At 64.5% G+C, this 111,423-nt stretch carries 108 protein-coding genes and 3 pseudogenes (2 of these 111 cut by a window edge); 60 read left to right on the top strand and 51 right to left on the bottom strand.

Annotated elements, in window-relative coordinates; genetic code table 11:
* The 11 genes from VGR99_RS25500 to VGR99_RS25450 all read right to left on the bottom strand — a co-directional run.
* A protein-coding gene (locus VGR99_RS25500; RefSeq protein ID WP_326902345.1) for a GntR family transcriptional regulator crosses the window boundary here: on the bottom strand, positions 1–151 show its 5' portion. Its footprint begins 566 nt before the window's first position; 151 of the gene's 717 nt are visible here — the first part of the coding sequence; its start codon is at positions 149–151; its stop codon lies off the left edge, out of view.
* Positions 152–174: 23 nt separating this feature from the next.
* Entirely contained in the window at positions 175–888 is a 714-nt protein-coding gene (locus VGR99_RS25495) for an SDR family oxidoreductase (RefSeq protein ID WP_326902343.1), read from the bottom strand.
* 51 nt (positions 889–939) lie between these two features.
* The gene (locus tag VGR99_RS25490; RefSeq protein ID WP_326902342.1) at positions 940–1,710 is read right to left on the bottom strand and encodes an SDR family oxidoreductase; all 771 of its coding nucleotides are present in this window, start codon (positions 1,708–1,710) and stop codon (positions 940–942) included.
* A 15-nt stretch (positions 1,711–1,725) separates the two neighbouring features.
* Positions 1,726–2,106 (bottom strand): carboxymuconolactone decarboxylase family protein, encoded by a 381-nt coding sequence (locus VGR99_RS25485; RefSeq protein ID WP_080139730.1) that lies wholly within the window; start codon positions 2,104–2,106, stop codon positions 1,726–1,728.
* Between the two features lie 29 nt (positions 2,107–2,135).
* The gene (locus VGR99_RS25480) at positions 2,136–3,374 is read right to left on the bottom strand and encodes an ABC transporter substrate-binding protein (protein ID WP_326902340.1); all 1,239 of its coding nucleotides are present in this window, start codon (positions 3,372–3,374) and stop codon (positions 2,136–2,138) included.
* Between the two features lie 33 nt (positions 3,375–3,407).
* The gene (locus VGR99_RS25475) at positions 3,408–4,637 is read right to left on the bottom strand and encodes an ABC transporter substrate-binding protein (protein ID WP_326902454.1); all 1,230 of its coding nucleotides are present in this window, start codon (positions 4,635–4,637) and stop codon (positions 3,408–3,410) included.
* A gap of 40 nt (positions 4,638–4,677) precedes the next feature.
* Positions 4,678–5,385: an ABC transporter ATP-binding protein gene (locus VGR99_RS25470; RefSeq protein WP_326902339.1), complete on the bottom strand. Its 708-nt coding sequence runs from the start codon at positions 5,383–5,385 to the stop codon at positions 4,678–4,680.
* Positions 5,372–7,147, bottom strand: coding sequence for a branched-chain amino acid ABC transporter ATP-binding protein/permease (locus VGR99_RS25465; protein WP_326902337.1), 1,776 nt, complete (start codon positions 7,145–7,147; stop codon positions 5,372–5,374). Before VGR99_RS25465 ends, VGR99_RS25470 begins: the two co-directional genes overlap by 14 nt.
* Before the next feature lie 2 nt (positions 7,148–7,149).
* On the bottom strand, positions 7,150–8,085 hold the full coding sequence (locus tag VGR99_RS25460; RefSeq protein ID WP_326902336.1) for a branched-chain amino acid ABC transporter permease: 936 nt from the start codon (positions 8,083–8,085) through the stop codon (positions 7,150–7,152).
* A 79-nt stretch (positions 8,086–8,164) separates the two neighbouring features.
* Positions 8,165–9,556, bottom strand: coding sequence for an MmgE/PrpD family protein (locus VGR99_RS25455; protein ID WP_326902334.1), 1,392 nt, complete (start codon positions 9,554–9,556; stop codon positions 8,165–8,167).
* Between the two features lie 30 nt (positions 9,557–9,586).
* On the bottom strand, positions 9,587–10,645 hold the full coding sequence (locus tag VGR99_RS25450) for an NAD(P)-dependent oxidoreductase (RefSeq protein WP_326902333.1): 1,059 nt from the start codon (positions 10,643–10,645) through the stop codon (positions 9,587–9,589).
* Positions 10,646–10,740: 95 nt separating this feature from the next.
* On the opposite strand from VGR99_RS25450, the gene VGR99_RS25445 reads away from it, so the two are divergent.
* The 11 genes and pseudogenes from VGR99_RS25445 to VGR99_RS25395 all read left to right on the top strand — a co-directional run bounded on the left by VGR99_RS25445 (position 10,741) and on the right by VGR99_RS25395 (position 20,113).
* Positions 10,741–12,084, top strand: coding sequence for an MmgE/PrpD family protein (locus VGR99_RS25445; protein ID WP_326902452.1), 1,344 nt, complete (start codon positions 10,741–10,743; stop codon positions 12,082–12,084).
* Between the two features lie 27 nt (positions 12,085–12,111).
* Positions 12,112–12,501, top strand: a complete 390-nt coding sequence (locus VGR99_RS25440; protein ID WP_130371561.1) for a carboxymuconolactone decarboxylase family protein — start codon at positions 12,112–12,114, stop codon at positions 12,499–12,501.
* A gap of 12 nt (positions 12,502–12,513) precedes the next feature.
* Positions 12,514–13,323 (top strand): N-acyl homoserine lactonase family protein, encoded by an 810-nt coding sequence (locus VGR99_RS25435; RefSeq protein WP_326902331.1) that lies wholly within the window; start codon positions 12,514–12,516, stop codon positions 13,321–13,323.
* 92 nt (positions 13,324–13,415) lie between these two features.
* The gene (locus VGR99_RS25430; protein ID WP_326902330.1) at positions 13,416–14,144 is read left to right on the top strand and encodes a GntR family transcriptional regulator; all 729 of its coding nucleotides are present in this window, start codon (positions 13,416–13,418) and stop codon (positions 14,142–14,144) included.
* Between the two features lie 48 nt (positions 14,145–14,192).
* Positions 14,193–15,158, top strand: a complete 966-nt coding sequence (locus VGR99_RS25425; RefSeq protein ID WP_326902329.1) for an ABC transporter substrate-binding protein — start codon at positions 14,193–14,195, stop codon at positions 15,156–15,158.
* A 2-nt stretch (positions 15,159–15,160) separates the two neighbouring features.
* A complete protein-coding gene (locus tag VGR99_RS25420) occupies positions 15,161–15,916 on the top strand; it encodes an ABC transporter permease (RefSeq protein WP_326902328.1) in 756 nt (251 codons plus the stop codon).
* A complete protein-coding gene (locus VGR99_RS25415) occupies positions 15,895–16,701 on the top strand; it encodes an ABC transporter ATP-binding protein (protein WP_051378397.1) in 807 nt (268 codons plus the stop codon). The genes VGR99_RS25420 and VGR99_RS25415 overlap by 22 nt, the downstream gene beginning before the upstream one ends.
* Positions 16,702–16,708: 7 nt before the next feature.
* Complete coding sequence (locus VGR99_RS25410) at positions 16,709–17,506, top strand: ABC transporter permease (RefSeq protein WP_326902324.1); 798 nt, start codon at positions 16,709–16,711, stop codon at positions 17,504–17,506.
* 9 nt (positions 17,507–17,515) lie between these two features.
* Entirely contained in the window at positions 17,516–18,175 is a 660-nt protein-coding gene (locus tag VGR99_RS25405) for a polysaccharide deacetylase family protein (protein WP_326902322.1), read from the top strand.
* Positions 18,176–18,178: 3 nt separating this feature from the next.
* Positions 18,179–19,033, top strand: a pseudogene (locus tag VGR99_RS25400) (fumarylacetoacetate hydrolase family protein).
* A gap of 36 nt (positions 19,034–19,069) precedes the next feature.
* The gene (locus tag VGR99_RS25395; protein WP_326902320.1) at positions 19,070–20,113 is read left to right on the top strand and encodes a uroporphyrinogen decarboxylase family protein; all 1,044 of its coding nucleotides are present in this window, start codon (positions 19,070–19,072) and stop codon (positions 20,111–20,113) included.
* 70 nt (positions 20,114–20,183) lie between these two features.
* On the opposite strand, the gene VGR99_RS25390 is transcribed toward VGR99_RS25395, so the two are convergent.
* Together VGR99_RS25390 and VGR99_RS25385 are read right to left on the bottom strand one after the other, a co-directional pair.
* Positions 20,184–20,306: a hypothetical protein gene (locus tag VGR99_RS25390; RefSeq protein ID WP_326902318.1), complete on the bottom strand. Its 123-nt coding sequence runs from the start codon at positions 20,304–20,306 to the stop codon at positions 20,184–20,186.
* A gap of 99 nt (positions 20,307–20,405) precedes the next feature.
* Complete coding sequence (locus VGR99_RS25385) at positions 20,406–20,642, bottom strand: hypothetical protein (protein ID WP_326902316.1); 237 nt, start codon at positions 20,640–20,642, stop codon at positions 20,406–20,408.
* A 167-nt stretch (positions 20,643–20,809) separates the two neighbouring features.
* Between VGR99_RS25385 and VGR99_RS25380 the strand changes: the two genes are divergently transcribed.
* The gene (locus VGR99_RS25380; protein ID WP_414645172.1) at positions 20,810–22,126 is read left to right on the top strand and encodes a c-type cytochrome; all 1,317 of its coding nucleotides are present in this window, start codon (positions 20,810–20,812) and stop codon (positions 22,124–22,126) included.
* A gap of 33 nt (positions 22,127–22,159) precedes the next feature.
* On the opposite strand, the gene VGR99_RS25375 is transcribed toward VGR99_RS25380, so the two are convergent.
* Positions 22,160–24,130 carry a 4Fe-4S binding protein gene (locus VGR99_RS25375; RefSeq protein WP_326902313.1) on the bottom strand — a complete coding sequence of 657 codons (1,971 nt, stop codon included), beginning with the start codon at positions 24,128–24,130 and terminating at the stop codon, positions 22,160–22,162.
* Between the two features lie 135 nt (positions 24,131–24,265).
* Here VGR99_RS25375 and VGR99_RS25370 point away from each other — a divergent pair, with 135 nt between their 5' ends.
* The 10 genes from VGR99_RS25370 (at position 24,266) to VGR99_RS25325 (ending at position 33,459) form a co-directional block, all read left to right on the top strand.
* Positions 24,266–25,033: a biotin/lipoate--protein ligase family protein gene (locus VGR99_RS25370; protein ID WP_414645168.1), complete on the top strand. Its 768-nt coding sequence runs from the start codon at positions 24,266–24,268 to the stop codon at positions 25,031–25,033.
* The gene (locus VGR99_RS25365; RefSeq protein ID WP_326902312.1) at positions 25,030–25,569 is read left to right on the top strand and encodes a DUF6505 family protein; all 540 of its coding nucleotides are present in this window, start codon (positions 25,030–25,032) and stop codon (positions 25,567–25,569) included. Before VGR99_RS25370 ends, VGR99_RS25365 begins: the two co-directional genes overlap by 4 nt.
* Positions 25,566–26,573, top strand: coding sequence for a DUF6352 family protein (locus VGR99_RS25360; RefSeq protein WP_326902311.1), 1,008 nt, complete (start codon positions 25,566–25,568; stop codon positions 26,571–26,573). The genes VGR99_RS25365 and VGR99_RS25360 overlap by 4 nt, the downstream gene beginning before the upstream one ends.
* Positions 26,570–27,085, top strand: a complete 516-nt coding sequence (locus tag VGR99_RS25355) for a DUF3305 domain-containing protein (RefSeq protein WP_326902310.1) — start codon at positions 26,570–26,572, stop codon at positions 27,083–27,085. The genes VGR99_RS25360 and VGR99_RS25355 overlap by 4 nt, the downstream gene beginning before the upstream one ends.
* The gene (locus tag VGR99_RS25350; protein WP_326902308.1) at positions 27,082–27,726 is read left to right on the top strand and encodes a DUF3306 domain-containing protein; all 645 of its coding nucleotides are present in this window, start codon (positions 27,082–27,084) and stop codon (positions 27,724–27,726) included. Before VGR99_RS25355 ends, VGR99_RS25350 begins: the two co-directional genes overlap by 4 nt.
* A gap of 109 nt (positions 27,727–27,835) precedes the next feature.
* Positions 27,836–28,615: a Cro/CI family transcriptional regulator gene (locus VGR99_RS25345; RefSeq protein ID WP_326902307.1), complete on the top strand. Its 780-nt coding sequence runs from the start codon at positions 27,836–27,838 to the stop codon at positions 28,613–28,615.
* A gap of 29 nt (positions 28,616–28,644) precedes the next feature.
* A complete protein-coding gene (locus VGR99_RS25340) occupies positions 28,645–28,863 on the top strand; it encodes a twin-arginine translocation signal domain-containing protein (protein WP_326902306.1) in 219 nt (72 codons plus the stop codon).
* A complete protein-coding gene (locus VGR99_RS25335) occupies positions 28,860–31,808 on the top strand; it encodes a formate dehydrogenase subunit alpha (protein ID WP_414645171.1) in 2,949 nt (982 codons plus the stop codon). The genes VGR99_RS25340 and VGR99_RS25335 overlap by 4 nt, the downstream gene beginning before the upstream one ends.
* 11 nt (positions 31,809–31,819) lie before the next feature.
* On the top strand, positions 31,820–32,416 hold the full coding sequence (fdh3B, locus tag VGR99_RS25330) for a formate dehydrogenase FDH3 subunit beta (RefSeq protein ID WP_063688766.1): 597 nt from the start codon (positions 31,820–31,822) through the stop codon (positions 32,414–32,416).
* A gap of 35 nt (positions 32,417–32,451) precedes the next feature.
* Complete coding sequence (locus tag VGR99_RS25325; protein ID WP_326902450.1) at positions 32,452–33,459, top strand: formate dehydrogenase subunit gamma; 1,008 nt, start codon at positions 32,452–32,454, stop codon at positions 33,457–33,459.
* Between the two features lie 22 nt (positions 33,460–33,481).
* Here VGR99_RS25325 and VGR99_RS25320 read toward each other — a convergent pair whose 3' ends face one another.
* The 6 genes from VGR99_RS25320 to VGR99_RS25295 form a co-directional block, all read right to left on the bottom strand.
* Complete coding sequence (locus VGR99_RS25320) at positions 33,482–33,685, bottom strand: hypothetical protein (protein ID WP_326902303.1); 204 nt, start codon at positions 33,683–33,685, stop codon at positions 33,482–33,484.
* A 248-nt stretch (positions 33,686–33,933) separates the two neighbouring features.
* Entirely contained in the window at positions 33,934–35,337 is a 1,404-nt protein-coding gene (locus VGR99_RS25315) for a four-carbon acid sugar kinase family protein (RefSeq protein WP_326902302.1), read from the bottom strand.
* Positions 35,334–36,539, bottom strand: a complete 1,206-nt coding sequence (locus VGR99_RS25310) for a ribulose-bisphosphate carboxylase large subunit family protein (RefSeq protein WP_326902301.1) — start codon at positions 36,537–36,539, stop codon at positions 35,334–35,336. Before VGR99_RS25310 ends, VGR99_RS25315 begins: the two co-directional genes overlap by 4 nt.
* Before the next feature lie 15 nt (positions 36,540–36,554).
* On the bottom strand, positions 36,555–37,094 hold the full coding sequence (locus tag VGR99_RS25305; protein ID WP_326902300.1) for a VOC family protein: 540 nt from the start codon (positions 37,092–37,094) through the stop codon (positions 36,555–36,557).
* 17 nt (positions 37,095–37,111) lie between these two features.
* Positions 37,112–39,022, bottom strand: a complete 1,911-nt coding sequence (locus VGR99_RS25300) for a TRAP transporter large permease subunit (protein ID WP_326902299.1) — start codon at positions 39,020–39,022, stop codon at positions 37,112–37,114.
* 5 nt (positions 39,023–39,027) lie between these two features.
* A complete protein-coding gene (locus tag VGR99_RS25295; protein WP_326902298.1) occupies positions 39,028–40,044 on the bottom strand; it encodes a TRAP transporter substrate-binding protein in 1,017 nt (338 codons plus the stop codon).
* A gap of 136 nt (positions 40,045–40,180) precedes the next feature.
* Here VGR99_RS25295 and VGR99_RS25290 point away from each other — a divergent pair, with 136 nt between their 5' ends.
* From VGR99_RS25290 to VGR99_RS25260, 7 genes are all read left to right on the top strand, one after another.
* The gene (locus VGR99_RS25290; RefSeq protein ID WP_326902296.1) at positions 40,181–41,236 is read left to right on the top strand and encodes a LacI family DNA-binding transcriptional regulator; all 1,056 of its coding nucleotides are present in this window, start codon (positions 40,181–40,183) and stop codon (positions 41,234–41,236) included.
* Between the two features lie 387 nt (positions 41,237–41,623).
* The gene (locus VGR99_RS25285) at positions 41,624–42,550 is read left to right on the top strand and encodes a LysR substrate-binding domain-containing protein (protein WP_326902294.1); all 927 of its coding nucleotides are present in this window, start codon (positions 41,624–41,626) and stop codon (positions 42,548–42,550) included.
* Positions 42,551–42,832: 282 nt separating this feature from the next.
* Positions 42,833–43,705, top strand: coding sequence for a tripartite tricarboxylate transporter substrate binding protein (locus VGR99_RS25280; protein WP_326902293.1), 873 nt, complete (start codon positions 42,833–42,835; stop codon positions 43,703–43,705).
* A 29-nt stretch (positions 43,706–43,734) separates the two neighbouring features.
* Positions 43,735–44,904: a CaiB/BaiF CoA-transferase family protein gene (locus VGR99_RS25275; RefSeq protein ID WP_326902449.1), complete on the top strand. Its 1,170-nt coding sequence runs from the start codon at positions 43,735–43,737 to the stop codon at positions 44,902–44,904.
* An 18-nt stretch (positions 44,905–44,922) separates the two neighbouring features.
* Positions 44,923–45,714, top strand: coding sequence for an enoyl-CoA hydratase (locus VGR99_RS25270; protein WP_326902292.1), 792 nt, complete (start codon positions 44,923–44,925; stop codon positions 45,712–45,714).
* A 49-nt stretch (positions 45,715–45,763) separates the two neighbouring features.
* Positions 45,764–47,863, top strand: coding sequence for a hydantoinase/oxoprolinase family protein (locus VGR99_RS25265; RefSeq protein ID WP_326902290.1), 2,100 nt, complete (start codon positions 45,764–45,766; stop codon positions 47,861–47,863).
* On the top strand, positions 47,860–49,395 hold the full coding sequence (locus VGR99_RS25260) for a hydantoinase B/oxoprolinase family protein (protein WP_326902289.1): 1,536 nt from the start codon (positions 47,860–47,862) through the stop codon (positions 49,393–49,395). Before VGR99_RS25265 ends, VGR99_RS25260 begins: the two co-directional genes overlap by 4 nt.
* A gap of 108 nt (positions 49,396–49,503) precedes the next feature.
* Here VGR99_RS25260 and VGR99_RS25255 read toward each other — a convergent pair whose 3' ends face one another.
* Complete coding sequence (locus VGR99_RS25255; RefSeq protein ID WP_326902288.1) at positions 49,504–50,256, bottom strand: IclR family transcriptional regulator; 753 nt, start codon at positions 50,254–50,256, stop codon at positions 49,504–49,506.
* A gap of 210 nt (positions 50,257–50,466) precedes the next feature.
* On the opposite strand from VGR99_RS25255, the gene VGR99_RS25250 reads away from it, so the two are divergent.
* The 6 genes from VGR99_RS25250 to VGR99_RS25225 all read left to right on the top strand — a co-directional run bounded on the left by VGR99_RS25250 (position 50,467) and on the right by VGR99_RS25225 (position 56,444).
* Entirely contained in the window at positions 50,467–51,294 is an 828-nt protein-coding gene (locus VGR99_RS25250) for a transporter substrate-binding domain-containing protein (protein WP_326902287.1), read from the top strand.
* Positions 51,295–51,307: 13 nt separating this feature from the next.
* A complete protein-coding gene (locus VGR99_RS25245; RefSeq protein ID WP_326902286.1) occupies positions 51,308–52,024 on the top strand; it encodes an amino acid ABC transporter permease in 717 nt (238 codons plus the stop codon).
* A 2-nt stretch (positions 52,025–52,026) separates the two neighbouring features.
* Entirely contained in the window at positions 52,027–52,839 is an 813-nt protein-coding gene (locus tag VGR99_RS25240; protein WP_326902285.1) for an amino acid ABC transporter permease, read from the top strand.
* Positions 52,836–53,582 carry an amino acid ABC transporter ATP-binding protein gene (locus VGR99_RS25235; RefSeq protein WP_326902283.1) on the top strand — a complete coding sequence of 249 codons (747 nt, stop codon included), beginning with the start codon at positions 52,836–52,838 and terminating at the stop codon, positions 53,580–53,582. Before VGR99_RS25240 ends, VGR99_RS25235 begins: the two co-directional genes overlap by 4 nt.
* A gap of 126 nt (positions 53,583–53,708) precedes the next feature.
* Complete coding sequence (locus VGR99_RS25230) at positions 53,709–55,025, top strand: FAD-binding oxidoreductase (RefSeq protein WP_326902282.1); 1,317 nt, start codon at positions 53,709–53,711, stop codon at positions 55,023–55,025.
* 102 nt (positions 55,026–55,127) lie between these two features.
* Positions 55,128–56,444, top strand: coding sequence for an FAD-binding oxidoreductase (locus VGR99_RS25225; protein ID WP_326902281.1), 1,317 nt, complete (start codon positions 55,128–55,130; stop codon positions 56,442–56,444).
* Between the two features lie 286 nt (positions 56,445–56,730).
* Here the strand turns inward: VGR99_RS25225 and lpdA are convergent, their stop codons facing one another.
* The 5 genes from lpdA to VGR99_RS25200 are packed head-to-tail and all read right to left on the bottom strand — an operon-like array spanning position 56,731 to position 61,985.
* Entirely contained in the window at positions 56,731–58,128 is a 1,398-nt protein-coding gene (lpdA, locus tag VGR99_RS25220) for a dihydrolipoyl dehydrogenase (protein ID WP_326902280.1), read from the bottom strand.
* Positions 58,129–58,141: 13 nt separating this feature from the next.
* Complete coding sequence (locus VGR99_RS25215; protein ID WP_326902278.1) at positions 58,142–59,422, bottom strand: dihydrolipoamide acetyltransferase family protein; 1,281 nt, start codon at positions 59,420–59,422, stop codon at positions 58,142–58,144.
* A complete protein-coding gene (locus tag VGR99_RS25210; RefSeq protein WP_326902276.1) occupies positions 59,422–60,438 on the bottom strand; it encodes an alpha-ketoacid dehydrogenase subunit beta in 1,017 nt (338 codons plus the stop codon). The genes VGR99_RS25215 and VGR99_RS25210 overlap by 1 nt, the downstream gene beginning before the upstream one ends.
* A gap of 3 nt (positions 60,439–60,441) precedes the next feature.
* Positions 60,442–61,668: a 3-methyl-2-oxobutanoate dehydrogenase (2-methylpropanoyl-transferring) subunit alpha gene (locus VGR99_RS25205; protein ID WP_326902274.1), complete on the bottom strand. Its 1,227-nt coding sequence runs from the start codon at positions 61,666–61,668 to the stop codon at positions 60,442–60,444.
* Positions 61,665–61,985 carry a hypothetical protein gene (locus VGR99_RS25200; protein WP_326902273.1) on the bottom strand — a complete coding sequence of 107 codons (321 nt, stop codon included), beginning with the start codon at positions 61,983–61,985 and terminating at the stop codon, positions 61,665–61,667. The genes VGR99_RS25205 and VGR99_RS25200 overlap by 4 nt, the downstream gene beginning before the upstream one ends.
* Positions 61,986–62,110: 125 nt before the next feature.
* Between VGR99_RS25200 and VGR99_RS25195 the strand changes: the two genes are divergently transcribed.
* From VGR99_RS25195 to dusA, 5 genes are all read left to right on the top strand, one after another.
* The gene (locus tag VGR99_RS25195) at positions 62,111–62,611 is read left to right on the top strand and encodes an Lrp/AsnC family transcriptional regulator (RefSeq protein ID WP_326902272.1); all 501 of its coding nucleotides are present in this window, start codon (positions 62,111–62,113) and stop codon (positions 62,609–62,611) included.
* 60 nt (positions 62,612–62,671) lie between these two features.
* On the top strand, positions 62,672–63,052 hold the full coding sequence (locus VGR99_RS25190) for an NAD-binding protein (protein ID WP_326902271.1): 381 nt from the start codon (positions 62,672–62,674) through the stop codon (positions 63,050–63,052).
* Between the two features lie 94 nt (positions 63,053–63,146).
* Entirely contained in the window at positions 63,147–64,628 is a 1,482-nt protein-coding gene (locus VGR99_RS25185) for an aldehyde dehydrogenase family protein (RefSeq protein ID WP_326902448.1), read from the top strand.
* Between the two features lie 154 nt (positions 64,629–64,782).
* Entirely contained in the window at positions 64,783–65,253 is a 471-nt protein-coding gene (locus tag VGR99_RS25180; RefSeq protein WP_414645167.1) for an isocitrate/isopropylmalate family dehydrogenase, read from the top strand.
* A gap of 281 nt (positions 65,254–65,534) precedes the next feature.
* Positions 65,535–66,521: a tRNA dihydrouridine(20/20a) synthase DusA gene (gene dusA, locus VGR99_RS25170; protein ID WP_414645170.1), complete on the top strand. Its 987-nt coding sequence runs from the start codon at positions 65,535–65,537 to the stop codon at positions 66,519–66,521.
* A gap of 53 nt (positions 66,522–66,574) precedes the next feature.
* Here dusA and VGR99_RS25165 read toward each other — a convergent pair whose 3' ends face one another.
* The 6 genes and pseudogenes from VGR99_RS25165 to VGR99_RS25140 all read right to left on the bottom strand — a co-directional run.
* The gene (locus VGR99_RS25165; RefSeq protein WP_326902268.1) at positions 66,575–67,255 is read right to left on the bottom strand and encodes an outer membrane protein; all 681 of its coding nucleotides are present in this window, start codon (positions 67,253–67,255) and stop codon (positions 66,575–66,577) included.
* Between the two features lie 188 nt (positions 67,256–67,443).
* Positions 67,444–67,998: a TIGR02281 family clan AA aspartic protease gene (locus VGR99_RS25160; RefSeq protein WP_326902267.1), complete on the bottom strand. Its 555-nt coding sequence runs from the start codon at positions 67,996–67,998 to the stop codon at positions 67,444–67,446.
* Positions 67,999–68,026: 28 nt separating this feature from the next.
* Positions 68,027–68,230, bottom strand: a complete 204-nt coding sequence (locus VGR99_RS25155; protein WP_326902265.1) for a DUF1289 domain-containing protein — start codon at positions 68,228–68,230, stop codon at positions 68,027–68,029.
* A gap of 44 nt (positions 68,231–68,274) precedes the next feature.
* Positions 68,275–69,870, bottom strand: coding sequence for a HAMP domain-containing sensor histidine kinase (locus tag VGR99_RS25150; protein WP_326902264.1), 1,596 nt, complete (start codon positions 69,868–69,870; stop codon positions 68,275–68,277).
* Positions 69,871–70,007: 137 nt separating this feature from the next.
* Complete coding sequence (nhaD, locus tag VGR99_RS25145; RefSeq protein ID WP_326902262.1) at positions 70,008–71,285, bottom strand: sodium:proton antiporter NhaD; 1,278 nt, start codon at positions 71,283–71,285, stop codon at positions 70,008–70,010.
* 18 nt (positions 71,286–71,303) lie between these two features.
* Positions 71,304–72,200, bottom strand: a pseudogene (locus tag VGR99_RS25140) (NAD(P)-dependent oxidoreductase); the annotation flags it as partial.
* Positions 72,201–72,365: 165 nt separating this feature from the next.
* Between VGR99_RS25140 and VGR99_RS25135 the strand changes: the two are divergent.
* From VGR99_RS25135 to VGR99_RS25120, 4 genes are all read left to right on the top strand, one after another.
* Entirely contained in the window at positions 72,366–72,803 is a 438-nt protein-coding gene (locus tag VGR99_RS25135; RefSeq protein WP_326902261.1) for a VOC family protein, read from the top strand.
* Between the two features lie 54 nt (positions 72,804–72,857).
* Positions 72,858–74,000 (top strand): Mrp/NBP35 family ATP-binding protein, encoded by a 1,143-nt coding sequence (locus tag VGR99_RS25130; protein WP_326902260.1) that lies wholly within the window; start codon positions 72,858–72,860, stop codon positions 73,998–74,000.
* Between the two features lie 203 nt (positions 74,001–74,203).
* Positions 74,204–75,295, top strand: coding sequence for a TRAP transporter substrate-binding protein (locus VGR99_RS25125; RefSeq protein WP_326902259.1), 1,092 nt, complete (start codon positions 74,204–74,206; stop codon positions 75,293–75,295).
* A 520-nt stretch (positions 75,296–75,815) separates the two neighbouring features.
* Positions 75,816–76,175 carry a YunG family protein gene (locus VGR99_RS25120; protein ID WP_326902257.1) on the top strand — a complete coding sequence of 120 codons (360 nt, stop codon included), beginning with the start codon at positions 75,816–75,818 and terminating at the stop codon, positions 76,173–76,175.
* 114 nt (positions 76,176–76,289) lie between these two features.
* Here VGR99_RS25120 and VGR99_RS25115 read toward each other — a convergent pair whose 3' ends face one another.
* Positions 76,290–77,450: an acyl-CoA dehydrogenase family protein gene (locus tag VGR99_RS25115; protein ID WP_326902255.1), complete on the bottom strand. Its 1,161-nt coding sequence runs from the start codon at positions 77,448–77,450 to the stop codon at positions 76,290–76,292.
* Positions 77,451–77,769: 319 nt separating this feature from the next.
* Between VGR99_RS25115 and VGR99_RS25110 the strand changes: the two genes are divergently transcribed.
* Positions 77,770–78,687, top strand: coding sequence for an NADP-dependent oxidoreductase (locus VGR99_RS25110; RefSeq protein ID WP_326902253.1), 918 nt, complete (start codon positions 77,770–77,772; stop codon positions 78,685–78,687).
* A 51-nt stretch (positions 78,688–78,738) separates the two neighbouring features.
* Here VGR99_RS25110 and plsY read toward each other — a convergent pair whose 3' ends face one another.
* Positions 78,739–79,425 carry a glycerol-3-phosphate 1-O-acyltransferase PlsY gene (plsY, locus tag VGR99_RS25105; protein WP_326902445.1) on the bottom strand — a complete coding sequence of 229 codons (687 nt, stop codon included), beginning with the start codon at positions 79,423–79,425 and terminating at the stop codon, positions 78,739–78,741.
* 293 nt (positions 79,426–79,718) lie between these two features.
* Between plsY and VGR99_RS25100 the strand changes: the two genes are divergently transcribed.
* A complete protein-coding gene (locus VGR99_RS25100) occupies positions 79,719–79,865 on the top strand; it encodes a hypothetical protein (protein ID WP_326902252.1) in 147 nt (48 codons plus the stop codon).
* Positions 79,866–80,479: 614 nt separating this feature from the next.
* Positions 80,480–81,238 carry a sulfite exporter TauE/SafE family protein gene (locus tag VGR99_RS25095; protein ID WP_326902251.1) on the top strand — a complete coding sequence of 253 codons (759 nt, stop codon included), beginning with the start codon at positions 80,480–80,482 and terminating at the stop codon, positions 81,236–81,238.
* A gap of 35 nt (positions 81,239–81,273) precedes the next feature.
* Here VGR99_RS25095 and VGR99_RS25090 read toward each other — a convergent pair whose 3' ends face one another.
* Positions 81,274–82,647 carry an epoxide hydrolase gene (locus tag VGR99_RS25090; RefSeq protein WP_326902249.1) on the bottom strand — a complete coding sequence of 458 codons (1,374 nt, stop codon included), beginning with the start codon at positions 82,645–82,647 and terminating at the stop codon, positions 81,274–81,276.
* A gap of 352 nt (positions 82,648–82,999) precedes the next feature.
* On the opposite strand from VGR99_RS25090, the gene VGR99_RS25085 reads away from it, so the two are divergent.
* Together VGR99_RS25085 and VGR99_RS25080 are read left to right on the top strand one after the other, a co-directional pair.
* Entirely contained in the window at positions 83,000–83,674 is a 675-nt protein-coding gene (locus tag VGR99_RS25085; protein WP_326902444.1) for a response regulator transcription factor, read from the top strand.
* 1 nt (position 83,675) lies between these two features.
* Positions 83,676–85,061 carry an ATP-binding protein gene (locus VGR99_RS25080; protein ID WP_414645165.1) on the top strand — a complete coding sequence of 462 codons (1,386 nt, stop codon included), beginning with the start codon at positions 83,676–83,678 and terminating at the stop codon, positions 85,059–85,061.
* Positions 85,062–85,064: 3 nt separating this feature from the next.
* On the opposite strand, the gene VGR99_RS25075 is transcribed toward VGR99_RS25080, so the two are convergent.
* The 5 genes from VGR99_RS25075 to VGR99_RS25055 all read right to left on the bottom strand — a co-directional run bounded on the left by VGR99_RS25075 (position 85,065) and on the right by VGR99_RS25055 (position 89,850).
* Entirely contained in the window at positions 85,065–85,310 is a 246-nt protein-coding gene (locus VGR99_RS25075; protein WP_326902247.1) for a hypothetical protein, read from the bottom strand.
* An 80-nt stretch (positions 85,311–85,390) separates the two neighbouring features.
* Complete coding sequence (locus VGR99_RS25070; protein WP_326902246.1) at positions 85,391–86,152, bottom strand: hypothetical protein; 762 nt, start codon at positions 86,150–86,152, stop codon at positions 85,391–85,393.
* A gap of 345 nt (positions 86,153–86,497) precedes the next feature.
* Positions 86,498–88,099: a TRAP transporter large permease gene (locus VGR99_RS25065; protein WP_326902244.1), complete on the bottom strand. Its 1,602-nt coding sequence runs from the start codon at positions 88,097–88,099 to the stop codon at positions 86,498–86,500.
* Positions 88,096–88,635 carry a TRAP transporter small permease subunit gene (locus VGR99_RS25060; protein WP_326902243.1) on the bottom strand — a complete coding sequence of 180 codons (540 nt, stop codon included), beginning with the start codon at positions 88,633–88,635 and terminating at the stop codon, positions 88,096–88,098. Before VGR99_RS25060 ends, VGR99_RS25065 begins: the two co-directional genes overlap by 4 nt.
* Positions 88,636–88,905: 270 nt before the next feature.
* Positions 88,906–89,850: a LysR family transcriptional regulator gene (locus VGR99_RS25055; protein WP_326902242.1), complete on the bottom strand. Its 945-nt coding sequence runs from the start codon at positions 89,848–89,850 to the stop codon at positions 88,906–88,908.
* A 53-nt stretch (positions 89,851–89,903) separates the two neighbouring features.
* On the opposite strand from VGR99_RS25055, the pseudogene VGR99_RS25050 reads away from it, so the two are divergent.
* The 3 genes and pseudogenes from VGR99_RS25050 to VGR99_RS25040 all read left to right on the top strand — a co-directional run.
* Positions 89,904–90,830: pseudogene (locus VGR99_RS25050) on the top strand (NAD(P)-dependent oxidoreductase); the annotation flags it as partial.
* 8 nt (positions 90,831–90,838) lie between these two features.
* Positions 90,839–92,368 (top strand): aldehyde dehydrogenase family protein, encoded by a 1,530-nt coding sequence (locus VGR99_RS25045; RefSeq protein ID WP_326902241.1) that lies wholly within the window; start codon positions 90,839–90,841, stop codon positions 92,366–92,368.
* Between the two features lie 298 nt (positions 92,369–92,666).
* Positions 92,667–93,953, top strand: a complete 1,287-nt coding sequence (locus VGR99_RS25040) for a hypothetical protein (protein ID WP_326902240.1) — start codon at positions 92,667–92,669, stop codon at positions 93,951–93,953.
* A 153-nt stretch (positions 93,954–94,106) separates the two neighbouring features.
* Here the strand turns inward: VGR99_RS25040 and moaA are convergent, their stop codons facing one another.
* From moaA to VGR99_RS25025, 3 genes are all read right to left on the bottom strand, one after another.
* On the bottom strand, positions 94,107–95,141 hold the full coding sequence (moaA, locus tag VGR99_RS25035; protein WP_326902239.1) for a GTP 3',8-cyclase MoaA: 1,035 nt from the start codon (positions 95,139–95,141) through the stop codon (positions 94,107–94,109).
* Between the two features lie 130 nt (positions 95,142–95,271).
* A complete protein-coding gene (locus VGR99_RS25030; protein WP_326902237.1) occupies positions 95,272–95,772 on the bottom strand; it encodes a hypothetical protein in 501 nt (166 codons plus the stop codon).
* Between the two features lie 153 nt (positions 95,773–95,925).
* Complete coding sequence (locus tag VGR99_RS25025) at positions 95,926–96,600, bottom strand: HAD-IA family hydrolase (protein WP_326902235.1); 675 nt, start codon at positions 96,598–96,600, stop codon at positions 95,926–95,928.
* Between the two features lie 150 nt (positions 96,601–96,750).
* Between VGR99_RS25025 and rpiA the strand changes: the two genes are divergently transcribed.
* From rpiA to gor, 3 genes are all read left to right on the top strand, one after another.
* Entirely contained in the window at positions 96,751–97,476 is a 726-nt protein-coding gene (rpiA, locus tag VGR99_RS25020) for a ribose-5-phosphate isomerase RpiA (RefSeq protein WP_326902234.1), read from the top strand.
* A gap of 2 nt (positions 97,477–97,478) precedes the next feature.
* Positions 97,479–98,027 (top strand): DUF2059 domain-containing protein, encoded by a 549-nt coding sequence (locus tag VGR99_RS25015; protein WP_326902233.1) that lies wholly within the window; start codon positions 97,479–97,481, stop codon positions 98,025–98,027.
* Between the two features lie 83 nt (positions 98,028–98,110).
* Positions 98,111–99,499, top strand: coding sequence for a glutathione-disulfide reductase (gene gor, locus VGR99_RS25010; protein WP_326902232.1), 1,389 nt, complete (start codon positions 98,111–98,113; stop codon positions 99,497–99,499).
* 8 nt (positions 99,500–99,507) lie between these two features.
* Here the strand turns inward: gor and VGR99_RS25005 are convergent, their stop codons facing one another.
* Complete coding sequence (locus VGR99_RS25005) at positions 99,508–100,647, bottom strand: hypothetical protein (protein WP_326902230.1); 1,140 nt, start codon at positions 100,645–100,647, stop codon at positions 99,508–99,510.
* 189 nt (positions 100,648–100,836) lie between these two features.
* Here VGR99_RS25005 and VGR99_RS25000 point away from each other — a divergent pair, with 189 nt between their 5' ends.
* The gene (locus VGR99_RS25000; protein WP_326902229.1) at positions 100,837–101,241 is read left to right on the top strand and encodes a hypothetical protein; all 405 of its coding nucleotides are present in this window, start codon (positions 100,837–100,839) and stop codon (positions 101,239–101,241) included.
* On the opposite strand, the gene VGR99_RS24995 is transcribed toward VGR99_RS25000, so the two are convergent.
* From VGR99_RS24995 to VGR99_RS24985, 3 genes are all read right to left on the bottom strand, one after another.
* Entirely contained in the window at positions 101,226–101,411 is a 186-nt protein-coding gene (locus VGR99_RS24995; RefSeq protein ID WP_326902228.1) for a hypothetical protein, read from the bottom strand. The genes VGR99_RS25000 and VGR99_RS24995 overlap by 16 nt on opposite strands.
* 62 nt (positions 101,412–101,473) lie before the next feature.
* Positions 101,474–102,703 (bottom strand): carboxylate-amine ligase, encoded by a 1,230-nt coding sequence (locus tag VGR99_RS24990; RefSeq protein ID WP_326902227.1) that lies wholly within the window; start codon positions 102,701–102,703, stop codon positions 101,474–101,476.
* 20 nt (positions 102,704–102,723) lie between these two features.
* Entirely contained in the window at positions 102,724–103,551 is an 828-nt protein-coding gene (locus VGR99_RS24985; protein WP_326902225.1) for a class II glutamine amidotransferase, read from the bottom strand.
* A gap of 197 nt (positions 103,552–103,748) precedes the next feature.
* On the opposite strand from VGR99_RS24985, the gene nhaA reads away from it, so the two are divergent.
* A complete protein-coding gene (gene nhaA / locus VGR99_RS24980) occupies positions 103,749–104,984 on the top strand; it encodes a Na+/H+ antiporter NhaA (protein ID WP_326902224.1) in 1,236 nt (411 codons plus the stop codon).
* Between the two features lie 31 nt (positions 104,985–105,015).
* Here the strand turns inward: nhaA and VGR99_RS24975 are convergent, their stop codons facing one another.
* From VGR99_RS24975 to VGR99_RS24960, 4 genes are all read right to left on the bottom strand, one after another.
* Entirely contained in the window at positions 105,016–105,645 is a 630-nt protein-coding gene (locus tag VGR99_RS24975) for an FMN-binding negative transcriptional regulator (RefSeq protein ID WP_326902223.1), read from the bottom strand.
* 75 nt (positions 105,646–105,720) lie between these two features.
* Positions 105,721–107,175 (bottom strand): PLP-dependent aminotransferase family protein, encoded by a 1,455-nt coding sequence (locus VGR99_RS24970; protein WP_414645164.1) that lies wholly within the window; start codon positions 107,173–107,175, stop codon positions 105,721–105,723.
* 50 nt (positions 107,176–107,225) lie between these two features.
* Entirely contained in the window at positions 107,226–107,822 is a 597-nt protein-coding gene (locus tag VGR99_RS24965; RefSeq protein ID WP_326902220.1) for a redoxin domain-containing protein, read from the bottom strand.
* Between the two features lie 35 nt (positions 107,823–107,857).
* A complete protein-coding gene (locus VGR99_RS24960; protein ID WP_326902219.1) occupies positions 107,858–109,612 on the bottom strand; it encodes an MOSC and FAD-binding oxidoreductase domain-containing protein in 1,755 nt (584 codons plus the stop codon).
* 185 nt (positions 109,613–109,797) lie between these two features.
* Between VGR99_RS24960 and VGR99_RS24955 the strand changes: the two genes are divergently transcribed.
* The 3 genes from VGR99_RS24955 to VGR99_RS24945 all read left to right on the top strand — a co-directional run.
* The gene (locus VGR99_RS24955) at positions 109,798–110,178 is read left to right on the top strand and encodes a nuclear transport factor 2 family protein (RefSeq protein ID WP_326902218.1); all 381 of its coding nucleotides are present in this window, start codon (positions 109,798–109,800) and stop codon (positions 110,176–110,178) included.
* A gap of 506 nt (positions 110,179–110,684) precedes the next feature.
* Positions 110,685–111,146: a TerB family tellurite resistance protein gene (locus tag VGR99_RS24950; RefSeq protein WP_326902216.1), complete on the top strand. Its 462-nt coding sequence runs from the start codon at positions 110,685–110,687 to the stop codon at positions 111,144–111,146.
* 2 nt (positions 111,147–111,148) lie between these two features.
* Positions 111,149–111,423, top strand: partial view of a hypothetical protein gene (locus VGR99_RS24945; RefSeq protein ID WP_326902214.1) — the 5' portion only. It continues 88 nt past the right edge of the window; only the first 275 of its 363 coding nucleotides appear in the window; it begins with the start codon at positions 111,149–111,151; its stop codon lies off the right edge, out of view.

The following is a 111,423-nucleotide window of genomic DNA, read 5'->3' as shown; positions in this document are numbered from 1 at the left end:
TCATTTCGCAGAGCTCGCGTTCGACCAGGCGTTGGCCCGGTTTCAGCGTTCCCGACATGATCGCCTCGCGCAGCTTTTGCGCGACCATCGCCCGGACGGTCGGGACGTCCTCGATGCGGAGTGTCGACTGCAATTCGCTACGTCTTTCCATGTCCGGGTCCTGGTTGGGAAAAGTCAGTACCGGTTTACAGGCAGAATCATCATTTCGGCAATTTGAACATGCGGCGGCTGGTCAAGGGCAAAGACGATTGAGCGGGCGATATCGGCCGGATCGAGTGCCATACTGAACTGGTCGAAATAGTCCTTTTCCTTCTGCTGATCGCCGCGATAGCGGGTCAGGATGATATTGGTCCGGGTCAGGCCGGGCTGGAGCTCGGTAACCCGAATTGCGGTTTCCGCCAGCTCGCCGCGGAGGGTCTCGGTGAACATGTGCACCCCCGCCTTGCTGGTGCTGTAGGCGGCCATGTCAGGCACGATCCGGACCGCGTTGATGGAGCTGATGTTGACGATATGGCCGGTATTGCGCTGGACCATGTCAGGGAGGATCGCCCGGGTGACGCGCATCAGGCCGATCAGGTTGGTCTGGATGATGTTGGACCAGTCGTCCGCCGAGCCGATATCGAAGCGGGTCCGCCCGCCGATGTCGTGGCCAGCATTGTTGATGAGAACGTCGACCGGCTTGAAATGACTGGGAATGGCGTCCGGGAGGCCATCCACCGCCTTTGCGTCGCTGATGTCGAGCTGGATCGGAAACACGGCGTCCCCGCCCGTCGCTGCCAGCTCCTGAAGTGCCTTGGCGTCGCGATCGACCAGCACGACACGGCGGCCGCTCTCCAGCAGCGCCTTGGTGATGGCACGTCCCATGCCGCCGGCGGCGCCCGTCAGCACGACGGTCTGGCCTGATTGTTCAAACATCGCAGCGCTCCCATTCCAATGACTTCATGCGACGGACCAACCGCCATCGATCGGCAGGCTGGCTCCGGTGATGTCGTTTGCGGCCGGACCGCAGAGAAAGACGACCATAGCGGCGACGGCATCCATTTCGACGAAACGCTGCGTCGGCTGGCGCTCGCCGAGATACTCATGTGTGACGTCGTCGATCGGACGGCTGCTGTTCGACGCGATCGTCGCGATCTTGTTGAGGATGGCGGGTGTCGGCAGCGTGCCCGGGCAAAGCGTGTTGCAGGTGATGCCGCTACGGGCCGTCTCGATGGCGACGGCGCGGGTGATACCCAAAATTGCCGTTTTGGTGGTGACGTAGTCAATGCGGTCCTCGACCGCGCGGTTCGAATAGATCGAGCCCATGTTGATGATCCGGCCCCAGCCCCGCTGCTTCATGGCCGGCAATGCCAGGCGGATCAGATGGAACGGGGCCGAAAGATTGACGGCCAGCGCCTGTTCCCATTTTTCGGGCGGAAACTGCTCGACAGCGGAGAAATGCCGGACCACGGCGTTGTTGACCAGGATGTCCACGGCGCCGCAGCGGTCGAGCAGATCGGCCATCATGGCCTCGATCGGCTCGCGCTGGGCGAGGTCGACGCCGGCCGCGATGACCTCCACGCCGAAGCGGGCGCGCAGATCATCCGCGGCCTGCCTCGGCGCCACGAGATCGTGAAGGACGATGTTGGCGCCTGCGCCCGCAAGGCCTGTCGCGATGGCGTGGCCCAGGCCCGCCGTCGCGCCGGTCACGAGTGCCCATTTGCCCTTCATCGCAGCCGCGCTCCGTTACTTCTTGTCGAGCTCGGCGAAGACTTCCTTGGCGTTCCGGAATGCGTCGACGCCGGCCGGCACGCCGCAATAGATTGCGACCTGCATGAAGACTTCGCGGATCTCCTCGCGCGTTGCGCCATTGGCGAGGGCGCCGCGGACGTGGGTTTTCAGTTCGTGCGGACGGTTGAGCGCGCAGAGCATTGCGAGGTTGAGGAAGCTGCGGGTCTTGCGCGTGAGGCCCTCGCGGCCCCAGACGTAACCCCAGCAATACTCCGTGGTGAGATCCTGCATCGGGCGATTGAACTCGTCGGCGGACGCGATTGCCTTGTCGACGAACTCGTTGCCGAGCACGCTCTTGCGGATTTCGAGACCGCGGTCGTAAGTTGCCTTGTCCATGATGTTCTCCGTTTCTTGTTGTGGCGGTGTCAGGTCTTCGGCCAGAACGGTTTTGCCAGCGCGAGCTCTGGCGGAAACACCGTCACCGGCACGCCGGCCTGCCACTGCACGATGGTCATCCCCGCGCCGACGCGGCGGCCCTTCTCGTCGAACTTGATCTCGCCCAGCGGGTAATATTTCGACGGGCCGGCATCCATGGTCCGCAGCGCCTCGCCGACGGCCACGCGATCGACCTTGCCGGCCTTCTCCAGCGCGTCCTTGATCACCCACATGTCGCCATAGGTGGAGATCGCGTTCTGCGTCATCCACGGCTCGTTGTAGCGGGTCTTTAGCTCGGCGATCAGCGCTTCGTGGCCCTTGGCGCCCCAGCTTGCGACGCAGGTCAGCACGCCCTGGAGCAGTTCGGGGCTCACGGTCTGTAGCATGTCCGGCTCGGCGATCGCGATGCCGAACGAGATCGTCGGCACCTTGCCCTGGCCGAGGCCGAACTCGTTCATCTTCTCGAGCAGGAGCTTGGCGTCCGAGATCACCGTCGGCAGGAAGAACAGCAGATCGGGTTTCGCCGAGCGGATCTTCTGCACCAGCGACGTCGCGTCCGCCAGCGGCGGCGTGAATGTCTCGTCGACGATCAACTGCAACTGGTTCTCGGCCAGCAGGCCTTCGCGCATCGCCTTTGCGGAGGCGATCGAGGCTCCCGTGTTGTCGGTCAGGATCGCAACCGTCTTCGGTCGCTTGCCGGAAGCCGTCTCCGCCAGCTTGATGAGCTGGGGCAACGCCTGCCTTGCCTGCGAACCCGCGGTGGCCGCGGTCTGGAACACGTATTTGAATCCGCGCTCGGTGATGAGGTCGGAGTAGGAGAGGGTGAGCATGGGCAGGTTTGCGCGCTCGGTCACTTCGGTCACCGCGAGGGTGAACGAGGACAGATAGGCGCCGCTGGCCGCGACCAGATCGGTCTCCTGTGCGACCATGCGTTGCGCCGCGTTCTTGGCCTTCTCCGTAGTGTCGCCGGAATCGAGCACGACCAGCTTCAACTTGGCGCCCCCGAGCGCCTTGACGCCGCCCTGCGCGTTGATGTGATCGACAGCCATCTCGGCGCCTTCGCGCATCACCGTGCCCGGCCGGGCATAGATCCCGGAGATCGGGACCAACAGGCCGACCTTCACTTCTGACGGTTGCTGCGCCCAGGCCGAGCGGGATGCGATCAATGCGCCTGAGGCGCCGGCAAGCAATGTTCGGCGAGTGATCGTGATCTTGCTCTTTGCGGTCATGACAATTCCCCTCCCTGAAAAATCGCGCATTACTTAGGATTTCTTCGGCCAGAACGGCTGGGCCTGCGCGAGCTCGGGCGGATAAACGGTGACAGGCACGCCCGATTGCCATTGCACGATGACGACGCCAGCGCCGACGCGACGGCCCTTCTCGTCGAACTTGAGCTGACCGCCCGGGTAATATTTCGAGTCCCCGGCATCCAGCGTCCGCAAGGCCTGCGCGACCGCGTTGCGGTCGGCCTTGCCGGCCTTTTCCAGCGCTTCCTTCATCACCCACATGTCGCCATAGGTCGAGATGACGTTCTGCGTGGCCCAGGGCTCCTTGTACTTGGCCTTGAGCTCGGCGATCAGCGCTTCGTGACCCTTCGCGCCCCAACTCGCGACGATGGTCATGATGCCCTGCACGATCTCGGGGCTCACGCTCTGGAGCATGTCGGGCTCGGCGATGGTGATGCTGAAGGACACCGTCGGGATCTTGCCCTGGCCGAGGCCGAACTCGCTGATCTTCTCCAGCCCGAGCTTCGCGTCCGACACCGCATTCGGCATGAACAGCAGCAGGTCGGGCTTTGCCGAGCGGACTTTCTGGATCAGCGGCGTCGCATCCGACAGCGGCGGGGTCCAGACTTCCTCGACGACGAGCTGGAGGCCTTCCTGAGCGAACAGCTTCTCCTTGAGCGCCTTGGCCGTGGCGACCGAAGTCGCGGTGTTGTCCATCAGCATTGCCACGGTCTTCGGGCGCTTGCCGGAGGCGTTCTCGGCGAGCTTCATCAGAGTCGGCAGGCCGAGCTCGGATTGGCGGCTCGCCGTCGCGGCGGTCTGGAAGATGTATTTGAAGCCGCGGTCGGTCAAAAGGTCCGAGTAGGACAGCGTCAGCATCGGCAATTCGGCGCGCTCGGTGACCTCGGTCACTGCGAGCGTGAAGGAGGAGAGGTAGGAGCCAGTAGCGGCGACGAGATCGGGCTCCTGTGCCACCATGCGCTGCGCCGCATTCTTGGCTTTCTCGGTGGTGTCGCCGCAGTCGATGACGACCAGCTTCAGCTTGGCGCCGCCGAGCGCCTTGACGCCGCCCTGCGCATTGATGTGCTCGATCCCCATCTCAGCGCCCATCTTCATCACCTGGCCCGGACGGGTGTAGATGCCGGACAGCGGTACGATCAGCCCGACCTTCACTTCGGCCGGTGCCTGTGCGCGCGCCACGCCGGCGAGGCCGACGGCGGCGGCGCCGGACAATACGGTACGGCGCGAGAGCCCTTTTGATGTCATCCCCATTACGTTCTCTCCCTTGTCCTTGTTTTTATGTTGATCACATGCCGAGATAGGCTTTGCGCACGCGGTCGTCGGCGCGCAGCGTGTCGTTGTTGCCTTCGAGCACGACGCGTCCGGCTTCGAGGACGTAGCCCTGATCGGCCGATTCCAGCGCTTCCGCGACGCGCTGCTCGACCAGCAGCATGGTCAGCCCGGACTGGCGGCGGATCTCGATCAGCCGGTCGAAGATGAAGTCCGCGGTCGACGGCGCGAGCCCCATCGAGGGCTCGTCCAGCATCAGCAGCTTTGGCGAGGAGGCGAGACCGCGGCCGATCGCGAGCATCTGCTGTTGGCCGCCGGACATCGTGCCGGCGAACTGATCGCGGCGCTCCTTCAGCACCGGAAGCCATTCGAAGATGCGCTCGATATTGACCTGCCAGTCGCGGCGGCCGCTCTCGGTCATCGCGCCCATCTCCAGGTTCTCCATCACGGTCAGCGACGGGAATACCTGGCGGCCCTCGGGGACGTGAGCGATGCCGAGATGGGCGCGCTGCGGCGGCGGCACTGCGAGCAGATCGACGCCGTCAAACGTGATCTTTCCGCCGCTCGGCTTCACGATGCCGGAGATCGTCTTGAACAGCGTGGTCTTGCCGGCGCCGTTGGGGCCGACGATCGCCACGAACTGGCCGGCGCCGACATTGATCGAGACGTCGTTCAGGACGGGCTTTGCGGAGTAGCCCGCGCTCAATCCCTCAATTCGCAGCATGGCCCACCCACTTCTTGCCGAGATAGGCCTCGATCACGCGGCTGTCGCGCGTCACGACTTCCGGCAGGCCCTCGGTGATGACGGCGCCGTGGTCGAGCACGAGGAAGCTGTCGACCAGCCGAACCATCGCCTGCATGGTGTGCTCGATGATGGCGATGGTCATGCCGTCGCGCGCGAGTTGCTGGATCACGGCGACGACCTCGTCCGCCTCGCTGTGCCCGAGGCCCGCGAGCGTCTCGTCGAGCAGCAGGATGCGCGGCTGGCCGGCGATCGCGCGGGCAAGCTCCATCAATCGCAGCTCCTTGGTCGACAGCTCGCCGGCAACGCGATCGGCGACGGCGGAGAGTCCGACGCGCACGACGGCGTCGGCGGCCATCTTGCGCGCCTCCTCGTCGGACCGCGCGCGCACATAGGCGCCGACCACGACATTGTCGAGGATCGACATGCGCAGGAACGGTCGCATGATCTGGAAGGTGCGGCCGATGCCGGCCTCGCAGATCACGTGCGGACGCTGGCCGGACATGTTGCGGCCGTCGATCAGCACTTCGCCCTGGCTCGGCTTCAGAAAACCATTGAGGAGGTTGAACAGCGTGGTTTTGCCCGCGCCGTTGGGACCGATGATGCCGAGGATCTCGTTCCGGTGCAGCTTGAAGCTGACATCCTGCACCGCCTTGAGGCCACCAAAGGAACGCGAGAGGTTGCGAACCTCGAGCACGACTTGGCCGGTGGCGGCGCGCTGCCGCGCGGCGTGCTTCAGCGTCGTGATATTAGCGGCCGCCGCTGCTTCCGGCGCGTCGCTGACGGTCGCCTTCGATGCAGTTCGTTTGCGCAGGAGATCGCGCAGTTTCCAGAACAGGCCTTCCGGCGCGAGCAGGATGACGCAGACGATGGCGAGGCCGAAGATGACGCCCTGAATGCCGGGGATCCGCGCGCCGGCCTCGGCGTGCAGGATCTCGGCGAGCGGGATCAGGATCACCGAGCCGATGACCGGACCCCAGACCGAGCCGACGCCGCCGAACATCGCGACCGTCAACGCCTGCGCCGACACCAGCATGCCGAACACCGATTGCGGGGTCACGACCAGCAGGACCTGCGCATAGAACCCGCCGATGGCGGCGGCGATTGCCCCGCTCAGCGTGATCGCGCGCAGTTTCCAGGCTAGCGTGTTGATGCCGGCGGCTTCGGCCGCGGCCTCGTTCTGCTTGATCGCGAGCAGCGCCATGCCGAAGCGCGAGCGCTCGATCACTTGCGTCAGCACGATGGTGGCCAGCATGATGGCGAGCCCCAGCAGGGTGTAGATGTGGGGATCGGCGAACTGCATATAGGCGATCGGCGCGTCGCGCTTGATCGGGAGCGTCACCTCCTGGAAACCGAGCCATTCGAACACGTAGAGAATGGCGAGCGGATAGGCGAGCATCGCCAAGGCGAAATAGTGACCCTGCAGGCGGAAGGTCGGAAATCCGATCAGCAGCCCGGCGATGCCGCCGAGCGTGGCTGCGATCGGGATCAGCAGCCAGGGGGAAATGTTGAAGTAGATTTGCCCGAGCGCGGTCACGTAGGCGCCGATGCCGAAGAAGGCGGCGTGGCCGAACGAGATCAGCCCGGTGTAGCCGCTGAGCAGGTTCCAGGACAGACCGAACACCGCCCACACCGGCACCAGCGTCAGGATGAGCTGATAGTAGGAGTTGGTGACGCCGAGCGAGATCCCGGCATAGGCGAGCGTGAAGAGCAGGGGAGGAAGAAGGGAACGCATCCGGAGCATGGTCACGTCCTTTCGACCATGCGTCCGAAGAAGCCTTGCGGACGGAAGAAGATGATGAGGAGAAAGACGGCGAAGATCGCGGCGTTCTGCAATTGCGTCGGCAGAATCAGCGTCGACATCTGCTGCACGAGACCGATCGTCATGCCGCCCCAGAACGCGCCGATGATGCTGCCCATGCCGCCGAGCACGACGCCGGCATACATGACGATGACGTATTCGAGGCCGACGAAGGGGTGGAACGGATAGTTGGTGGCGAGCAGGCCGCCCGCAATCGCGGTGATGCCGCAGCCTAGCGCGAAGGCGGTGCGGTGCGCGCGGTCGACGTCGATGCCCATATAGGTTGCGGCGGTCGGATTGTCCGCGGCGGCGCGCAGCGACTTGCCGATCCGGGTGCGCGTGATCAGCAGCGAGAGCAGGATCATCATGGCCAGCGAGACGATCGCGTCGATGCTGCGCGCCTTGTTGAGGAAGATGCTCATGTCGAAGAAGGGGCCGAGTTCCCAGGCCGAGCTCGACAGCGGCGTGCGGATCGAGGCCAGTACCGAGCCAAACACGATGAGGCCGCCGTTCTGCAGGATCAGCGCGATGCCGAGCGTGAGGATGAGCTGGGCGTAGTGGCCTTCGCCTTCGAGCGAGGCGGTGCGCGTCCCCGACACGTGCGAAATCAGCGTCCGATGGACGAAATAGCCGAACACGGCGAGCACGGGGCCAGCCAAAAGAATGGCAACGAACGGTCCGACCGTGTTGCCGAACAACGCCTGCACGCCGGCAGCGGTGAAGAGATAGAAGGCGGTATACATGCCGAGCATCATGAAATCGCCATGGGCGAAATTGATGACGCGCATGACGCCGAAGATCAGTCCGAGCCCCACGCACATCAGGCCGTAGACGGCACCGATCAACAGGCCCGCGGCGAGCGCTTGCAGAAATCCCTCCATCAGCCCCGCCTCCGCGCTGCCGACGATTCTAAGCTGGTCTCCAAGCCGACCATGTTTCCCCCGTACTCTCCGGCATTTCTTATGATGCCGATCGTAAAATCCGTTCCGTTTCCAGGCGGCACTGCGCTGCGATGGCGTCGGCGTTACCGAGCCGTTCGCAGTCGTCGATGAGTTGCTCGAGCCGATGTGCGCGGTCCTCGCCGAGGGCCCTGGTAGCGGCAGCGCGGAAGCGTGCGCGAATATCTGCCGGCGTTGCGGCGATGACGTCGGGCAGGGTGTGCCGGATCGACCGGCCGCCGCGCAGGTGAACGGTCACCTCCGCGCCCTGCTTGCCGGGGAAGGCGGCGGTGAAGCCGGCATCGGCCTTGAGGTCAGTCACCTCGACCAGGCGGATGATGTCGGCATCGTCGAGCTCGGAGTAATTCTCTTCCTCGATCTTGCCCCGCGCCAGTGTCGCGGCGACGCTGAACGGAATGCTCATCTTGGCTTGAAGGGCGTTGCGGTAGGGGCCCGTGGAATCGCAGCCGGGGTACCGAACGGCAGCCTCTGGCGCGCGAATGACGACGCGGTCGATCTCCTCGGCACTGGCGAGCTCGTGTGAGACGCGGAGCGCGGCTTGAGCGGCGGTCTGCGCGAAATTGCAGGCCGGGACCGGCTTGTTGTAGACGGCCATGATCTCGCAGTTGCCATTCGGAAAGAGCGCGATGCTGGCCGGCGCGGCCTGGCGACGATAGGCGGCGAACAGGCCGGCTTTGCCTTCGAGGATCGTTTCCGAGCCGAAAGCGCCGGCCGCGGCAAGGCCGATCGCCTTGATCGCGTTGCTGGCGGCAAAACCCGGGTGGAAATACATGTCAGAGCCGACGGCATGCGGCCACTCGTTGAGTCCGCTCGACGTGTTGGCTGCGATCGCAATGGCGCTGGTTGCGGCATCCTCGGACAGGCCGAGCGCGAAACTTCCTGCCAGCGCTGCGCCCGGAGGCGCCACGAGGCCCGTGGGGCGGTAGAGGCGTGCAAGGTCGGAGGTCAGGAGCGCGCGGCCGATCCGCGCGCCGGTCTCATAGCCGATGATGGCGGCCGCTAGCAGCCTGGCCCCGTGCAACGGCGCTTGTTCCGACAGCGCCAGCAGCGTCGGCCAGATCACAACGCCATGGTGCGCGATGCTGGCTGCATGCATATCCTCGCGGACGAGGCCATGCCCCATCACCGCATTGGCGAAGGCGGCGTCAGCCGGCGAGGAGAGTTGCGAAGTGCCGATGATCGTCGCGCTGCCGCCGGCTTGCGCGATCGCAATGGCCTGACGGCTCCAGGGATGGCTGCCTGCCTCGAAGGCGCAGGACAGGAAGTCGAGCAGGCAGAGCTTTGCCTTGGCGACGACTTCGGGCCCGAAATCTCCGAGATCCCGCGCAAGCACGCTCCGCGCCATCTGGCGCGCGAGCGAGACCTTGGCTGAACCGGTCGGGCCGATCGTCATCGCAATCGTTCCCCCTGATAGCTTGCGCGATTAGGCGCGCATCTCGACGCCAGCCCACTCCTCGAGCACCTTGGCGATCGAGGTGAAGTCGGAAGACGCGCCATATTTGGCGTTGGTGATCGCGAGCATCTGCCGCACCACCGCGCCGCAGACCATCGGCACGCCCATCGCCTCGGCCTCGTCCACGCACAAGCGGACATCCTTGTAGGAAAGGCCGGTGGCGAAGCCGAAATCGAACGTGCCGGGCAGCACCGCGCGAGGGAACTTGTCTTCGGAGGCGCTGTTGCGCCCGCTGCTGGCGTTGATGATGTCGATCAGTACCTTTGCGTTGACGCCGCCCTTGACGCCCATCGCGACCGCTTCCGAGGTGATCACCAGTGCCGCCGCCGCCATCAGATTGTTGGCGAGCTTGGCCGTCTGCGCCACACCGGGCTTGTCGCCGGTGTAGAACAGCTTGCCAAAGTTCTTCAGGATCGGCTGGACGGTGTCGTAGGTCGCCTGCGGGCAGGACACCATCACGGCCAGCGTACCGTTGACGGCGCCCTTGATGCCACCGCTCACGGGCGCATCGACCAGCGTCATGCCCTTGGCCCTTAGTCCTTCGGCAACGAGTTTTGCTGCGCCCGGACCCGAGGTCGAGAGATCAATCACGATCCTGGCGCGGTTGCCGCTGCCGATGCCGTCCTGTCCGAGCGTGACGGCCTTGACGATGTCGGGTGTCGGCAGGCTGACGAGCACGATGTCGGCGCGCGAGGCGACGTCCGCCGGCGACTTGCCGAGCTGTGCGCCGCGCTTGACCAGCGGCTGGGTGGCCTCGGTCTGGGTGTCATAGACAACGAGCGAATAGCCCGCGTCGATCAATCGCCCTGCCATGGGGCCGCCCATGCGGCCTGTGCCGATTACGCCGAGGATCTCTCCCGCCATCGTCAACTCCCTGTTGCGCGGTCCCGTGACGGGCGCGCCTTCTTGATCTCGTTGGTCAACCGTTTTCGCCGGCCGGCCTCGTCGGCCGCCGTCGTCGTGGCAGCGGGATCCCGCGCCAGCGGCCGGGATTGTTATGATTGTCAGACAAGCTGTCAAGCATAACATTTGGGGTCGACAGTTTGCCGCGGATCGGCATAAGGTCCGTGAAAACGAGGAAGACGCTCCGCGTGCCGCAAGACCCAACTCCGAGTGTGAGCAAGATGCTCGCCGACTTCGTCGCGTCCTCGTCGTGGGCGAACGTGGAGGCGCAGAGCGTTGAGGCGCGGCGATCCATCCTCAATTTTTTCGCAACTGCGCTCGGCTCCGCGCGTGATCCCGTCGTCATCGCGGCGATGCGCGCGCTGGCCCCGTTCAGCGGCGCGGCGACATCGACGGTGATCGGTCACCCGCAGCCGATGGATGCGTTATGCGCGTCGTTCCTCAATGCCATCTCAGCCAATCTGCTCGACTTCGACGACACGCATCCCGAGACGATCATCCATCCGGCCGCGCCGGTCGCCGCCGCCATATTCGCGCTTGCGGAGACGCGAAAACTGTCGGGGCGCGAGGTGCTGACGGCGTTCATCCTCGGTGTGGATGTGGAGTGTCGCATCGGCAATGCGGTTTCGCCGCGTCATTATGCCCGCGGCTGGCACATCACCTCGACCTGCGGCATTTTTGGTGCCGCTGCGGCGTGTGCGAAGCTCCTGGGTTCGCCCGCGGAGCGGATTGCGAATGCGATCGGGGTTGCGGCGAGCCAGTCAGCCGGCAATGTCGAAAACCTGCCGAGCGCCGCGAAGAATGTCAGCGTCGGCAACGCGGCGCGCAACGGGCTGTTCGCCGCGCTGCTTGCGCAGCAGGGCTATGAAGCCGCGCCACGTGCCATCGAAGGCCCGCTCGGCTGGGCGCGCACTATGGGCGACGAGCCGAATCTCCCTCGTTTGCTCGACGGTCTCGGCAAGCGCTGGGAGATCGCCAAGAACACCTACAAGCCCTATCCCGCCGGCATCGTGTTCCATTCCGTCATCGATGCCTGCCTGCTGCTGCGCGAACGGATCGGTCGCAAGGTCGACCAGATCGACTCCGTCACCGTGCAGGGTTCGGCGTTGCTGCTCGCGCGCGGCGATCGCCCCGTCAACAACGAGCGCGATGCGCGCGTCAGCATTCATCATTGCGTGGCTTGCGGTTTGCTGCTCGGCACGGCCGGCGTGACCGAGTTCGCGCACGAAACCGTGGTCCGGCCCGATATCGCGCAGCTGCGACATAAGGTGAGGGCGGCGCTCGATGCTCAGATGCCGGATGGCGCCGCGCGTGTCACCTTGCGCCTGCTGTCCGGCGAGGTTCTGACCGAGACCGTCGTTTCGCCGCGCGGCAGCCAGGCTGCGCCGCTTTCAGACAGCGACATTGAAGAGAAGCTGCGCGAGGGCGTCCGCACCGGTCAAAGCGACTGGGATGCGGACCGCGTCATTGATGCGGTCTGGCGGTTCGATGCGGCGGACGACGTCGGTCATCTCCTGCAATCGCTGCGCCCGGCATTGGCGGCGCGTAGTACTTCTTCCAACTAGACTCTCCAAGACCTGAAAGGGACGATCATGAGCAAGACCGAACTGTTCGAAAAGGGCCTCAAGGTTCGCAAGGAGGTGCTCGGCGAGGACTATGTGAACAGGTCGATCGCCGGCGCTGACGAGTTCACGCGGACCATGGCGGAATGGTCGACCGAATTCTGCTGGGGTGCGCTGTGGACCCGGCCCGGCGTTGATCGGCGCACGCGCTCGATCGTCAACCTGGCGATGCTCGGCGCGCTGAACCGACCGCACGAATTGAAGCTGCACGTCAAGGGCGCCCTGAAGAACGGGCTCACCAAGGAAGAGATCAAGGAAATCCTGCTCCAGGTCGCCGTTTATTGCGGTGTGCCTGCCGGCATCGACGCCTTCCGCAACGCGCGGGAGGCATTCAACGAGGTCGACGCGGCCGGTTCCTGAGCGCGAGGTCCCATGGCTGACCCGGAATACGAGCTCTTCGCCATCCGCTATGCCACGCGGGATGCGCAGCGGAGCGAGCATTTCATCGGCGGCGACCCGCATGACGGGCCGATGCCGATGGACTATTTCATGTGGCTGGCGAGGGGCGGCGGGCGCACCTTCGTCATCGACACCGGGTTCAATGCCGAAATCGCCAGGCAGCGCCGGCGGACATTCCTGCGCTGCCCCGTCGAGACGCTTGCAGCGTTCGACATCGATGTCGCTGACGTCAGGGACGTGATTCTCACGCATCTGCACTACGACCACGCCGGCAATTTCGACCGGTTTCCGAATGCGCGCTTTCATCTCCAGGAGCGCGAGCTCGCCTATGCCACCGGGCGCTACATGCAATATCCGCGTCTGTCGCATTCCTTCGAGGTCGAGGATGTCTGCGGGCTCGTGCGGCTGAACTACGCGCGCCGGGTGCTGTTCTACGATGGCGACGCCGGGATCGCGCCCGGGCTGACCGTCCATGCAGCCGGCGGACATTCCGCCGGTCTTCAGTTTGTCCGCGTCAACACCCGGCGTGGCCCGGTCGTGCTCGCCTCCGACGTCAGCCATTTCTATGAGAACATGACAAGCGAGCGTCCGTTCGCGACGGCGTTTCATGTCGGCGACATGCTGGTGGGCTTTGACAAGCTGCGTGCCGCAGCGCCCAACGCGGATCACATCGTTCCCGGCCACGATCCGCTGGTCATGACGCTGTATCCGCCGGCGAGCGCGGACCTGACCGGTGTTGCTGTTCGCCTGGATGTGCCGCCATCCGGGCCAGCTCATTCCTAGGACGTCGAGAGGGGCGTAATGCAACTTGGACCAGAAAAATCGATTTTCGATTTTCTATTGACCCCCGTCCGGCGCCTTGCAATCATCCGGCCATGGGTCCGCTTCAGTTCCAGTTGTCCGGGAGCCCCGGGGAAGGTCCGCGCAGCCTGACATCGGCTCTGCATGAGCGCCTGCGCGCCGATATCCTGGCGACGCGGCTGCTGCCGGGGCAGAAGCTGCATATTGCCGGTCTCGCAAAACAGTTTTCAGTGAGCCTTGCCGCCGTGCGCGAGGCGTTGTCGCGTTTGGTCGCCGACGGCCTCGTACAGGCGTCCGACCAGCGCGGCTTTCGCGTAAGTCCGGTGTCGCTGGCGGATCTTGCCGACGTGACGCAGACGCGGATCGACATCGAGGGGCTTGCGCTGCGCCGCTCGATCGAACGGGGCGATGATGCCTGGCTCGCCTCGGTAAAATCGGCCTGGGCAGATCTGAAGGCCGTTCCTTATCGTTATCCCGATGATCCCGCCGTGCATTACGAGGAATGGGTGATCCGTCACCGCATCTTCCATCGTGCGCTGGTCAATGCGTGCGGCTCGCCATGGCTGCTCGGCTTCCGCGATGTGCTGCACGAGCAGAGCGAGCGCTACCGCCGGCTGTCGATCCGCCGCGAGCTCGGCAGCAAGCCGCGCGACGTCGAAGCCGAGCACAAGGCGATCGTCGCCGCCGTCATCAAGCGCGATGCGGATGCGGCAGTTCGCGCCTTGTCAAAGCATTTCGGCATCACCAAAGAGTTCGTCGAGCTCGCCGCCTCGCGTATTGCGGAGGTGAGCCGCACGACCTGACGATCCGGAAAAATCCGGCACACAAAAAACAGAGACCGGGAGGAAACAATGAAGATCAATCGCCGTCACGCGCTCTTGTCGCTCGTCGCCGCCACAATTTTGGCTGGGCCCGCGAGCGCCGCCGACACTATTCGCGTTGGATTGCCCACGAAGACCTATTGGCCCACGACGATCGCCGAGACGGCCGTGCGACAAAAGCTGTTCGAGAAGGAAGGCATCCAGGCCGAGCTGACCATCTATCGCAGCGGCGCCGAGACCTTCGAAGGCATGGCCGCAGGCGCGGCCGACATCATCCTTGATCCGCCGTCGCTGGTCTCGGCCGGACGCAAGAAGGGCGTGATGTCGCGGATCGTCGCCAATGCGGCCATGGGCAATTTCGGCTGGCAGTTGATGGTGCCGACCAAGTCGACCCTCGACGTCAAGGATCTCAACGGCAAGAAAGTCGCGATCACGGCGGCCGGATCGGGCTCCGATCTGCTCGCGCTGTGGACCATCCAGGACAAGAAGATCGACTTCACCCGCGTTCCCGTCGGCGGTGGTGGTCTTGTGCCGAACCTGTTGGCCGGCAACGTCGAGGCCGCCGTGGTTTATTCGCCGCTGAGCTTCCAGATCTCGAAGTCCGGCGAGGCCAAGACCATCCTCGATTATGCGACCGCGGTTCCGCCGAACCTGACCGCCGGCTGGATCGTGCTCGACAAATTCGCCGATGCAAAGCCCCAACTGGTGCAGAAGGCGGTGAACGCCCTCTACGGCGCCGTCGCGTTCATGCGCGCCAACCGCGACGTCACCGTCAAGCTGATCGCCGAGCTCTACGAGATGCCGCCGGAGATCGCCGGCCTCGAATACGACAACACCATCATGAAGCTCGAGACCAGCGGCGACATGGGCGCGGCCAACGTGAACGGGGCCGTGCAGCTCTCGCTCGATCTCGCCAAGCTCGGCGGGCTCAAGGACATCGTGCCGGTCGAGGATGTGATCTCGACCAAGTTCAAGCCCGTCCCGACCAAGCAATAGCGATGCAGAGCACGTTCGCCATCAACCTCGCCAGGATCGCGATCATCGTCGCGATCCTGGCGCTGTGGGAAATGCTGTCGCGCACCGGCATCGTCAATTCCCGCCTGCTGCCGTCGGCGTCCGACACGTTCGTGACGCTCGGCGATCTCCTGCAGCGCGCCGCGGTGCAGAAGGATCTGATGGTGACCGCGACCGAGGTGCTGGCCGCGTTCGCGCTGGCCGTTCCCTTCGGCGCGGTGATCGGCTTCCTGGTCGCGGAGAACCGCTACTTCGCCGATGTGGCCAAGCCACTGCTGTTCTTCGCGTTCAGCATCCCGAAGTCGATCTTCCTGCCGATGTTCATCCTCGTATTCGGCGTCGGCTTCGCCCAGAAAGTCGGTTTCGGCTTCTTCTCGACGATCTTCATCGTGATCATGTCGACCACCACTGCGGTTGAATCAGTCAAGGTCGAGCATCTCACGGTGGCGCGCTCCTATGGCGCTACGCCATGGCAGACCGCATTCCGCGTCTACCTGCCGAGCATGCTGCCGGTGCTGCTGGAGGCGTTGCGGATCTCCATGATCTTCAACCTCACCGGCGTCATCCTCGCCGAGATGTATGCCTCGCGCGATGGCATCGGCCACCAGATCGCGACCTGGGGCGAGAATTTCCAGATGAAGCAGCTCCTCGCCGGCGTCGTGATGGTCGCCGCGATCGCCATGACCTTCAACGAACTTGTCAGATGGGTGGAAACGCGATGCAGCCATTGGCGAACGTGACCCCGTTGAAGCCCGCCGCGCGCGCGGGTGCAATCGAGGTGAAGAATGTCGGCCAGGTATTCAAGACGAGGTCGCAGGACGTCGTTGCGCTGGATGACGTCTCGCTCGAGATCAAGCCCGGCCGCTTCGTCGTGCTGGTCGGCCCGAGCGGATGCGGCAAGTCGACACTTTTGATGATGATGGCTGGCCTGCGCCAGCAGACCTCGGGCACAATCACCATCAGCGGCGCGCCGATCCCGCAGCCCGACCCGGACAGGGTCGGTGTGGTGTTCCAGGAGGCCAGCCTGTTTCCCTGGCTGACGGCGGAGGACAACGTCGAGTTTCCGCTGGCGCTGCGCGGCGTGCCCAAGGCCGAGCGCCGCGCCAAGGCGCAGGATGCTCTCAAGCTGGTCGGCCTCGAGGGCTTTGGCAAGCGCCATCCGCATGAACTGTCCGGCGGCATGAAGCAGCGTGTCTCCATCGCGCGGGGGCTGGTGCAGGACCCGCCGGTGCTGCTGATGGACGAGCCATTCGCCGCCCTCGACGAGCAGACCCGCATGACCATGGGCGACGAGCTGTTGCGCATCTGGGCCGCGACCGGCAAGACAGTCGTCTTCGTCACGCACAGTCTCACCGAGGCCGTCTATCTCGCCGACGAGGTGATCGTGATGTCGGCGCGGCCCGGCCGGATCGTCGACCATCTCCAGGTTCAGCTGCCGCGGCCTCGCACCTACGAGATGCTGAGTGGCGATGCCTTCGGCGCGTTGCGCGATCGCATCTGGCGGCACATCCGCAAATCGGCGTGAGGCGGAGATGAGCGCCAAAATGCTGCGATATCTGATCGTGATCGGCCTGATTGCGCTGTGGGAGCTCTTGCCGCGCACCGGCCTCATTCCCGAATTGTTCCTGCCGTCGCTGTCATCGACGCTGATGGCCGGGTGGACGGACGCGGGCGAATACGGTCATGCGCTCGCGGTAACGCTCTGCGAGGTCGTGGTGTCGATGGCGTTCGCCTGCGGCGGCGGCATTCTGCTCGGCGCGATCGTCGGCAGCCTCCCACGCCCGCGCGTCCTGATCATGCCGATGGTGTCGAGCCTCTACGCAGTTCCGCTCGTGATCCTCTATCCGGTCTTCACGGTATGGCTCGGCATCGGCTCGGAGTCCAAGATCGCCTTCGCCTCGATCTACGGCTTCCTGCCGACGATGCTCGCCACTGCCGCCGGCATCCAGACCATCGACCCGCAACTTCTGCTCGCCGCGCGCAGCATGGGCGCGACGCTGAGCCAGCGCCTGGTCCGCGTCATCATCCCTGCAGCGATCCCGACGGTGCTGTCGGGCCTGCGCGTCGGCGGCGCGCTTGTCATCGTCGGCGTCGTCGTTTCGGAGATGCTGATCTCCTCGGCCGGCATCGGCTACCTGATCTCGCGCTACCGCACCATCCTCGACAGTCCGCACGTGTTCGCGGGCGTGCTGCTCGTGCTGTTTCTCGCCATCGCCTTCAATGCCGCGATCCGCTGGATCGAGCGCAAGGCGGCGATCTGGCAAACCGGCACCCGCGCCGGCCAGGCCAATGACGAGATCGCGTCGGGCGCGATGCAGCCGGCGACCTGAGGTATCGGTGTGTACGATTTGACCCTGACATTCGACAACGGCCCCGATCCCGACGTGACGCCGCGTGTGCTGGACATCCTCGGCGAGCGCGGGATCAAGACCACGTTCTTCGTGATCGGCGAGAAGCTGGCCGACCCCGAGCGGCGTAGCCTTGCGATGCGTGCGCACGGGGAGGGCCACTGGATCGGCAATCACACCTTTACGCACAGCATTCCGCTCGGTCAGCAGAAGGACAGCAAGACGGCGGAGAACGAAATCGGCCGAACGCAGGACGCGATCGGCGCTCTCGCGCATCCGCTGCGCTGGTTCCGGCCGTTCGGCGGCGGCGGCAATCTGGATGCAAGGTTGTTGAAGTCGTCCGTCGTCGATCACCTCATCCGCAACAAGCACAGCTGCGTGCTCTGGAATTCGATTCCGCGCGACTGGGACGACCCTGACGGCTGGACCGAGCGCGCGCTGGACCAGTGCAGCCGGCAGCCCTGGACGCTGATGGTGCTGCATGACCTCCCGACCGGCGCGATGGTCCATCTCGGGCGGTTCCTCGACCGTGCCGAGACAGCCGGCGCCTGCTTCCGCCAGGATTTCCCGCCTCAATGCGTTCCGATCCGCAGCGGCGAGATCGCGCTTCCGATCAACGACTATGTTTCCTCCATCGAAGAGAGTGTCTGACCAATGAAAGTCGCAAGCTTCACGATATCAGGCACCGCGAGCTATGGCATCGTCACCGACAAGGGCGTGATCGATGCCGGCAAACGCCTGAAGGCCTATCCGACGCTGAAGGCGCTGCTTGCGAAGGGCTCGCTCGACGAGTTGAGGAAGCTCGCCGGCGAGAAGCCCGACTATGCGCTGCAGGATGTAGCGCTGCTGCCGACGGTGCCCGACCCCGACAAGATCTTCTGCATCGGCGTCAATTACGCCACACATCTGGCGGAGAGTGGCCATCCGACCCCGGCACATCCGATGATCTTCACCCGCTTTGCCAACAGCCAGGTCGGCCATGGCCAGCCGATGATCCGGCCGCTGGAGTCAGAGCGCTTCGACTACGAAGGCGAGATGGCCGTCATCATTGGCAAGGCCGGTCGCCGCATCTCGCGCGACGCCGCGCTCAGCCATGTCGCCGGCTATGCCTGCTACAATGACGGCAGCATCCGCGACTGGCAGCGTCACACCTCGCAATTCGCGCCGGGCAAGAACTTTGCCGGTACCGGCGGCTTCGGCCCCTGGATGGTCACGACCGACGAATAGACCGATGTCACCAGGCAGACGCTGATCACGCGTCTCAATGGCGTCGAGGTGCAGAAGGCGCCGATCTCCGATCTCGTGTTCGACGTGCCGGCCCTGATCGCCTATTGTTCGACCTTCACCGCGCTTGCGCCAGGCGACGTGATCGTCACCGGCACGACGGGCGGCGTCGGCGCCTATCGCACGCCGCCGCTGTGGATGAAGGGTGGCGACACCGTCGAGATCGAGATTTCCGGTATCGGCATCCTCCGCAATCCCGTCAAGGACGAGGAACGCGCGGCGTGAACCGTCGCGCTCAACAACAATAAGAAGGAGAACTCCATGCCCATGCCAACGCATATCCTGCCGACCACGGTAGTCGGAAGCTACCCGCAGCCGGAATGGCTGGTGAATCGCGCCATGCTGTCGAAGGTGGTGCCGCGCACCCGTCTCCACGACATGTGGCGGCTGCCGGCGGAGCATCTGGAGGAGGCGCAGGACGATGCGACCATCGTCGCGATCCGCGACATGGAGCGCGCCGGCATCGACATCGTGACCGATGGCGAGATCCGGCGCGAGAGCTACTCCAATCGCTTCGCCACAGCGCTCGACGGTATCGACGGCGACAATCCCGCGATGATCGTGGCGCGTACCGGCAACACCCAGACCCCGGTGCCGCGCGTCGTCGGCCCCGTGAAGCGCAAGGGCCCGGTGGAACTGCACGACATGGAGTTCCTGCGCAGGAACACCGACCGCGCCGCGAAGATCACCTTGCCTGGCCCGTTCACCATGAGCCAACAGGCCAAGAACGAGTTCTACAAGGATGAGGAAGATCTCGCGATGGCGCTCGCCGAGGCTGTGAATGCGGAGGCGCTCGATCTGCAAAAGGCCGGCGCGGATGTGATCCAGCTCGACGAGCCCTGGGTGCGCAATAACCCCGAACTTGCCAAGCGCTATGCGGTCAAGGCGATCAACCGCGCGCTGAAGGGTATCACGGTGCCGACCGTCGTGCATCTCTGTTTCGGCTATGCGGCGGTCGTGCCGGGCTCAAACAAGCCGGCTGGCTATTCTTTCCTCGCCGAACTCGATGACACCATTGCAGACCAGATCTCGATCGAGGCGGCGCAGCCGAAGCTCGACCTCGGCGTGCTCAAGGATCTCTCGTCGAAGAAGATCATGCTCGGCGTGCTCGACCTCGCGGATCCCGGGATCGAGAGTGTCGAAACCGTAGCCGGCCGCATTCGCAACGGCCTGAAATACGTGTCGCCCGATCGTCTGATTCCAGCGCCCGATTGCGGCATGAAATACATGCCGCGCGCAACCGCGTTCGGAAAACTGAAGGCGATGTGCGACGCCGCGGCCAAGGTGCGGCAGGAGATTGGCTGAAGAAGCGCGAGGCTCGGCTACGTACGACTTTGGGAGCTGATCGCGGTCTTCACGCGCAGGGCGGACGCTCTTAGAGACGGACACCGGTTGTCGCGAACGCCTGCTCGACGGGTTCCTGCACCTGGTTCAAGATAGCCATTGCTGCAATTGCGATCACGATGGCTGCTGCGCAGCCGAGCAGGAAAGCCTTCATCTACACACTCCATTCTTCAAAGGCGGCGCGCATCTCACGATGTAGCCTGTCGTGAGCACCTCCGACGATCAATTAAAAGTTCGCCCCGATTCGACTGGCTTAAGGACCTTTAAACATCGAGGGAGCCGAAAACGAATCCCCCATCAATCCCCAGGACTCGAGGTCGGGGCTGTGCAGGTCCACTTCCAGGATGGCCAGCAGCAGCGCGAGCACAACCGTTGCGAAGACGAGGAGAGGCGAAGCTTCTCGCGCGGCCGAATCTGGCGCGGTCATGAACGCGTGAGCGGCGCATAGCCGCGCGATCATCCGCAGCAATGGTCTCGATCGCCCCTGCATGTCGTCTTCCTTGACGCGACGAGCAAAGACGTAACGCGTAAAGGTTAGGACTCGCGCCGCCGGCATTCAAGCGAAGAATGTCTGAATGAGTCCTGATGCAGCGCACACAATAGGCGTAATCGCCGCTGACATTCATCTTGGTTATCCTGTCGGGCATTCTCGAGACCATGGACCAGGGCCGGCAAAGATCGATCGCACGGGCGTCCGGCACATGGGCTGCGGCCGCCTTCTTGGCGGTTGCTTTTGCTGCGTCAGCGGGGCAGGCGCAGCTGGCAGGTCACGGCGGACCCATCCGGGCACTCGCGGTTTCGCCGGACGGTGACGGTCTGCTGTCAGGGAGCTTCGACACGGCCGCCATTCGCTGGTCGCTGAAGGGTGACGCGGCCACTGAGGTGCTGCGTTATCATGCTGATGCCGTCGATGCGGTCGCCTTCCTGAAGGACGGTCGGATGGTAACCGCCGGCGCGGACGCCCGGATCGCGGTCTGGACCGCAGGCCAGCAGCAGCCCGACCTCGTCCTGGAAGGGCATTCCGGTCCGGTCGTCGCCCTGGCGGTCTCGCCGGACGGATCAAAGCTCGCCTCGGCCTCCTGGGACCACAGCGTGCGACTCTGGTCATTGGCGGATGGTGCGGCCCGCGTATTTGAAGGTCACCAACAGAATGTGAACGGTGTCGCGTTCGCGCCAGACGGCATGTCGCTCGTAAGCGTCGGCTATGATCTTGCGTTGCGCATCTGGCGCCTGCCTGACGGTCAGCCCGAAGTGGTGACGTTGCCCGCGCCGTTGAACGCGGTCACGGTCGCGCCCGATGGCGAGATCGTCGCCGGCGGATCGGATGGCAAGCTGCGTATGCTGACGACGGATGGAAAGCTGTCCGGTGAGATAGCGGCAGGCTCGAAACCGATCGTTGCCTTGGCGCTTTCCGATGATGAGGCACTGATCGCCGCCGCAAGCATCGACGGCACGGCCACCATTGTCGAACGCAAGTCCCGGAGTGTACTGCGGACATTCGTGGTCCCTGGTTCCCCGGTCTGGTCACTCGTCTTCCTCCATGATGCCACGACGCTCGTGACCGGCGGCGCGGACGGGAAGATCCGGCGATGGAATGTGCAGAGCGGAGAGCCGGTCGGCTCGAACCAGTTCGGGACGCCAGTGGATCCACTCGCCGCCTACGCGGGAGATCATGGTGCCGAGGTCTTTCGCGCCTGCGTTGCCTGTCACACGCTCTCGGCGAAGGGGGTACAACGGGCGGGGCCGACGCTTGCCGGATTGTTCGGCCGGAAGATAGCTTCACTTCCCGGCTATCGGTTTTCCGAGGCTCTCAAGAAGATGGATATGATCTGGACGCCCGAGACCGTCGCAAAGATGTTTGAAGTGGGCCCCAATGCCTACACGCCGGGAACGAAGATGCCGGAGCAGCGTATCGGCTCGGCCGAAGACCGCCGTGCGCTAACGGACTTTCTGGCTCGGGCGACCTCGCAATGAGAGAGCTGCAATCGGATCGAGCAGGTTCGCATCCTAAGACTTGCCGTTCCGCCCTCGCGGATAGTCCTCGGTGGTTCGAGGCGGCGCGCGTTCCGGAACGGACTGGAACGGATCGAACTGCCGCTCGCTCATCACGGTCACGCGGCAATCCGCGCACATCCTGATTGCGTCGAGACGCTTGTCGCCGGCCGGATACATCCAATGCCGGCCCTCCAGCTTCGCTGCGATCCGATCGATCGTACTCTTGACGCCGAATGCGGCACCGCAGCGGATGCAGAGCGCAGGCTCCTCCTCCTTGATCACTTGTGCCGGCGCGCGGCCGGCGCGGAAATCGATCTGCGGCCTGAGCGTGATAACCTTTTCGGGGCAGGTGCTCTGGCACAGCCCACATTGCACGCAGGCATCCTCGACGAATCTGAGCACCGGACGCTCGGGATCGTCGCGCAGTGCGCCGGTCGGACAGGCGGAGACGCAGGAGAGGCACAACGTGCAACCATCCGTATCGACGCTCACCGCGCCGATCGGCGCGCCCGGCGGCAGGGCGATCACGTCGACGGGCTTGGGCGCTAGGCGGTGCAATTCGCTCAAAGCAAATCGCAGCAGGTCGCGCCGCTTGCCGACTGTCCTGAAGGTTGCCGGCGTCGCGACCGCGGCAAGCATCTCGAGCTCGCGCAGTTGCGCGCCGAGCGCGTCGGGATCGTCGGTTTCGATCGTGGTCACACGGTGCCCGTCAAATCCGAGGCCCGCAAGAATGGGTTCGGCGAAGGCGATCGTCTGCGACAGCCCGGTCACCTCGTGCCGAGGCTTTGCGCGCAGCAGGAACCGCACGGCGGACGCGCCGTAGGCGAACGCGGCGATGACCGCTTCCAACCCGACCTGTGTCAGCTCATTAACGGCGAGGGGAAGCACGTTGGCCGGCAGTCCGTCGCCGTGACGGGCGAGCGCGTCGATCAGCGCCGTGCCGTGCGGACCGTCATGCAGCAGCAGCACCGGATGCGTGCCGCCGGCCTCGCGATAGGCGAGCAGGATGGCACGCATGATCTGCAACTGGGTGTCGGGCGGTGGCAGCGCGTAGGATGCAGCGCCCGTGGGGCAGGCGGCTGCGCACTGCCCGCAGCCGGCGCAGATTTCCGCATTGACAGCGACATGGTCGCCGGCCGGCGTGATCGCACCGGTCGGACACAGATCGAGGCAGCGATGGCACCCGGTCAGATTCGAGCGCGAATGCGCACAAAGGCTGGGCGTGAAGTCGACATATTTCGGCTTGTCGAAGCTGCCGACGAGATCGCGCGCGGCGAGCACGGCCCGCAGCACGGCGGCGGGATCTCTGGGGTCTGCGCGCAGGTAGCCGTCGCGCAGGTCGTGCGCGGGAAACAGCGGCATCTCGCCGGAGAGGTCGAGCACGAGATCGCAGCGCGAGGTCGCCCCGTTGCGCGGAGCTTCGAATACGAAGCGGTCGCGCGAAGAAGGGCGTGGCTGGGCGTAGTCGTCGATGATGAGTTCGAAGGCGCCAAAGTGTCCGCGCGCGTTGCGGATCGTGCCCTTCACGATCGGGAAGTCCGTCGCCGTCGGCGGCGCGATGTCTGCCGGCTGCTTGAGCATGACGGTGACATCGAGGTGGTCCGCGAGCAGCCGGCCGGCGTCGATCGCGGCGGCGTCGCGCCCGTAGATCAGGATGACGCCGTCGCTCGATAGCGTGACCAGCGGAAAGTCTGGCCTGGGAATAGCTGCCGCCGCAAGCAGCGCAGCCATCTTCGCGCCCGCATGCGCGCCGTCGCGCGACCAGCCCGCCGTCTCGCGGATTTTGACGAAGGTGATCCCGTCAGGGCGCTCGCCGGCCTCATCGGTGAACTGCGCCGCCTGCTGCGTGCAGGCGACGGTCAGCGCGCCGTCTGCCTTTGCTGCGTTGCGGAAATGATCGAGTTCCGCGCCGCAGAGGTGACGAAAGTTCCTGATCTCGCAGTTGGGGCAGCCACGCCGGATCGCGGCCGTGTCGAGGCGCATCGTGTCTTCGCACGAGCAGATCAGGACGGTCTTCGCTGGCTGCTCCAGGTGAATCCCTCCGTCAGTGTGGCGCAGAGCGGACTCGCGCCGTTTCTGCACCTCGTATAGATATTCCCTATCGGGAAGAAAAGGAAAGTGGAGGCGGCCTTGCCGTCGACCCCTAACGTCCATGTTTCCCTGGCGGAACCGATCCATCTGCCGCCGCCATTCGCGCTCGTCCGGCTGCGCGAGGGGGGAGACGCCTTTGCCCACGCTTGCCGCATTGCACACGATAGCGGCGCCGGCACGCTGGTCTATGTCGGGCGGTTCGATCTTGCCGAATTTGCCGTGGTGCTCGAGCCGGGCGAATCCTTGAGCACAGCGCGGTGCGCCTTCTATGCAGGCATGGTCGCGCTCACCGATGCGCTTCGCGCCTATGCGCCGCCGAACAAGACGGTGGCGATCGACTGGCCCGACGCGGTCCGGATTGATGGCGGCCTGGTCGGTGGCGGACGGCTGGGATGGCCGTCGTCCGCGCGCGAGGACGATCCGCCGGCCTGGCTCGTGTTTGGCGCCATGATCCGGACCGTTGCGATGACGGACCAGGGGGGAGGTGTTCACCCGCTTGCGTCCGCGCTGGACGAGGAGGGGTTTGGCGAAGCTGGGGCCGTGCAGGTCACCGAGAGCTTTGCGCGGCACCTGATGCGGGCGATCGACACCTGGCGGGTCGATGGTTTTGACAGCGTTGCGCGCGACTATCTGAGCCGCTTGGCTCGCGAGCGGCAAACGCTGCAGCGGATCGACGATCGCGGCGATCTCCTCACACGGCGCATCGGCACCGACAAGACCGAGCGGGGCGAACTCGTCGAAGCACTCGCTACGCCGTCCTGGCTCGATCCGAAGCTCGGAGGACCGCGGCTATGAAACTCTTGCGCACCATCGCGCTCGATCCCTCCGACACTTTCGTGTTCGACGCGGCGGCCGAGCCGGGCGAATGGGCAGTCTCCGGCGCCTTCCGCTTCTGCGATCAGGATCCGGCGAAGTTGACCGGCAAGGCACGCGCCGCCTTCCGGAGTGGCTTCCTCGGCGTGAAATCCTGGGGCTGGTCGACACTGACGCAGATTGTCCCGGCGACAGAGGACGATTGCCGGGCGCTGATCGAGCTCCTCGCCAGGCAACTCGTCGATCGCTTTGGCGCGCCGGACGTTGCGACTGCGAGAGCTGCTGCGGAGGAGGAAATCGCCTTCGTGCAATCGCTCTGCGTCCACCCGATCAGCTCGCTGATCGCTGTCCACCGCTCGGCAAGCGGTGGCGAGGTCCGCGAGGCGTTCCGCAGGTTGCAACTGCGCGAAGGCCAGGGACACGGCAAGGCATTCTCGTTCATGGAAGTGGAGGATGACGTAGAGCCGGACCATGATCTCCACCTTGCCGATATGGGGCGGGAGCCGCGGCCGCGATGAAGGATTTCTGGATCGCGTGCGGCCACCATCTGCTCGATCGCGACGAGAGCGGCGGGCTTTGTGTCACCGATGAGTTCCTCAAAGCCTGTTTTGCCCGTCCGGAGCTGATGCCGCCGCGCGATGCATGTCCGGTCGAACGAAGGCTGCACCGCGAGCTGCTCGGCGACCCACGCCAGGCTGTCAGCGCGGACGAGATCGCTGCGGTCACCGATGAGGACGCACGCGAAAACTGGCGGTTCGTGCTCGCCTTTCGCGATCTCCTCTTGCGACATCCAACGCTTGAGGCGGCCTACCTCGCAACCGTCCGGTCGCGGGCCAACGATCTGCCGCCGCTATTCGTCAATCAGCTCGTGCACGTGATCCTGCGCAATGCGCTCGATGGCTGCGACGACCCCCTCGTGCTGCGTGCGGCCGAGCTGTTCTTCCGTCAGCAGCGCATCCTGCCGCATGAGCAGGCCTTGCTGCTCGGCGACGAAGAGGTCGTCGGTGGGCAGAGCCAGACGCCTGTGCTCTCGCTGATGTCGATGCTGGGGGCAATGACCGATGGCCAGCTTGACGTGCTGCGCGACGAGAACGCCGGTGATTATTGGCAACGAAGCGACCATTTCGACATGGCGTACGACCTCACCGCGGGTGGCCGAGGACCAATTGCGCTGGCGCAGGTGATGGTGCGCTGGATCTCCCATTTGCTGGCGGTCGATGTCGCCGTCGAGCCGCTGCGCGAGTTGCATGATGCGCGGCTCACCTGGTATGTCGGGCTCGACGCCGATGCCACGAGAATAGGCGACAATCTCTGGCATGGCGAGCGGCTCGACGAACACAGCGCCGGGCGCGTGCTCGCCCTGTTCCGCCTGACGTTTGCGGACACGAGTGCGGCGATGGACGATCTGCGAGGCGAGCCGGTCTATCTCATCCTCGCGATGACGCCGGACCAGAAGCTTCGGATGAAGCCGCAGAATCTGCTGACGGGGCTACCGATCAAGCGCCTGGAGATGGTGACGTGAACCCCGCCGCGCTGCCGCTTCTCCGCTTTCCCGTCGGCATCGTGGTCGAGCGACACAAGGCGGGCTCGGCGTGGACCGACTTTGTCTGGCGCGCTGTTGCTGTGCTGCCGGACGAGCCGGGCACAAAGCCGTGGACGGTTCTCCGCGAAGAGGACGGGACGACGCTTTTCTACGCCGGGAGTGCCACGGTCGATCTCTATCCGTCCGAGACGGCGCGCTATCGCGACAATCTCGCTTCGGGCAGTCCGAGCATTTGGACTGTGTTGTCGCCCGCAGAAGGCGCCTGGCCCTATTCGGTGACCGCCGCCACCGCAGATCCCTCGGAAGGCGAGGCATTCACCGAGGCCGGCGCCAATCTCGTCGAGGCGGTGCCCATGCCGGAGATGCTGCGCGAGGCGATTGAAAATTTCGTTGCCGAGCTCCATGTCGAACGGGAGTTCTTCAAACGCAAGCGACGGCAGGCCGATCCGGAGGCGCTGGCGCGCCGTCAGCATGAAGGCGGACGCGAATGAGTGAAGATGAGTTTCTGGCGCGGTGGTCCCGCCGCAAGCAGGAGGCGAGGGCGAACGCCACGCCGCCGGACAAGGTCATGCACGACGACGTGCATTGTGCACCAGCGCCCGCGATCAAGGACGACGAGATGGAAGTCGACCTGTCGAGCCTGCCTTCGATCGAGTCGATTACATCAGCTACGGACGTCAGGGCTTTCCTGCGCAAAGGGATTCCGCAGGAGCTGACGCGTGCGGCGCTTCGTCGCGCCTGGAGTGCCGATCCCACCATTCGCGATTTCGTAGGGCTTGCGGAGAATGCATGGGACTTCAATGATCCGGCGGCGATGCCGGGCTTCGGTCCGCTGGATTGCACCGAGGGAGAGCTGGCCGCGCTCCTTGACAGGATCGTCGGCGGCCTCCGCAAGTCAGCTGAGGCGCGGTCCGAGACGCCGGCTGAAGTTGCGGGTTCTTCGCAGGAATTGCGCCAAGCCGAGGCGCCAGACGTTGAGATCATCGCCGAAGAAGCCGCGACCACCGAACCCGCGGTTCCTTCCGCAACGCAACCAACGCACGTTGTAAGCACCGAAAGCGAACGAGTCTCGGTTCGGCGCCGCACGCATGGTGGTGCATTGCCCCGCCAGGGACCCGACGAAAGACCATAGCCTCAGGCTATGGGAGGCGATTGACCCTCCGCGGAACCGGGACTACGCTTCGTCTAGCGCTTTGTAACAAAAGCAAAATCAAGCATTTGGGACTTTGATGGAGGTCCATATGCGTGATGATGGTCTCGATCGCGCCATTGACGCCGCTGGCGGCGTTGCCCAGCTTGCGCGCAAAATCGGGATCAGCCAGCCTTCCGTTTCGAACTGGAGCAAGATACCCGCACAACGGGTGATTGCAGTCGAAGCTGTCACCGGCGTATCGCGCAGTGACTTGCGGCCTGATCTGTATGGCGAGCCGCTCTTGTCCGAAGAGCCGATTGACCCCGTCGATGCGGCGCGTGCGCAGGAATATCGGCTGCTGGCGACATTCTTGTCCGCGGCGCCGTCAGAATGGCTCCTCGACCAACTGACCAGATTGTCGGGCGACGCGACGCCGCTCGGGCGCGCGCATGCTGCGCTAGCCGCAGCCGCCGCCGAGTCCGACGCAGCGAAGGTCGAACGCGAATATTTCGACCTGTTCGTCGGGCTCGGCCGCGGCGAGGTCTTGCCCTATGCCTCCTACTATCTGACCGGCTTTCTCAACGAGCGGCCGCTGTCACGCCTGCGCGCCGATCTTGCTGCGTTGGGAATCGAACGCGTCGCGAACAATTCGGAGCCGGAAGATCACGCGGCCATCCTGTGCGAGATCATGGCAGGCTTTGCCGGCGGCCGCTTCGAGGCGTCGTCTGACGTACAGCGCGCCTTCTTCGAGAAACACGTTGCTCCCTGGATGGGGCGGCTGTTCGCCGATATCGAGAGAGCAGAGAGCGCCACCTTCTATCGTGCGGTCGGCGCGTTCGGTCGCGCCTTCATCGAGATCGAGACGGAAGCATTCACGTTCGCCAACTGAGCCGCACGTGCAGGTCCAGGAGAGATGCGATGAGTGAAAACGGGAAAACCACAAACGCGCGCCGTGCCTTCTTGCGCAAGGTCGGAATCGGCACGGTCGGCGCCGGTGCGACGCTCGCGATGCCTCTGGTCGGCCCCGCGCAGGCCGATAGCGAAACCAACGATGAGAAGCGAAAGGCTCGCTACAAGGAAACTGATCACGTCAAGGCCTTTTATCGCGTCAACCGTTATCCGGCCAAGGGAGGCTGACCGTGCTGACCAGGCGAACACACCAGCATTCTTCACGCCACGGCTCCGTCGCGGAGTCCCTTGCGGGTCAGGCTAGCGGTCTCGACCGCCGCAATTTCCTGCGCAAATCCGGTCTTGCCGGCGGCGCGCTCGCAGCTCTTGGCACTCTGCCGATTGGCAGCGTGCGCAAGGCAGAAGCGGCCGCTGCCGGGCCGCTCACTGCAGGCGCGACCATCCGCAAGAGCATTTGCACCCACTGTTCGGTCGGATGCACGGTGACAGCGGAGGTCCTGAACGGGGTGTGGATCGGCCAGGAGCCGAGCTGGGACTCCCCGATCAATCGCGGCTCGCATTGTGCCAAAGGCGCCTCCGTGCGCGAGCTCGTGCATAGCGAGCGGCGGCTACGCTACCCGATGAAGCTTGTGGGCGGGCAGTGGACCCGCGTTTCCTGGGACACCGCGATCAACGAAATCGGCGACAAGCTTCAGGCCGTGCGTGAGAAGTCCGGCCCCGATTCCGTCTACTGGCTCGGCTCGGCCAAGATGACCAACGAGGGAGCCTATCTGTTCCGCAAGCTCGGCGCGTTCTGGGGAACCAACAACACCGATCATCAGGCCCGCATCTGCCATTCAACGACCGTCACCGGCGTCGCCAACACCTGGGGCTACGGTGCGATGACCAACAGTTACAATGATATCCGCAATGCGAAGACGCAGGTCATTTTGGGCGGCAATCCGGCCGAGGCGCATCCGGTATCGCTGCAACACCTGCTCGAAGGCAAGGAGCTGCAGAAGGCCAACTTCATCGTCATCGACCCGCGCCTGACGCGCACCGCCGCACACGCGACAGAGTACGTGCGCATGCGGCCAGGCACCGACATCCCGGTGCTCTACGGCATCATGTGGCACATTCTCCAGAACGGTTGGGAGGACAAGGAGTTCATCCGGCAGCGTGTCTACGGATTCGACGATCTCCGCAAGGAAGTGGAGAAGTGGCCTCCGGAAGAGGTCGAGCGCGTGACCGGCATTCCCGGCGAGCAGCTCAAGCGCGTCGCCAAGATGTTTGCCACCGAGAAGCCCGCGACGCTGATCTGGGCCATGGGGCAGACGCAGAAGACGGTCGGCACCGCCAACGTGCGGGCGAGCTGCATCGCGCTTCTGATGACAGGCAATGTCGGCGGAGCTGGCATGGGAGCCAACATCTTCCGTGGCCACGACAACGTGCAGGGCGCGACCGATGTCGGGCTCGATATCGTCACGCTGCCGTTCTACTACGGCCTCGCGGAAGGCGCCTGGAAGCACTGGTCGCGGGTTTGGGAGGTCGACTACGATTTCCTGAAGTCGCGCTTCGATACCAAGCAGATCATGGAAACTCCCGGCATTCCGCTGACCCGCTGGTTCGAAGCGGTGACGCTGCCGAAGGATCAGGTGGCGCAGAAGGACAATGTGAAGGCTGTGTTCGTGCAGGGACACGCCTCCAACAGCATCACCCGCATTCCGGAATCACTGAATGGCCTGAAGGCACTCGAGCTGCTCGTCATCGCCGACCCGCATCCGACGACCTGGGCCTCGCTCTCGGTCGAAGCCGGACGCAAGGATGGCGTCTACATCCTCCCGGTCGCCACACAATTCGAGTGCAAGGGGTCGCGGGTGGCCTCGAACCGCTCGTTGCAATGGGGCGAGCAGATCGTGAAGCCGATCTTCGAGTCGAAGGATGATCTCGAGATCATCTATCGCTTGGCGAAGAAGTTCGGATTCGCCGACCAGATGTTCAAGAACATCAAGGTCGAGAACAATCTGCCCGAGGCGGAGGATGTGTTGCGCGAGATGAACCGCGGTAGCTGGTCGACCGGCTATTGCGGGCAATCGCCGGAGCGCCTCAAGGCGCACATGAAGAACCAGGCGAAGTTCGACCTGCTGACGATGCGGGCGCCGAAGGACGATCCCGAGGTCGGCGGCGACTATTACGGTCTGCCCTGGCCATGCTGGGGATCGCCGGAGGTCAAGCATCCCGGCACGCCGCTGCTTTACAACACCAATCTGCATGTGATGGATGGCGGCGGCACGTTCCGCCCACGCTTCGGCATCGAGCGCGAGGAGAAGCTGCCGGACGGCACGACGCGGAAAGTGAGCCTGCTCGCCGACGGCTCGTACTCGCTGGGATCGGGGATCCAGGACGGCTATCCGGAGTTCACGCTGGCGAGCCTGAAGAAGCTCGGCTGGGACAGCGAGCTCACCGAAGCGGAGATGGCAACGATCAACAAGATCAATCCCGCCAATCCAGACACGGTGTCGTGGTCGCTCGACCTGTCGGGGGGTATCCAGCGCGTGGCGCTGGCGCATGGTTGCGTGCCGTACGGCAACGGCAAGGCGCGGATGAATGCCTTCGGCTTGCCCGATCCCATTCCGGTCCACCGCGAGCCGATCTACACGCCGCGCGTCGACCTCGTCGCCAAATATCCGGCGCTACCCGACGCCAAGCAGTTCCGCATGCCCAACATCGGGTTCTCGGTGCAGAAGGCGGCGGTGGAGAAGGGAATTGCAAAACAGTTCCCGCTCATCCTGTCGTCCGGCCGTCTGGTCGAATATGAGGGCGGCGGCGAGGAGACCCGCACGAACCCGTGGCTCGCCGAATTGCAGCAGGACATGTTCATCGAGATCAATCCTGCCGATGCCGCCGACCGCGGCGTCAAGGACGGCGGCTGGGTCTGGGTCACGGGCGCGGAGAACAATTCCAGGGCGCGGATGAAGGCGCTCGTCACCGAGCGTGTCGGCAAGGGAGTTGCCTGGATGCCCTTCCACTTCGGCGGTTGGCTCGCAGGCAGAGACCTTCGCGGCAACTATCCGAAGGGGACCGACCCGATCGTGCTCGGCGAAAGCGCCAACACGATCACCACCTACGGCTACGATCCCGCGACAGGCATGCAGGAGCCCAAGGTCACTCTCTGCCAGATCGCGGCGGCATAGGAGCAACGACGATGGCACGTATGAAATTCCTCTGCGACGCCGACCGTTGCATCGAATGCAATGCCTGCGTCACCGCTTGCAAGAACGAGCACGAGGTGCCCTGGGGCATCAACCGGCGACGCGTCGTCACCATCAATGACGGTAAGCCTGGCGAACGCTCAGTCTCGATGGCCTGCATGCACTGCACGGACGCGCCCTGCGCGGCAGTGTGCCCGGTGAACTGCTTCTATACCACCGCCGACGGCGTGGTTCTGCACTCCAAGGACCTCTGCATCGGCTGCGGTTACTGCTTCTACGCCTGTCCGTTCGGCGCGCCGCAATATCCGAAGGTCGGTAATTTCGGCTCGCGCGGCAAGATGGACAAATGCACCTATTGCGCCGGCGGCCCGGAAGCCGATGGCAGTAAGGAGGAATACGAGAAATACGGCGCGAACCGGCTTGCCGAAGGCAAGCTGCCGCTCTGCGCCGAGATGTGCTCGACGAAGTCGCTGCTCGCTGGCGACGGCGAGATCATCGCTCAGATCTACAAGGAGCGCGTGCTGAAACGCGGCTACGGCTCAGGTGCCTGGGGCTGGAAGACGGCCTATCGCGAGACGATCGAGTCCTGATGCGAGTTGCGACGGAGAACATCCAGGAGGACCTCATGGTGTCATGTGGAAAGTTCGTTCGGCTTGCCTTCGGCACCTGGGCTCTGCTCCTGCTCGTCATGGCGGCGCCGGTCCCGGTGTGCGCCCAGCAGGTCAACCCGACCGCGAGCTCGGTGAGGGAGCAGCAGTTGTTGCAGGAATTCGACCGCATCCAGGGCCGCGTCAGCATCCCCGACCAACGCTCCAGTGTGCTGGTGCAGCCGCAGGGGCGCGAATGGCGCGAATTCCGTACCGTGATCCTGCGCTGGATCGGCGGCGTTGCCATTATCGGCATGCTCGCGACGATCGTGATCTTCTATCTGACGCGCGGCATGGTTCGTCTGGAAAGTGGACGGTCGGGCCGCACGGTCGTGCGCTTCAACGTCTATGAGCGTTTCGTGCACTGGATGACCGCGACCTGCTTCATCATTCTGGCGATCTCCGGATTGAACATTACCTTTGGACGGCCGCTGCTCTTGCCGTTGATCGGCTTCGAAGCTTTCTCCGAATGGTCGCAATGGGCGAAGTACGCCCACAACTATCTGAGCTTCCCATTCACCGTCGGCGTGGTCTTGATCTTTCTGATGTGGATCGCCGGCAACATCCCGAACAAGGTGGATATCGAGTGGGCGAAGCGCGGAGGCGGCATGTTGGGCCATGATCATCCGCCGGCCTATCGGTTCAACGCCGGGCAGAAGGCGATCTACTGGATTGTCGTCATCGGCGGAGGGCTGATCGCTGCGAGCGGCTATGTCCTCATGTTCCCGTTCTACACCACGGGTATCGAAGGCATGCAGATGGCCCAGGTCGTTCACGCCATCGTCGGCGTTTTGTTCGTCGCCGCGATGCTGGCGCACATCTATATTGGCACGATCGGAATGGAGGGCGCCTTCGAAGCCATGGGCTCGGGTGACGTCGATCTCAACTGGGCACGCGAACACCATAGCCTCTGGCTCGACGAGCAGATGGCGCGGACCGGATCGGACGGCAAACGGTCGCGATCCGCAACCGCTGCGGCGGAATGAACGAGAGACGCTGGCGCGGGCCCTATTGCGTCCGCTCCTTGGCAAACACAACGGAGCGGTCCTCGATCTCTTGGTCGGGTAACGTGCCCGAGCGTTGCGTCTGCAGCTCTCCGACGGACGGCATGCCAGTGTGCCGGGAGGGGGAGAGCACGTGTGATCTGAGCACGCTCGAAGCTGCGCCGATCGCGACAACCGCAACGACCATGGAAAACAGGAACCGTTTCATGCGTCATATCCGTTTGAAGTTGCGTCCAGAGACCAAGGCGTAAGCCTCAATTCCCGTCGTCGATATGAAGCGCGTCACATCTTGTGAGATTTTCTCCGAGCTCGCCGATCACGCGCGCGTAGATGGGATTGCCGTCGCTAGGAGGTGCGGCAACACGTTCAAACGGCACATTCTCTTGCATCGGTAAGCATTGGAAGTATCTGGGTTATCGATTTTCTGTCGTGCCCATGAGGGATTGGCGCGAGAGCTCAAGTTACCTGCGACGGCGCTGTAGAAGCGCCCGACATTCCGAACCCGTCTCTCGCGCGGCAAAACAGATCGACTTCGCCCACCTGTCCGCCCTTTAGCGCGATCTCGATTCTCGCATGCGTGCGATCCGATGATGCGCGGCAGAGCGGTGCCCCCACCGCGAGCGGGGCGATCGCAGTTAACGCATAGATGCCCATGGCCTGTAGCACCTGGCCGGACGTGTCCCCGCCGGCGACCACGGCGCGTTGAAGTCGCGCCGCTTCGAGAATGGAGTCCAGCGCCTGGCCCAGCCCGGCGCCGATGCGGTCGTTCACCGCGGCCGCCGTTGCGCCGCTTGCCTTGACCGCCGCGTTGAGCGCACCGATCGCCGGATCGTCGGGGCCGCTTGCGGTGATCAGGAGCGCATCGCGTCCGGACGAGAGCGCCGCGAGCCCGCGCTCGATCGCCCGGCCGATTTCTTTGGCCCATTCCGCCGCGTCGACAGCGCGTGCAGCATCGATCCGTTCGATATCAAAGCCGTTCTTTGCGGCATGAGCGATCTGTCCGGCGGTGACGGGCGAGCAGGAGCCCGACACGCAGGCGATGCGCTTCACGCCGGCAAGGCGCAGATCGGGCTTGCTGTCGGGAATCAGGCCCGCCGAACGCCAATAGGCGACCAGTGCCTGCTCGACGCCCTGAGAGCCGGCGACAAAGAGCCGTTTCCCGCGATGTTCCCAGATGAGGCGGCCGGATTCGGTCAGCGACGCCTGGTCGAGCACGTCGAGTGAGATGATCTCGATGCCGGCGGCTCGCGCGCGCTCGAGCGCCTGATCCGCGCCGCCATTGGCCATCGTGACGAAGTCGATCAGCCCTATCGATCGCGCGGTCTGGCGCGCGAGGTGCCGGCCAAGATCGGACTCGTCCATCGGCGTCACCGGATGGCGCGACATCGTCGGGTGACGGTCGAGGCGATGGCCGACGCCGTTCACCGTCGCGAACAGATGTCCGAACATCTGATAGCGGCCCATTGCCGGCGAACCGACGAGGAGCGGATGCCAGGTGCCGCCGAGCCGTGGCGCGGCGAGGTCGATCGCGCGTCCGATCGAGCCGATATGCGGTGCGGAATCGAAGGTCGAGCACACCTTGTAGTGCGCGATCGGCGCGCCGATGTCTGCGAGCACGTCGAAGACCGGCGGAAGATTTTGCTCCATCCAGGCCGGATCCTTCGCGCGTGCTGTGCCGGCGATGCCGATGCCACGGAACTGCCTGGAGGCCGCGAGGCGTTGAGGCGTCGGAGGTTCGAGGAACAGAATTGTCGGAAGGCCCGCGAAGGTGAGGGCCTCCATCGCCGCCGACGATCCGGTGTAATCGTCGCCATAGAACGCTACGAGTGGGCCGTCGGGCAGGGCTGGTGTGCCGCTCATGGCTGGCCTGCGATCGCCGTGTCCCACGCCGCGCGCAGATCGGCGACGCCTGCGGCGGGGCCGTTGGGATGAGCGAGAATGCCGCCGCCGGCGGCGAAGATCAGATCGGTCGAGCCCAGCGCGCGCCAGGTGGGTGCGGCCTGCGCCGGCGACTGGCCTGACGAGAACACAGGCATCGCGATGCACGGCTTATGCGCGAACATCGGCGTCAGCGCGGCCCTTGCGGAAGTGATCACGCTGTCATCGGTCTCGCTGAACTTGTTGCCGATGCCGTTGACATGCATGTGGTCGGCGCCGGCAAGCCGCCAGATCTTGTGCCACGCCGTATAATCCCAGCCAAGCGCGGGATGACGGTTCAACGCGCCCCAGCCGTTGCGATGCGCATGAACGGGAAGTTGCGTGTGGCGGCCGAGTTCGATCATGCCGGCGAGTCCGACCGAGTTGATGCTCGCCATCACGCAGGTGCCGCCTTCGCTGAGCACCAGATCGTGGCGGCGGCGCATCTGGTCGATCTCGCCGGTCAGGTTGAAGGCGATCATGACCTTCTTGCCGGTGCGATCGGCGTGTTCGTTGACGACGCGCATCACGGCGCGCACCCGCTCGTCGAATGGGCAATAGGCGCCGTCCGATTGCAGCTCGTCATCCTTGATGAAGTCGATGCCGGCCTCGCACAGCGTGGCGACGAGGTCGGCCGTCTCGACCGGGCTGAGCCCGACGCTCGGCTTGATGATGGTGCCGATCAGCGGACGACCGCTGACGCCGGCGAGCTCGCGTGTGCCGGCGATGCCGAACTTCGGCCCGGGATAGGCGGAGGCGAAGGCGAGCGGAAGCCGCAGGTCGAGCAGCCGTAGGCCGGTGAGCTGGCGAAGTTCCCAGAGATTTCCGGCGACCGCCGTAACCAGATTGGGCAGCGACGCGCCGATGTTGTCGAGTGGCCAAGCCAGCGTCACGCGCGCGCGATGCCAGGGGCCGTCCGGATTGATCGGCCGCGCGACCGGGAGCGATGGTGCGGACGTTGTATCAAGCAGCTCGATACTCTCGACGCGCGCGGCTGCGCGCGCTTTCAACTCGGGCGTCTCGCCAGGCACCGCGACGAATGTTCCGCTCGACTGCTCGCCCGCCATCGTTGCGGCGGCAAGACGCGGATGGACCGGCGTTTCGATCAGGTAGTCGGCTTCGATGCGAACAGGATTTGCCGTCACGGGATCACAGACAATCTAGAGCTTTGTGAGATCGGGAAACGGCCGTACGGGGTCGCGTCCGTCCCAATCCTTGGCCGCCTCGCGGATGAGGTCGAACATCTTGCCCTTGGGGCCTGCGACCTCGGACAATTCGATCACCGTTCCCGGATGGTATTCCGTGTCGAAATAGACGAATCGTCCGCGCGCACCGACTTCGCCGCTCATGACCGGCTTGAATCCCTCGGCTTCGAGACGCGAGAGATCAGCATCGTAATCTTCGGTCCAGTAGGCGACGTGCTGCAAGCCCTTGTGCCCGGCTTTGAGGAAGTCGGCATACATCGACGGTGCATCGTTGCGGATCTGGATCAGCTCCATCTGCAACGGCCCCGAATTCGCAAGCGCCACCGAATTGTGCGGCTCATAGGCCTTGCCGCGATAGCGATAGTTCACGATCGGGACGCGCGGATTGTAGAACCACGGCCCGATGCCGAGTTCGCGGCTCCAATAATCCATGGCCTTCTCGATGTCGTCGACGACGTAGCCGGCCTGCCGGATCTCGCCAAAAAAACGGCTCATTGCATGATTCCCATTGTTCAGAATTTGAGGAAGCCGATCGACAGCCACGGCATGGCGGCGACGACGGCGAGGCCGATGAAGAGCGCGGCGACATAGCCCCAGATGTGCTTGAGGCCTTCGTCCGGCGATATCTTGCTGATCGCACAGGCGCCGTAGTAACCGACGCCGAAGGGCGGCGCGAACAGGCCGATGCCCATCGCGAGGATCACGACCATCGCGTAGTGCACCTCGTGCACGCCGGCCTGCTTGGCGATCGGAAACAGCAGCGGGCCGAACAGCACGATCGCCGGAATCCCTTCGAGCACGCTGCCGAGCACCACGAACGCAACGATCGAGATCGCGAGGAAGCCGTAGGCGCCACCGGGGATTGCCGCCATCGCCTTCGCCAGCTGCTGCGAGAAGCCGGACTGCGTCAGCCCCCAGGCCATGGCTGTGGCGCAGCCGATGATGAAAATGATCGCGCCCGTCAGCGATGCTGTTTCGACCAGCATGGGTTTCAGCCGCCGCCAGGGAAACTGGCGGTAGACCAGAAGGCCCATCAGAACGGCGTAGGCGATGCCGATGGTCGAGACCTCCGTGGCGGTGGCAACGCCTTCGACCACGGCGGCGCGGATCACGAAAGGCAGCAGGATGGCGGGCAGGGCGACCATCGTGAGCTTGGCAATCTCGCGCTTCGAGGCGCGCTGCACGTGACTGAGATCCTCGTGCCGATAGCGCCGCCACACCACCACGCAGAGCGCGCCGCCGACGACAAGTGCCGGCAGCAGCCCGCCCGTGAACAGTGCGGCGATCGAGACGCCGGTCACCGAGCCGATGGTGATCAGCACGATGCTCGGCGGAATGGTCTCGGTCTGTGCGCCGGTGGCCGACAGCAGTGCGACGAGGTCGCCGGGCTTGGCGCCGCGCCGCTGCATTTCCGGCAGCAGCACCGGCGCGATCGCGGCCATGTCGGCGATCTTCGAGCCTGAAATGCCGGAGACGAGATACATGGCGCCGATCAGCACGTAGGACAGTCCGCCCCTGACATGCCCGAGCAGGCTCGCCAGGAACTGGATCATGGCCCGCGCCATGCCGGTCATCTCGATCAGCGCGCCAAGGAAAATGAACAGCGGCACCGCGAGCAGGATCAGATGCGACATGCCCTCGTCGAGGCGGCCGACCATCACCATCATCGGCACGCTCGTCGTCAGCGCGAGATAGCCGAAGGTCGCGAGCGCAAAGGAGAAGGCGATCGGTACGCCGACGAACACGTTGGCTGCGACCACGCCGACGAAGAAGATGATGAGGTTGTAGCGTCCGAGCGGGGCGAGGAGCGGTCCGGCCATCCAGAATGCGGCGATCAGGACAGCGGTGGTGGCAAAGGCCGCAATGACCAGCGCAGGGCGGTGATGCGTCGCGAGACGGATCGCGGCGACGACGGTCATCAGGGTCATGCCGACGGGGATCGCCGATGCACGCCAGGCGTTGCTGATCTCCAGCGCCGGGGTGACGATGATTTGCTCCTCGCTCGCATAGTCGAAGGCCGGATGCAGTATCAGCGCCAGCAAGGCCAGCGGCGCCACCGCCGCGATCGTGTCGAGCAAGGCGCGCGCGCCCGGGCCAACATGGCTGACGAGCCCCGTCATGCGCATATGCTCGCCCCGGCGGAGCGCGATCACCGCGCCCAACATCGAGAGCCAGAGAAACAGGATCGAGGCCAGCTCGTCCGACCAGACCAGCGGATTATGGAAGACGTAGCGCATGACGACGCCGGCGAGCATGATGCCGATCTCGGCCAGCACGAGGCCGGCTGCAATGGTCTCGACCACTGCGCCGAGCCAGCGGTCGACCGTGCCGAAGGTTCCCGCGGACGTGCGCGCGCCGGCATCGGAAGCAGGGTGGGCGGCTGCCTCCAGATAGTCCGTCATCTGATGCTCTGCGATCGTCATCGCGCTCAGGCCAGCTTGCCGACGGCGCCTTCGAGCAGGGCCCAGGTCTCTTCGCCGAAGCGGCCCTTCCATTCGCCGTAAAAGCCGGAATCGCGCAGCTTGGCGCGAAACGAGTCGGGCGAAGGCTTGGTGAAGTTCATGCCCTTGCTCTGGAGATCGGCCTGCACGGTCGCGTTGAACGCCTTGATGTCCTCGCGCTGCTTCACCGCGGCGTCGTTGATGGCGGTGCTGACGATTGTCTTGAGATCGGCTGGAAGGGCGTTGAAGGCGCGGGCGTTGGCGATGAACCAGAAGCCGTCCCAGATGTGATTGCTGATGGCGCAGTATTTCTGGACCTCGTAGAGCTTCGCCACCTGGATGATCGGCAGCGGGTTTTCCTGCGCGTCGACGATGCGGGTCTGGAGCGACGAATAGACCTCGCTGAATTGCAGGCTGGTCGGCGCGGACGCGAGCGCCTTGAACATGGAGATGCTGAGCGGAGACACGGGCACGCGGATCTTGAGCCCGTCCATGTCCTTGGCGCTCTCGATCGGCTTGGCGCCGCTGGTGATCTGGCGGAAGCCGTTGTCCCACATCTTCTCGAACGTATGGAGGCCGACCTTGGCCATGGCGGCGCGGACATGTGCGCCAAGCGCGCCGTCCATCGCCTTCCAGACCTGGTCGTAATCGGCAAAGGCAAAGCCGACCGCGTTGATGGCGGCGACCGGCACCAGGGTCGCGACCACGAGTGCGGAGGGCGTGAAGAAGTTCAGCGCGCCGCTGCGCACCTGGGCGAGCATGTCGGTGTCGCCGCCGAGCTGGTTGTTCGGGAAGATGACGATCTCGACCCGGCCATTGGTCTCCTTGGCGACGCGGTCGGCGGCTTCCTGGGCGCGGATGTTGAGAGGGTGCGTGAGCGGCAGGTTGTTGCCGTATTTCAGCGAAAATTCAGCCGCCCGGGCCGGGCGCGCGAGGCCGCCGATCAGGCCCGCCGCGGGAAGGGCGGACAAGGTTTGCAGGGCGCGCCGACGGGTCAGGGACATGGGCTTTTCCTCCAAGAGAGATTTGATGTTATTTGATGTCTCTGAGACAATGTTGATGCGAAAATTGCGAGTTCGGGCTACCGTGTCAAATGTTAAAGATGATGGTTTTTGATGTATCTGGTGTTTGGGCCCTGAGATGGACAAGCCGTCAGCACCCTCGCTGAGCCGCATCGTCGACGTGGCGCGCCGGGCCGGGGTTTCCACGGCGACCGTCGACCGCGTGCTCAATCGCAGGCCGGGTGTCCGCGCCATTACGCAGCAGCGCGTGCTCGCCGCTGCATCCGAGCTCGACTACATGCCTGCCGAGGATCTCTTGGCGGCGATGCGGCCGAAGCCGATGCGGCTCCTGTTCCTCCTGCCGGCGGGCACCAACCGTTTCCTGTCCACGCTTGGGCAGCTGATCGCGCATTCCGACGGCCGGCTCGCGCCCTTCAACGTCCATTGCCAGGTCGACACCATCAAGAGCTTCAATCCTGAGCTCCTGGCACGTCGGCTCTGGCAGTCCCGCGACAAGGCCGACGGCATCGCCTTCATGGCGCTCGAGCACCCCGTCGTGAGGGAAGCCGTCGACAGGCTCGCGGAGCGGGGAGTGCCTACGGTGACGCTGATCTCTGATATCCTGAATGCGCGCCGCGCGGCCTACATCGGACTGGACAATCGCTCCATCGGGCGTACCGCCGGTTATCTGATCGCGCGCTTTCTGGGCGAGCGTCCGGCCAAGGTCGCAATGATCGCAGGCAGCCTCAGCTACCGCGCGCATGAGGAGCGTGAAATGGGCTTTCTGCACGTATTCGAAGAGTTGTTCCCGGCCATCAAGGTCGTGGGCCTGCGCGAAGGCCACGACGATGCCGACCGCAACTATCGTCAGACCCGCATGCTGCTCGGCCAGCATCCGGATCTTGCGGGCATCTACAACATCGGCGGCGCCGCCGACGGTGTCGCCCGGGCGCTGAAAGAAATGAACCGGGCACGCGACGTCGTCTTCATTGGTCACGGGCTGACGTCGGATACCCGCAGCTTCCTGCTCGACGGAACGATGGACGCCGTCATCACCCAAAATCAGCTCAACACGATGATGAGCTGCGTCGGCATCTTCGACAATCTGCGCGCCGGCCGCAGCGCCATGCACGGTATCGAGGCGCCGCGCAGCGAAATCATCTTTCGCGAGAACATTCCTGCGCTGGGGAGCTAAGATCCAAAGGGGCTTTGCATGCATCCCCGCATTTCGGGACTTGAGCGGGCTGCTCACCCTCTGGCATGAACGAGATGCAGCGGGCTTTCACGCGCCAGGAGCAGCAAGCGGCACCGCTCCTGCACGTCGGCAGCGCGGACGTCGACCAATCTATCGGGCTTGGAGGTGGTCCGCTGCGATTTCCGTTTCGCCCAGTCTCTGCGTGAGGCGCCTTCCGGTGGGCCTTAGAGTGGTCCGCACCTCGCGTTGCTTGCAGAAGCTCGAGCGCGCGGCGGAAGTCTCCCGCTAGAGCCCGCTAGAGCCGAATCCTGGCCGACGCCGCGGCCGGTTGCCATGCGGTCCCGTCCCGTGGATATATGGCGCATCGTCATAACCGGGGTTCGAGGTGTGTCGGCGCGCCTGAATTTTCGCCAGATCGAGGCTTTCCGCGCGGTCATGCTTACCGGCACGACGATCGCGGCTGCCAACATGCTCAACACGACGCAGCCCTCGATCAGCCGTTCGCTCGCGCAGATTCAGTCGGCGGCAAAGCTCAAGCTGTTCGAGCTCGATCGTGGCCGGCTGCGTCCGACGCCGGAGGCGCTCATGCTGTTCGAGGCCGTGCAGCGGAATTTTCTCGGCCTCGAGGCCATAGAGGAGACCGTGGCGCTGCTGCGACGCTCGGGCATCGGGCGGCTCCGCGTGGCCTGTACGCCGGCGCTCGGCATGAGCGTCATGCCGGCCGTCATGGCGAGATTCAAGGTGCGCCAGCCTGACGTTCACATCACGCTCCGGACGATCAGCTCCTACGACGTCCGCGAGGGATTGTTGAACGGCCTGTACGATCTCGGCGTCACCACCAACTCGCTCCAGCTGGAGGGGGCGCAGCTCCAGTCCAAGGTCGTAGATCAGGTGGCCGCGGTTTGCGTGATGAGCCGTTCGCACCGGCTGGCGACGAATGCCCACGTTACACCACGCCATTTCCAGTCCGAGACGTTGCTGACGCTCGACCGGCAGGACGATCTGAGTGACGAGTGGCGGCGGGCGCTTGCGCAGGCCAAGGTGGTGCCGAGTTCGGTGATCGAAACGACCTATTCGGCCACCATCTGCCGCCTCGCCGAGGCCGGCGCCGGCATAGGCGTGGTCAATCCCTACATCGCATCCGTGTTCTCAGACCGGCTGCGCGTGGTCCCGGTCAGGCCGGCGATCGGCGTCAAGGTATTCGTGGCCTATCCGCGGCACGTCTCGATGTCGGCCCTTGCTTCCGAGTTCATCGCGCAGATCGGCGATCAGTTCAAAAACGACGCGCGGCCATCCCGAAGCGGAAGGCGCTGAACGTTCGTTTGGGCGCGCGATCTGCTCGCCGGGTCGAAGGACGGCAGCCGCCCCGAGGCCATGTATATCATTCCTGCATAGTGCAGCCTTGCAAATCGATTGGCCGGGATAGCAGGGCTCTGTCTAGTATCGCTTCCGGCCCGCAAGGTGTGCGTGGGCCATGCCGGGATAGCTGCCACCCTTTCAAAAGGAGCCTCAACGGTGAGGTTGATTTCGGTCGTCCTATCCTTCGTCCTGTGCAGTCCTTTCTATCTCTCGTTAGCTCATGCCAGTCAGATGCGCATGATCGTTCCGTTTGCGGCCGGCGGCACTGCCGACGTTCTCGGACGGATCGTCGCGCAGGAGCTCGGCACGCTCACTGGCAACCAGATCGTGGTCGAAAACCGTCCGGGCAGCGGCGGTAATATCGGTGCGGATTCGGTGGCGCGCGGGCCGGCCGACGGCTCGGTCCTGCTGCTCGGCACGATCGGAATCCACGCCGCGAGCAAGATCTACAAGACCCTGCCATACGATCCGAACAAGGATCTTCAGCCGGTCACGATCCTTGCCGAGGTGCCGAACGTGCTCATCGTGCACCCCTCGGTTCCGGCGAAGGACGTCAAGGAGTTCCTGGCGCTGGCGAAGGAGAGGCCCGGCGCGCTCAATTTCGGCTCGGCCGGCAACGGCTCGTCGACCCACATGATCGCGGAATTATTCAAGCTGAAGGCGCAGGTGGATCTGACGCACGTCCCATACCGGGGAAGCGCTCCGGCGCTGAATGACCTCGTCGCCGGCCAGATCCAGCTCATGGTCGAGAATTTGCCGACGGCGCTGCCGTTCATCGAGAGCGGCACCGTCCGGGCGCTCGGCGTCACCAGTGCGACCCGCTCTCCAAGCCTGCCGTCGCTGCCGACGATCGCCGAGGCCGGCGTTCCCGGATACGACGCAACGGCCTGGTTCACCATCGCCGTTGCCGGTGGTGTCTCGCCCGCGACGGTCGAGAAGCTCAACGCCGACATCCGCAAGATTCTCACAGAGCCCGACGTGATCGAGCGCTTCAAGAAGCTCGGCGCGGTGATCGTCGGCAACAGCGTGGCGGATGCCAAGGCGTTCGTCGCCAGCGAGACCGTGAAGTGGAATGACGTCATCGAAACCGCGCAGATCAAGATCGATTGAGCGCGCACCGCCAGGAATCCGCCGTGTCCATGCCTCTTCAGCGCTTTACTGTCCTCGATCTCACGCGGGTTCGCTCGGGCCCGCTTGCGGTCCGTCAACTCGCCGACTGGGGTGCCAACGTCATCAAGATCGAGGCACCCGAGGCCGTGGACAGTTCGAAGGGCATGGGCGGCGAACGTGACGGCTCCGATTTCCAGAATACGCACCGGAACAAGCGCAGCATCACGCTCAATCTGAAGCAGCCGGATGGGCGCGCGCTATTCTATGCGCTCGCTGCGCAGGCCGATGTGGTCGTCGAGAATTACCGCCCCGACGTGAAGGAGCGTCTCGGCATCGACTACGACAGCCTCAAAGCGGTGAACAAGCGCATCGTGCTCGCGAGCATATCGGGCTTCGGCCAGTCCGGGCCCTATGCGCGCCGTCCCGGTTTCGATCAAATCGCGCAAGGGATGGGCGGGCTGATGTCGGTGACGGGATTGCCGGGACAGGGGCCGGTGCGGGCCGGCATTCCGGTTGCGGACCTGTCGACCGGTCTTTACGCCGCCATCGGCATTCTGATTGCGCTGCTCGAACGCGAGGCGTCCGGTGAAGGCCAATGGGTGCACACCTCCCTCCTGGAAGCGCAGATCGCGATGATGGATTTCCAGGCGACGCGCTGGCTGATCGACAAGGAGCGTCCGGGACAGGCCGGCAACAACCATCCGACCAGCATTCCGACCGGCCTGTTTCGTGCGCGCGACGGCGTGCTGAACCTTGCGGGCGGCGGCGAATCCATGTGGCGTCGCATCTGCGCGGCATTGGAGCTTGGCGACGTGGTGGACCGGCCGGACTTCTCGTCGGAGGAGCTGCGATCGAAGAATCGCGACGCGTTGAACGCGATCCTCCAGGAACGCTTCATTCAGGAGCCGGTCGGCCATTGGGTCCGTCTTCTCAATCAGGCCGGGGTGCCGTGCGGTCCGGTTTACGGGGTCGATGAGATGTTCTCCGATCCCCAGGTCGAAGCGCTCGATATGCGCCTCAAGGTGCAGCACGAGCGGCTCGGGGCGCTTGATCTGCTGCGCAGTCCCATTTCGCTGAGCCGCGGGAAGCGGCGGGCCGAACCGACGCCGGAGCGTGGGGAGCATACGGATGCCGTGCTGAAAGAATTCGGCGTGTCATCCGAACAGATCGCCGAATTGCGCGCGCAGAATGTCATCTAGGCTTGCGGGACCGATGAAATGACCTTGCAGTCTTTGCAACTCACGACAAGCGACGGGGTGTCAACGCTGACCCTCAACAATCCGGCAAAGCACAACGCGATGAATTTCGCGATGTGGCAGGCGTTGCCGGACCTGTTGCAGAACGTCGCAGCGGACCAGGCGACGCGTGTTCTCGTTCTGACCGGCGCCGGCGAGCGCGCCTTTTGCTCCGGCAATGATGTCTCCGAGTTCGACCAGGTCCGTAGCACGCCGGCGCAGATCGACCATTACAACGATCTGCAACGCACCGTCTGCGAACGCCTTGCGAAATTGTCGAAGCCGACCATCGCCATGATCGACGGTTATTGTCTTGGGGCCGGACTGGAGTTCGCGCTGTTGTGCGACTTCCGCTATTGCACACCGGCGTCGCGGTTCGCCGTGCCGGCCGTCAAGCTGGGATTGCCATACCGCTACGAGGATATGGTCAAGGTGCTCGACGTGATCGGGCCGGCGCGCACGCGCGAGATGGTTTTGGGCGGACGTCAGATCGACGGCACATGTGCTGCGGACATCGGTCTCGTGCACCGGCTGGCTTCTTCGCGTGAAGCGCTTCTCCGCGACGTCGCGGACCTCGCAGGGGAGCTTGCCATGGCCGCACCGCTCAGCCTCGCCGCTGCAAAGGCGACCATCAACGAGGCGCTGCGACGCGATGCGTCCGCGGACCTCGCGCTTTGCCGGAAGCTCGCCGACGAGGTCTATGCCAGCCACGACTACATCGAGGGCCGGGCCGCTTTCGCGGCCAAACGCAAGCCGAGATTTGAGGGACGCTGATGAACATCGCGGGACCTGCGACGAACCAGGGAATTTGCGGGCGACACTCATGAGCTACCGGATTGCGATTGATATCGGCGGCACGTTCACGGACGGCGTCATCGAAAATGCCGCCACAGGCGAAGTGCGGCTGGCCAAGCGTCTGACAACCCAGGCCGATCCAGGGGAGGCGCTTGCCGACGTGGTCGATGATCTGCTGGCTGCCGTCCGTCAGGTCAACGGAAGCGGCAGCCCGTCGAGCGCTGTGAGCGAAGTCGTTCACGGCAGCACCCTGGTGACCAACGCGCTGATCGAGCGCAAGGGCGCGAAGACCGCCCTGGTTGCGACCGCAGGCACCGCCGACGTCATCGATATCGGCCGCGAGGTGCGTTACGATCTGTACGATCTCGACATCCAGATGCCGAAGCCGCTGGTCGAACGCGAGCACCGGTTCGAGCTTGCCGAGCGGATCGCTGCTGACGGCGCCGTTCTTGCCGCGCCGGGGCAGGCGGAGATCGACACGGTCGTCGAGGAGATCAGGCGATCCGGTGCCCAGTCCGTCGCGGTCTCGTTTCTGCATTCCTGCGTCAATCCCGAGAACGAAATCCGCGTCGGTGATGCGCTCCGGGCCGCCTTGCCAGATGTCGCAATCTCGCTGTCGTCCCGCGTTGCCCGCGAGATCCGCGAGTACGAGCGGACCACGACGGCCACGGCCAATGCCTTCGTCCAACCGATCGTCGCAAAATATCTGAACGAGCTGTCGGCACGGCTGCGGCAGGCCGGCATCGACGCGCCCTTGCGCATCATGGTGTCGAGCGGCGGCTCGACCTCGGCCGGCATCGCAGCCGAAGTGCCGATCACGACGCTGGAGTCGGGGCCGGCCGGTGGCGTCTTGAGCGCCGCCAATGCCGGACGCGCCGCGGGGTTCGACGATGTTCTCGCCTTCGACATGGGCGGCACCACCGCAAAGATCTGCACTGTGGTGGCCGGCGCGCCCTCGGTCGTGCACACGTTCGAGGCCGCCCGGGTCCGCCGATTCAAGAAGGGCAGCGGCCTGCCGCTTCTGATCGCCAGTATCGATCTCATCGAGATCGGAGCCGGTGGCGGCAGCATTGCGCGCATCAGCGACCTTGGTCTGCTGACGGTCGGGCCCGACAGCGCTGCCGCCGATCCCGGACCCGCTTGCTATGGGCGAGGCGGCCAGGGCGCGACGGTGACCGACGCCGACCTGATGCTCGGCTATCTCAACGCGGGCTTCTTCCTGGGGGGGCGGATGACGCTCGATGCGTCCGCCACCGAGGCCGCGCTCAAGCATCTCGGCGATCGTCTGTCGTTGAATCCGCTGGAGGTCGCCAAGGGCATCTTCAACGTCGTCAATGAGGCGATGGCGGCTGCGGCCCGCGTGCATATTGCGGAGAAAGCGCAAGATCCGCGGCGCTTCACCATGGTCGCGACCGGCGGTGCAGGCCCCGTTCACGCGGTCGAGATCGCGCGCAAGCTGCGCGTGCCCCGTGTCCTGTTCCCGATCGCGGCCGGGACCGGGTCCTGTCTCGGCTTCCTTGCAGCGCCGATCCGCGTCGACCGCTCCTGGTCCAAGCCGCAAGGTCTGGAAACGATCGACTGGCAGGACCTTGCAACAACGCTCGCGAACCTCAAGCGCGAAGCCGAGCAGGAGCTCAACTCCGCGCTGACGAGCTCCGCCGACGTCGTTTGGCAGATCTCGGTCGAGATGCGCTATGTTGGGCAGGGTGCCAACCTCACGGTATCCTTCCCCTGGCGAAGCATCAGCCCGGCCTTTGCGAGCGAGCTCGATGCCGCGTTCCGCAAGGCCTACGAGGTTAACTACGGTGGCGTGCTGCCGGCGGGATCGCTGGAGGTCGTGACCTGGCGCATCGTCGGCGCGACACGGCAGGATATCAAGCGTTTCGTCTGGCCCGCCTCCAGCGGGGCGTCTGCGGCGAAGCCCAAGGCCCACCGCGCGATCTTCTGCACGCAAGCCGACAGCATGACGGACGTGCCGGTTTACGACCGCTACGCGCTCGGGAGCGGGACGCGGTTGCGTGGACCATTGATCCTCGAAGAGTCCGAATCGACCATCGTCGTGCCGGTCGCCGCCGACGTCGAGGTGCTGAGCGATCTCAGCGTGTTGATCCATCTGGGAGGCGAATGATGATTGATCCCATTTCGCTCGAGATCCTCTGGACCAGGCTGGTCAGCCTCGTCGACGAGGCCGCCGCAACCTTGGTGCGGACGTCGTTCTCGACGATTGTGCGTGAATCCAACGATTACGCCGTCGTGCTGCTAGATCGCGACGCCCAGCTGCTGGCGCAATCGAGCCAGAGCATTCCCTCGTTCATCTGCACGCTGCCCGAGACGGTACGGCATTTTCTCAAGCGGTTTCCGCGCGAGACGCTGAAGCCCGGCGACATCATGATCACCAACGACCCCTGGCTCGGCACGGGGCACCTTCCCGACATCAGCATCGCGATGCCGGTGTTCCGGGACGGGGTGCTGGTGGGGTTCGCCGGCAGTGTCGCACATTCGCCCGATATCGGCGGGCGCCTTCGTTCGCCCGGCAATCGCGATCTCTATGAGGAGGGATTGCGCATCCCGCCGATGAAGCTGATCGCCGCCGGCACGGTCAACGAAACGCTGATCGAGATGATCGAGGGCAACGTGCGGATTCCCGATCAGGTGCTGGGAGATTTGTGGGCGCAGGTCTCGGCCAACCGCATGCTGGCGCAGCGCTTGCTCGAGATGCTGGACGAGACCGAATGCGATCTCGTGGCAGTCGGCAAGGAGATGCATGCACGATCGGAATCCGCCATGCGCGGCGCCATCCAGGCGCTGCCGGATGGCGACTATGAATATGAGGCGCGGGTCGACGGCTTCATCGAGCCCGTCACGATCCGATGCCGGATCACGGTGAAGGGCGATGCGTTGTCCGTCGACTACACCGGCTCGTCTCCGCAATTGCCGCGCGCCATCAACGTCGTGCCGATCTACACTTTTGCCTACACGGCCTATGCCCTCAAATGCGTGCTTGCGCCGACTGTCCCGAACAATGATGGCTCGTTCCGGCCGATCACGACAACGGCGCCGTTGGGCTCGATCCTCAATCCGAAATTCCCCGCGGCGGTAAGCGCACGCGCCATGACCGGTCACCTGCTGCCGACCGCCGTGATGGGCGCGCTCGCAAAGGTGGTTCCGGATCGTGTCCGTGCTGCTGCGGGATCGCCGCTATGGTGCGTGCAACTCGCCGGCGCACATGAAGGCCGGCGCTTTGCCTCGACGCTGTTCCTCAACGGCGGCCAGGGCGCCGGCGCGAAGGGGGACGGCTTGCCCGCCCTGAGCTTCCCCAGCAACCTCGCCAACACGCCGATCGAGGTCATCGAATCCCAGGCGCCGATCCGGATCGTGCGCCGCGCGTTGCGGCGCGGGACCGGCGGGGCAGGCAAGACCCGCGGCGGCGACGGGCAGGTTTTCGAGCTCGATCTCCTGGCCGATGAGCCCGTGGCGATGTCGTTCATGGCTGATCGCTTGCGCACAGCCGCGCCCGGTATGCTCGGCGGCGAACCAGGCGCGACTGGCCGTGTGTTGCTGGACGGTGCGCCGATCGACCCGCGCGAAACGCTTGTAGCGGCACCGGGGGCGCGGCTGACTCTGGAGACGCCGGGCGGCGGAGGGTTCGGACGCCGATAGTGGAAGGAGAGGGCGCCGTCTGGTCTGACGACTTTCTCCGGATCAATCGATACGCGGCCTTCAGCGTCTTCACCGCGCGGAAGTAGGCGGCGTCGTCGGTCTTCGTTCCTACTGACCAGTTATTGCGTCGATCTCTTCCCTCAGAAGCGTCGCGTAGTGTTCGATGACGCCGGGCGCCAGTTTTGCGCAGAGCAATGTGAAACTAAGGGCAGCACCCGGCTTTTCACCCGGGGCCCTGATCGGCATTCCCACCCCGGCAATGCCGGGAATGAGTTCGCCCATGTCGACCGAATATCCGCGTTGCCTCGTGTCGGCGATCAATTGTCGAACCTTGTCCTTGGTGAGGTCGCGATAGGACGCGTAGCGGTGCAGGTTGGCGCGGATGGTGTAGTCCTGCTCGTCTTCATCCAGGAAGGCGAGCATCGCGATCGAGCCGGGGCCGACGCCGAGAGGCACGGAGCCGCCAACCGATCCCGTGAGCGTCGGTACGATGCATTCGCCGTCGCGCCGGTCGAGGCAAACCGAATCGTGGTTGAAGCGGGCCATCAGATGGGTCGTGTCGCCGGTACGGCGCCTCAGCCTGGTCAGCGCGACCTCGCAACGGCTGATGATTCCGGGGCCGCGGGCTGCGCGCACTCCGTAAATCGCCATGCGGGCGCCGAGCCTGTAGCGCCGTTTCTTGTCATCACGGGCCAAGAGCTTGTGGCCGACCAGCGTGTTGAGAATGCGGTGGCAGGTGGCCGTGTTGAGCGCGGACCGCGCCGCCAGCTCCTTGAGCGTAAGGCCCTCGATTCCGCCATCGGCGACGAGGTCGAGCAGGATGATCGCGCGGTCGAGCAATTGCGCTCCACCGGATGTCATTTGGCCGATTTCTGGCACTCGATTCTCACATTATGAAAAATCGTATCAAGCTTACTTGTATAATGAGAAATATATGCCTTCAATGATGAAAAATAAGTCGTCTGAGATATTTGCATAAATTCTGGGCGATATCCGTATCCGCAAAGCTGATGGTTGAAGCGACGCCCCTGCAACGGCGCCGGCAGACCATCTTTGATCCAGGGGACCAAGATGACGAATCTCAAATGGATGGGCGTTTCGACGCTCGCGCTTGTCGCCTTTCTTGCCGGTGGCGCGGCCATGGCCGGCACGCTCGAGAACATCAAGGCGCGTGGCAAGCTCATCGTCGGCGTGAAGAATGACTACGCGCCTTACGGCTTTCTGAACGACAAGGGCGACGTTGTCGGCTTCGAGGTCTCGCTCGCGAAGTATGTTGCCAAGGAACTGCTCGGCTCCGAGGACAAGATCGAACTCGTCCCGGTGGTCGCCTCCAACCGCATCGAGTTCCTGACCGCTGGTCGCATCGACGCGATTTTCGCGACGCTCGGCGTCACGGCTGAACGCGGCAAAGTGATCGACTTCACGACGGAATACGTGTCCGCCGCCGGCCCTTCGGTGCTGATGGCCAAGGAGACGACGATTTCCAAATGGGAGGAACTGAAGGGCAAGCAGGTCTGTGGCATCCAGGGCTCCTACTACAACAAGAAGATGACGGAGGAATTCGGCATCAATCTCGTTGCCTTCAAGACCCAGCCGGAAGCCTATCGCGCGCTGAAGGACAATCGCTGCATCGGTTTCGTTTTCGATGACATGACGCTCGCGCAGAAGCTCAAGGAGGCCGACTGGACGAACTACAAGATCGCCGTCGCACCCTACGAATTCCAGCCGATGGCGGGTGGTCTTCGCAAGGGCGACCCGGAATTTCGCGAAGCCGTCGACAAGGCGATCGGGAAGGCCGAGGCCGAAGGCAAGCTGATTGCGTGGGAGACCGAATTCGACATGCCGCATTCCCCCTACATTGCCGAGCGGGCGAAGGTCGCGGCCGCGAAGAAGAACTGACGCGGAGCGGCCCTTGTTCGGTCTCGACTATTCCTGGCTCGCGGATCCAGCGTACCAGCAATGGCTGCTCACCGGTGTCGTCAACACGCTGAAGCTGGCGGCGATTTCATCAAGCGCCGCCATTGTCATTGGTCTCTTTGGGGCCCTTGGGCTTACGCTGAGGATCTTCTGGCTCGATGCATTGATCGAGTTGTTCGTGGAGGTGTTTCGCAACACGCCTCCATTGCTGCAAATGCTGTTTGCCTATTTCACGCTCTCCACCCTCGGCCTTAGGGTGACGGACCCGGCGACAGGCCTGTCGGTCCCGCTTCTCAGCGCCTTCGCCTGCGCCGCGACGTCGCTCAGCCTGTTCGGCGGGGCGTTGGCCATAGAAGCGTTCCGCTCGGGCATCGAAACGATGCCTCGGTCCATCATCGAGGCGGCGCGGTCGCTGGGTTACGGTCGCTGGGCCCGATTCTGGTGGATCGAGGCGCCGATCGCGACCCGCATCTGCCTGCCGGCGCTGACGAACATTCTGACGAACCTGTTCAAGACGACGTCGCAGGCCTCCGTCATTACTGTGCCGGAGCTGATGTATTACGCCGGACAGATCTACAATGACACGTTCCGCACGCTCGAGGTCATGATCCTGGTGCTGGTCATCTACGTGACGCTCGTGTCCATACTGACATTCGCGATGGCGAGGCTTGAGGCCTTCATGGCGTTTCCCGGCTACGGAAAGGGACGTTGATCGTGGGTCTCACGCTTTCCTACGATGACAAGAAGCGTGCGGTCCTGCTGCTGATCGCCGTTGGCGTGGTCGCCTGGATCGCGATCGATGCGGCGGCCGGAGGTTCGAAATATTGGGCGCGGGTGCTGCTGCGGCTGCCTCTGCTCTTCACCGGCTCCGGCTCGGGTTGGCCGATTGCGGGCGGCTTCGTGCTCAATATTCTTCTGTCCATCGCCGCCATGACGCTGGCGACGGCGCTCGGCACGCTCATCGGCATTGCGACGCTCGCCAGACTGGCGCTGCTGCGCGTGCCATCGTTATTGCTGATGAATTTCCTGCGCAATTCGCCCTGGCTGGTTCTGCTTTTCGCGATGCTCTACATCCTGCCGTTCGAGGTGCATGTGTTCGGTCGGGTCGTTGCGTTCCCGCCGTTCGTGAAAGCCGTGATCGGACTTGCGCTGCCGACGGCGGCGAATTTTTCCGAGGTGATCCGGGGCGCCGTTCAATCGATTCATAGCGGCCAGTGGGAGGCCGCGCGCTCACTCGGCTACACCACCATCCAGATCTATCGTCACGTGATCATGCCGCAGGCCTTTCGGCGCATGATTCCCGGGTGGATGAACCTCTACGCGCTGGTGATGATCGCAACCGCGCTGGCGACCGTGACCGGCATCCAGGACGTCCTGACAATCCTGAACAATTTGCTCGCGATGGAGAGCGAGCGCGTGATCGTCTACTTCTACCTGACCGTCCTCTTCCTGTTCTTCGCCTACTGCTATCCAATCGCGGCCGTCGCGCGCCGGTTGGAGCGGGCCGTGAAAGGAGACAATCTGTGAATCGCAGCGACGCGCTGGTTGAGCTCGACGACATCCATAAGTCTTTCGGCGATGTCCCGGTTCTCAAGGGAATTTCGTTGTTCGTGCAGAAAGGGGAGGCGGTCTGCATCATCGGCCCATCCGGGTCGGGCAAGTCCACCATCCTGCGCTGCATCAACGGTCTGATTCCGGTCGACCGAGGTTTTGTCCGCGTCGGCACACATCGCGTGCATGAGCTGAAGTCGGAAAAGGCGATGCGAGCGCTGCGTCATCAGGTGGCGATGGTGTTCCAGCAGTACAATCTATTTCCGCATCGTACGGCGTTGGAAAACGTCATGATGGCGCCGATCCAGGTGCTTGGACACGATCGATCTGAAGTCGAGGAACGCGCCCGCAAGCTCCTGAAGAAGGTGCGGCTCTCCGAAAAGGCGGACAGTTATCCGGGGGAGCTGTCCGGTGGCCAGCAGCAGCGCGTCGCAATCGCGCGCGCGCTGGCCATGCAGCCTGAGGTGATTTTGTTCGACGAGGTGACGGCGGCGCTGGATCCCGAGACGGTGAAGGAGGTGCTCCGGACGATCCGCGATCTCGTGGAGGACGGCCTGACCTGCATCCTGGTGACCCATGAAATGAAATTCGCCCGGGAGGTCTCGCAACGTGTGTGCTTCACCGATCGTGGATTGATCGTGGAGAGTGGCCCTCCCGCAAGGCTTTTCGACCACCCGGAGGATCCTCGCACGCGGGAATTCCTCGGCCAGATTCTTTGATCGCGCCGCCGGGCTGGAGCGATGTCAGTTCGACCCGGCGCAACAAACCTCTCGGGATTGGCCTTGCACTGCGCGGTGCAGCCATCTCGCGTTCAACGAAAGGTGAGCCGCTAGGCTCGATCGACAATGGCTCGTTTTGACGACATCTATGCCCGGGGCTTCAAGGAGGCACCCTATTGGTGGGAAGCCGCGGAGCCGGAGACCGATCTCGATCCCTTGCCGGAGCATGCCGATGTTGTGGTCATCGGCTCGGGGTATGCCGGCCTGAATGCGGCAACACATTTGGCGCGCGCCGGACGGTCGGTTGTCGTTCTCGACGGTGACCGGATCGGGGAGGGCGCCTCGACGCGGTCGGGCGGTATGGTGTCGAGCGGCCAGAAGCTGGTGGTTGGTGGCGCGATCAGGGGAATAGATCCAGCGCTCGTCTCGCGCCTGATCGGCGAGAGCAATGAGAGCTTCGATTATCTGAAAATGCTGGTCGAGACCGAAAAGTTGGATGCGGGCCTCGCACTCACCGGCCGCTTTTTCGGAGCCCACGCCGCAGGCGACTACGAAGTCCTGAAGCGGCACGGCGCGCTTCTGGCAGAAAAGACAGGCGTGACCGTGCATTTCCTCGACCGCGCTCACCAGCGGACCGCCATCGGTTCGGACTATTATCATGGCGGCATGGTGATCGACGAATATGGTGGTCTCCATCCCGGCAAGTATCACAAGGCGCTGCGTGACCGGGCGCGGGCGGCGGGCGTCGTGCTGCGTTCGCATGCGCGTGCGGGCGTCGTGCAGGATGGGCCGAACGGAGAAAAGATCGTGCCGACGGCACGGGGCAGCATCCGGGCCGCTCACGTCGTGGCGACCACCAATGGCTACACCTCCGCCGATGCCACGCCCGGTCTCGTCAGCCGTGTCGTGCCGGTCAAGAGCTACCAGATCGCGACCGAGCCGCTGCCTGCCGATCAGCTTGCGGAGCTGATACCACATGCCCGCATGGTGTCCGACACGCGCCGCGATCTCATCTATGCTAGGCCATCGCCCGACGGGAGCCGCCTTCTGTTCGGCTCGCGTCCGGGCATCTTCGATATGCCGGACAAGGTTGCCGCGAAGCGGCTCTACCTGCGCATGTTGACGATCTGGCCGCAGCTTGCAGGCATCAAGATCACTCATGCCTGGAGCGGACGCGTCGCCATGACGGTCGACAAGATCGCCCATCTCGGCGCCCGTGACGGTACGGATTTTGCCGTTGGCTGCAACGGCAACGGCGTGGCGCTGATGACTTATCTCGGTTATCAGACGGCGCGGAAAATTCTCGGCCAGCAGAACATGCCCTCTGCCTTCGACCGCGAGAAATTCACGGCCGTGCCCTTCTATTCTGGCAGGCCGTGGTTCGTACCGCTTTTCGCGGGCTGGTATCGCTTGCGCGATTTTCTCGATCGGCCAGGACGCTGATGGACGGGTCAACCGTTCACAGTCGCCTCGATGAGAACGCGCCTGGCGCGCGTCTCGTTCCCGACGGTTGGGCCTTCCATTGTTCGGTTCCAGGAGGACAACATGTCCAGAATTATTCCCGATCTTGTTGTCACGCCGCAGGAGCTGCCTGTACAGGTGGATGTCGTCGTCATCGGCGGGGGCATCGTCGGTGTATCGACCGCGCTTTCGCTGGTCGAGCGCGGTGTCAGCGTCGCCTTGTGCGAAAAAGGGTTGATCGGAGCAGAGCAGTCGGCGCGGAACTGGGGTTGGGTTCGCCAGATGGGACGAGATCCGGCCGAACTGCCGCTCGCCATTGAAAGCCTTCGGATCTGGCGCGGCATGAACGAGCGCATCGGCGGCGAAACCGGCTTCCGGCAGGCCGGCATCGCCTATCTCTGCGACACCGAGGCCGATGTTGCCGTATATGAGGAGTGGTTGAAGCACGTCGCGCCGTTCGGTCTCGATTCCCGTATCGCCAGGGGCGAGGAGCTGAGGACGCTCATGCCGGGAATGGCAAAGCCGTTTCGTGCCGCGCTGCATACGCCGAGCGACGGCAAGGCCGAGCCGTTCATTGCCGTCCCGGCCATGGCGCGAGGCGCGGCCGTCAAGGGAGCGCATATCCTCACCAACTGCGCGGTCCGCTCCATCGAGCGATCGGCGGGCCGTGTCAGCGGCTGCGTCACCGAGCGCGGCGAGATCCGCTGTTCGTCCGTCGTCCTGGCGGGAGGGGCTTGGTCGCGCCTGTTCGCCGGTAACATGGGCATCGACCTTCCGGTCCTGAAGATCCTCGGCAGCGTCGCCCGCGTTTCCTCGGTCGATGGTGTTCCGGATTTTGCCGTCGGCGCAGGCAACTTCGCGTTCCGCCGCCGTCTCGACGGCGGCTTCACCGTCGCCCAGCGCAACGCAAACATCGCGCCGATCACACCGGACAGCTTCCGTCTGTTCCGCGATTATACGCCGACGCTCATCAAGAGCTGGAAGGAGCTGACGCTTCGCATCGGCGGCCAGTTCGTTCGTGAGCTGACGATGGCCCGAAGCTGGAAGAGTGACGAGGTTACGCCCTTTGAACAGGTCCGCATTCTCGATCCAGATCCGTCGCCTCGATTCGTCCATGGCGGCATCAACCACCTGCGCGAAGCGTTCCCGGTGTTCCGCGACGCCAAGATCACGCAGATGTGGGGTGGCCTCATGGACGTCACGCCGGATGCTATTCCAGTTATCGCGCCGGTTGGCTCTGTACCTGGCTTCCATATCGCGACCGGCTTCTCCGGCCACGGTTTCGGCATCGGCCCCGGCGCCGGCGCGCTGATGGCCGATCTCGTAACCGGATCGGCACCTCGCGTCGATCCCGCGCCCTTCCGTATGGAGCGATTCAAGCGCTTGAGGGAGGCCGCTTGATTTCGCGGGCGTCGATGTGACGCCAGCTTCCTGATGGTCGTGGCAAGGCGATCGCAAACCGGGCGCCATCGCTCCAACGAAGCGCCCTCCCGCTACCATCTTTCCCCACACCTCTGTTATCCGATTGGGGTAGGCGGCTTCGCCGAGCAGGGCATTCAACTACGATCTTCCGCGCTCGCGCCCCTGATGAGACCTGCTGAGGCCCGGTGTTGCGAATCGTGTTGGGTGCGAAAAGCTAGTGACGCCCTGAGAGCCGCCCATCTCCTCAATCCGCTTCGTGATGGGTCTAGACGTGGATCGCGTGGCCGAGCGCCTTGAACGCGGCTTCCTGGATCGCCTCGCCCAGCGTCGGATGCGCGTGGATCGTACCGGCGATGTCCTGCAACACCGCGCCCATCTCGATCGCGAGGCCGAACGCGGCGGACAGTTCCGACACGCCCTGTCCGACCGCCTGGATGCCGATCACCTGCTGATTGTCGGCCCTGGCGACGACGCGCATAAAGCCGGCCTCGCCATGGCGCGTCATCGCGCGGCCATTGGCTGCAAATGGAAACTGTCCGACCTTGATGTTGATGCCGGCCTGGCGCGCCTCGTCTGGTGACAAGCCGGCGGAGACGATCTCGGGATCGGTGAAGCAGATCGCCGGGATGCAGCGCTTGTCCCATGCGCGCGGCAGACCGGCGGCGATTTCCGCTACCATCTCGCCCTGGGCCATGGCGCGATGGGCCAGCATCGGCTCGCCCGTGACATCGCCGATCGCATAGATGCCGCGCATCGAGGTCTCGCAATGCTGGCCGATCCGGATGAAGCGGCCGTCCATGTCGAGCACGAGTTGTTCGAGACCGAGCGCAGCGGTCACCGGCGCGCGCCCGACCGTGACGAGAATCTTGTCGGCCGCGAGGCTGCGCTCCCGGCCGTCGGCGGTCTCGACGCGCAGTCCATCGCTCTGAGCGGTGAGGCCGAGCGCCCGGGCGCCGGTCATCACCTCGACGCCGAGCGCAGCGAGGCGTCTCGTGATCGGCGCCGTCAACTCGGAATCGTAGAGCGGCAGGATGTTGTCCTGCGCCTCGACCACGGACACCTTGCTTCTCAGCTTGGCGAAGGCGATCCCGAGCTCGAGCCCGATATAGCCGCCGCCGACGACAACGAGGGATTTCGGCACCTCGCCGAGCGACAACGCCCCGGTCGAGGAGATGACCCTGCCGCCGAACGGCAGCGAGGGCAGCTCGACGGGCGCCGAGCCGGTCGCGATCACCACCGTCTCGGCCTTGATCGTCTTCGGCCCGGTCTCGGTCTCGACGACGATGGTCTTGCCGTCGCGGAAGCGTCCATGGCCCTGGACGATCTTGACCTTGGCCTTGCGCAGCAGCGCGGCGACGCCGTTGTTCAGCCGTTGGACGATCCCGTCTTTCCAGGCGATCGCCTGCTTGAAGTTCAGCGCGGGCTGCGCGGCCGTCAGGCCGAACGGCGTCTTGCCGTTCGCGGCTTCAGTCAGCTTCTCGAATTCCTCGGCGACATGGATCATCGCTTTGGAGGGAATGCAGCCGACATTCAGGCAGCTTCCGCCGAGCTTGCCGCGTTCGACGAGCACGGTGTCGATGCCGAGCTGGCCGGCGCGGATCGCGCAGACATAGCCGCCGGGTCCGCCACCGATGACGACGAGCTGACAGGTGATTTCGGTCATGGCTTGTCCTGTCTCAGGGATCGACGAAGATCGTCGCCGGATTCTCCAGCAGCTCCCTGAGCCTCTGCACGAAGATGGCGGCGTCCCACCCGTCGATGACGCGATGGTCGAAGCTGGAGGAGAGGTTCATCATCTTGCAGGGCACGAACTGCGTGCCGTCCCAGAGCGGGCGCACCGCGATCTTGTTGACGCCGACGATGGTGACCTCGGGATGGTTGATGACAGGCGTGGTCGCAAGGCCGCCGAGGGCGCCGAGCGAGGTGATGGTGATGGTCGAGCCGGTCAGTTCCTCGCGCGTCGCGGTGCCCTCGCGGGCGCGCTGCGCCAGACGGTTGAGCTCGATGCTGCAGTCGCGGAGGTCGCGCGCTTCCACGTGCTTGACCACGGGCACGACGAGGCCCGACGGGGTCTGGGTAGCGATGCCGATATGGATGCCGGCATGCTGATGGACGATGCCGGCCTCGTCGTCATAGAGCGCGTTGAGCGCGGGCTGCTCGGCGAGCGCCTTGGCCATCGCGCGCATCAGGAACGGCAGCAGGGTCAGCTTGGGCTGCTCCGGCGCCGGCTTCTTGTTCAGCGTCGCCCGCAGCTCCTCCAGCGGCGAGACGTTGACCTCCTCGATGATGGTGATGTGCGGAATGCGCGACTTCGACAGCGCCATCTTCTCGGCGATGCGGCGGCGCAAGCCCACCACCTTGACGTCGGTCACGGCGGTCTTCGGGCTCAGGCCGCGGCCATGCGCCGGCACTGGGGCGCGCGACAGGAAGGCGTCGATGTCCTCGTGGGTGATGCGTCCGGCGGGACCCGAGCCTTGGACCTGGCGCAGGTCGATGCCGGCTTCCCGCGCCTTGAGCCGAACGGCGGGCGAGGCCAGCGGCTTCTCGCCAGGCGCGCGGCGGACTGCGGCTGTTGCCATCGGCTTGGCCTCGATGGCGGCGGGGATGCGGGCAGGGAGCGACGGCGCGGCAGCCGCAGGTTCCGCTTTCGTTGCGGCCGGCGGCGCTGCAACCGCTTTCGTCGGCGTCTCGTCTTTTGACTCCGCGGCATCGTCGCCGGCGACCTTGAGCTTCACCAGCGTCGAGCCGATCGCGACCGCGTCACCGATCTGGGCGCCGATCCAGACGACCTCGCCGGCGAGCGGCGAGGGAATCTCGACCGAGGCCTTGTCGGTCATCACGGTGGCGAGCAGATCGTCCTCGCGAACGAGATCGCCTTGCTTGACGTGCCATTCGACGAGTTCGGCTTCGGCGATGCCTTCGCCGATGTCAGGAAGCTTGACGCTGCGCTCGCCCATCAGCGTGTCTCCATGATGTCGCGCAGCGCCTGACCGAGCCTGAGAGGTCCGGGGAAATAGTCCCATTCCTGCGCATGCGGATAGGGCGTGTCCCAGCCGGTGACGCGCGTCACCGGCGCCTCGAGATGATAGAAGCAATGCTCCTGCACCAGCGCCGTGAGCTCCGCGCCGAAGCCGGACGTCAGCGTTGCCTCATGCAGCACGATGCAGCGGCCGGTCTTGGCAACGGACGCGGCAATCGCTTCGAGATCGAGCGGCAACAGTGTGCGCAGGTCGATCACCTCGGCGTCCACACCCGTCTCCTCGACGGCCGCGAGCGCGACATGCACCATCGTGCCATAGGTCAGGACAGTGACGGCCTCGCCGGCGCGCCGCGTCACCGCCTTGCCGAGCGGCGTCGTGTAGTGTCCCTCCGGCACTTCGGCGAGCTCATGCCTCGCCCATGGGGTGACGGGGCGATCATGATGTCCGTCGAACGGGCCGTTGTAGAGCCGCTTCGGCTCCAGAAAGATGACGGGATCCGGATCCTCGATGGCCGCGATCAGCAGGCCCTTGGCATCATAGGGATTGGACGGCACCACGGTCTTCAGCCCCGCGACATGCGTGAACAGCGCTTCGGGGCTCTGGCTGTGCGTCTGCCCGCCGAAAATGCCGCCGCCCGTGGGCATGCGGATGACCAGCGGACATGTGAAGTCGCCGGCTGAGCGGTAACGCAGGCGCGCCGCTTCCGAGACGATCTGGTCGTAGGCCGGATACATGTAGTCTGCGAACTGCAGCTCGACGCAGGGGCGCAGGCCATAGGCGGCCATGCCGATCGCCGTGCCGACGATGCCGCACTCGCTGATCGGCGCGTCGAAGCAGCGCGACACGCCGTATTTCTGTTGCAGGCCCTGTGTGCAGCGGAACACGCCGCCGAAGAAGCCGACATCCTCGCCATAGACCACGACGTCGTCGTCGCGCTGCATCGAGACGTCGAGCGCCGAGCGGATTGCCTCGATCATCGTCATGCGCGGCACGGCTCATACTCCGATTTGCTGGCGCTGGCGCCGCAGATGCGGCGGCAGCTCGGCATAGACGTCCTCGAAGATGTCGCGGGCCGAAGGCTTGCTGCCCGAGTGCAGCGTGCCGAAGCTCTCGGCCTCCTTCTGCGCGGCGATGACGTCGGCAAGGATCTCGGCCTCGGCCTGCTTGTGGCGCTCTTCGGACCAGGCTCCGGCTGCGATGAGATGCTGCTTGAGCCGGATCACGGGATCGCCCAGCGGCCATTCCTCGGATTCGTGCTTCGGCCGGTAGGCGGACGGATCGTCCGAGGTTGAATGCGCGCCAGCGCGGTAGGTGACGTATTCGATCAGCGTCGGCCCGAGATTGAGCCGGGCCCGCTCGATGGCCCATTTCGCGACGGCATAGGTCGCAAGATAGTCGTTGCCGTCGACCCTGAGCGCGGGGATGCCGAAGCCGAGGCCGCGCGCGGCGAAGGTGCCGGAGCCGCCACGCGCGATGCCCTGGAAGGTCGAGATCGCCCATTGATTGTTGACGACGTTGAGGACGACGGGCGCCTTATAGGTCGAGGCGAACACGAGGGCGGCATGGAAATCGGACTCGGCGGTCGAGCCGTCGCCGATCCAGGCGGCCGCGATGCGGCTGTCGCCCTTGATCGCCGAGGCCATCGCCCAGCCGACCGCCTGAACGAATTGCGTGGCGAGATTGCCGGAGATCGAGAAGAAGCCGTGCTTCCTGGATGAATAGAACACCGGAAGCTGGCGACCCTTCATCGGATCGTTCGCGTTGGAATAGATCTGGCACATCATCTCGACCAGCGGATAATCATGCGCGATCAACAGGCCGGCCTGACGGTAGGTCGGGAAGTTCATGTCATCGGGGCCGAGCGCGATGCGGAAGGCGCAGCTCACCGCTTCCTCGCCGGTGTGTTGCATGTAGAACGACGTCTTGCCCTGGCGTTGCGCCATCTGCATGCGCGCGTCGAACGTGCGCAGCGTCATCATGTGGCGCAGGCCGGCGACCAGCTGGTCCTGGGCGAGATCAGGCGCCCACGGCCCGATCGCCTGTCCCTCGTGATCGAGCACGCGGATGATGGAGTAGGCGAGATCGCGGATCTCCTCGGGCGGCACATCGACCGGCGGGCGCCGCACCGAGCCTGCCTTCGGAATCGAGACGCCGGAGAAGTCCGGCCTGCCGCCCGGCCGGCTTGCAGGTTCCGGAACGTGGAAGTGAAGTGGGTTGGTCATGGCAGCATCCGCTCGTTTGCGGGTTGTGAAGCGGCAGCGCCCGGCTGATCGGACTGTTCGCGCGAAAGCTCCGCGATGTGAAGGTCGAGGATCGCCGGATGGCGTGACAACCGTTCCGTGAGGTCGGCGCAGTCGGCCGACGGCTGGACTTCAAGAACCATCCGTATCGTTCGGTTCCCGTCCGCTTGCGTCGTCATCGAGACCTGGTCGAGGCCGAAGCCGAGCCGGCCTGCGTCGAGGACAAGCCGGACGATGCCGTCAAAGGGGTCCGACGTGGTGGCCGTCACGCTGACGCAGCGGCGCTGTTGAGGTTGCATGTCACGGTCTCTCGCGGCACAATGATAATCTCTTCATTCGCGAAGATTTCCCAAAATTCCGACAGATTGGCCGAAATGGCGGGAGATTTTCCCGTAAAATAGAAAAAATGCAGAAGGATTATCCGATGCCCGTCAAGCGCAGCCCCGTCGAGGAGCTCGATCAGCTCGATCGCCGCATTCTCTCGGCGCTGAGCGAGAACGGCCGCCTGACGACGAGCGCGCTGGCGGAGCAGGTCGGGCTCTCGAGCTCGCCGTGCTGGACCAGGGTGAAGCGTCTGGAGGAAAATGGCGCGATCGAGAAATACGTCGCGGTGCTCAATCACGCCAATCTCGGCTACAACAACATCGCCTTCGTCGAGATCACGCTGGACAAGCACGACGAGAAGGTGCTCGAGCGCTTCGGCACCGCGCTGTCGCGGATTCCGGAGGTGATGGAAGCGTACCTCGTGACCGGCGAATACGACTATCTCATCAAGGTCGTGGTGCGGGACACCGATCATTACGAGCGCTTCCTGCGCCAGGCGCTGTACCGGATACCGGGCATCCGGCAGTCGCGAACGACTTTCGGCCTGCGCACCCTGAAGCGCCAGATCTCCATCGATCCCTCCAAGGCCGGTCAACCTTGAGCGCAAGCGGTTTGAGCGACCCTGAGGGCCGGGCTCCCGTGATTGGGAGCCCGGCCACAGATGCTTGTGGCGCTGCGCGCCTATGCCGGGAGTTTCGGTTTGGCGAGGGAACATCCTCACGCTCCTGAACAACGTGCCGATGCAGGTGTCGATCCGGCGGTTTTCGTCGATGTCCTCGCCAAAGGAGGCGGCGCCGGCGCTGCGTTACAGCGGATGACGCCCGCCATCGTGGCGAACGACGTCAGCACGGTCCCGTTCTTCATCGGCAACGCGTTGAAGGACATCGACTACTACCGGACGATGGCAGGCACGTCCGGTGCATCCAAAGCGATCGCCGATGGTGTTGCTGGCGCGATCGCGGCAGTAGTCGAAAGTGGTCACGGCCAGGCCTACATTCCGGAGTTGGCGCGCTTCTTGCGGAAGCAGCAGCCGGCTGTATAGAGGCCGTTCCCGAGGCGATCACTGCGATGAGAGCGCGATATTAAGCAAAGGCGGAGCATTCGACCACCGCCTCTGGCTAGACAGGAGTAATCTGATGACAAAAGCTGAGATCCGATTTCCAATAGATGGCCGAACCCGAAAGATGTTCGTCGATGGCGCGTGGGTGGAAGCCCGATCAGGGAAGGTCTTCGAGACACGCAATCCCGCGACCGGCGAAGTAATCGGTCGCGTGCCGCGTGGAGATGCGGCTGATATCGGCATTGCCGTCACGGCCGCCCGTCGTGCCTTCGACGGACCGTGGAGCCGCTTCAAGCCGTTCGAGAGGCAGGCGCTGCTGTTGCGGATCGCCGACCTGTTCGAGAAGCACTGGGAGGAGATCAGTCAGTCCGATACGGCCGACATGGGAATGCCGATCGTCAGGACGCGGGCGAACAAGCTTCGCGTGCTCGGCATGCTGCGGTACTACGCCGGCATGGCGACCGCGCTCCACGGGCAGACGATCGATAATTCGCTTCCGGGGGACATCGTCTCGTTCACGCGGAAGGAGCCCGTCGGCGTAGTTGGCGCCATCATCCCCTGGAACGCGCCCACGGCTGCGTCGGTCTGGAAGATCGGGCCCGCACTCGCGACCGGCTGCACGATTGTGCTCAAGCCCTCCGAAGAGGCACCGCTGACGCCGTTGCTGATCGCGGATTTGATGAACGAGGCCGGCGTGCCTCCCGGCGTCGTCAACGTTGTGACCGGGACCGGGCCGGAGGCCGGTGCACCCCTGGCCGAACATTCCGGTGTCGACAAGATCGTCTTCACAGGATCCACCGCGACCGGCCAGGCGATCATTCGCGCGTCGGCCGGCAACCTCAAGCGGGTGTCTCTTGAGCTTGGTGGAAAGTCGCCGGTCATCGTCTGCGCCGACGCGGACCTCGACAAGGCCGTGCCGATCGCCGCGATGGCCGCGTTCGCCAATTCGGGCCAGATTTGCATCGCAGGCTCCCGCTTGTTCGTAGAGCGAGCGATCCACGACGAGTTGGTCGAACGGCTCGGGAAGTTTGCCTCGGCGCTGAAGATCGGTGATGGAGCTGACCCCTCGACGGAGATCGGTCCCCTCGTCTCCGAGCGACAGCTCGACAAGGTCGAAGGGTTCTTGCGGAGCGGACGCGATGAGGGCGCGAGGGTAGTGACCGGAGGCCGGAGACTGAGGGAGGGGACCCTTGCGAAGGGCAACTTCGTCGAGCCGACCGTGTTCGCCGGCGTCTCCGACAACATGCAGATCGCCCGTGATGAAATCTTTGGTCCGGTCATTTCCGCCCTGCCATTCGACACGCTCGATGAGGCCGTGGAGAGGGCCAATGCGACACCATACGGGCTCGCGGCGGGTGTGTTCACGCGCGACGTGAGCAAGGCCCACGTCATCTCGCGCAGTCTCCGCGCCGGATCGGTGTGGGTGAACACCTATCACGCCATCGATCCTGCAATGCCCTTCGGCGGCTACAAGATGAGCGGATATGGCCGTGAGGGCGGCGCAGAAAAGCTCGATGAATACCTGCACACGAAGGGGGTCTGGATCAAGCTGGATTGATCCAGACATTCGTCCGGTTTGCACGGTCGTGGCAATCGCTGCGCCGCCGGACAATTTGTCCAGCCGGCAGCGGCGGGATATGCGACCTCGTGCATATCCCGCTGCGAGGGAAGTGATGTCACTACCAGAAGGTACAATTTCTCGAGCGAGTATCATGAAGGACACTTATAAGATCGCCGTCGTACATGGGGACGGTATTGGGCCAGAAGTCGCTCGTGCGGCGGTCGCGGTGTTGCAGGCTGGCGTTCAGACCGGCGCGCTTCACTTCGCGGAATATCCGGCGGGCGCCAGTCACTTTCTTGAAACCGGGGACTCGTTTCCGGTAAGCTCGTTTGAGGGTTGTCGCGCAGCCGACGCCATTCTTCACGGGGCAGCCGGCATTCCCGGCGTGGTTCACCGAGACGGGACCGAAGCCGGACTGGACTTCACGCTGACGCTCCGCTTCAAGTTGGACCTGTTTGCCAACGTGCGGCCCATCAAGCTCTACAAGGGCGTGCCGTCTCCGCTCGGGCGCCCCGGTTCGATCGATTACGTCATCGTCAGGGAGAACAGCGAGGCAGCGAGGGGCTCTACGCGGCTCGCAATGGACCGCCGCAGCTCTCGGCTGTCAGCAGCGCCTAGGTGAGCCCTGGTTCTCGCTTGTCGGCTACCCCGTCTATCTGCCCCCGCGATTGTTCGAATGGCGCTTCGCCTACGAGGCCTACGCGCCCGGGATCTTCGAGGAGGGCGGAGCCATCGCCGCAGCCGGCGGCATCGCAGGCGCGCTGTTTGCGATCGCCAATTCGTGTGCGCTATGTGTGCACCGCGAGGGCCAAACGGGTACAAGGGTGTGCAATTTCGGCTAGTTTGGAGTGCACACGTTCTTCTTCCATCCTATTGAGATAGTAGGTTAAGCATTTGAAATCGCTGTATCATCGCTTCTCCGTCGCCCCCATGATGGATTGGACCGACCGGCACTGCCGGGTGTTCCATCGTCACCTCACGCGGCGGGCGCTGCTTTACACGGAGATGCTGACGACGGGCGCCATCATTCATGGCGATCGGGAGCGGCTGCTCGGGTTCGACGCAGTCGAGCATCCGGTGGCGCTTCAGCTCGGCGGATCGGATCCACGCGAGCTCGCGCAGGCTGCGCGGATCGGCGAGGAGTTCGGCTATGACGAGATCAATCTCAATGTCGGCTGTCCGTCGGACCGCGTGAAGGATGGCCGCTTCGGCGCCTGTCTCATGGCGGAGCCGGACCTCGTGGCGCGCTGCGTCGAGGCGATGAAGGGCGCGGTTGCCGTGCCCGTCACCGTGAAGTGCCGGATCGGCATCGACGAGCAGGATCCGGAAGTCGCGCTCGATACGCTTGCGCGCGCGGTGGTCGCCGCGGGTTGCGATGCGCTGATCGTGCATGCGCGAAAAGCCTGGCTCAACGGCCTGTCGCCGAAAGAGAACCGTGACATCCCGCCGCTCGACTACGATCGCGTCTATCGCCTCAAGCGCGCGATGCCCGACGTGCCCGTCATCATCAATGGTGGAGTCCTGAGCATCGACGAAGCCAAAGCGCATCTCGAACATGTTGACGGCGTGATGCTTGGTCGAGCCGCCTATCAGGAGCCGTGGCGGCTGCTCTCGGTCGATCAGGACATCTTCGGCGAGGCGGCGCCGCATGCGACCATGCAGGAGGCGTTCGAGGCGATGATGCCCTATATCGAGGCGCAGCTCGCGCGCGGCACGCGGCTGCATTCGATGACACGGCATTTCGTCGGCGCATTCCACGCCGTGCCCGGCGCGCGCGCTTTCCGCCGCCATCTTGCCGAGCAAGGCGTCAAGCCGGGCGCCGGGGTCGAGGTGTTGCGTGATGCGATCGCGCGCGTTGGTGCGCGCGCTCTGGCTGAAGTGGCCGCCTAGCCGCAGTCGGATGAGGAGCCGGATCGCGAAATCCGGCTCTTCGTCGATCCGCCTCAGCGGAACAGGTCGAAATGATAGTTCACGCCGACGCGGAAGGTGTGGAATTTCGGCGCGTTCCAGTCCGGCAGATTGTCGTGCTTGAACTCGGTGTAGAGATATTCGGCCTTGGCCGACCATTTCGGCAGGAATGCCCATTCGACGCCGCCGCCTGCCGTCCAGCCCATCTTCATCTTGTTGACCGGCCCGTCCTTCAATTCGCCGGTGGCAAGACCCGCGGTCCCGAAGAACAGCAGGCGTGAATCCATCGTCGCGATGCCGGCGCGGGCGCGGCCGGTCATGTACCAGGGCAGGCTGACCGCAGCGCTGTTGAGCGCATCGTGGTTCTTGATGTCGCCGCCCTCGAAGTCGTTCTCGATGCCGACCACGAACATCGGCGAGATCTGGTAGTTGTAGCCGATCTGCACGCCGCCGACCGCGCCCTTGACCTTGCCGCCGCTGGTGCCGACGAGATTGTTGAAGGCATCGTCGCCGCTCTCGGCATAGCCGGCGTTGAAGCCGGCATAGAGACCCGTCCACGAATAGACCGGCTGGGGAGCCGTGTAGGCGGAGGCGGGCGCGGCATAGCGCGGCGACAGATCGGCAGCGCAGGCGCTGCTCGCGGCGAACACCGCGGCGAAGGGCAGGGCGAAGGGTAAGGCCCGCATCGTGCGGCGTAAGGCGGCTCTGGCAGTCATCACTCTCAATCTCCCACTTGGGCCGCGTCCTTCGGGGCGCAGCGCTCGTCCAACCCCGATCCGGGAATGGCTCTTGTATAAACCGACTAGACGGTTTGTAAATAGCAGAAATACCACAGCCGCGTTTGTTCACGGGTTCGATGTCTGGCGAGGCGATTGAGGTCGTCGTGGGGACGGGGCGGCTGCCCCTAGTCGACGGTCGTGCGCGGGCGACGATGGCTGCCCTGCAGCTCCGGATAGCCGGTAAGCATCAGCTTGTCGGCGCGCACGCCCCAGCTTTCCAGGCGATCGAGAAAACTCATGCCGAGCAGGTTGGTCTTCATCTGCCCGCGCTGTACGACGAGGGCCGGCACGGACTTCTCGACGAGGTGGCCGACGGAGAGACGGTCGAGGGTGAGACGAGCGGCCTTGGTGTGGCCGCCGGCGGTTTCGAGGTCGACGTTGTATTCGAGCATCTCGAGCGGTAGCCCGATCGCCTTCGCGGTCTCCCAGGTCAGCACCACCGACGTCGCGCCGGTGTCGATCACCATCGGTGCGGCGACGCCGTTGATCTTCGCACGCAGCGCGAATTCGCCGCCCTGTCCGCGCTGGATCTGGACGGCGGGGGCGGGCGTTGCAGGCGGTCCGCGGAAGATGTGCGAGACCTTGTTGCTGGCGCGCACGAACTGGTCGGGATCGCCATAGGCGACGACGGCGCCGGCCGTGCCGGCGAGCATGACGAGGACGAGCAGGAAGCGGATCATTGCGCGCCTCCCCAGATGCGCAAGGCCGTCAGGCGCGCTTCGGCGTTCCCGCGATCGGCTGCAAGCCAGCGTCCGCCATGCGTGCCGGCAGCAGCGCCATGACCGACAGCCGTTCCGCGCTCTCCATGGCGTGCCAGCGCGCGATCTCCGGCAAGGTGCGGCCGCAGCCGAAGCACAGCTTGGTCTTGGGATCGATCATGCAGACGGCGACGCACGGCGTTTCTTTGCTCATGTGGACATAGTGAGGGATCGTCGGGCATCTCTGCAAGCATCTCGTTAAGAGCCGGTACCTGCGCTCATGATCGGCTTGTGGCGCGGCCGGCGCTTCTCGTCGGGCACCACGGAACCCTCGGGCTGCAGCGGCGGGGAATCGTCCGACATCGGCGCCAGCGCGCTCATCACGCGCTCCGGCGGGAAGGTGACGATCACCTCGGTGCCGATGCGCAGCTTCGATTTCAGCGTGAACGTGCCGCCATGCAGGTCGATCAGGTTCTTGGCGATCGGCAGGCCGAGGCCCGCGCCCTGTTCGGCCGACTTGATCGAGTTGGAGCCCTGGCCGAACGAGGCGAGCACGACCGGGATCTCGTCCTCGGGAATGCCGGAACCGGAATCCCGCACCGAGAGATATTGTCCGCCCGAGGCGGTCCATCCGGCCTTGAGCCAGATCTCGCCGCCCTGCGGGGTGAACTTGATCGAGTTGGAGATCAGGTTCAGCACGACCTGGCGGATCGCGCGCTCGTCAGCCCAGAGCCGCGGCATCGCCTGCTCGAACACTTCGTGGATGGTGATGCCGCGGCTCGAGGCGCGCAGCTTCATCAGATGATGGCAGTCGGCGACGATGCCGACCAGCGACACCGCTTCCTCGTTGAGCTCGTAGCGGCCAGCCTCGATCCGCGACAGGTCGAGGATCTCGTTGATGAGGTTGAGCAGGTGCACGCCGGAATTATGGATGTCCGCCGAATACTCCTTGTAGACCGGCACCGCATGCGCGCCGAAGATCTCGCTCTTCATCACCTCGGAGAAGCCGAGGATCGCGTTCAGCGGCGTGCGCAGCTCGTGGCTCATCTGTGCGAGGAAGCGCGATTTGGCGACGTTGGCGGATTCGGCGCGGTGGCGCGCTTCGTCCGAGATGGCCTTGGCCTGTTCGAGCTCGCCGATCAGCGCATCCTTCTCGGCGCGCGCCTCGAGCGTGGCGAAGGTCGAGGAGTGCAGGCGATGGGCGAGCAGCACGAAATAGCCCTCGGCGGCAATCGCGAGCGCGGCCAGGATGTAATTGTCGAGCGAGCCGGTCATCGCAAAGCTTAGCGCCATCGCGACGGCGACCGGCGCGGTGGCGGCAAGGGCTGCGATCGGCAGGTTGGCGGCGAGCATGCTCGACACTGCGATCACCAGCAGCATCAGGAACATCATCAGCGATTCCGTGACCATGTCGAGCACGGGATGGATCAGGATCGCCATCCAGCACAGGCCATAGAGCAGGTCGAGCACGACGAAGCGCGTCCGCCAGGCCCGCGTCGCCGCAGGCGAGGAGGGCTCGGTCAGGAAGCGCTTGCAGCTGCGGATCATCGCGGCGTGAATGCAGATCATGCCGGCGGTCCAGGCCGCGGCCGGGATCGGCTGCATCCACAGGCCGAACAGCACGCCGGTGGCGACCACAAGCAGCATCACGACATAGGAGGCCGACAGCCGCGTCTGCGCATATTGGCGCAGCATCTCGGCATCGAAAGCCGGCCGGGTTCCGCTGGTCGACGTTAACTTGTCGCGCGCCTCGCGCACCCGCTGCGCTGCAGCCCGTCGGCTGCTCGCCGATGGTGCGCTTGTCGGCTCGGCCGGAAGCTGAACGACTTCTGGCTTTTCAGCGGGGTTACTCATCGAACTACAACAATTCCTGCCCGCACGAGGCGGGCCTCGTGCATTCTCTATCTCTGGCAAGAAATCCTTAAGAGGTGACTTAAGGAGCTAAAGAATTACGTTAACCGCGCGTTAATTTTCGTCAGGCGCAGGGCCGCTCAGTGCAGCGCCGCATACTGCGCAATGTACATCACGGCGCCCGCCAGATAGCCCGCAAGTGCAGGTCCCGCGATACGGCGGGCGTACCAGAGGAACTCGATCCGCTCGAGCCCCATGGCGGCAACGCCCGCGGCCGAGCCGATGATCAGGATCGAGCCGCCGGTGCCGGCGCAATAGGCGATGAACTCCCAGAGGAAGCTGTCGGTGGGATAATGCGCAAGGTCGTACATGCCCATGGTCGCGGCGACCAGCGGCACGTTGTCGATGACGGCACTGAGCAGGCCCAGCACGACGACGATGACGTCCTGGCGGCCGATCGCCGCGTCGAGCCATTTGGCGAGCATCGATAACAGGCCGGCATGCTCGAGACTGGCAACCGCAAGCAGGATGCCGACGAAGAACACGATCGAGCCCATGTCGATCTGCGTCAGGGCATGCGCCAGCGAGAGGGGCTGGCGGATATGCTCGTCCTTGTCGCGATGGACGATCTCGCCCACCAGCCAGACGATCCCGAGCCCGAGCAGCACGCCCATGAACGGCGGCAGATGGGTGACCGTCTTGAAGGCGGGCACCGCGATCAGCACGCCGAGCCCGAGCCAGAACATCAAATTGCGCTCAAACCGCCGAACGGCCAGCAGCCCGTCGTGCTTCGGCGGCGGTGCGATGGTCTTGCCCCGCAATGCGAGGCTGATGAAGACCAGCGGTACGAGCAGATTGATCAGCGAGGGCAGGAACACCGCACCCATGATCTTGAGCGGGGAGATCTGTCCACCGATCCACAGCATGGTGGTGGTGACGTCGCCGATCACGGTCCACGCGCCGCCGGCATTTGCGGCGATGACGATGACGGAGGCGAACAGCAGGCGATCCTCGCGCCGGGCGATCAGCCGCTGGATCAGCGAGATCATGACGATGGTGGTCGTCAGATTGTCCAGGATCGCGCTGAGGAAGAACGCGACGAATCCGACCAGCCATATCAGGCGGACCTGGCTCGTCGTGCTGATGCGGGAGGTGATGACCTCGAAACCGTCATGGGCGTCGACGACCTCGACGATGGTCATCGCGCCGATCAGGAAGAACACGATCTGTGCGGTGGAGGCGACGGATTCGTCGAGCTCGCGGCCGACCAGGGTGTGGTCGCCCGTCGCGATCGCGTAGACGGTCCAGAGCAGGCCCGCGCCGAGCAGCGCGGACGCGCTCTTGTTGACCCCGATCGGATGTTCGAGCGCGATCGCCGCGTAGGCTATGACGAAGATGGCGGCGAGCGCGATCAGCAAGGCGGGGTCAGTCAGGTATCAGCGTGCGAGGCGCGCGAGCAGGCTCGACGTATCCCAGCGCTTGCCGCCCATCTTCTCGACCTCCGAGTAGAACTGGTCGACCAGTGCGGTCACCGGCAGGTTGGCGCCGTTGCGGCGGGCTTCGGCCAGCGAGATCGAGAGGTCCTTGCGCATCCACTCGACGGCGAAGCCGAAATCGTACTTGCCATCGTTCATGGTCTTGTAGCGGTTCTCCATCTGCCACGACTGCGCCGCGCCCTTGGAGATGGTCTCGATCACGGCGGCGACGTCGAGGCCCGACTTCTGGGCGAAGTGGATACCCTCGGAGAGGCCCTGCACGAGACCGGCGATGCAGATCTGGTTGACCATCTTGGTGAGCTGGCCGCTTCCGGCGGGCCCGAGCAGCTTGCACATGCGGGCATAGGAGGCTGTGATGATCGGCTCGGCGCCGGCATAGGCGTCCTGCGCGCCGCCGCACATCACCGTCAGCACGCCGTTCTCGGCGCCGGCCTGGCCGCCGGAGACGGGGGCGTCGACGAACTTGAAGCCGGCCTTGGTCGCGGCGGCATCGAGCTCGCGGGCGACTTCGGCGGAGGCGGTGGTGTGGTCGACGAAGGTCGCGCCCTTCTTCATGCCGGCGAACGCACCGTCAGCGCCGATCGTGACCGCGCGCAGATCGTTGTCGTTGCCGACGCAGCACATCACGAAATCCTGGCCTTCGGCTGCGGCCTTCGGGGTCGCTGCGGTCTTGCCGCCGAACTTGTCCGCCCACTCCTTCGCCTTGGCGGCGGTGCGATTGTAGACGGTGACCTCATGGCCCCCTTTTTTCACGAGGTGTCCGGCCATGGGGAAGCCCATCACGCCGAGACCGAGGAAAGCGACTTTAGCCATGTGTGTGTCCGTAGCTTGAGTTTTACGGTTGCAGCCGGGCGAGGGGCGCCAGCCGGGGTCCTGAGGTTCCGCCCGGGGGCGGACCGGGCGCACCATAAACCCTTGCCGCCGGAGGGCAACGGCTTCGTTTGGCGGTCCCCTGTGCTAGGATGGCGCACCTCAAGGACTTCAAAACAAGGGAGCGAAAGCATGGGCGGCGTGAGCGTTGGCGTCCTCGATCATTTCAACATCCGGACCCGGAATCTGGCCGAGACGGTCCGCTTCTACGAGGACGTGCTGGGCCTTGAAAAAGGCGCCCGGCCGAACTTCGCCTTCCCGGGGGCCTGGATGTACAGCGAGGGCAAGCCGGTGGTGCACCTCGTCGATATTTCCCCGACCAGCGAGCCGCAAAAGCCGGATTCCGGCGTTGTCCACCATGTCGCCTTCGTCAGCCGCGGCTTCGACGGCATGAAGCAGCGGCTGACGTCCAAAGGCATGAAATTCGACTCCCGCCAGGTGCCCGGCGGCGACCTGTGGCAGATCTTCGTCCACGACCCCAACGGGGTCATGATCGAGCTGAATTACGAGGCGGCGAAGGAGCAGGGGGCCGCGCCCACCGAGATGGCAGACGATATCGGCAGGCAGTAGCCTTTTGGCCGTTTCCGCTCTAATGGGGCATCTTGAACTTCTGGGAGATGCGCTTTGAGCGTGACGCAGCAACAGGTCCTCGACAGCCTCGCCAAGATCAAGTCGCCCCGCGGGGTCGCGCTCACTAATGCCAATGTGCTGAGCGCGATCAGCGCCTCCGACGGCAAGGTGTTCTTCTCGATCAACGTCGATGCCGCCGAGGCGCGGGCCTGGGAATCGATCCGTGCCGAGGCCGAAGCCGCCGTGCGCACCATTCCCGGCGTCACCACCGTGATGGTCGCCCTGACCGCCGAGCGCAAGCCGGGCTCAACCCCCCCGCCACCGCCGCAGCCGAGCCGCGGCACGCCCGGCGTGCAGCCGGTCCACGCCCACAAGCCGCCGGCGCAGGGCGGCGCGCAATCGCCGATGTCGCGGCAGTCCGAGATTCCGGGCGTCGCCGCCGTGATCGCGGTCGCCTCCGGCAAGGGCGGCGTCGGCAAGTCGACCACCGCGCTCAACCTGGCGTTGGGCCTGCGCGATCTCGGCCTCAAGGTCGGGCTGCTCGATGCCGACATCTACGGTCCCTCGGTGCCGCGCCTGACCGGCCTGCATGAGAAGCCGGAGCTGGATGGTGAGCGAAAAATGATTCCGCTCCGCCGCTTCGGTCTCGCCATCATGTCGATCGGCTTTCTGGTCGAGGAAGAGACCGCGATGATCTGGCGCGGTCCGATGGTGATGTCGGCGGTGACGCAGATGCTGCGCGACGTGGCATGGGGCACGCTCGACGTACTCGTCGTCGACATGCCGCCGGGCACCGGCGATGCCCAGCTCACGCTGGCGCAGAACGTGCCACTGAAGGGCGCCGTGATCGTCTCGACCCCGCAGGACCTGTCGCTGATCGACGCCCGCCGGGGGCTTGCGATGTTCAAGAAGGTCAACGTGCCCGTGCTCGGCATCGTCGAGAACATGAGCTATTTCCAGTGCCCGCATTGCGGCACGAAATCCGACATCTTCGGCCATGGCGGGGCGCGGCACGAGGCCGAGAAGCTCGGAGTACCGTTCCTGGGCGAGATCCCGCTGCACATGGCGATTCGCGCCACTTCCGATGCCGGCAATCCCGTCGTCGACAGCGAGCCGGACGGACCCCATGCGGCGATCTACCGCGCCATTGCGGGACAGGTCCGGGACCAGCTCAAGGGCGCCATCGCAGCCGCCTGAGGCCGTCGGGCCAATCGACCGGGGACATGCGACTTTCGTAGAGCCCCGTCATGCCAATGTCGCGTTTCGAAAGGCAGGCTTCCGTGTTAAAGGCCCACGGCAGTCAAGCCCCCTTCGGTTCGACGCGGCCAATACGCGTCGCCGGAATGAGCGGCGGCAAAGAGGAAGTTAGGGGAAACGCCCCAGCAAGGAGAGACCTGAAGATGAAGCGTCGTGATTTCCTGAAAGTGTCGGCAGCAGGCGCGGCGGCGACCGCCGCGGTAGCCTCGCCGGCGATCGCGCAGTCCTCGCCCGAGGTCAAGTGGCGCATGACGTCGAGCTTCCCGAAGTCGCTCGACACCATCTATGGCGGCGGCGAGCAGGTGGCGAAGTACGTCGCCGAGATGACCGACAACAAGTTCCAGATCCAGGTGTTCGCCGCCGGCGAAATCGTCCCGGGCCTGCAGGCGCTCGACGCGACCTCGAACGGCACCGTCGAGATGTGCCACACCGTTTCCTACTACTACGTCGGCAAGGACCCGACCTGGGCGATCTACGCCTCGGTGCCGTTCGGCCTCAACGCGCGCCAGCAGAACTCCTGGTGGTACCAGGGCGGCGGCGAGCAGCTCGGCAACGAGTTCTTCAAGAAGTCGAACGTGATCGGCTTCCCCTGCGGCAACACCGGCACCCAGATGGGCGGCTGGTTCCGCAAGGAGATCAAGACCGTTGCGGACCTCTCGGGCCTGAAGATGCGCATCGGCGGCATCGCCGGCCAGGTGCTGCAGAAGGTCGGCGTCGTGCCGCAGCAGCTTGCCGGCGGCGACATCTACCCGGCGCTGGAAAAGGGCACCATCGACGCGGCCGAGTGGGTCGGCCCCTACGATGACGAGAAGCTCGGCTTCGCCAAGGTCGCGAAGTACTACTATTATCCGGGCTTCTGGGAAGGCGGTCCGACCGTCCACGCCTTCACCAACCTCGACAAGTGGAATTCGCTGCCGAAGAACTACCAGGCGATCCTCACCAACGCGATGGCCAACGCCAATACCTGGATGGCCGCGCGCTACGACATGCAGAACCCGGCGGCGCTGAAGCGTCTGGTCGCCGGCGGCACCCAGCTTCGTCCCTTCACCAACGAAGTGCTGGAAGCCTGCCTCAAGTCGACCAACGAGCTGTGGGCCGAGATCTCGGCCAAGAACCCCGACTTCAAGAAGTCGATCGACGCCATGCAGGCCTACCGCTCCGACGAATATCTGTGGTGGCAGGTCGCCGAATACACCTACGACAGCTTCATGATCCGCTCGCGCACCCGCGGCTGATCTTACGAAGCATCGCAAGACGACAGAGCCCGGCCTCGTTCGCGAGGCCGGGTTTTTTCGTTGGCGCGGGCGGTCTCGAGGGGGCCGAAACAAAAAATGTCGAAAACAACCCCATGCACAGTAGAAACGAGGCGAGGGCGGGGGGCTTGGTCGGTGCCGCCAACAGCTTGATGCAGCGGGCCAAATCTGCGGAACGACGCAATCATCGCGCAACCGGTACCGGTGCTACGATTTGCCCGACGCGAGAACAGTCCGGGAGTGACATCGATGTTCGGCACGCGCCTGCTTCCACATCGTCATTGCGAGCGGAGCGAAGCAATCCAGAATCTTGCCGCGGAGGGACTCTGGATTGCTTCGCTCCGCTCGCAATGACGGGCGGATGGAGTTGGGCTCACCGTTGCTTCTCGTTGCTCTGGCCCTGCTGACCACCACCGCCGGTTGACTCGTCGGGCAAAACAGTGGCATAAAGGCAATGTCGAAAAATCCGAAATCGCGTATGCGGCCTGTGTGAGGACGTCGGATGGGCTTCGATCCAGATGGGGTTCAAAGCGCGCTGCGCAAGGCATGGTCGCTGTCCACTTCCAGCCAATGGACGGCGGACAATCCGGCTGCGGGCCAGTGCAACGTCACCGCGCTGTTGATCCACGAGCTATTCGGCGGCAATTTGCTCAAGACGCCACTGCCGGCCGGTGATCATTTCTACAATCGGATCGAGGGCCGGTGCTACGATTTCACGGCGAGCCAGTTCGATCAGCCGATCGCTTACATGGACGTGGCGGCAGACCGGGTCGACGCGGAGCAGGGGGCGACAAGCGCGCAACTGGCTGCACTGAGAGACGCGTTTGTGAGGCGCTGCATTGGTAGACCGTCGGATGGGTAGAGCGCAGCGAAACCCATCATCTGATCCCGGGCCGATCAAGCGCGTAATGATGATCGGTGCGACCGCGATGGGTTTCGCTGCGCTCTACCCATCCTACGTGGGCCGCCGCGCCGGTCAGTGTTGCCCTGCTTTCCAGTCGCGCTTGATCTTCTTGGCCAGCGACCATTTGTGAACTTCGGTCGGGCCGTCGTAGATCCGGAAGGCGCGGATCTCGCGGAAGGCCTGCTCGACGATCGTCTCCGTCGAGACCCCGGTGCCTCCCATGACCTGGACGCAGCGATCGGCGACGCGCATCAGCGCTTCCGACACGGCGACCTTCGCCATGGAGCTTTCGCTGGTCCCGAGCGAGCCGGAGTCGAGCACGCCCGCGCACCAGTCGATCATCAGCTCCGATTGCTGGAGATCGATCAGGTTCTCCGCCAGCATGAAGCCGACGCCTTCGTGATCGACCAGCGGCTTTCCGAACGCCTGCCGGCGGCAGGCGTAATCGGTGGCGATTTCGTTGGCGCGGATCGCGAGGCCCAGCCAGCGCATGCAGTGCGACAGGCGCGCGGGGCTCAGGCGAATCTGCGCATATTTGAAACCTTCGCCGGACGCGCCGAGCATCTGGTCGGCGGGCACGCGAAGATTTTCGATGTCGATCTCGGCATGTCCGCCGGGCATCGAGCTGTCGATCGTATCAAGTACGCGCAGCGTGCGGATCGCGGGATTGGGCAGATCGACCAGGAACATGCAGGCTCCGTCGTCGGACTTCGCCATGACGATCCCGACCTTTGCGCCTTCGGCCCCGGTGATGAACTTCTTGCGCCCGTTGATGATCCAGTGATTGCCGTCGAGCCGGCACGTCGTCTGCATCATCGACGGATCGGACCCGGCTCCGCCCGCATCCGCAGGCTCGGTCATGAAGAACGCCGAGCGCGCTTTGCCCGACACGAGCGGCTCGAGGAAGCGCGCTTTCTGCTCGCGGCTCCCGACCTTGCCCAGCAGGTACATGTTGCCTTCATCAGGCGCCATGGTGTTGCACGCCAACGGCCCGAGCGGCGAGAGCCCGGTCTTGATCAAGGCCTTTGCGGTCTCGCGTTGCGTGAGATGCGATCCATCGGGGAGAATATGCGGCGTCAGAACGCCGGCCTTGCGCGCCTTGGCGCGCAATTCCTGCACAAGCTCATCGCTCGGACCGTGCGGACCTGTCCGCGGATCCTTCTCGTAGGGAATGACCTCAGTGCGGATGAAGGCTTCGATCTTCGCGGCAAGGCTGTCGTCTTGATGGGACATACTTACGAAAACTCCGGTCGACCGCGCCGCGGCGGGATGCTGGCTTTCGATCACCTATAGATCATGGCATCGGCTGGTACAGTCGAAATCATCAATCTTGGTACTTTTCTATAGGCGGGCGCAACGCATCTACTCGCCATGACGATGGATCGGAGCGAGCCCGATCCATCGGGCTTCGCGGGAGTTCCGGTCGGTGCAGACACCATATCGCTGACACGGAGACAGGAGTTCCACACTGCCTGGCAGTTTGTGGAAAGCCGGCGCGTGCGCGCTTCCCTCACATTTCCACCGAAGAGAAAACTGACCAAGGAGAGATCCCATGAAGGCGATCGTCGTGACGGAGCAAGCCGCAGGAACGGGCGGCATGAAGCTGGTGAACCGGCCCGAGCCGCAGGCTGCGATAAACGATGTCGTCGTCCAGGTTCATGCGTCGAGATTTATCCCGACAGAGCTTGCGTGGCCCTCGACCTGGGCCGATCGCCTCGATCGCGACCGAACGCCGTCGATCCCTGGGCACGAACTGGCCGGAGTGGTCTCTGCCCTTGGGTATGGAACGACGGGGTTGTCGGTGGGACAACGCGTGTTCGGCCTCGCGGACTGGTATCGCGACGGCGCGCTGGCCGAGTACGTGGCGATCGAGGCGCGCAACCTTGCGCCGCTTCCGGGCGACGTCGACTTTACCGTCGGCGCGAGCCTGCCGATCTCGGGCCTCACGGCGTGGCAAGGGCTATTCCAGCACGGTCGGCTTCAGACGGGGCAAAGAGTGCTGGCACACGGGGCGGCAGGCGCAGTCGGATCGATGGTCACGCAACTCGCACGAGAGGCCGGAGCGTACGTCATCGGCTCCGGACGCGCCGCCGATCGTCAGACGGTGCTCGATCTCGGCGCGAAGGAGTTCGTCGACCTCGACAACGACGCACTGGAGGACGTCGGCGAAGTCGATCTGGTGTTCGATGTCATCGGTGGTGACGTTCAGAAGCGATCCGCAGGACTCATTCGAGCCGGGGGAACACTCGTGTCCATCGTCAGGCCGGCGGAGGCGCGACCTTCCAACGGGCTCGCGATCGACTTCGTCGTCGAGGCTGATCGTGCCCAACTGAACGAGATCGTCCAGCGGGTGCGGGACGGACGACTGCGGACCAATATCGGCAACGTCTCGACCCTCAACGATGCCGTCGCCGCCTTGAATCCGACCGAGCGACGCAAGGGGAGTACGATTATCCGCGTTCGTTCCTGAGCGAGGCGCAGCCGGCCGGCTCGTCCAGGTCGGCCGGCACCGGGACATTCGCTAGGCCTGCGCCTCCGCCTTCGGCTCCGGGCCAGTTTGGCCCAGCCGCGGCTCCGTCCCCGCCAACAGCCGCCCGATGTTGGCGCGATGGCGCACGATCACGTAGAGGCCGCCGGCGATCACCAGCAACTGGTAGGGCAGCGGGTGATCGAACACGCAGACGAGAACGATGGCCGTGAGCGCCGCGAGGATCGAGCTCAGGGACACGATCCTTGTGCTCGCCAGCACGATGCCGAAGGTCGTCGCAGCGCCCAATCCGACCGGCCAGGACATCGCGAGCAGCACACCCAGCCCGGTCGCGGCGGACTTTCCGCCTGTGAAATTCAGCCAGATCGAGCGGCCGTGTCCGAGCAGCACGGCAATGCCGGCCAAACCAACGGTCCATGGCACCCAGGCTTGCAGATCAAGCGCCGTCGGCGGCGTCGCGGAAAACTTTGCAGCGAGCCAGGGGCAGAACGACCGGGCCATGATGATGGCCGCGACGCCCTTCAGCACGTCGACGATGAGCACCGCCAACGCAGGCCATTTTCCCAGAGTCCGCAGGACATTCGTTGCTCCCGTGGATTTGGAGCCATGCTCCCGAATATCGATGCCTCTGAGGAGTTTGCCGGCCAGATAGCCTGTGGGCGCGGACCCCAGGAGATAGGCGATCACCACTCCGACCGCGCTCGTTATCCAGAAAGCCATGTGCCCTATGCCCGGTTTGCTCCATCGGCGTTTTATCGCCGGCTCCGCTTGACCGCCATAGGGACGCTTGAACCCGTTCCCGGCCCGGGGCGTCAAAAGCTGGTTGCCTCAGGGTGCCTGCCTTGTCCTCCAGCTTGACGAGCCTTTTTCACATCCCGACGCTGATCCTCATATGGGTCTTCACGCTTGCATTTGCGGGCGGGCCGCTGCTTTGGAGGTTCCTGAACTATCAGCCGGTGACGCGGTGCGCATTCGTGCAGGCCGTCGCGAACGCGATCGGGTCGGGATGCTGGATGACCTTTGGCACCGCCGCGATGACCGCCCATGAGCGCGGTTTGATCTCGCTGCCGGCGGGCGTCCTCGCCGTGGCGTTCATGCTTGCCGGTGCGGCCGGCAGCTCGTTCCTGATCGCGCGGTTGTGTCCTGAGGAACAGCCTTAGGACGCTCGCGATTGTTGTCTGGTCAACGCAGCAAGGCACGGCTGGCATCAGCCGCCGATCAATCTATCGAACGCGATCAGCAATACGAAGCGGCGCCGGTGACGGCAAGGAACGCGGCGAAATAGAGCAGGCGGTACATGACCGAACGATCCAAGGGCTGTGCCGTCCAGACAACCGGCATGCCGCAGGATGGTTCTGCCCGGAATGTTCGGGAGTATTTGGCGTGCCGCTGAAGCCGGTGGACGTCGCTCAAATTGCACCGAGAGCAATGTTGTTATTGTACTGAATTTCGCATCGGAGCATATTCCAATCAATCAGCAAATTGCACCGGGTTCGCCCGGACTACGGAGCGACACGTGGACTTCAGCTACTTCGACCTGTTTCTGGCGTTCCTTGGACTGGTCTTTGGGGTGCCCTCAGCGCTGCCCCGCCTGTTTTTCAAGACCGAGGACACACCGCGCCGGAAGGCTTCCTAAAGCGCGATGAGATCAGGATGAATCGTCATCGCGCTTCAGGTTGTTGTTCAAGCATGATCTTTTTCGGAAAACCGCTGCGCACTTTTCCGGATCATGCTTCAGAGAAGCGGGTCGCGAGGTGATCGCGGAGACGAACTCATGGATCTGACGGTCACCACCATCCTCATCGCCTTCGCCGGCGTCTTCCTGATCTGCTTCATGAAGGGCGCATTCGGCGGCGGCTTCTCCATCGTCGGCATTCCGCTGCTGTCCTTCGTGATGGATCCGGTGACGGCGGGAGGTCTGCTTGCGCCGCTGTTCATCGCGATGGACCTGTTTGCGCTGCGTTACTGGAAGCCGTCGACCTGGTCGAAGCCCGACCTCGTATTGCTGTTACCCGGGCTCGTGATCGGCATCGCGCTCGGCTATCTCTTGTTTCGCGTGCTGGACCATCGCGCCGTCGCAATCGTGATGGCGGTCGTCACTTTGATCTTCGTCGGCCTGTGGTTCTTTCGCGATCCGAAGGTGATCCTTGCGCCGCGCTCGACGCCCAAGGCGGTCGCTGCCGGTCTCGCCTCGGGTGTCACGACCATGGTCGCGCATTCCGGCGGGCCTCCGCTTGCGATGTACCTCCTGCCGCTCGGCCTCAGCAAGGAAGTCTATGCGGGAACGACGAGCCTGTTCTTCACCGTCGGCAACGCCACCAAGGCGGTGCCGTGGCTGCTGCTGACGCGGCCGAGCGGCAGCGAATGGATCGTGATGGCGATTTGCCTGCTCGCCATTCCCACCGGCGTCTGGCTCGGCTGGCGCCTGCACGGGCGGCTGGACCAGCAGCAGATCTTTCGCGCCTGCTATGGCCTCCTGGTGGTGACCGCGCTCAAGCTGCTGTGGGATGGCATGTCAGGTTATCTCGCCTGAGTGGGACCGTTTCGCAAGGTGCGCCGTCGTCGCGGTCAGGTTGAGCCGCGGAGCGAGCGGAAGGCGTCGCGAACTTCACGGCTGAAGATCGCGGGCTGCTCCCAGGCTGCGAAATGGCCGCCGGCCTCGGCCTGATGGAAGTAGATCAGCTTGTGATAGGCCCGCTCGGCCCAGCTCCGCGGCGCCACAAAACTCTCGCCGGGGAACGCCGTCACGGCGGCCGGGATCGTGACATTGGCCGGCAGATAGAGATTGATCTTGTTCTCCCAGTACAGGCGGGCCGAGGAGACCGCAGTGTTGGTCAGCCAGTACAACGTGATGTTGTCCAGCACGTCGTCGCGCGTCAGCGCTCCCGCGGAATGTCCGTTGACCGTGTGTTCCGCGACCGCCGAAGCCATTGCCGCGGCCGGCTGGGCGTAACCGTCGCCGTGATCGAGCAGCCATGCGGCGAGGCCGGCGGGAGAATCCGCAAGCGCCGACAGCGTCTGCGGACGCGTCCCCATGATCTGCGCATAAGCGCGCCGCTTCGTGAATTGGAGCTTGAGCTGGGCGAAGACGCGCTTCTCTTCGTCCGACAGATCGGCCGGCGCTTGCTCGCCTGAAGCCACCGCCTTGAAGATGTCGGGCGGAACGACGCCGGGCAGGTTGACGTGAATGCCGATCAATTCCGGCGCGCCGAGCTTGGCCATCTCGTTCGAGACCGGCGAACCCCAATCGCCGCCCTGTGCGACGAATTTCGTGTAGCCGAGGCGCTTCATCAGCGCGACCCAGGCCCGCGCGATGCGCTGCGGATCCCAGCCCGTCATGGTCGGCTTGCCCGAGAATCCGTAGCCGGGCATCGATGGGATCACGAGGTGGAAGGCGTCATCGGCGCTGCTGCCATAAGCGGTTGGATTGGTCAGGGGATCGATGATCTTGAGCTGCTCGATGACTGAGCCGGGCCAGCCGTGCGTCACGATCATCGGCAGCGCATTTGGATGCTTGGAGCGGACGTGCAGGAAATGGATGTCGAGGCCGTCGATCTCGGTCAGATATTGCGGCAGTGCATTCAGCCGGGACTCGATCTTTCGCCAGTCGTAGTCGGTCTGCCAGTAGCGGACGAGCTGCTGCTGCGTCGCCTGCGGCACGCCTTGGGAGCCGTCGTCGACGGTCTCCTTGTCGGGCCAGCGTGTCGCTGCGAGACGATGGCGGAGATCGGCGAGCGCCTTGTCGGGAATCTTGATCTTGAACGGGCGGATCGCCTCGCTGGTCGCGGCAGGCGCCGGGCGAACCGGGAGCAGCGTCGCGGCGCCGGCGGCTGCGATGCCTGCCGCAGCCGCGGTGAGGAAGCTGCGCCTGTCGCGATCGACGACGTCGCCGGTCGAAATGACCATCGCAGCGGCGGCCGGCGGTTTGATGAGCGTTGTCATGGAACCTCTCCTTTGCCTGGGATGACTTTGCCTCGGTGCTTCGTTCCGGATCATCCCGCGGACGCGCGGGGAGTGCGTGTTATGGTTTGTGAGACATCGTTAGCCATTGCTGCATCGGCTTCACTCCGGCGGCTTCCGGCCGGTCTGCTCGCGCATGCGATGGGAGCCTCAAGGCAAGCCGCTGGGCGCATCGTCGCGAGGGCGTTCGCGGATGGTGCATTCCTGCTCAGCTTACACGAACCTGACAGGGCGGGGCGATCAACGGGAGGTGCTTTTTCGCTGGCCGAGGCGCCCGGAATGGTGGAAGAGAGCAAGCATGCGGCGCGAGCCGTGCGGTGATGCCGGGAATGCGATGCGCCTTCTGATCGTCGAGGACAATGCCGAGCTGTCGCGGCTCGTGGCCGCCGGGCTGGCGGCGGCGGGCTACGAGAGCGACATCGTGGGCAGCGCGGCCGAGGCGCGCGAGGCGGTGAGCAGCGTCAGCTATGCCGCGATGATCCTCGACCTCGGGCTTCCCGACGGCGACGGCCTGTCGGTGCTGCGCGAGCTGCGGCGCCAGATGGAGCCGCTGCCGGTGCTGGTGCTGACCGCGCGCGGCGGCCTGCAGGACCGCGTCAGCGGCCTGCGCAGCGGGGCCGATGACTATCTGGCAAAACCCTTCGCGATGGAGGAGCTGGTGGCGCGACTGGAGGCGATCCTGCGCCGGCCGGGGCAGCTGCTCGGCCGCTCGCTGCGGCTCGCCAACCTCGTCTACGACACCGAGAGCCGCCAGATCTTCGTCGACGACCAGCCGCGCATCATCTCCGCGCGCGAGACCTCGGTGCTCGAGATCCTGCTGCGGCGGCAGGGGCGGGTGGTGCCGAAGAAGAACGTCGAGGACCACATCTTCGGCCTCGAAGGCGAGGTCGCCTCCAATGCCGTCGAGGTCTACGTCTCGCGGCTGCGCAAGCAGCTCGCCGAGCACGGCGCCAAGGTGGTGATCCACACCATCCGCGGCGTCGGCTATCTCATGGCCGAGGAGAAATAGCGTGGCCGAGGTCGGACTTCGCGCCGGGATCGCGGCGAGATCGCCGACGTTCAAATCGCTGATCTGGCGCATCGTGTTCCTGCACATCCTGGCGGTCGCGATGGTCGCGATCTTCCTGCCGCTGGTGCTGTTCTGGCTGCTCAACTCCGAGGTCGACCAGCTGCATCGCGACGCGATGCGCGCCCAGGCCGAGGTGCTCGCCGAGCGCATCGTCCCGCAGGCGGACGGCACGTTGACGTTCAACCTGCCTGATAGTCTCAGGGGGCTCTATTCGGAAGCCTATGGCCGCTATCTCTACGACATCCGCGATGCCGACGGCCACCTGCTGTTCTCGTCGCGGCGGAAGGCCGGCGACAACAAGCCGGCGCCTCGATTGTCCGAGACGATTTCCGGCGCCGGCGTCAGCCGCGTGATCGAAGGCAAGATGGTGCGCATCCGCGTCGCCGAGGACCTGTCGCACCGCGACGTCATCATCGACGACATCATCTCGAACTTCTTCCGCCGGGTGGGGTGGATCACCATCCCGATCCTGCTGGTGCTGCTCGGCATCGACATCGTCATCTTCCGCCGCGCGGTCGCACCGCTCTGGAAGGCCTCCGAGGAGGCCAGCAATATCGGCCCGGCGCGCACCGACGTCCGCCTGCCGACCGAGCAGATCCCGCGCGAGATCATGCCGCTGGTCACGGCGGTGAACCAGGCGCTCGACCGTCTCGAGGATGGCTTTCGGGTGCAGCGCCAGTTCACGGCGGATGCCGCGCATCAATTGCGCACGCCGCTGACGATCCTGCGCACGCGGATCGAGACGCTTAACGACAGCGCGGCACGACAGGAGCTGCATGCCGACATCGAAGCCATGAGCCGCATTGTCGCCCAGCTCCTGGAGATCGCCGAGCTCGACACGCTGGTGCTCGATCCCGGCGAGACCGCGGATCTGCGCGCCGTCTGCGCCGAGGTGGTCGGTTCGATCGCGCCGTTCGCGATCGCCCAGCACAAGGACATCGCGCTGAAGGGCTCGGACGCGCCGGTGCTGATCCACGGCAATGCCGAGATGCTGCAGCGCGCGATCTTCAACCTCGCCGAAAACGCCATCAAGTTCACCGCGAAAGACACCGCGGTGGACGTCGAGGTGAGCGAGGACGGTGCGGTGCGCGTGCGCGATTGCGGTCCCGGCATCGCGGAGGCCGAGCGCGACTTGATCTTCCAGCGCTTCTGGCGCCGCGACCGCCAGCGCAGCGACGGCGCGGGCCTCGGTCTGTCGATCGTGCGCGGCGTCGCGGACGATCACGCCGCGACGGTGGCGGTGGAGAATCTGCCCGGTGGCGGCGCGGAGTTCACGCTGCGGTTTCGGCTGGCGGAGGAGGGGTCCTCCGCCCTCGGCCGAAGCTGACCGCTATTTCAGCTTGCCGGTCGACAGATCCATGATCATGCGCGTGGTCAGGCAAAGACTGCTGTTGATTTGCACATATTCGGCATCGTTGGAATGCGCGCCGCCATGGTTGCGGCACAGGCGAGCCAGAGTGACGTGTTCAACGGACGAGCGAGCGATGAAGCAGGATGCGGTCGGGACATGCGCGGCGAACCATAGGTTGGATGATGGCCCGGTATGCCCATGTTTCCGGCGCTTGTTACGCGACACCTACGCTGCGCCTTTCCCCTTGTAGGAGAGGGGACGCGTCGAGACAATCCCTCGGTCTCCCGGCTCGCTCGCGTTTGTGTTCATGGCGGCAGGAATGCCGCTGGCTGCTCAAGCTGGTCGACCAGCACAGCTTCGTTCGGCCGCTCGAATACGAAGCGAGAGGTCACTGATATCGCGGCGCCGGCACTGCCATCCTGGCCTATGAGGATGAGGCCGGCTCCGCCATTGGCTACATTCAGAATGGCCTCCTCGCCGCTCCAGGTCTTGATCGGGTCCATTCCAATGACGAGAAATTCGCCCAAGGGCTGGTCGAGATATTGAAGCCTCAACTGGGGACCGACCTCCGCTGCGGCAATCCCCAAACCCAGCCGCTTGGCGCGCTCGTAAATTGCGGCCAAGGTTACAGTGTCCGTCTCAAAGCCGAGTGCGGCCGCCGACACAGTGACGAGCTCCACTTTCATTTCCGTAGAACTGACGATGAAGGCCGGCCGTGCGAGGATTTCCGCAGCCAATCCGCCGACGTGGCAGCCGATTGCATCCATGGCGTTTCGAAGGGTGCGCGAATCTGAATAATTGCCGAGAGTAATCCTCTTCCACACCGGAAGATCGGCAATCGATCTGACTGGCGTGACCGGCGCATGACTTGACGAAGCCGTCTTCTGCTTCAGCTGGTTCTGCAATGCGTCTCGTGCGCTGCATTGCGCACCAGCTTCAGTCGCGAACTGGAATACGCACACGGCGCAGAAAATCGTGATCAGGAAACGGCGGCTACGATGATGTGCTGCTGCCGAACAATGCTGTCGTGCTTGGCGGTCAATTGCTTGATGAAAATCCTGGTCCATGGCAACCTCGCTTGCGTGAGGCGCGGACGATATGAATTGCAAAGTGATTTATAGAATTGGTCGGTTAGTCCGCGTCGTAATGGATTTCTGAAAGTGGCTGCGATCATACGCCGATGGCGAGCGTGAACACGAAAATTTCGAGGGATCCGGCACAACGCCGGTGCGCCAGCACCGTTCAATCGGGAAGCACACGCCCTTTTGATGGTGCTCGTGAGAAGTCAGCGCGATGCAAAACATCGGCGTCGGTCGAGACCGGCGGCCGGGGTCGTCGATGGACCTTCTCTCATATCCGCCTTCGCCAAGGCTTCGGCGGACATGAGGGGAGAAGGAAGGAAACGCGCTCCGCTACTTCTGCGGCGGGCCGAGATCCAGCGGGGGCAGGTCGATCTGCGGGACCTCGATCTTGACCTTGTCGAGGTCGACATTGACCGGCTTGTCGAGCAGGCCCGTTACCGTGATCGGGAAGGCGATCACGATCAGCACCATGATCATCTGCAGGCCGATCCAGGGCATCGCGCCCCAATAGATGTCGGAGCTCTTCACTTCCTTCGGCGCGACGCCGCGCAGGTAGAACAGCGCGAAGCCGAACGGCGGATGCAGGAACGAGGTCTGCATGTTGACGCAGAGCATGACGCCGAACCAGATCAGCGCGGCTCCGTCGCCGACCACCGGCCCCAGGATCTTCTGCGCGATCGGCGCGATCATCGGCAGGATGATGAAGGCGATCTCGAAGAAGTCGAGGAAGAACGCCAGGAAGAAGATGAAGAGGTTGATGAAGATCAGGAAGCCCCAGACGCCGCCGGGCAGCGAAGTCAGGAGATGCTCGAGCCAGACGCCGCCGGAGACGCCGAGGAACACCACCGAGAAGCAGGTCGAGCCGATCAGGATGAAGGTGACCATGCAGGTGAGCCGCATGGTGGATTCGTAGCCCTGCTTGATGAGGTCGCGCAGGTCCGGGATGCGCGCGGCCGAGATGCAGATCCAGGCCACCGCGAGATAGGTCACGGCGAAGGCGAGCTTGAAGATCAGGTTCTCGGTGAACAGCATCGCGATGATGGTGCCGATGCCGGCGGCGATGATGCCGACGACGAGTATCTTGCGGTCAGTCGCCGAGAAGTCCTTGTGGTGGATTGCGGCGAGCACGATGGCGCCGACCGCGCCCATGGCGCCGGCTTCCGTCGGGGTCGCAAGGCCCATCATCATGGTGCCGAGCACGACGAAGATCAGCACGGCGGAGGGGATGATGCCCATCAGGCACTTCTTCCACAGCGCCCAGCCGGTCAGCGTGCGCGCTTCCAGCGGCACCGGCGGCACGTGGCCCGGCTTGATCAGGCCGAGGACGAAGGTGTAGCCGGCGAACAGCATGATCTGGAACACCGAGGGGCCCCAGGCGCCGAGATACATGTCACCGACCGACTTGCCGAGCTGGTCGGCGAGCACGATCAGCACCAGCGAGGGCGGCACCAGCTGCGTGATGGTGCCGGAGGCCGCCAGCACGCCGGTGATGTAGCGCATGTTGTAGCCGTAGCGGATCATCACCGGCATCGAGATCAGCGCCATGGCGATGACCTGCGCCGCCACCGTGCCGGTGATGGCGCCGAGGATAAAGCCGACGATGATCACGGAATAGCCGAGGCCGCCGCGGATCGGGCCGAACAGCTGGCCCATCGAATCCAGCATGTCTTCCGCGAGCCCGCATCTCTCCAATATCGCGCCCATGAAGGTGAAGAACGGGATCGCGAGCAAGAGCTCGTTGGAGAGCACGCTGCCGAACACGCGGCCCGGAATCGCCTGCAGGAAGTTGAGGTCGAAGAACCCGAGATGGATGGCGAGGAAGCCGAAGGACAGGCCGACCGCCGCGAGCGTGAACGCGACGGGGAAGCCGATCAGCATCGCCAGAACCAGGCCGCCGAACATCAACGGCGGCATCATCTCCAGCGTGATCATTGGGTCGGCCTCTCGTACTTGGCGTCGATCGTCACATAGCCCTGGAGAGCCGCGATACGCTTGATGACTTCGGAAACACCCTGCAGCGCCAGCAGGACGAAGCCGGCGGGGATGACGAACTTGATGGGCCAGCGGATCAGGCCGCCGGCATTGCCCGACATCTCGCGGACGTCATAGGCCTGCATGAAGAACGGCCAGGACAGATAGGCGAGCAGCAGGCAGGAGGGGATCAGGAAGAACAGCGTGCCGATCATGTCGAGCCAGAGCTGGCCGCGCTCGGAGAGCGTGAGGTAGAAGATCTCGACCCGGACATGCTCGTTGCGCTTGAAGGTGTAGGAGGCGCCGAACATCACCAGGATGGCGAACATGTACCATTGCAGCTCGAGCCACCCGTTCGACGAGTAGCTGAAGGCGTAGCGGATCATGGCGTTGGCCGCGCTCACCAGACACGCGAGGAGCACGAGCAGGTTACAGACGTACCCAATCTTCTCATTGAGGGCGTCGATGGCGTTGCTCACCGCCAGCAATGGACGCATCTTATTTTTTCTCCGTCGCGGCCTAGACTTTCACGGGAGCAGCATCAGCACGCATCGCTCGGCCCGCGTGCAAAAAGCACGCGACCGCACGGCTCGTTGTCCGAAAGCTTTGCGGCGTCAGTCCTCCCCTCGTGCCTTGCCGTCTTGACCGCGACCGCCAAAGGGGCGGGCCGGCTTATGGCTGCCGGGCAAGCAAAGGCGGTCGCACCAAACCAGCGGCTTCACCTGCCGTCAATCGGAAAATGGACAAATTGACGCCGGCTCAAAAGCTTAAGACCGCAGAAGCTTAAGGTCGCGGCGGCCGGCCTGGAACGCCTTCATCCGGCCGATCAAGAACCTGAGCAACTGGCTGGCCGCATTGGGCAGTTCGCGGCCCAATCGGGTGATGATGTGGGCTTCTGCCGCCGAGAGCAGCGGATTGTCGACGGGAATGGCGACCAGCGATTCGTCCTCCAGATCGGCCGCCACCGAGAAGGTCGGCAGCAAGGTCACGCCAAGGCCGGAGCGGACGAAATGCCGGAGGATGCTGATCGAGGTCGTGGTCAGCTTGGGCGACAGACCGATCTTCTCGGATGTCTCGGCCATCGTCAGCAACTGGCGCGTGCCGTAACCCGCATGCATGATCCCGAGCGCGTGCCTGGTGATTTCGCGCAGCTTGACCGCGCGGCGGAGCTTCGCGAGCGGATGGTCGGGGCGCGCGATCAGGCAGATCGGTTGCCGGATGGCGGCGCAGGAGCGGATTCGCGGATCCTGCGGCGGATGATAGACCAGCCCGATATGGCAGCGGTCGTCCGCAATGGCGCGAATGACCTCGCTCGTGCCCGCAAGTTCCAGCGAAATGGTCAGGCGCGGATGTCGCCGCCAGAACTCGTCGAGCGCCCCGCCCATGAGATCGGCGACGAAGCCTTCGCCGAGCACGAGGTCGATGTGACCGCGATGCAGTCCCTGCAGCTCCCGCAAGCGGGCGAGGGTGTCGTCGCGATCCACCGTGTGGCGGCGATAATGCGCGATCAGGAGCTCGCCCGCTTCGGTCGGCCGCACGCCGCGGCTGTGCCGGTCGAGCAGGGCGGCGTCGAGCTCCCGCTCCAGCAAGGCGATCTGCCGGCTCACCACCGACGGATTCACGCCGAGCGCGTCGGCCGCGGCGCGCACCGCGCCGTAGCGCGCGGCCTCGAACAGATAGCGAAGCCGGTTTTCATCGAGAGCATTGGTCATGCCCAAGTGTTGCCCATGAGGCAACATTAGGCAATCGCGCCGCTGATGTCCGGGCCCGGTCCGGATCCCTATGGTTCCCAGGCGAAATCACGGTGAGGGACAGGGACATGGCGGTGGTCGGCGTCGTTGGGCTCGGCAATATGGGGCGCGGCATGGCGCTCTCGCTGATGCGGGCCGGGCATGAGGTGCTTGGGACCGACGCCTCGGAAAAGGCGCGCAGCGTGCTCGCATCGGAAGGCGTTGCGGTTTTCGAAGGCGTTGGACAGCTCTGCGCCCGCGCCGATCTGCTCATCCTGTCGCTGCCGACCGCCGAGATCGTCGACACCGTGGTGGCCGGGAAGGACGGTATCATCGCCCATGCCAGGCCCGGCCTGCGCGTCGTCGACACCTCCACATCCAATCCCGAGACCACCCGCCGGCTTGCCGCATCGCTTGCCGCGCACGGCATGGCGATGATCGACGCGCCGGTCAGCGGCGGTCCGAAGGGCGCCATCACGGCCACCATGACCATGGTGATCGGCGGCGCGGATGCCGACGTCGCCGCGGTCGAGCCTGTTCTCGCAGACATGAGCGCCAAGCGCGTCCATGTCGGATCGGTCGGCGCCGGGCATGTCTGCAAGCTCATCAACAATCTGCTGTGCGCAGCGCACCTGCTCACCGCCTCCGAGGCGATGCGGATCGCGCGCGCGGCCGCAGTCGATCCAGCCCGGCTTCTCGAAGGCCTCAATGCCGGCTCCGGCCGGTCCGGCGTCACCCAGGTCAATCTGCCCACCTGGGTGCTGAGCGGCGCGTTCGATTCCGGCTTCACCATGGCGCTGATGCGCAAGGATTTGCGCCTCGCCACGCAACTCATCGGCACGCTCGCCCTCGATTTGCCGATCGCGCGCGAAGCTTCGCGGATCTGGTCGGACAGCGCTGCCACGATCGGCGATGCCGAAGACTTCAACAGGATCGTCGAGCTTCAGCTCGGCAGGATGTGAGCGACACCATGACCCCTTTCATCGAGACGCGGCTGCGCGATGCGCTCGCGCCGTTCTGGCCGGACTGCGCGGCGATCGGCTCTCACGTCGCGGGCCGTATCGTTCCTGGCGCCGGCGCACTGATCACGATCGATGATGCTGCAACCGGCGCGCCGCTTTACGCCTATCACGATGCGGGCGACGCGGTTGTCGCCGAGGCGGCCGCGGCGGCTGTCGCGGCGCAAGCCGGCTGGTCACGGCTCACAGGTGCTGCGCGCGGGCGCATCATGCAGGCGACCGCGCGGGCCATTCACGGCAAGGCGGAGGAGCTGGCGCGCCTGGAATCGCTCTCGGCCGGCAAGCCGATCCGCGATACGCGCGTCGAGGTCGCCAAGGTCGCCGAGATGTTCGAATACTATGCCGGCTGGGCCGACAAATTCCACGGCGACGTGATCCCGGTGCCGACGAGCCATCTCAACTACACGCGGCGCGAAGCGGTCGGCGTCGTGCTGCAGATCACGCCCTGGAATGCGCCGATCTTCACCGGCGGCTGGCAGGTCGCGCCCGCGATCTCGATGGGCAACGGTGTGCTGCTGAAGCCGTCGGAGCTGACGCCGCTGACCTCGATGGCGCTGGCGCTTCTCGCCGAGCAGGCCGGCCTTCCGGTCGGGCTCGTCAACGTGCTCGCGGGCTACGGCCACACGACGGGGCAGGCCGCGCTCGGCCAGCCGGCGGTGAAGAAAGTCGTGTTCGTGGGGTCGGTCCCGACGGGCAGGTTGATCGCGGAGGCAGCCGCCAAGCGCCTGCTGCCTTGCGTGCTCGAGCTCGGCGGAAAATCCGCCAACATCGTGTTCGCCGACGCCGACTTTGCACGCGCGGCGATCGGTGCGCAGTCGGCGATCTTCGCCGGCGCCGGACAGAGCTGCGTCGCAGGCTCGCGGCTGCTGGTCGAGCGCTCCGTCTACGACCGCTTCGTCAAGATGGTCTCCGATGGCGCCGCAAAGCTGAAGGTTGGCGCGCCCGATGCGGCGGAGACCGAGGTCGGGCCGATCAACAATGCCCGGCAATACACCCGCGTGCTGGCGATGGTGAAGCAGGGCCTCGCGGAGGGCGCGACGCTTGCGGCCGGCAGCGACGGCAGCGCGGGGCAGGGCGGCTTCTTCGTCAGGCCGACGGTGCTACGCGACGTCAGCAACCGCATGGCGGTCGCGCGTGAGGAGATTTTCGGACCGGTCGTCGCCGCGATCCCGTTCGATACCGAAGAGGAAGCGATCGCGCTCGCCAACGACAGCGATTTTGGTCTCGCCGGCGCGGTGTGGACCGGCAATGTCGCACGCGCGCATCGGGTCGCCGCGCAAGTCAGGGCGGGGACGTTCTGGATCAATTCCTACAAGACGATCAGCGTCGCTTCGCCGTTCGGCGGTTTCGGCATGAGCGGCTACGGTCGCTCGAGCGGCGTCGAGACGCTGTTCGAATACACCCAGGTCAAGAGCGTCTGGGTCGAGACCGCGGCCGAGCCCGCCGTCGGCTTCGGCTATGCACCTGGCGTCCGGGAGTGACGCCTTCGGTTATTGTTTGAGCACGATCTTTCCGGAAAACCGCTGCGCACTTTGCGCCAGCGCGTGTACTCATAAATCCGGGATTGGCCGCTTTCGGGGGCTTGGCAGACACGACCTGACCGGCCGGGAAGGCCCGCAAATGACCCGAAGCGGAAGTCAACAAAGTTGCAGTTTGAGCGAACTGTGCCTTAACCTTCGGTTGCGTAAGTTGCGGCCGTCCATCGTATTGCGTGTAGGGGGAGGAGACCGTCCCGGTGCACGTTGGGCCGTCGCGATCAGTGGAACCCTTGAAGCGAGTATGAAGGCTAAGATAGCTCTCCTGTTCCTGGTCGCGGTGGTCGCATCTGTTGCGGCAATCATTGCTGCAAAGCATTCACCGGTCATCCAAGCGCTTGGCGGCAACTGGGATTTTGTCAAATCTGTACAGCAGGAAACCGGGACCTACTATCGGCTGAAAGTAAAGCTTACCTATAAAAGCGAGCCGCAAGACTTCGATATCGTTGTCACTTGCGGGGGGCGTCAAATCAATTACGCAGATGGTAGTCGCACGTCAGAGCTTGGGGTTACGCCAAGTGTGTTCGGCCGGCGGATGAGTGATGGCAAAGCGCTTGTCCTTCTTCCGCCACAAGCCTGCCGCGGTGAGACAACTGAGAACGGCGGAGTTGCTAGGGACTTGTTACCGGCCGTCATCGTCTTTGACGATGCAGAGACGCTGGCGTTTGGCACGGTCTATATGTCGGACGATGCGTATGACAGTCCCCTATCAGTCTTGAAGTTTGGCGGCGCTACGATCGAACGCGCCGATCGCAAGGGATTTGATCAATTTCGTCGAGAGCAAGCCAATCTAATCACACGCTCTTCGTATTGGACGCGGACCGGCGCGGCGGCGCTCAAGAGCCGCGGAATACCCGCGGCGCGTATTCCGATGGGAGTCGTCTGTTTTAGCTACGCCCGCTATCGGCTCTCCGGGCAAGGGAAAGATCGTGCGCATGAACTTTGGCCGATCGAAAGGCCGCGGTTCTGGCTGCCCGCGGCGCAGCGCGATAGCGAGGCGATCCATCCATTCACCTACGGTCGGCCCGTACTGACGGATCACGATGGGACAACGCCGTATCCGGCCAATCAAGTCATGCAGCCAGAATTTGTGCCGACGTTAGGGATGCCCCGACGCGGTTTAGACCGACCTGAAAAGCACACGCGGTTCATTGCCCCTTCTTATTACCCCGATATTGGCGGCTGGATTGCCTTGCCGTGGCCCTCAGACGCTGCGACACGTGCGGAGACTCTACTTCGAAGTGGGCCGCATGTTGGTGCAAGTATCGATTTCCGCGACGGAGCAACGAGAGGATTTGGGTACTGCCGGCCTATGGTCTCGGAGTTCCCTACCGGCGTGCAGTATTCCGATCCCAACGCACATCCGTCCATTCCCTACATACGCTTGCCCCAGGCCAACTTCATCGACGGCATTGAGGTCTCCGGTCACTCAAACTGGGGGATGATGGGCCCACCAATGATCATCGAGCGCGATGAGTTCGTCTTTCGGGCGTTCACCTTCGGCCTTGCTACGTTGTGGGGCGATGTCTGACTTGGGAAATGTCTTCTTCTTCTGCTTCTGGCCCATCTGAGACTTCAGAGAATGTCCGCTCTTCGGCCGCTGTCGGGAGATGACCGGACATCAGTCTGCCAGACGCATAATGAGTACATGCGCTAGCGCGGCCCTGCGGGGCCGGATCATGCTTCAGCCGCCCGTGACGCTCATGTGCCTGGAGACGCTCGGGCGGTCGTGGCGGCGGTCGATGATGAAATCATGGCCCTTGGGCTTGAGCCCGATGGCGCGGTCGATCGCATCCGCAAGCAGCATGTCGTCGTCGGATGCGCGCAGCGGCTTGCGCAGATCCGAGGCGTCCTCGTGGCCGAGGCAGGTATGCAGCGTGCCCGTGCAGGTGATGCGGACCCGGTTGCAGGATTCACAGAAATTGTGGGTCATCGGCGTGATGAAGCCGAGCTTGCCGCCGGTTTCGGCGACGCTGACATAGCGGGCCGGGCCGCCGGTGCTCTCGGCGAGATCCGTCATGGTGAACTGCTGGGCGAGGCGCGCGCGCACCAGCGACAGCGGCAGATACTGGTCGATGCGGCCGGAGCCGATCTCGCCCATCGGCATCACCTCGATCAGCGTCAGGCCCATGCCCTTGCCGTGGGCCCAGCGCATCAGCTCGGGAAGCTCGTCCTCGTTGAGGTTCTTCAGGGCGACCGCGTTGATCTTGATGGCGAGGCCAGCGGCGCGCGCGGCCTCGATGCCTTCCAGCACCTTGTCGATCTCGCCCCAGCGGGTGATCTCGCGAAACTTCTTGGGATCGAGCGTGTCGAGGGAGACGTTGATGCGGCGGACACCGCAATCGGCGAGCTCATTGGCATGCTTTGCCAGTTGCGTGCCGTTGGTGGTCAGCGTCAGCTCGTTCAGGGCACCGCTCTTGAGGTGCCGCGACAGCGAGCGCACCAGCGTCATCACGTTGCGGCGGACCAGGGGCTCGCCGCCGGTGAGCCGCAGCTTCTTTACGCCCTTGGCGATGAAGGCGGTGCAGAGCCGGTCGAGCTCCTCCAGGGTCAGCAGGTCCGCCTTGGGCAGGAACGTCATGTCTTCCGACATGCAGTAGAAGCAGCGCAGATCGCAGCGGTCGGTGACCGAGACGCGCAAATACGAGATGGTCCGTCCGAACGGATCGGTCATGGCGCTCGACAGCGCCGCGCGTGGGTTCGCGGAAGGTCCGTTCATACCAGATGCCTTGCCAAATGCCTTGTCACTTACGGCGACGGGCGCACCTTCGCTTCAGCGGTGCTTGGACACAATCTAAGCATCGGACGCGGCTAGGACAATCGGGTGGTATACGTAAGTCGGCGCTTGATCAGCGCTTTCCGGCGTTCGGGTCGGGGAACGGCGAGGCCGCAGCAGGTGCAGCATCGGCCGGGGCCGCGGCGGGTGCAGCAGCGGCGGCCGCAGTCTTGGGTTTCTTCGGCCGGTGCGGCTTGCGAACCGGCTTCGGCGGCGTCGCCGGCTGGAGTTCCGCAAAGACCGGATTCGGGTCGGTGGTGACCGAGGCGGGCGTGGTGAAGTCCCCGGGATTCTTGATCACGTTCACCGGGACGCTGGCCGGCTGGTACTTTGGCAGCGCGAAAGCGACCGTGAACGGCGCGTCGGGCGCGGGAACCGAGACCGAGCAGGGGGTCTTGCAGCCCTGACCGAGCGAGGTCGTGGCGTCAGCCCCTGGCGGATTCGATTCGAGCCGGACCTGGACGGTCGGCGGCGCCGATTTGAACATGTCCCAAGACATCGAGGAACAGCCACCCAGGCTTGTTGCTCCCACAAGACTTGCCCCCATGAGAGCAATCGCGCTGACACGACGCATAACAATCCACTTCTACTGCGACGAACCGCCACATCCCCGGCCGGACCATAGGAGTGTCGCCGGGGGCAGGCAACCGGCGCGGGACGCATAGATAATAGATGGTTAATGCAGGGTTCTCTAGAATAACCCTGTGAACTCAGTGTCTTGGTGGCGCTAGGCCGTCATCAGGCTGTGCGCGGCGTCCGGCAGGTCGCGCATGTGATGGATCAGCCGGTCCGGCTTTAGCTCGGCGATCGGCACGTCGGTGTAGCCGAAGCTGACCCCGATCACGGGCACCCCGGCCCGCCGGGCGACGCCGACATCGGTTCCGGCATCGCCGACCATGATGCTGGCCTTCACCTCTCCGCCGGCGCGGGCCACGGTCTCGCGGAAAATGGTCGGATCGGGCTTCTGGACGCCAAACGTGTCGGCGCCGCAGATCGCGGCGAACCGCCGGGTCAGGTCGAGCTGGTCCAGCAGGCGCTTGGACAGCCATTCCAGCTTGTTGGTGCAGACCGCCAGGCGATGGCCCTGCGTCGCAAACAGGTCGAGAGCTTCCAGGAGCCCCTCGAAGGGGCGGGATTCGACCGCGATATTTTCAGCGTAATAGGCGATGAAATCCGCCGTCATCCGGTCCATGTCCGCTGGTGTGACGCTGCGGCCCTCGGCCTCCAGCCCCCGCTCGATCAGCTTGCGGGCGCCGGCGCCGATCATGTTGCGCGCCGAGGCCATCGGGACCGGCGGCAGGCCTTCGCGGTCCAGCACATAATTCAGGGCGGTGATCAGGTCGGGCGCCGTATCCACAAGCGTGCCGTCGAGATCGAAGACGAGGGTGTAGGGGGAGGTCATGGTCCAGCGCTATCGGTCCGGCCGCGCCGGCGCAAGGGGCGGGCCCATAAGTTCATCTTATAGGCCTGTTCCGGCACGGAAAACGAGGCTACATAGGCCGCCGCAAGCGGCACATGCGGCAGCATTCTCGATTCAAGGGGCGGACGCACATTGAACATGGACCAGTTGAAGCGGCAGGCTGCGGCGCGCGCCCTCGAGGAGGTGCGTGACGGCATGCAGCTCGGGCTCGGCACCGGCTCGACCGCAAAGCATTTCGTCGAGCTGCTCGGCGAGCGCGTCGCCGCCGGGCTCAAGGTGATCGGCGTGCCGACCTCGGAGCAGACCCGCGCCGACGCGGAGCGCTGCGGCGTGCCGTTGACCACGCTGGACGACATCGACCATCTCGACTTGACGGTCGACGGCGCCGACGAGATCGATCCCGACTTCAATCTGATCAAGGGCGGTGGCGGTGCGCTGCTGCGCGAGAAGATCGTGGCGGCCGCCTCGGATCGCATGATCGTGATTGCCGACGACAGCAAATGGGTGCCGACGCTGGGCAAGTTTCCGCTGCCGGTCGAGGTCGTCCCGTTCGGGCTTGGCGCGACGCGCCGCGCGATCGAGAAGGCATTTGCGGCGTGCGGCGTTTCCGGGCAAATGGCGGTCCGCAAGGCCAAGGGCGGGGACAAGGATGGCCACGCTTTCGTCACCGATGGCGGCCACTGGATCCTCGATGCCCAGCTCGGGCGGATTGTGGATCCGCCCGGCCTCGCCAAGGCGCTGAGCGCCATCCCCGGCGTGGTCGAGCATGGGTTGTTCATCGGCTTGGCCAGCACGGCCGTTTTGGCGGGTGGCGAGGGAATTCGCGTGATTGAACGGCGAAAGCCGAAAGGAGACTAGGAATGAAGAGCGTATTGAAGTTCTTGCCGGCTGCGACCCTCGTTGTGGGACTGGCCCTTTCGGCCGCCCCGGCCATCGCGCAGCAGCCGGCTCCTGCGCAGCCCAAGGCGCCCGCGGCGGCTCCGCCGAAGGCCTCGCCTGCGGCGATCGCGGCGGCCAAGGAGATCCTGCAGATCAAGAACGCGACCGCGATGTACCAGGGCGCGGTGCCCGGCCTCGTCGAGAAGACCAAGATCGCGCTGATCCAGCAGAACCTCAACTACCAGAAGGACCTCAACGAGGTCGCGCCGATCGTGGCCCAGCAGCTCCAGGGCCGCCAGAACGAGATCGGCGAGGGCATGGCGCAGATCTATGCCAGCGAGTTCACCGAGCAGGAGCTCAAGGATCTCGTCACCTTCTACAGGTCGCCGCTGGGCAAGAAGCTGATCGAAGCCGAGCCGCGCGCCATCGGGCTGAGCATGGCATTCATGAATTCGTGGGCCCAGAACTTCTCCGAGACCGTGATGGGCACCTTCCGCGCCGAGATGCGCAAGCGTGGCAAGGAAATCTGACAGTACCTATCTGAGAGGATAGCTGATCAGAAAATCCCTCGAGCGCATCGCCGCGCTTCGGGTTGAAGAGGTCGGAGTGGACAATGGCTGAATTCGACGTCGACCTCTTTGTCATCGGTGGCGGTTCGGGCGGCGTGCGTGCCGCCCGCATCGCGGCGGGCCACGGCGCCCGCGTCATGATCGCGGAAGAGTACCGCATGGGCGGCACCTGCGTGATCCGCGGCTGCGTGCCGAAGAAGCTGTTCGTGATCGGCTCGCATGTCCGTCACGAGATCGAGGACGCCGCCGGCTTCGGCTGGACCATCCCGTCCATGAGCTTCGACTGGGCGACGCTGATCGCCAACAAGGACAAGGAGATCGCGCGGCTGGAGGCGGCCTACACCGCCAATGTCGAGAAGTCGGGCGCGCAGATCGTCAAGAGCCGGGCGGTGATCGAGGACGCCCACACGGTCCGCCTGCTCGCGGACGACAAGAAGATCAGGGCGAAGTACATCCTGATCGCCACAGGTGGCGCGCCCAACCACGGCGCCGCGATCCCGGGCATCGAGCACGTGATCTCCTCCAACGAGGCGTTTCATCTCAAGCAGCTGCCGAAGCGGATCGTGATCCAGGGCGGCGGCTACATCGCGCTGGAATTCGCCGGCATCTTCGCCGGCTACGGCTCGGACGTCACCGTGATCTATCGCGGCGACAACATCCTGCGCGGCTTTGACGAGGACGTGCGCGCGCATGTCCGTGCCGAGATGGAGAAGCAGGGCATCACCATCCTCACCGGCTGCACGGTGACCAAGGCCGATCGCCATGGCGAGAGTTTCACGACGCATCTGTCGAACGGATCGAGCCTCGCGTCGGACCAGGTGATGTTCGCGATCGGCCGCCATCCGTCCGTCGCCAATCTCGGCCTCGAGAAGGCCGGCGTCGCCATCAATCCCCGGAATGGCGGCATCGCGGTCGATCATTTCTCCAAGAGCTCGGTCGACAGCATCTACGCCATCGGCGACGTCACCCACCGCTTCAACCTGACGCCGGTCGCGATCCGCGAGGGCCATGCCTTCGCCGACACCGTGTTCGGCAATCGCACGGTGCAGGTCGATCATGCCTATATTCCGACCGCGGTGTTCTCGCAGCCGGAGGTCGGCACGGTCGGCCTGACGGAAACCGAGGCGCGCGCACAGTTCAGCCACGTCGACATCTACAAGACGACGTTCCGCCCGATCAAGGCGACGATGTCCGGCCGCGACACCCGCGTGCTGATGAAGCTCGTCGTCGACGGCTCGACCGATCGCGTGCTCGGCTGCCACATCGTCGGCGATTGCGCCGCCGAGGTCACGCAGGTCGTTGCGATCGCAGTGAAGATGAAGGCGACGAAAGCCGATTTCGACGCGACCATCGCGCTGCATCCGACCGCAGCCGAAGAGCTGGTGACGATGCGCACCCCCACCGCGCGCCACGTGCGGCAGGCTGCGGAGTAGGGCGTCTCTTACGCGTAAAGATATCCGACCGGCCTGCCTTCGGTCCGCAGGGGACGCACGTCTTTTTGCGTGATGATCTGGCCGGCGAGGCCGTCGATCTCGTCGCGCTGTGTCGGTGTCCAGCTGCGCAGCTCGTTCATGCCCTTAAGCAGCCCGAGCCGCAGCACCTGGGTGTTTTCACCGACGCCGACGAGGCTGATCGAATCCTTGCCCGCCGTCACCACGTCGCCGGCGGCGAGCTCGAAGCTCTCGCCGGACTTCTTCTTGAACTCGGCGGTGCCGCGGATCACGCGATAGATCACGACCTCGCCCTTGGCAAAACAGGCGGGGTCCGCGGCAATCGACGTGCTCTTCGGCAGCAGCGACTGGCCGGGCGGATCGGTTGCGATGATGTGGCCGGTGACGAGATGACCGCTCGGCACCTCGATGCCGATGTCGCGCAGGTAGACCGGCATGGCCGATTTGATCGCACCATTGGTCAGCGGCTTGAACAGCGCATCCAGCGCCAGCGGATCCTGCAGCCAGAAGCCCGCATCGGCGGGGCGGTTGTGCAGCGGATGGCTCCAGGCCACACGCGGCGTCTCGGCCTCGTTGATCTGGTCCGGACCGACGATGGTCGGATTCGGAAAGGTGGTGGGATCTGTGATGAAGGCTTCGAGGAATTTGCCGGAATAGCCCATCGAGATCGGATCGGGCACCACCGTCTGCGGCGTCTTCAAATTCTCTTCCGTCGACAGTCCCGACCAGGTGTAGAACAGCTGGCGATGCACGATCGCGCTTTGCAGCATCACCGCGCCCGGGCCGACATTGTAGAAGCGCCCGTCATAGTCGAAGGTGAACGCGCCCGATGTCACCAGCACGAGCTGGAAGCCGCCCGGCGGCAGATGCAGATGGAAATCGGTGGGGCCGGTGTCGGGACGATAGATCGGCAGGTTGGTCGCGACCTCGTGCAGCAGGAAGGTTTCGTTGTTGGCGTGAAAGCCTTCGTTGGCGCGGTTGTAGAGCGCCTGCGGCCGGTAGGTCGCCTCGAACTTCGCGTTCCTGTCGCGATCGATCGCGACAAAATCCTGAGCGTTGAGGCGAAGGGGTGAACCGTCCGGGCGGGTGAGGCCGGTGAATTTGAGATCGCCGGCAGCATGCACGTTCATGGCATTCTCCGATTCTCTGCCGTCGTCCCGGAGCCGGGCGCACGCAACCGGCTGCTCCACGCGCTGGCGGGCAGGGACGCAGGGCTTGATGTTGTCTTGCGAATTCCGGGCCAGTCGGAACCGGTCGCGCCGCACGGGCTCGTCGGCTCCTGGCACCGAGAGAAAAATCGAGATTACACCTGAGGTTAGGTGAGCCGTGTCGCCGGCTTGCCTTGCCTGTTCGAGAACCGTGCCATTCGAAAGGAGGGCTGCGTCTTGTCTAATTTATCGGCATGCGCTCTCGGAGATGTGCAGCCGCCAAAGATCGCGGAACGCAACAGGATTCGCGGGATTATGGCCCAAGGTTACCGGATGAACCGGGGTCTCAGCAGTTCCAACCAGGGAGTTTCCATGCCGGATGGCTACCGAAAGCCTCAGGAGGTCGCCCGCTATATCGCCGAGATGTGCACCGAGTTGCGCGAGATCGCGCACGGCGCCGGGCTATCGCTCCTGGCGCATCTGCTCAGCATGGTGATCTTGCAGGCCGGGAAACATTATCACGCGGATGGACGCGAGTTCGGTAAGGTGCCTGAAGCCGCTCAGTCGAACGACTGAACCGCGGCACGTTCAGGCTTGCCGATCGGGCTGTCCGCCCACTTCGCCATGTCCACCGTGCGTGCGTCGATGGTTTCGCACCAGAGGCAGTTGAACTCTGTCGAGCCTTTGCGGGTCAGGATGGGGACCAGGCCACGGCCACATCCGGTGCAATTGGTGATATGGGCCATGCGTTTCTCCAAGCCACAGCAATTTCAGAACGTTCTTATGGTTCCCAAAGCTTGTGTGGGCGCTATGTCGGCGCCCAGACGCCGTGGACAGCGGGCGCGCTCGTTCCCGAGACCGTAGATGTAGCGATCCATCGTGACACCGCTGCGATGTCGTCGCCGTTTTCGCGATAGGTGCGGAGCTGGAACTCGGCCGAGCTGCCGCGCTCGACGATGGTGCGGCAATGCTCGATCTCGGCGGCGCAATTCAGCGCGGCTGCGTCTTCGGCGGTGTCGTCGATGATCCTGGAGAGAAGCTCGGAGATCGTGACCGGCCCGTCCCTGGAGGCGAAGATGCAATCGGTGCCGTAGCGCTGGGCACGCCATTTGTTCTCGACCGCGATCGCGCGTTCGACCGCGGTGACCTCCCTCGACAGGTGCGGCCGCAGATAGAGATGGCGCGTTAGGCAGCGATAGAGCGAGGCAATGGCGACGGCGTCCTCGACGAAAGTGCAGGTATCGGGTGCACGCAATTCGAGTGTCGGATGTTTCATCGACGGGCGCATGGCCCACCAGATGTGGCTCTCGTCGGGGATCACGCCGGAGCGCTGCAACGCGCCGATATAGTCGTCGTAATCGTGCCTCGTTTCGAACAGTTCGGGCAGGCCGGTGCGCGGCAGCTCGGAATAGGCGGCGAGCCGGTAGCCCTTCAGCCCCGTCTTGTGCGAATTCCAGAACGGCGAGGATGCGGACAGCGCGATGAACAGCGGCAGATGCGGCAGCATCGCCCGCATCATCGCCATGCGCTTCTCGGGATCGGGCAATTGCACGTGCACATGCATGCCGCACATCATGTTGCGGTGGCCGATGCTGCGCAGATCCTCGATCATCTCCTCGTAGCGCGGCTTCGGGCTCGGCTGCGACATGCGCCAGATCGCGGTCGGATGGGTGCCGCAGGCCATGATGACGAAGCCGTATTGCGCGGCGACGCTGGCGACCTCGCGGCGCAGGAACCTCAGCTCTTCCCGCGCGTCATTGACATCGACGTGGACGTTGGTTGCGACCTCGAGCTGGGATTGCAGCATCTCGCGCATGGCCTGGCCGCCGGTCGACCAGTTGGCCGATTCGAACAGCGCGTTCGGTGTTTCGATCGCGACCTCGAAGCTGCGGCGATCGGCGAGGAAATATTCCTCCTCGATGCCGAAGGAATATTCCGCCGCCTTGCCGCGCCCGCCGGCGGAGCGAATGACGAGGTGCTGCTTGTCGTCGGAGGAATCCAGCCGCAGCAGTTTCAAAACGTCTTGCGAAAATGTCATCGTGCCACCCGGCGATGGTATTACCTGCGGGCAATAATCCGCCTGGCCGGAGCCGGTTCCGCCTCGGACTCACTGGAAATTGCAAGGTCGAACGGAACAATTTTCGCGCTTTCGGATGCGCGGGCGATCAGCGCGTGGTTGGGCGGCACTTCGGTCCAGTCGGTTTCCTTGTCGAACGGCTCGGACACGACGACGACCTGGCCTCCGTCCTCGCGAAAATAAAGCGTGTTGGCGGCATCGTTGACCGAGACGCGAAACGCATAGAGATCCCGGCCGTTGGCGATCGCGCTGGTGAAGCGCAGCCGCTCGCGCAGCTCGCCGTCGTTGACGAGGCCGACGAGCGACTGCAGCACGGCGCGCGTTGCGCGCAGCGGATCGTGCTCGAGGCCGGCCCCCATCATGGCGAGGAACACGGCTTCCGAATCGGTGGTGCCGAGGCGCGAGGGATAATGGGCGTCGGGGATCAGCGCCTCGACCTTTCGCCGCAGCCGGTTCCAGCTGCCGACGAATCCGTTGTGCATGAACATCCACTGGCCGCAGGCGAAGGGATGGCAGTTCTGCCGCGTCACCGCGGTGCCGGTCGCGGCGCGCACATGGGCGAAGAACAGATGCGAGCGCAGATGGCGGCAGAGATAGCGCAAGTTCTCATCCGACCAGGCCGGACGCGTCTCGCGATAGAGGCCGGGCTCGGGGTGCTCGCCATACCAGCCGAGACCAAAACCGTCGCCATTGGAGCCCGCGGTCGACTGCAGCGAGCGGATGCTTTGCGCGATCAGCGAATGCTCGGGCTCGGTGACGTAAGGCTCGAACGAGGTGGTCTCGCCCCGGTATGCGATCCAGCGGCACATGCGGGTTCCTGTCTGCGGTGGATGCGTGCTGAGACGCACCAACACGGCTGACGGGATGGTGGTTCCCGCCGAAGCGGGCAGGGCATGAGGGGTTGCCTTAATGCCCCCGCTGTGTAGAACAGCCTCCGGGTGCTCGCTGCGTTGGTGCGGCGACAGGTCAAGCGATGGTCGGGCCGCCACGCAGAATGCGTGTGCCCATGAACGACCAACTGCCCGGCAGGCACCTGCCCAAATCCGTCCCTCTCGTCGAGCGAGCGCTCACCAGTCTCCAGCATTTCCTGCACGTGGAGGCTGTCAGCGGCATCGTGCTGCTGGTGGCAGCGGCCGCCGCATTGCTGTGGGCCAACTCACCCTTCGCCCATTCGTATCACGACCTCTGGAACCTGCCGATCACGCTCCGCCTCGGCGAGTTCGTCTTCGTCCGATCGATGCATTTCTGGATCAACGACGCGTTGATGACGGTCTTCTTCCTGGTCGTCGGCATGGAGATCCGCCGCGAAATCCACGAAGGCGCGTTCAGCAGGTTCGATCAGGCGATCCTGCCGGTGCTGGCGGCCGCCGGTGGCGTCGTCGTCCCCGCGTTGATCTATCTGAGCTTCAACACCGCTGCAGGACGCGACCATGGCTGGGCGATTCCGACAGCGACGGATATTGCGTTCGCTGTGGGCGTGCTGGCGCTGCTCGGGAAGTCGATTCCGGGCAACGTCCGGGTCTTCCTGCTGGCGCTGGCCATCATCGACGACATCATCGCGGTTCTCATCATCGCGCTGTTCTACACCAGCGGGCTCGATCCCGGCGGCTTCGCCGTCGCGGCCCTCGGCGTTCTCATGGTGTTCGGTCTTCAGCGCCTCGGTTTCGGCTCCGCCTATGCCTATATCGCGCCGGCGTTCATCGTCTGGGCGGGCTTCCTCATGGCCGGGGTTCATCCGACACTGGCAGGCGTCGTGCTTGGGCTGATCACGCCGGTGCGGTCGTTGCGTCCGGAGATCGCGCCGCCCGTCGTCCGCGTCGAGACGGCACTGCATCCCTGGGTCGCCTACGCGATCATGCCGCTGTTCGCGCTGGCGAACGCCGGTGTCAGCTTCAAGGGCTTGGAGCTCGCGAGCGGGGCGCAGTTCGTGACGCTCGGTGTTGGGCTCGCCCTGTGCGCCGGCAAGCCGATCGGCGTGATCGGTGCGACGTGGCTTGCGGTGCGCACCGGCTGGTGCCGGCTGGCACCCGGCGTGACCTGGGGCGGCGTCGGCCTCATCGGGCTCCTGGCCGGCATCGGCTTCACCATGTCGATCTTCATCGCGATGCTCGCTTTCACCGACGACAAGCTGCTGGATGCGGCGAAGCTCGGCGTGCTGCTCGGCTCGCTCATCTCGGTGACATCAGGCCTTGGGTGGGGCGCCGAATACGCCCAGCGGCAGCGCAAGGCGATCGGAGACTGAGGCGATGTCCGCTGGCGCGGACACTGACACGTCAGCCCGGCATCGGGATCAGGGCCGAGGCTTCCCGGTCGTGCGGGTTGTCGCTCGCCGCAAGACCTTGCGCGACGCCGACGCGGTCGGCCTCGGGGCGGTTCTGGCTCATCTTGCGCTTGGCTTCGAACCGCGCGACGGGAATGCGCACGCCGACGATCCCGCGCAATTGCGCAGTGATGAAATCGGCGGGGGCGTCACTGACGGCCCAGGGTTTTGCACGCGCGCCTTCGTGCTTGTTGGTCAGTCGCGTGACCGCATCCAGCAGGCGCTCGGGGTCCTGGAAGAACTCGACCGGGCCATAGGCGTGCACGGCGACGTAGTTCCAGGTCGGCACGACCTTTCCGGTCTCCTGCTTGGTCGCGTACCAGGACGGCGTCACATAGGCGTCGGGCCCTGCGAAGATCGCGAGCGCATCGCCGATCGGCGGCAGCTTCCATTGCGGATTGGCCCTCGCCACGTGCCCGTACAGCACGCCGTGCTCGCCTTCGCTCTCGTCGAGGAACAGCGGCAGGGGCGTGGCCACCGGGCCCTCGCTGGTGGCCGTCACGAGGCTCGCGAGGCGCGCACCGCGAATGGTCGCGTGGATGCTCTCGATGTCGTCGTCCTTAAACGCGGGGGGAATGTACATGGCTTGTCTCCGTTCTCGGTTTCGGAGATAGCCGCAATCTGGTCTGTATGAAACGTCCAGTTTATGATGATTTTATCAGTCCAGTTCGGCAACGGCCTGGGCGAGAAGCTTGCAGCCGCGCTCGATCTGCGCGACCTCCAGCGCCGAATAACCCATGACGAGGCCGACCGTCTTCCGCGCTGGACGGGCGCCGGCGAACAGGGCCGAGACGGGATAGATGCCGACGCCCCTGGCGCGCGCCGCCTGGATCAGTGCATCCTCGCGCTTCTGCGGCAGGCCATCGAACCACGCCACCACATGCAGGCCGGCGGCGGTGCCCTCGATCCTGATGCGATCGCCGAACCGGCGGCGGAGCGCGTCGAGCAGCGCCTGCTGGCGCTCGGCGTTGCGCCGGCGCGCGCGCCTGACGTGGCTCTCATACGTGCCGCTTTCCAGCATCGCGGCAAGCGCCTGCTGCTCGATGAGCGGGGTATGCCGGTCCATGATCTGCTTGGCCGCGGCGAACAGCGATCGCAGCCCCGTGGGCATCACGAGATAGCCGATCCGCAAGGTCGGGGAGAGCGTCTTGGAGACGGTGCCGAGATAGATCACGTTGTCGCTGCCTTCGAGCGCGTGCAGCGGCGGGATCGGCTTGGTGTCGTAGCGATACTCGCTGTCGTAATCGTCCTCGATCACGTGAGCGTCGTTCTTGCGTGCCCAGGCGAGCAATTGATGCCGGCGCCCGATCGGCATGACGCCGCCGAGCGGATATTGGTGCGACGGCGTCACATAAGCGAGGCGAGCCTCGATGCCGTCGAGCTGCGCTGTCTGAAGGCCGTCCGCATCGACCGGGACTGGCACCGTCTCGGCGCCCGTCGCCGCAAAGGTGTGCCGCGCCATCTGGTAGCCGGGGTCCTCCATCACGAAGCGGTCGCCGTCATCGAGCAGCAGCCGCGCGCAGATGTCGAGGCCTTGCTGCGAGCCGTTCACGACGACGATCTGGTCGACCTCGCAGCGGATGCTGCGCGAGCGCCACAGATAAGCCTGAAGCGCGGTCCGCAGCCGCAAGGAGCCGCAGGGATCGTCATAGGCGAGCCGCTCGGGCCGGTGCGCCATCGCCGTCGTCACGGCCCGCTTCCAGGCCAGCACCGGGAAGTCCGATGATGCGAGTTCGCCATAGCGGAAATTCGCGACCAGCCTGCGCGGCGGTTCGGTCCAGCGCGGCGGGTCCTGCCGCAGCCGCTCGCCGAAGGCCGACAGCCGCACCTTGCGCGCCGGTGGGCGGGACGAGGTGCGCGTGCGTCCTCGCCCGACGACGGCGCGGGCCACGCGCGGCCGCGCGCCATGGCGTGTCTCGATGAAGCCTTCGGCGGCGAGCTGCTCATAGGCGACAGTGACGGTGGAGCGCGCCACGCCCATCTCGCTCGCCAGCGCCCGCGAGGACGGCAGCAGGCCGTCCGTCCCGTACACGAGCGCCATGATCTGATCGCGCAGCGCTTCGTAAATCTCGCGCGCGCCGACGTGGCCCGGATTGGTTCTCTTCTGCATCATCCACATTCCAGGCCGGCACCGCTTCCGACCGACGCGATTGGAATGTGTTTCTAATCCCGTTCGCCGAGCGTTTCGACGTAAGCCTTGCCGTAGGGGTAAAAATACGCCTTGCGGCCCTGGTCCCATTGCGCCTTGAAGCCGGGCGCCGTGATGTCCCAGTCCGGGCGGCAGATCATGCTAACGGCCCTGAGATCCTGGCGAAGCTCCTCGAGCGTCGGGCGACCGAAGAACCAGTAGCCGTTGTAGATCTTGTGAATGCGCAAATTCGGCTCCAGCACGATGACATGGGGAATCATCGGATTGTGGATCGGATCGGTGTATTCGGCGATGTCGAGGTCCTTCTGAATGATCCGCCTGGGATCGGACAGGAACGGCCAGTGTGCTCCCGCGCCGGTACGGTATTCATTGGTCTGGGTGATGGTGTCGGTGGTGACGGTGACCAGCCGGCAATAGCCAACCTCCATCTCGCGATGCAGCTGCACCAGCCCTTCGGTCTGGCGGCGGTCCTTCGGACAGAAGCCGCCGCGGCCGAGAACGAGCACCATGGGATCGCCTGCCTGCAGCTCCGAGAGCTTGCGGTGCTTGCCGGTGTGGTCGCTGAGCTCGTAATCCGGAAAGGTCGCTCCGGGGACCATGTCTGCGCGCATGAAACTCTCCATCTTTCGCGATGACGCGGACGCTTTCAAAGATCGATCACGATGTCGCCCTGCGGCCGTGAGCAGCAGATCAGGACATTTCCGTCCGCCGGTGCGTCGAGCGGATCGGGCTGATAGCTGACGCCGCCCGCAATGAGCCCGCTCTCGCAGTTGTGGCACACCCCCGTCCGGCATGACCAGCGCACGGGGACGTCGCAGGCTTCGGCGAGCTCGAGCAGGCTGGCGTATGACGGCCCCCAGCAGACATTGAGGCCGCTGCGCGCAAAGGACACCATGGGGCCCGGACCGGGTGCGCCGGCCGGCAGATGCGGGGGCGTCTTCGGTGAAACGGCGATGCCGGGCGTCAGCGACGGCCCGGCGCCGAATAGCTCGGTGTGGATGCGATCGCGCGCCACGCCCCAGCCGCTCAGGCCGGCCGTGAGGTCGTTCATGAAGCTGGCCGGGCCGCACAGATAGAAGTCGCTGTCGTGCGGCAAATTGAGCCGCCGAAGCAGGGGCAGATCCAGATGTCCGGCGCTGTCGAAGTCGACCTCGGGGCGATCGCCGGGATCGGGCGCGCTGTAGCAGATGTGGCTGTGATGGTGCGCGAGCCCTGCCAGCAGCGCGCGCACCTCGGCGGCGAAGGCATGTTCGCGGCCGTTGCGGGTGCCGTGCAGCCACCAGACATCTCGCGGCGATGCCTCCGCAGCGAGCGTGTGAAGCATGGCGAGCACCGGCGTCACGCCAATGCCGGCACTCAAGAGGACGACGGGCCGCGTGCTCGGCTGCAACGTGAAACTGCCGCGCGGCGCGCCGAGTTGCACGACGTCGCCAGGTTGGAGCTCATCGGCGACGTAGGTGCTGGCGACGCCATGCGTCTCGCGCTTGATGCTGAGGCGATAGGACGCCGCATCGGCGTTGCGCGACAGCGAATAGCTGCGCGTCATCGCGGGCGTGCCGGCAGGCCCGAGCCTGATGATGACGAACTGGCCGGGAAGAGCGACGGCTCCGGGATGTTCGTCCGCGGGTTCGAGGACCAGCGATGTCACGTCATTGGTTTCGGCGATCTTGCGCGCGATGCGAAATGGCCGGAAGCCGCGCCAGGCCGGAGTCGGGCTCGCCGCCGGGCCGAGCCCGGCATTTCCCGTCGCCGGATTGTCTTTCTGCGCGAGCAGTGCCTCGAACGAATGGCGCCAGCCGCGGCTCAGCGCCGGAATCCGCAGCGCGCGTTCGAGGTGGTCGCGCGGGTGAGGGGACAGGTAGAGCAGCGCGTTGATCTCGAATACGCTCATGCTTTCAGGCCCGCTGGTGATCTGCTCGATCTCGTCGCCGGCCTCGACGTCGCCTTCCTCGATCACGCGAAAATAGAAACCGGGCCGGCCGTGCTTGACCAGCAGCGCGGCCATGTCGGGCTGCTCCATGCGGATGCCGAGCCGGTAGCAGGTGACGCGCGGTTGCGTCACCTCGAACAGGGCCGAGCCGATCCTGTAACGATCTCCGATGCAGACCTCGGTGTCGGCGAGGCCCTCGACGGTGAAGTTCTCGCCGAATTGACCATGGACGAGGTGCGATCGCCCGAGATGCTCTTGCCAGTAACGGTAAGAATCGTCCTGGTAGACGAACACTGCACGATGCTCGCCGCCGTGACCGGCGGTATCGCCCTGGCCGTCACCATCGATGTTGAGCCGCCGCACCCTGCGGGGACCTTCGACGGGGGCCTTCCAGATGCCGGTATGGACCGTCCTGCCTTGCCAGGCGATGTCGCGCGGCAGGCCGACATTGACGGACAGCAGACTTGCCATGCCTTGTTCTCCGGTGTGACCAGCGAGGCGTTGCGAGCCGGCGAATTCCGGATCGCCCCGTCGTCAATCTGCATCCAGCCCGGCTCTTTGGCGCGTTAGTCGTTGTTAGACGTTGCGAGGCAGCCTTGCCGCCGGCTGTCTGTGCTCCGATCTAGAGAGCAGGAACCGCAAGGCGGGAGATTGCGATGGATGACCAGGCCAAATTGGCGGCGCTCCAGCGCCACTGGGGCGCGTCGGACGCGAACGATTTTGACGCCGAGCATGAGATTTATCACGACGACGCCGTGCTCGACTATCCGCAGTCCGGCGAGCGCATCCGCGGCCGCCGGAATATTCAGCAGAGCCGCTTCGTGCAGCCGAACAAGAAGCGCTTCACGGTACGTCGGATCGTCGGCGGCGGCGATCTCTGGGTCAGCGAATTCGTCCTGAGCTATGACGGGGTGCCGTCCTACGTCGTCAGCATCATGGAATTCCGGGGCGGGCTGGTCGCGCACGAAACGCAATATTTCGCTGATAGGTTCGAGCCGTCACCCTCGCGCGCGCATCTCGTGGAGCGGGTGGGGTAGGCGGCCACGCTGCGCTCGCAATGACGGTGTTGATGCAGGCCGCCTCAAAAAGCGACGGTCTCGTGCCCCGGACGCGGCGCAGCGCCCCCGGCGATGCGAAGCATCGTCCGGTGCGGTGCGCTGCAGAGCCGGGGCCCATGCCAGCCGCATGAAAAGACTCTGGGTCCCGGCTCTGCGCAGCAGCGTTGCACGCTGCAGCGCGTCCGGGACACGAGAGCTGTGCACGATTGCTTAACCAAACCCGTCAACACGGAACCCGATGCGGCGGCTGGTCGCAGCCTGTTCGCCTTGATTCCGACAGACCCGGCTTTAAGTCTTGGGAGAACAAGAATCCGGGCCCCTCTGGCGAGGACGCTGACAAATGTCGGCAAAACCTCGCGATGTCGGATGACCTGTCCCGCGCGAATGCGATGGATCGGCCGACCGTCGGGCCTACTCGAGTTCCTTCCGACCAGTCGTCCCCATCGCAGCTCCGCGCGGCCATTTCGCAACGTCGAGGAGCAAAGATGTCTGACGCCAAATATTCCAACCCCATCGAGATCGAGATCACCGAGCCGACCAGCCTGAACGAGCAGGCCGCGGTGGCGCTGGTCATTGCCGGCGCACTCGTCGCGGTGGCCGATCGCCGCGTGTCGCCGGTCGAGCGCGACGAGGTGATCCGCTTCATCAGGGACCGCGGATTGGCGCCGCACATCACCGACCAACGGTTGTTCGCGATGTTCGACGAACTGGCGGAACGATTGGAGGAGCCGGACTTTGCCAATGTGGTGATCGACACGCTGCGGCCGGTCTCGAACACGCCGCTCTCGGCGCATCTGATGGAGCTGTCGGAACGCGTCGCGGCTGCGGATGACGACGTGCATCCCCATGAGGTGCAGGCGATCAAGCTGCTGCGGCTGCTGACATTGGTGCTGCCGCGGGCCAAACAGGTCGGGCCGGATGCGGCGAGCACCGCCCCAAAGGAGTGAGCATGAGCACGGTATCGGACGAGCGGACGACGGGAGCCGCGGGCGACACCGGCCAGATGGCAGGGGGCGACCCGCGCCTCGACAAGCTCGTCCATCGCCTGCCGCCGCGCGTCGGCGGCACCGTCTCCTATCTGCTCAAGCCGTCCAGCCGCTGGGTGAGAATCCCCTCGGGCGCGCTGCTCGTCGTCGGCGGCGTGTTCTCGTTCCTGCCGGTACTCGGCGTCTGGATGCTGCCGCTCGGCCTCGCATTGCTCGCCGAGGACGTGCCCGCTTTGCG

Origin of the sequence: Bradyrhizobium sp., from assembly GCF_035935975.1 — a bacterium.
In the GTDB taxonomy this organism is placed as follows: Bacteria; Pseudomonadota; Alphaproteobacteria; order Rhizobiales; family Xanthobacteraceae; genus Bradyrhizobium.
This window is presented reverse-complemented; position numbering and strand designations above follow the sequence as displayed.

What these genes read in the sequence shown, in the direction of transcription:
- VGR99_RS25490 (WP_326902342.1), bottom strand. Translation starts at nt 1,710, where the DNA reads ATGAAGGGCAAATGGGCACTCGTGACCGGCGCGACGGCGGGCCTGGGC.
- VGR99_RS25485 (WP_080139730.1), bottom strand. Translation starts at nt 2,106, where the DNA reads ATGGACAAGGCAACTTACGACCGCGGTCTCGAAATCCGCAAGAGCGTG.
- VGR99_RS25480 (WP_326902340.1), bottom strand. Translation starts at nt 3,374, where the DNA reads ATGACCGCAAAGAGCAAGATCACGATCACTCGCCGAACATTGCTTGCC.
- VGR99_RS25475 (WP_326902454.1), bottom strand. Translation starts at nt 4,637, where the DNA reads ATGACATCAAAAGGGCTCTCGCGCCGTACCGTATTGTCCGGCGCCGCC.
- VGR99_RS25470 (WP_326902339.1), bottom strand. Translation starts at nt 5,385, where the DNA reads ATGCTGCGAATTGAGGGATTGAGCGCGGGCTACTCCGCAAAGCCCGTC.
- VGR99_RS25465 (WP_326902337.1), bottom strand. Translation starts at nt 7,147, where the DNA reads ATGCTCCGGATGCGTTCCCTTCTTCCTCCCCTGCTCTTCACGCTCGCC.
- VGR99_RS25460 (WP_326902336.1), bottom strand. Translation starts at nt 8,085, where the DNA reads ATGGAGGGATTTCTGCAAGCGCTCGCCGCGGGCCTGTTGATCGGTGCC.
- VGR99_RS25455 (WP_326902334.1), bottom strand. Translation starts at nt 9,556, where the DNA reads ATGACGATCGGCCCGACCGGTTCAGCCAAGGTCTCGCTCGCGCGCCAG.
- VGR99_RS25450 (WP_326902333.1), bottom strand. Translation starts at nt 10,645, where the DNA reads ATGTTATGCTTGACAGCTTGTCTGACAATCATAACAATCCCGGCCGCT.
- VGR99_RS25445 (WP_326902452.1), top strand. Translation starts at nt 10,741, where the DNA reads ATGCTCGCCGACTTCGTCGCGTCCTCGTCGTGGGCGAACGTGGAGGCG.
- VGR99_RS25440 (WP_130371561.1), top strand. Translation starts at nt 12,112, where the DNA reads ATGAGCAAGACCGAACTGTTCGAAAAGGGCCTCAAGGTTCGCAAGGAG.
- VGR99_RS25435 (WP_326902331.1), top strand. Translation starts at nt 12,514, where the DNA reads ATGGCTGACCCGGAATACGAGCTCTTCGCCATCCGCTATGCCACGCGG.
- VGR99_RS25430 (WP_326902330.1), top strand. Translation starts at nt 13,416, where the DNA reads ATGGGTCCGCTTCAGTTCCAGTTGTCCGGGAGCCCCGGGGAAGGTCCG.
- VGR99_RS25425 (WP_326902329.1), top strand. Translation starts at nt 14,193, where the DNA reads ATGAAGATCAATCGCCGTCACGCGCTCTTGTCGCTCGTCGCCGCCACA.
- VGR99_RS25420 (WP_326902328.1), top strand. Translation starts at nt 15,161, where the DNA reads ATGCAGAGCACGTTCGCCATCAACCTCGCCAGGATCGCGATCATCGTC.
- VGR99_RS25415 (WP_051378397.1), top strand. Translation starts at nt 15,895, where the DNA reads ATGCAGCCATTGGCGAACGTGACCCCGTTGAAGCCCGCCGCGCGCGCG.
- VGR99_RS25410 (WP_326902324.1), top strand. Translation starts at nt 16,709, where the DNA reads ATGAGCGCCAAAATGCTGCGATATCTGATCGTGATCGGCCTGATTGCG.
- VGR99_RS25395 (WP_326902320.1), top strand. Translation starts at nt 19,070, where the DNA reads ATGCCCATGCCAACGCATATCCTGCCGACCACGGTAGTCGGAAGCTAC.
- VGR99_RS25390 (WP_326902318.1), bottom strand. Translation starts at nt 20,306, where the DNA reads ATGAAGGCTTTCCTGCTCGGCTGCGCAGCAGCCATCGTGATCGCAATT.
- VGR99_RS25385 (WP_326902316.1), bottom strand. Translation starts at nt 20,642, where the DNA reads ATGCAGGGGCGATCGAGACCATTGCTGCGGATGATCGCGCGGCTATGC.
- VGR99_RS25380 (WP_414645172.1), top strand. Translation starts at nt 20,810, where the DNA reads ATGGACCAGGGCCGGCAAAGATCGATCGCACGGGCGTCCGGCACATGG.
- VGR99_RS25375 (WP_326902313.1), bottom strand. Translation starts at nt 24,130, where the DNA reads ATGCGCCTCGACACGGCCGCGATCCGGCGTGGCTGCCCCAACTGCGAG.
- VGR99_RS25365 (WP_326902312.1), top strand. Translation starts at nt 25,030, where the DNA reads ATGAAACTCTTGCGCACCATCGCGCTCGATCCCTCCGACACTTTCGTG.
- VGR99_RS25360 (WP_326902311.1), top strand. Translation starts at nt 25,566, where the DNA reads ATGAAGGATTTCTGGATCGCGTGCGGCCACCATCTGCTCGATCGCGAC.
- VGR99_RS25350 (WP_326902308.1), top strand. Translation starts at nt 27,082, where the DNA reads ATGAGTGAAGATGAGTTTCTGGCGCGGTGGTCCCGCCGCAAGCAGGAG.
- VGR99_RS25345 (WP_326902307.1), top strand. Translation starts at nt 27,836, where the DNA reads ATGCGTGATGATGGTCTCGATCGCGCCATTGACGCCGCTGGCGGCGTT.
- VGR99_RS25340 (WP_326902306.1), top strand. Translation starts at nt 28,645, where the DNA reads ATGAGTGAAAACGGGAAAACCACAAACGCGCGCCGTGCCTTCTTGCGC.
- fdh3B (WP_063688766.1), top strand. Translation starts at nt 31,820, where the DNA reads ATGGCACGTATGAAATTCCTCTGCGACGCCGACCGTTGCATCGAATGC.
- VGR99_RS25325 (WP_326902450.1), top strand. Translation starts at nt 32,452, where the DNA reads ATGGTGTCATGTGGAAAGTTCGTTCGGCTTGCCTTCGGCACCTGGGCT.
- VGR99_RS25320 (WP_326902303.1), bottom strand. Translation starts at nt 33,685, where the DNA reads ATGAAACGGTTCCTGTTTTCCATGGTCGTTGCGGTTGTCGCGATCGGC.
- VGR99_RS25315 (WP_326902302.1), bottom strand. Translation starts at nt 35,337, where the DNA reads ATGAGCGGCACACCAGCCCTGCCCGACGGCCCACTCGTAGCGTTCTAT.
- VGR99_RS25305 (WP_326902300.1), bottom strand. Translation starts at nt 37,094, where the DNA reads ATGAGCCGTTTTTTTGGCGAGATCCGGCAGGCCGGCTACGTCGTCGAC.
- VGR99_RS25300 (WP_326902299.1), bottom strand. Translation starts at nt 39,022, where the DNA reads ATGACGATCGCAGAGCATCAGATGACGGACTATCTGGAGGCAGCCGCC.
- VGR99_RS25295 (WP_326902298.1), bottom strand. Translation starts at nt 40,044, where the DNA reads ATGTCCCTGACCCGTCGGCGCGCCCTGCAAACCTTGTCCGCCCTTCCC.
- VGR99_RS25290 (WP_326902296.1), top strand. Translation starts at nt 40,181, where the DNA reads ATGGACAAGCCGTCAGCACCCTCGCTGAGCCGCATCGTCGACGTGGCG.
- VGR99_RS25280 (WP_326902293.1), top strand. Translation starts at nt 42,833, where the DNA reads ATGATCGTTCCGTTTGCGGCCGGCGGCACTGCCGACGTTCTCGGACGG.
- VGR99_RS25275 (WP_326902449.1), top strand. Translation starts at nt 43,735, where the DNA reads ATGCCTCTTCAGCGCTTTACTGTCCTCGATCTCACGCGGGTTCGCTCG.
- VGR99_RS25270 (WP_326902292.1), top strand. Translation starts at nt 44,923, where the DNA reads ATGACCTTGCAGTCTTTGCAACTCACGACAAGCGACGGGGTGTCAACG.
- VGR99_RS25265 (WP_326902290.1), top strand. Translation starts at nt 45,764, where the DNA reads ATGAGCTACCGGATTGCGATTGATATCGGCGGCACGTTCACGGACGGC.
- VGR99_RS25260 (WP_326902289.1), top strand. Translation starts at nt 47,860, where the DNA reads ATGATGATTGATCCCATTTCGCTCGAGATCCTCTGGACCAGGCTGGTC.
- VGR99_RS25255 (WP_326902288.1), bottom strand. Translation starts at nt 50,256, where the DNA reads ATGACATCCGGTGGAGCGCAATTGCTCGACCGCGCGATCATCCTGCTC.
- VGR99_RS25250 (WP_326902287.1), top strand. Translation starts at nt 50,467, where the DNA reads ATGACGAATCTCAAATGGATGGGCGTTTCGACGCTCGCGCTTGTCGCC.
- VGR99_RS25230 (WP_326902282.1), top strand. Translation starts at nt 53,709, where the DNA reads ATGGCTCGTTTTGACGACATCTATGCCCGGGGCTTCAAGGAGGCACCC.
- VGR99_RS25225 (WP_326902281.1), top strand. Translation starts at nt 55,128, where the DNA reads ATGTCCAGAATTATTCCCGATCTTGTTGTCACGCCGCAGGAGCTGCCT.
- lpdA (WP_326902280.1), bottom strand. Translation starts at nt 58,128, where the DNA reads ATGACCGAAATCACCTGTCAGCTCGTCGTCATCGGTGGCGGACCCGGC.
- VGR99_RS25215 (WP_326902278.1), bottom strand. Translation starts at nt 59,422, where the DNA reads ATGGGCGAGCGCAGCGTCAAGCTTCCTGACATCGGCGAAGGCATCGCC.
- VGR99_RS25205 (WP_326902274.1), bottom strand. Translation starts at nt 61,668, where the DNA reads ATGACCAACCCACTTCACTTCCACGTTCCGGAACCTGCAAGCCGGCCG.
- VGR99_RS25200 (WP_326902273.1), bottom strand. Translation starts at nt 61,985, where the DNA reads ATGCAACCTCAACAGCGCCGCTGCGTCAGCGTGACGGCCACCACGTCG.
- VGR99_RS25195 (WP_326902272.1), top strand. Translation starts at nt 62,111, where the DNA reads ATGCCCGTCAAGCGCAGCCCCGTCGAGGAGCTCGATCAGCTCGATCGC.
- VGR99_RS25190 (WP_326902271.1), top strand. Translation starts at nt 62,672, where the DNA reads ATGCTTGTGGCGCTGCGCGCCTATGCCGGGAGTTTCGGTTTGGCGAGG.
- VGR99_RS25185 (WP_326902448.1), top strand. Translation starts at nt 63,147, where the DNA reads ATGACAAAAGCTGAGATCCGATTTCCAATAGATGGCCGAACCCGAAAG.
- VGR99_RS25180 (WP_414645167.1), top strand. Translation starts at nt 64,783, where the DNA reads ATGAAGGACACTTATAAGATCGCCGTCGTACATGGGGACGGTATTGGG.
- VGR99_RS25165 (WP_326902268.1), bottom strand. Translation starts at nt 67,255, where the DNA reads ATGACTGCCAGAGCCGCCTTACGCCGCACGATGCGGGCCTTACCCTTC.
- VGR99_RS25160 (WP_326902267.1), bottom strand. Translation starts at nt 67,998, where the DNA reads ATGATCCGCTTCCTGCTCGTCCTCGTCATGCTCGCCGGCACGGCCGGC.
- VGR99_RS25155 (WP_326902265.1), bottom strand. Translation starts at nt 68,230, where the DNA reads ATGAGCAAAGAAACGCCGTGCGTCGCCGTCTGCATGATCGATCCCAAG.
- VGR99_RS25150 (WP_326902264.1), bottom strand. Translation starts at nt 69,870, where the DNA reads ATGAGTAACCCCGCTGAAAAGCCAGAAGTCGTTCAGCTTCCGGCCGAG.
- VGR99_RS25135 (WP_326902261.1), top strand. Translation starts at nt 72,366, where the DNA reads ATGGGCGGCGTGAGCGTTGGCGTCCTCGATCATTTCAACATCCGGACC.
- VGR99_RS25125 (WP_326902259.1), top strand. Translation starts at nt 74,204, where the DNA reads ATGAAGCGTCGTGATTTCCTGAAAGTGTCGGCAGCAGGCGCGGCGGCG.
- VGR99_RS25120 (WP_326902257.1), top strand. Translation starts at nt 75,816, where the DNA reads ATGGGCTTCGATCCAGATGGGGTTCAAAGCGCGCTGCGCAAGGCATGG.
- VGR99_RS25115 (WP_326902255.1), bottom strand. Translation starts at nt 77,450, where the DNA reads ATGTCCCATCAAGACGACAGCCTTGCCGCGAAGATCGAAGCCTTCATC.
- VGR99_RS25110 (WP_326902253.1), top strand. Translation starts at nt 77,770, where the DNA reads ATGAAGGCGATCGTCGTGACGGAGCAAGCCGCAGGAACGGGCGGCATG.
- plsY (WP_326902445.1), bottom strand. Translation starts at nt 79,425, where the DNA reads ATGGCTTTCTGGATAACGAGCGCGGTCGGAGTGGTGATCGCCTATCTC.
- VGR99_RS25100 (WP_326902252.1), top strand. Translation starts at nt 79,719, where the DNA reads ATGACCTTTGGCACCGCCGCGATGACCGCCCATGAGCGCGGTTTGATC.
- VGR99_RS25095 (WP_326902251.1), top strand. Translation starts at nt 80,480, where the DNA reads ATGGATCTGACGGTCACCACCATCCTCATCGCCTTCGCCGGCGTCTTC.
- VGR99_RS25090 (WP_326902249.1), bottom strand. Translation starts at nt 82,647, where the DNA reads ATGACAACGCTCATCAAACCGCCGGCCGCCGCTGCGATGGTCATTTCG.
- VGR99_RS25085 (WP_326902444.1), top strand. Translation starts at nt 83,000, where the DNA reads ATGCGCCTTCTGATCGTCGAGGACAATGCCGAGCTGTCGCGGCTCGTG.
- VGR99_RS25070 (WP_326902246.1), bottom strand. Translation starts at nt 86,152, where the DNA reads ATGGACCAGGATTTTCATCAAGCAATTGACCGCCAAGCACGACAGCAT.
- VGR99_RS25065 (WP_326902244.1), bottom strand. Translation starts at nt 88,099, where the DNA reads ATGATCACGCTGGAGATGATGCCGCCGTTGATGTTCGGCGGCCTGGTT.
- VGR99_RS25060 (WP_326902243.1), bottom strand. Translation starts at nt 88,635, where the DNA reads ATGCGTCCATTGCTGGCGGTGAGCAACGCCATCGACGCCCTCAATGAG.
- VGR99_RS25055 (WP_326902242.1), bottom strand. Translation starts at nt 89,850, where the DNA reads ATGACCAATGCTCTCGATGAAAACCGGCTTCGCTATCTGTTCGAGGCC.
- VGR99_RS25045 (WP_326902241.1), top strand. Translation starts at nt 90,839, where the DNA reads ATGACCCCTTTCATCGAGACGCGGCTGCGCGATGCGCTCGCGCCGTTC.
- VGR99_RS25040 (WP_326902240.1), top strand. Translation starts at nt 92,667, where the DNA reads ATGAAGGCTAAGATAGCTCTCCTGTTCCTGGTCGCGGTGGTCGCATCT.
- moaA (WP_326902239.1), bottom strand. Translation starts at nt 95,141, where the DNA reads ATGAACGGACCTTCCGCGAACCCACGCGCGGCGCTGTCGAGCGCCATG.
- VGR99_RS25030 (WP_326902237.1), bottom strand. Translation starts at nt 95,772, where the DNA reads ATGCGTCGTGTCAGCGCGATTGCTCTCATGGGGGCAAGTCTTGTGGGA.
- VGR99_RS25025 (WP_326902235.1), bottom strand. Translation starts at nt 96,600, where the DNA reads ATGACCTCCCCCTACACCCTCGTCTTCGATCTCGACGGCACGCTTGTG.
- VGR99_RS25015 (WP_326902233.1), top strand. Translation starts at nt 97,479, where the DNA reads ATGAAGAGCGTATTGAAGTTCTTGCCGGCTGCGACCCTCGTTGTGGGA.
- gor (WP_326902232.1), top strand. Translation starts at nt 98,111, where the DNA reads ATGGCTGAATTCGACGTCGACCTCTTTGTCATCGGTGGCGGTTCGGGC.
- VGR99_RS25005 (WP_326902230.1), bottom strand. Translation starts at nt 100,647, where the DNA reads ATGAACGTGCATGCTGCCGGCGATCTCAAATTCACCGGCCTCACCCGC.
- VGR99_RS24995 (WP_326902228.1), bottom strand. Translation starts at nt 101,411, where the DNA reads ATGGCCCATATCACCAATTGCACCGGATGTGGCCGTGGCCTGGTCCCC.
- VGR99_RS24990 (WP_326902227.1), bottom strand. Translation starts at nt 102,703, where the DNA reads ATGACATTTTCGCAAGACGTTTTGAAACTGCTGCGGCTGGATTCCTCC.
- VGR99_RS24985 (WP_326902225.1), bottom strand. Translation starts at nt 103,551, where the DNA reads ATGTGCCGCTGGATCGCATACCGGGGCGAGACCACCTCGTTCGAGCCT.
- nhaA (WP_326902224.1), top strand. Translation starts at nt 103,749, where the DNA reads ATGAACGACCAACTGCCCGGCAGGCACCTGCCCAAATCCGTCCCTCTC.
- VGR99_RS24975 (WP_326902223.1), bottom strand. Translation starts at nt 105,645, where the DNA reads ATGTACATTCCCCCCGCGTTTAAGGACGACGACATCGAGAGCATCCAC.
- VGR99_RS24970 (WP_414645164.1), bottom strand. Translation starts at nt 107,175, where the DNA reads ATGATGCAGAAGAGAACCAATCCGGGCCACGTCGGCGCGCGCGAGATT.
- VGR99_RS24965 (WP_326902220.1), bottom strand. Translation starts at nt 107,822, where the DNA reads ATGCGCGCAGACATGGTCCCCGGAGCGACCTTTCCGGATTACGAGCTC.
- VGR99_RS24960 (WP_326902219.1), bottom strand. Translation starts at nt 109,612, where the DNA reads ATGGCAAGTCTGCTGTCCGTCAATGTCGGCCTGCCGCGCGACATCGCC.
- VGR99_RS24955 (WP_326902218.1), top strand. Translation starts at nt 109,798, where the DNA reads ATGGATGACCAGGCCAAATTGGCGGCGCTCCAGCGCCACTGGGGCGCG.
- VGR99_RS24950 (WP_326902216.1), top strand. Translation starts at nt 110,685, where the DNA reads ATGTCTGACGCCAAATATTCCAACCCCATCGAGATCGAGATCACCGAG.